The 114,071-nt window shown below is 70.0% G+C and carries 99 protein-coding genes and 13 pseudogenes (2 of these 112 cut by a window edge); 54 read left to right on the top strand and 58 right to left on the bottom strand.

Annotated elements, in window-relative coordinates:
* The 3 genes from ACZOOI_RS31725 to ACZOOI_RS31715 form a co-directional block, all read right to left on the bottom strand.
* Window positions 1–396: the beginning of an SAM-dependent methyltransferase gene (locus tag ACZOOI_RS31725; RefSeq protein WP_465282992.1), read on the bottom strand. The gene continues 456 nt to the left of window position 1, outside the view; 396 of the gene's 852 nt are visible here — the first part of the coding sequence; the start codon lies at window positions 394–396; its stop codon lies beyond the left edge, outside the window.
* A gap of 103 nt (window positions 397–499) precedes the next feature.
* Window positions 500–913 carry a VOC family protein gene (locus tag ACZOOI_RS31720; RefSeq protein WP_465282991.1) on the bottom strand — a complete coding sequence of 138 codons (414 nt, stop codon included), beginning with the start codon at window positions 911–913 and terminating at the stop codon, window positions 500–502.
* A gap of 84 nt (window positions 914–997) precedes the next feature.
* On the bottom strand, window positions 998–1,465 hold the full coding sequence (locus ACZOOI_RS31715) for a MarR family winged helix-turn-helix transcriptional regulator (protein WP_465282990.1): 468 nt from the start codon (window positions 1,463–1,465) through the stop codon (window positions 998–1,000).
* 84 nt (window positions 1,466–1,549) lie between these two features.
* On the opposite strand from ACZOOI_RS31715, the gene ACZOOI_RS31710 reads away from it, so the two are divergent.
* From ACZOOI_RS31710 to ACZOOI_RS31695, 4 genes are all read left to right on the top strand, one after another.
* Window positions 1,550–2,476: a zinc-binding dehydrogenase gene (locus tag ACZOOI_RS31710; protein ID WP_465284193.1), complete on the top strand. Its 927-nt coding sequence runs from the start codon at window positions 1,550–1,552 to the stop codon at window positions 2,474–2,476.
* Window positions 2,477–2,967: 491 nt separating this feature from the next.
* On the top strand, window positions 2,968–4,119 hold the full coding sequence (locus ACZOOI_RS31705; RefSeq protein WP_465282989.1) for a hypothetical protein: 1,152 nt from the start codon (window positions 2,968–2,970) through the stop codon (window positions 4,117–4,119).
* Between the two features lies 1 nt (window position 4,120).
* Window positions 4,121–6,916 (top strand): CHAT domain-containing protein, encoded by a 2,796-nt coding sequence (locus tag ACZOOI_RS31700; protein WP_465282988.1) that lies wholly within the window; start codon window positions 4,121–4,123, stop codon window positions 6,914–6,916.
* Complete coding sequence (locus tag ACZOOI_RS31695) at window positions 6,913–7,419, top strand: hypothetical protein (protein ID WP_465282987.1); 507 nt, start codon at window positions 6,913–6,915, stop codon at window positions 7,417–7,419. Before ACZOOI_RS31700 ends, ACZOOI_RS31695 begins: the two co-directional genes overlap by 4 nt.
* A gap of 91 nt (window positions 7,420–7,510) precedes the next feature.
* On the opposite strand, the gene ACZOOI_RS31690 is transcribed toward ACZOOI_RS31695, so the two are convergent.
* The 5 genes and pseudogenes from ACZOOI_RS31690 to ACZOOI_RS31670 all read right to left on the bottom strand — a co-directional run.
* Entirely contained in the window at window positions 7,511–7,963 is a 453-nt protein-coding gene (locus ACZOOI_RS31690) for an ATP-binding protein (protein WP_465282986.1), read from the bottom strand.
* Window positions 7,964–8,772: 809 nt separating this feature from the next.
* A pseudogene (locus ACZOOI_RS31685) lies at window positions 8,773–9,207 on the bottom strand (MSMEG_6728 family protein); the annotation flags it as partial.
* Window positions 9,208–9,417: 210 nt separating this feature from the next.
* Window positions 9,418–9,597, bottom strand: coding sequence for a DUF2795 domain-containing protein (locus ACZOOI_RS31680; protein ID WP_465282985.1), 180 nt, complete (start codon window positions 9,595–9,597; stop codon window positions 9,418–9,420).
* A 307-nt stretch (window positions 9,598–9,904) separates the two neighbouring features.
* A complete protein-coding gene (locus ACZOOI_RS31675; RefSeq protein WP_465282984.1) occupies window positions 9,905–10,708 on the bottom strand; it encodes a sigma-70 family RNA polymerase sigma factor in 804 nt (267 codons plus the stop codon).
* 547 nt (window positions 10,709–11,255) lie between these two features.
* Window positions 11,256–11,417, bottom strand: a pseudogene (locus ACZOOI_RS31670) (serine/threonine-protein phosphatase); the annotation flags it as partial.
* 462 nt (window positions 11,418–11,879) lie between these two features.
* Between ACZOOI_RS31670 and ACZOOI_RS31665 the strand changes: the two are divergent.
* The 3 genes and pseudogenes from ACZOOI_RS31665 (at window position 11,880) to ACZOOI_RS31655 (ending at window position 13,870) form a co-directional block, all read left to right on the top strand.
* On the top strand, window positions 11,880–12,179 hold the full coding sequence (locus ACZOOI_RS31665; protein ID WP_465282983.1) for a DUF6342 family protein: 300 nt from the start codon (window positions 11,880–11,882) through the stop codon (window positions 12,177–12,179).
* A 195-nt stretch (window positions 12,180–12,374) separates the two neighbouring features.
* Window positions 12,375–12,839 (top strand): annotated as a pseudogene (locus ACZOOI_RS31660) (NUDIX hydrolase); the annotation flags it as partial.
* 695 nt (window positions 12,840–13,534) lie between these two features.
* On the top strand, window positions 13,535–13,870 hold the full coding sequence (locus ACZOOI_RS31655; protein WP_465282982.1) for a MerR family transcriptional regulator: 336 nt from the start codon (window positions 13,535–13,537) through the stop codon (window positions 13,868–13,870).
* A 114-nt stretch (window positions 13,871–13,984) separates the two neighbouring features.
* Here ACZOOI_RS31655 and ACZOOI_RS31650 read toward each other — a convergent pair whose 3' ends face one another.
* From ACZOOI_RS31650 to ACZOOI_RS31640, 3 genes are all read right to left on the bottom strand, one after another.
* Window positions 13,985–14,851, bottom strand: coding sequence for an RNA polymerase sigma-70 factor (locus ACZOOI_RS31650; RefSeq protein ID WP_465282981.1), 867 nt, complete (start codon window positions 14,849–14,851; stop codon window positions 13,985–13,987).
* Window positions 14,848–15,426, bottom strand: a complete 579-nt coding sequence (locus ACZOOI_RS31645) for a carboxymuconolactone decarboxylase family protein (RefSeq protein ID WP_465282980.1) — start codon at window positions 15,424–15,426, stop codon at window positions 14,848–14,850. The genes ACZOOI_RS31650 and ACZOOI_RS31645 overlap by 4 nt, the downstream gene beginning before the upstream one ends.
* A gap of 383 nt (window positions 15,427–15,809) precedes the next feature.
* The gene (locus ACZOOI_RS31640) at window positions 15,810–16,199 is read right to left on the bottom strand and encodes a DnaJ domain-containing protein (protein ID WP_465282979.1); all 390 of its coding nucleotides are present in this window, start codon (window positions 16,197–16,199) and stop codon (window positions 15,810–15,812) included.
* A gap of 207 nt (window positions 16,200–16,406) precedes the next feature.
* On the opposite strand from ACZOOI_RS31640, the gene ACZOOI_RS31635 reads away from it, so the two are divergent.
* Complete coding sequence (locus tag ACZOOI_RS31635; protein WP_465282978.1) at window positions 16,407–16,934, top strand: DUF488 domain-containing protein; 528 nt, start codon at window positions 16,407–16,409, stop codon at window positions 16,932–16,934.
* 98 nt (window positions 16,935–17,032) lie between these two features.
* On the opposite strand, the gene ACZOOI_RS31630 is transcribed toward ACZOOI_RS31635, so the two are convergent.
* The gene (locus ACZOOI_RS31630; RefSeq protein WP_465282977.1) at window positions 17,033–17,473 is read right to left on the bottom strand and encodes a VOC family protein; all 441 of its coding nucleotides are present in this window, start codon (window positions 17,471–17,473) and stop codon (window positions 17,033–17,035) included.
* A gap of 382 nt (window positions 17,474–17,855) precedes the next feature.
* On the opposite strand from ACZOOI_RS31630, the gene ACZOOI_RS31625 reads away from it, so the two are divergent.
* The 7 genes from ACZOOI_RS31625 to ACZOOI_RS31595 all read left to right on the top strand — a co-directional run bounded on the left by ACZOOI_RS31625 (window position 17,856) and on the right by ACZOOI_RS31595 (window position 22,334).
* A complete protein-coding gene (locus ACZOOI_RS31625; RefSeq protein WP_465282976.1) occupies window positions 17,856–18,389 on the top strand; it encodes a DUF2231 domain-containing protein in 534 nt (177 codons plus the stop codon).
* A 213-nt stretch (window positions 18,390–18,602) separates the two neighbouring features.
* On the top strand, window positions 18,603–18,830 hold the full coding sequence (locus ACZOOI_RS31620; protein WP_465282975.1) for a hypothetical protein: 228 nt from the start codon (window positions 18,603–18,605) through the stop codon (window positions 18,828–18,830).
* 409 nt (window positions 18,831–19,239) lie between these two features.
* Window positions 19,240–19,674 (top strand): Hsp20/alpha crystallin family protein, encoded by a 435-nt coding sequence (locus ACZOOI_RS31615; protein WP_465282974.1) that lies wholly within the window; start codon window positions 19,240–19,242, stop codon window positions 19,672–19,674.
* A gap of 111 nt (window positions 19,675–19,785) precedes the next feature.
* Complete coding sequence (locus tag ACZOOI_RS31610; protein ID WP_391583111.1) at window positions 19,786–20,181, top strand: DUF2267 domain-containing protein; 396 nt, start codon at window positions 19,786–19,788, stop codon at window positions 20,179–20,181.
* 238 nt (window positions 20,182–20,419) lie between these two features.
* The gene (locus tag ACZOOI_RS31605; RefSeq protein WP_465282973.1) at window positions 20,420–20,971 is read left to right on the top strand and encodes a phosphatase PAP2 family protein; all 552 of its coding nucleotides are present in this window, start codon (window positions 20,420–20,422) and stop codon (window positions 20,969–20,971) included.
* Window positions 20,972–21,456: 485 nt separating this feature from the next.
* Window positions 21,457–21,873 (top strand): phage holin family protein, encoded by a 417-nt coding sequence (locus ACZOOI_RS31600; RefSeq protein ID WP_465282972.1) that lies wholly within the window; start codon window positions 21,457–21,459, stop codon window positions 21,871–21,873.
* Window positions 21,870–22,334: a DUF3618 domain-containing protein gene (locus tag ACZOOI_RS31595; RefSeq protein ID WP_465282971.1), complete on the top strand. Its 465-nt coding sequence runs from the start codon at window positions 21,870–21,872 to the stop codon at window positions 22,332–22,334. Before ACZOOI_RS31600 ends, ACZOOI_RS31595 begins: the two co-directional genes overlap by 4 nt.
* A 239-nt stretch (window positions 22,335–22,573) precedes the next feature.
* Here ACZOOI_RS31595 and ACZOOI_RS31590 read toward each other — a convergent pair whose 3' ends face one another.
* The gene (locus ACZOOI_RS31590; RefSeq protein ID WP_465282970.1) at window positions 22,574–23,458 is read right to left on the bottom strand and encodes a LysR family transcriptional regulator; all 885 of its coding nucleotides are present in this window, start codon (window positions 23,456–23,458) and stop codon (window positions 22,574–22,576) included.
* 348 nt (window positions 23,459–23,806) lie between these two features.
* Here ACZOOI_RS31590 and ACZOOI_RS31585 point away from each other — a divergent pair, with 348 nt between their 5' ends.
* The gene (locus tag ACZOOI_RS31585; protein ID WP_465282969.1) at window positions 23,807–24,046 is read left to right on the top strand and encodes a hypothetical protein; all 240 of its coding nucleotides are present in this window, start codon (window positions 23,807–23,809) and stop codon (window positions 24,044–24,046) included.
* A 206-nt stretch (window positions 24,047–24,252) separates the two neighbouring features.
* Complete coding sequence (locus ACZOOI_RS31580; RefSeq protein ID WP_465284192.1) at window positions 24,253–24,720, top strand: NUDIX hydrolase; 468 nt, start codon at window positions 24,253–24,255, stop codon at window positions 24,718–24,720.
* Window positions 24,721–24,883: 163 nt separating this feature from the next.
* Here ACZOOI_RS31580 and ACZOOI_RS31575 read toward each other — a convergent pair whose 3' ends face one another.
* Window positions 24,884–25,369, bottom strand: coding sequence for a MarR family winged helix-turn-helix transcriptional regulator (locus tag ACZOOI_RS31575; RefSeq protein WP_465282968.1), 486 nt, complete (start codon window positions 25,367–25,369; stop codon window positions 24,884–24,886).
* A 108-nt stretch (window positions 25,370–25,477) separates the two neighbouring features.
* Between ACZOOI_RS31575 and ACZOOI_RS31570 the strand changes: the two genes are divergently transcribed.
* Window positions 25,478–26,338, top strand: a complete 861-nt coding sequence (locus tag ACZOOI_RS31570; RefSeq protein ID WP_465282967.1) for an alpha/beta fold hydrolase — start codon at window positions 25,478–25,480, stop codon at window positions 26,336–26,338.
* A 479-nt stretch (window positions 26,339–26,817) separates the two neighbouring features.
* Here ACZOOI_RS31570 and ACZOOI_RS31565 read toward each other — a convergent pair.
* A pseudogene (locus ACZOOI_RS31565) lies at window positions 26,818–27,774 on the bottom strand (helix-hairpin-helix domain-containing protein); the annotation flags it as partial.
* A gap of 202 nt (window positions 27,775–27,976) precedes the next feature.
* On the opposite strand from ACZOOI_RS31565, the gene ACZOOI_RS31560 reads away from it, so the two are divergent.
* Window positions 27,977–28,144 carry a hypothetical protein gene (locus ACZOOI_RS31560; protein WP_465282966.1) on the top strand — a complete coding sequence of 56 codons (168 nt, stop codon included), beginning with the start codon at window positions 27,977–27,979 and terminating at the stop codon, window positions 28,142–28,144.
* On the top strand, window positions 28,141–28,443 hold the full coding sequence (locus tag ACZOOI_RS31555; protein WP_465282965.1) for a zinc-binding dehydrogenase: 303 nt from the start codon (window positions 28,141–28,143) through the stop codon (window positions 28,441–28,443). Before ACZOOI_RS31560 ends, ACZOOI_RS31555 begins: the two co-directional genes overlap by 4 nt.
* Window positions 28,444–28,742: 299 nt before the next feature.
* Here the strand turns inward: ACZOOI_RS31555 and ACZOOI_RS31550 are convergent, their stop codons facing one another.
* The 3 genes from ACZOOI_RS31550 to ACZOOI_RS31540 form a co-directional block, all read right to left on the bottom strand.
* Window positions 28,743–29,045 (bottom strand): hypothetical protein, encoded by a 303-nt coding sequence (locus ACZOOI_RS31550; protein ID WP_465282964.1) that lies wholly within the window; start codon window positions 29,043–29,045, stop codon window positions 28,743–28,745.
* Between the two features lie 665 nt (window positions 29,046–29,710).
* Window positions 29,711–30,151 carry a hypothetical protein gene (locus ACZOOI_RS31545; RefSeq protein ID WP_465282963.1) on the bottom strand — a complete coding sequence of 147 codons (441 nt, stop codon included), beginning with the start codon at window positions 30,149–30,151 and terminating at the stop codon, window positions 29,711–29,713.
* A 629-nt stretch (window positions 30,152–30,780) separates the two neighbouring features.
* Window positions 30,781–31,368 carry a dihydrofolate reductase family protein gene (locus ACZOOI_RS31540; protein WP_465282962.1) on the bottom strand — a complete coding sequence of 196 codons (588 nt, stop codon included), beginning with the start codon at window positions 31,366–31,368 and terminating at the stop codon, window positions 30,781–30,783.
* A gap of 1,110 nt (window positions 31,369–32,478) precedes the next feature.
* Between ACZOOI_RS31540 and ACZOOI_RS31535 the strand changes: the two genes are divergently transcribed.
* Complete coding sequence (locus ACZOOI_RS31535; RefSeq protein ID WP_465282961.1) at window positions 32,479–32,730, top strand: hypothetical protein; 252 nt, start codon at window positions 32,479–32,481, stop codon at window positions 32,728–32,730.
* A 465-nt stretch (window positions 32,731–33,195) separates the two neighbouring features.
* Here ACZOOI_RS31535 and ACZOOI_RS31530 read toward each other — a convergent pair whose 3' ends face one another.
* A complete protein-coding gene (locus tag ACZOOI_RS31530; RefSeq protein ID WP_465282960.1) occupies window positions 33,196–33,474 on the bottom strand; it encodes a hypothetical protein in 279 nt (92 codons plus the stop codon).
* 205 nt (window positions 33,475–33,679) lie between these two features.
* Between ACZOOI_RS31530 and ACZOOI_RS31525 the strand changes: the two genes are divergently transcribed.
* Together ACZOOI_RS31525 and ACZOOI_RS31520 are read left to right on the top strand one after the other, a co-directional pair.
* Window positions 33,680–34,474: an endonuclease/exonuclease/phosphatase family protein gene (locus ACZOOI_RS31525; RefSeq protein WP_465282959.1), complete on the top strand. Its 795-nt coding sequence runs from the start codon at window positions 33,680–33,682 to the stop codon at window positions 34,472–34,474.
* Window positions 34,475–34,741: 267 nt separating this feature from the next.
* A pseudogene (locus ACZOOI_RS31520) lies at window positions 34,742–35,224 on the top strand (GNAT family N-acetyltransferase); the annotation flags it as partial.
* A 298-nt stretch (window positions 35,225–35,522) separates the two neighbouring features.
* Here the strand turns inward: ACZOOI_RS31520 and ACZOOI_RS31515 are convergent.
* From ACZOOI_RS31515 to ACZOOI_RS31505, 3 genes are all read right to left on the bottom strand, one after another.
* Window positions 35,523–36,422 (bottom strand): alpha/beta fold hydrolase, encoded by a 900-nt coding sequence (locus tag ACZOOI_RS31515; RefSeq protein WP_465282958.1) that lies wholly within the window; start codon window positions 36,420–36,422, stop codon window positions 35,523–35,525.
* Between the two features lie 95 nt (window positions 36,423–36,517).
* A complete protein-coding gene (locus ACZOOI_RS31510; RefSeq protein WP_465282957.1) occupies window positions 36,518–37,522 on the bottom strand; it encodes an NADP-dependent oxidoreductase in 1,005 nt (334 codons plus the stop codon).
* Window positions 37,523–37,652: 130 nt separating this feature from the next.
* Complete coding sequence (locus ACZOOI_RS31505; protein WP_465282956.1) at window positions 37,653–38,708, bottom strand: aldo/keto reductase; 1,056 nt, start codon at window positions 38,706–38,708, stop codon at window positions 37,653–37,655.
* Between the two features lie 83 nt (window positions 38,709–38,791).
* Between ACZOOI_RS31505 and ACZOOI_RS31500 the strand changes: the two genes are divergently transcribed.
* Both ACZOOI_RS31500 and ACZOOI_RS31495 read left to right on the top strand, forming a co-directional pair.
* Window positions 38,792–39,382 (top strand): TetR/AcrR family transcriptional regulator, encoded by a 591-nt coding sequence (locus tag ACZOOI_RS31500; RefSeq protein WP_465282955.1) that lies wholly within the window; start codon window positions 38,792–38,794, stop codon window positions 39,380–39,382.
* 401 nt (window positions 39,383–39,783) lie between these two features.
* Window positions 39,784–40,218, top strand: a pseudogene (locus ACZOOI_RS31495) (recombinase family protein); the annotation flags it as partial.
* 676 nt (window positions 40,219–40,894) lie between these two features.
* On the opposite strand, the gene ACZOOI_RS31490 reads toward ACZOOI_RS31495, so the two are convergent.
* The 3 genes and pseudogenes from ACZOOI_RS31490 to ACZOOI_RS31480 all read right to left on the bottom strand — a co-directional run bounded on the left by ACZOOI_RS31490 (window position 40,895) and on the right by ACZOOI_RS31480 (window position 46,229).
* On the bottom strand, window positions 40,895–44,344 hold the full coding sequence (locus ACZOOI_RS31490) for a tetratricopeptide repeat protein (protein WP_465282954.1): 3,450 nt from the start codon (window positions 44,342–44,344) through the stop codon (window positions 40,895–40,897).
* Between the two features lie 684 nt (window positions 44,345–45,028).
* Window positions 45,029–45,337: pseudogene (locus ACZOOI_RS31485) on the bottom strand (IS5/IS1182 family transposase); the annotation flags it as partial.
* Between the two features lie 58 nt (window positions 45,338–45,395).
* Entirely contained in the window at window positions 45,396–46,229 is an 834-nt protein-coding gene (locus ACZOOI_RS31480; protein WP_465282953.1) for an HD domain-containing protein, read from the bottom strand.
* A gap of 114 nt (window positions 46,230–46,343) precedes the next feature.
* Here ACZOOI_RS31480 and ACZOOI_RS31475 point away from each other — a divergent pair, with 114 nt between their 5' ends.
* From ACZOOI_RS31475 to ACZOOI_RS31460, 4 genes are all read left to right on the top strand, one after another.
* Window positions 46,344–46,487 (top strand): hypothetical protein, encoded by a 144-nt coding sequence (locus tag ACZOOI_RS31475; protein WP_465282952.1) that lies wholly within the window; start codon window positions 46,344–46,346, stop codon window positions 46,485–46,487.
* Window positions 46,488–47,047: 560 nt separating this feature from the next.
* Window positions 47,048–48,040, top strand: coding sequence for an ETX/MTX2 family pore-forming toxin (locus ACZOOI_RS31470; RefSeq protein ID WP_465282951.1), 993 nt, complete (start codon window positions 47,048–47,050; stop codon window positions 48,038–48,040).
* A gap of 740 nt (window positions 48,041–48,780) precedes the next feature.
* Window positions 48,781–48,930, top strand: a complete 150-nt coding sequence (locus ACZOOI_RS31465; protein ID WP_465282950.1) for a hypothetical protein — start codon at window positions 48,781–48,783, stop codon at window positions 48,928–48,930.
* Window positions 48,931–49,277: 347 nt separating this feature from the next.
* Window positions 49,278–49,724: a DnaB-like helicase N-terminal domain-containing protein gene (locus ACZOOI_RS31460; RefSeq protein WP_465282949.1), complete on the top strand. Its 447-nt coding sequence runs from the start codon at window positions 49,278–49,280 to the stop codon at window positions 49,722–49,724.
* Here the strand turns inward: ACZOOI_RS31460 and ACZOOI_RS31455 are convergent.
* The 8 genes from ACZOOI_RS31455 to ACZOOI_RS31420 all read right to left on the bottom strand — a co-directional run bounded on the left by ACZOOI_RS31455 (window position 49,711) and on the right by ACZOOI_RS31420 (window position 56,884).
* Complete coding sequence (locus ACZOOI_RS31455) at window positions 49,711–49,956, bottom strand: hypothetical protein (RefSeq protein WP_465282948.1); 246 nt, start codon at window positions 49,954–49,956, stop codon at window positions 49,711–49,713. The genes ACZOOI_RS31460 and ACZOOI_RS31455 overlap by 14 nt on opposite strands.
* A gap of 42 nt (window positions 49,957–49,998) precedes the next feature.
* On the bottom strand, window positions 49,999–50,826 hold the full coding sequence (locus ACZOOI_RS31450) for an alpha/beta hydrolase family protein (RefSeq protein ID WP_465282947.1): 828 nt from the start codon (window positions 50,824–50,826) through the stop codon (window positions 49,999–50,001).
* Complete coding sequence (locus ACZOOI_RS31445) at window positions 50,823–51,755, bottom strand: tryptophan 2,3-dioxygenase (protein WP_465282946.1); 933 nt, start codon at window positions 51,753–51,755, stop codon at window positions 50,823–50,825. The genes ACZOOI_RS31450 and ACZOOI_RS31445 overlap by 4 nt, the downstream gene beginning before the upstream one ends.
* A 123-nt stretch (window positions 51,756–51,878) precedes the next feature.
* Complete coding sequence (locus ACZOOI_RS31440; protein WP_465282945.1) at window positions 51,879–52,658, bottom strand: maleate cis-trans isomerase family protein; 780 nt, start codon at window positions 52,656–52,658, stop codon at window positions 51,879–51,881.
* Window positions 52,655–53,602, bottom strand: coding sequence for a fumarylacetoacetate hydrolase family protein (locus tag ACZOOI_RS31435; protein ID WP_465282944.1), 948 nt, complete (start codon window positions 53,600–53,602; stop codon window positions 52,655–52,657). Before ACZOOI_RS31435 ends, ACZOOI_RS31440 begins: the two co-directional genes overlap by 4 nt.
* Window positions 53,524–54,756: a cupin domain-containing protein gene (locus ACZOOI_RS31430; RefSeq protein ID WP_465282943.1), complete on the bottom strand. Its 1,233-nt coding sequence runs from the start codon at window positions 54,754–54,756 to the stop codon at window positions 53,524–53,526. Before ACZOOI_RS31430 ends, ACZOOI_RS31435 begins: the two co-directional genes overlap by 79 nt.
* Window positions 54,753–55,796 (bottom strand): carbon-nitrogen hydrolase family protein, encoded by a 1,044-nt coding sequence (locus ACZOOI_RS31425; RefSeq protein WP_465282942.1) that lies wholly within the window; start codon window positions 55,794–55,796, stop codon window positions 54,753–54,755. The genes ACZOOI_RS31430 and ACZOOI_RS31425 overlap by 4 nt, the downstream gene beginning before the upstream one ends.
* A 74-nt stretch (window positions 55,797–55,870) precedes the next feature.
* Window positions 55,871–56,884, bottom strand: a complete 1,014-nt coding sequence (locus tag ACZOOI_RS31420) for an AraC family transcriptional regulator (RefSeq protein WP_465282941.1) — start codon at window positions 56,882–56,884, stop codon at window positions 55,871–55,873.
* Window positions 56,885–56,965: 81 nt separating this feature from the next.
* Here ACZOOI_RS31420 and ACZOOI_RS31415 point away from each other — a divergent pair, with 81 nt between their 5' ends.
* Window positions 56,966–57,739 (top strand): IclR family transcriptional regulator, encoded by a 774-nt coding sequence (locus tag ACZOOI_RS31415; RefSeq protein ID WP_465282940.1) that lies wholly within the window; start codon window positions 56,966–56,968, stop codon window positions 57,737–57,739.
* A gap of 97 nt (window positions 57,740–57,836) precedes the next feature.
* On the opposite strand, the gene ACZOOI_RS31410 is transcribed toward ACZOOI_RS31415, so the two are convergent.
* Both ACZOOI_RS31410 and kynU read right to left on the bottom strand, forming a co-directional pair.
* Window positions 57,837–59,258, bottom strand: a complete 1,422-nt coding sequence (locus ACZOOI_RS31410; RefSeq protein ID WP_465282939.1) for an amino acid permease — start codon at window positions 59,256–59,258, stop codon at window positions 57,837–57,839.
* The gene (kynU, locus tag ACZOOI_RS31405; protein ID WP_465282938.1) at window positions 59,255–60,499 is read right to left on the bottom strand and encodes a kynureninase; all 1,245 of its coding nucleotides are present in this window, start codon (window positions 60,497–60,499) and stop codon (window positions 59,255–59,257) included. Before kynU ends, ACZOOI_RS31410 begins: the two co-directional genes overlap by 4 nt.
* A gap of 576 nt (window positions 60,500–61,075) precedes the next feature.
* On the opposite strand from kynU, the pseudogene ACZOOI_RS31400 reads away from it, so the two are divergent.
* Window positions 61,076–61,454, top strand: a pseudogene (locus tag ACZOOI_RS31400) (transposase); the annotation flags it as partial.
* Window positions 61,455–61,713: 259 nt separating this feature from the next.
* Window positions 61,714–61,872 (top strand): annotated as a pseudogene (locus ACZOOI_RS31395) (IS5 family transposase); the annotation flags it as partial.
* Between the two features lie 51 nt (window positions 61,873–61,923).
* Here ACZOOI_RS31395 and ACZOOI_RS31390 read toward each other — a convergent pair.
* Window positions 61,924–62,988 (bottom strand): annotated as a pseudogene (locus tag ACZOOI_RS31390) (transposase); the annotation flags it as partial.
* A 161-nt stretch (window positions 62,989–63,149) separates the two neighbouring features.
* Here ACZOOI_RS31390 and ACZOOI_RS31385 point away from each other — a divergent pair.
* Entirely contained in the window at window positions 63,150–63,641 is a 492-nt protein-coding gene (locus ACZOOI_RS31385) for a hypothetical protein (RefSeq protein WP_465282937.1), read from the top strand.
* Between the two features lie 1,252 nt (window positions 63,642–64,893).
* Window positions 64,894–65,817, top strand: coding sequence for an immunity 49 family protein (locus ACZOOI_RS31380; RefSeq protein ID WP_465282936.1), 924 nt, complete (start codon window positions 64,894–64,896; stop codon window positions 65,815–65,817).
* Window positions 65,818–66,209: 392 nt separating this feature from the next.
* Here ACZOOI_RS31380 and ACZOOI_RS31375 read toward each other — a convergent pair whose 3' ends face one another.
* A complete protein-coding gene (locus tag ACZOOI_RS31375) occupies window positions 66,210–66,518 on the bottom strand; it encodes a hypothetical protein (RefSeq protein WP_465282935.1) in 309 nt (102 codons plus the stop codon).
* A gap of 700 nt (window positions 66,519–67,218) precedes the next feature.
* Here ACZOOI_RS31375 and ACZOOI_RS31370 point away from each other — a divergent pair.
* A complete protein-coding gene (locus tag ACZOOI_RS31370) occupies window positions 67,219–68,175 on the top strand; it encodes a LysR family transcriptional regulator (RefSeq protein WP_465282934.1) in 957 nt (318 codons plus the stop codon).
* A gap of 147 nt (window positions 68,176–68,322) precedes the next feature.
* Here the strand turns inward: ACZOOI_RS31370 and ACZOOI_RS31365 are convergent, their stop codons facing one another.
* From ACZOOI_RS31365 to ACZOOI_RS31355, 3 genes are all read right to left on the bottom strand, one after another.
* Window positions 68,323–69,087 (bottom strand): SDR family NAD(P)-dependent oxidoreductase, encoded by a 765-nt coding sequence (locus ACZOOI_RS31365; protein ID WP_465282933.1) that lies wholly within the window; start codon window positions 69,085–69,087, stop codon window positions 68,323–68,325.
* 160 nt (window positions 69,088–69,247) lie between these two features.
* Window positions 69,248–70,180 (bottom strand): zinc-binding dehydrogenase, encoded by a 933-nt coding sequence (locus ACZOOI_RS31360; RefSeq protein WP_465282932.1) that lies wholly within the window; start codon window positions 70,178–70,180, stop codon window positions 69,248–69,250.
* Between the two features lie 47 nt (window positions 70,181–70,227).
* Complete coding sequence (locus tag ACZOOI_RS31355) at window positions 70,228–71,310, bottom strand: alkene reductase (protein WP_465282931.1); 1,083 nt, start codon at window positions 71,308–71,310, stop codon at window positions 70,228–70,230.
* Window positions 71,311–72,666: 1,356 nt separating this feature from the next.
* Between ACZOOI_RS31355 and ACZOOI_RS31350 the strand changes: the two genes are divergently transcribed.
* Both ACZOOI_RS31350 and ACZOOI_RS31345 read left to right on the top strand, forming a co-directional pair.
* Window positions 72,667–74,238, top strand: coding sequence for an ABC transporter substrate-binding protein (locus ACZOOI_RS31350; protein WP_465282930.1), 1,572 nt, complete (start codon window positions 72,667–72,669; stop codon window positions 74,236–74,238).
* Window positions 74,239–74,977: 739 nt separating this feature from the next.
* On the top strand, window positions 74,978–75,565 hold the full coding sequence (locus tag ACZOOI_RS31345; RefSeq protein ID WP_465284191.1) for a hypothetical protein: 588 nt from the start codon (window positions 74,978–74,980) through the stop codon (window positions 75,563–75,565).
* 181 nt (window positions 75,566–75,746) lie between these two features.
* Here the strand turns inward: ACZOOI_RS31345 and ACZOOI_RS31340 are convergent, their stop codons facing one another.
* Window positions 75,747–76,436 (bottom strand): TetR/AcrR family transcriptional regulator, encoded by a 690-nt coding sequence (locus ACZOOI_RS31340; RefSeq protein ID WP_465282929.1) that lies wholly within the window; start codon window positions 76,434–76,436, stop codon window positions 75,747–75,749.
* Between the two features lie 147 nt (window positions 76,437–76,583).
* On the opposite strand from ACZOOI_RS31340, the gene ACZOOI_RS31335 reads away from it, so the two are divergent.
* Together ACZOOI_RS31335 and ACZOOI_RS31330 are read left to right on the top strand one after the other, a co-directional pair.
* Window positions 76,584–76,994 (top strand): DUF6069 family protein, encoded by a 411-nt coding sequence (locus ACZOOI_RS31335; protein ID WP_465282928.1) that lies wholly within the window; start codon window positions 76,584–76,586, stop codon window positions 76,992–76,994.
* Between the two features lie 305 nt (window positions 76,995–77,299).
* Window positions 77,300–77,872: a dihydrofolate reductase family protein gene (locus ACZOOI_RS31330; protein ID WP_465282927.1), complete on the top strand. Its 573-nt coding sequence runs from the start codon at window positions 77,300–77,302 to the stop codon at window positions 77,870–77,872.
* Window positions 77,873–78,219: 347 nt separating this feature from the next.
* Here the strand turns inward: ACZOOI_RS31330 and ACZOOI_RS31325 are convergent.
* The 10 genes and pseudogenes from ACZOOI_RS31325 to ACZOOI_RS31280 all read right to left on the bottom strand — a co-directional run.
* Window positions 78,220–78,337: pseudogene (locus tag ACZOOI_RS31325) on the bottom strand (IS5/IS1182 family transposase); the annotation flags it as partial.
* Between the two features lie 513 nt (window positions 78,338–78,850).
* Entirely contained in the window at window positions 78,851–80,464 is a 1,614-nt protein-coding gene (locus tag ACZOOI_RS31320; RefSeq protein ID WP_465282926.1) for a beta-N-acetylhexosaminidase, read from the bottom strand.
* Between the two features lie 7 nt (window positions 80,465–80,471).
* On the bottom strand, window positions 80,472–81,338 hold the full coding sequence (locus ACZOOI_RS31315) for a carbohydrate ABC transporter permease (protein WP_465282925.1): 867 nt from the start codon (window positions 81,336–81,338) through the stop codon (window positions 80,472–80,474).
* The gene (locus ACZOOI_RS31310; protein ID WP_465282924.1) at window positions 81,335–82,297 is read right to left on the bottom strand and encodes a carbohydrate ABC transporter permease; all 963 of its coding nucleotides are present in this window, start codon (window positions 82,295–82,297) and stop codon (window positions 81,335–81,337) included. The genes ACZOOI_RS31315 and ACZOOI_RS31310 overlap by 4 nt, the downstream gene beginning before the upstream one ends.
* A gap of 78 nt (window positions 82,298–82,375) precedes the next feature.
* On the bottom strand, window positions 82,376–83,701 hold the full coding sequence (locus tag ACZOOI_RS31305; RefSeq protein WP_465282923.1) for a sugar ABC transporter substrate-binding protein: 1,326 nt from the start codon (window positions 83,699–83,701) through the stop codon (window positions 82,376–82,378).
* A gap of 177 nt (window positions 83,702–83,878) precedes the next feature.
* Window positions 83,879–85,036, bottom strand: coding sequence for an ROK family protein (locus ACZOOI_RS31300; protein ID WP_465282922.1), 1,158 nt, complete (start codon window positions 85,034–85,036; stop codon window positions 83,879–83,881).
* A 358-nt stretch (window positions 85,037–85,394) separates the two neighbouring features.
* Entirely contained in the window at window positions 85,395–88,208 is a 2,814-nt protein-coding gene (locus ACZOOI_RS31295; RefSeq protein ID WP_465282921.1) for an RICIN domain-containing protein, read from the bottom strand.
* 325 nt (window positions 88,209–88,533) lie between these two features.
* Entirely contained in the window at window positions 88,534–88,683 is a 150-nt protein-coding gene (locus tag ACZOOI_RS31290; RefSeq protein ID WP_465282920.1) for a hypothetical protein, read from the bottom strand.
* A gap of 463 nt (window positions 88,684–89,146) precedes the next feature.
* Complete coding sequence (locus tag ACZOOI_RS31285; protein ID WP_465282919.1) at window positions 89,147–89,479, bottom strand: hypothetical protein; 333 nt, start codon at window positions 89,477–89,479, stop codon at window positions 89,147–89,149.
* Window positions 89,480–89,607: 128 nt separating this feature from the next.
* On the bottom strand, window positions 89,608–89,904 hold the full coding sequence (locus tag ACZOOI_RS31280; RefSeq protein ID WP_465282918.1) for a hypothetical protein: 297 nt from the start codon (window positions 89,902–89,904) through the stop codon (window positions 89,608–89,610).
* 67 nt (window positions 89,905–89,971) lie between these two features.
* Between ACZOOI_RS31280 and ACZOOI_RS31275 the strand changes: the two genes are divergently transcribed.
* From ACZOOI_RS31275 to ACZOOI_RS31210, 14 genes and pseudogenes are all read left to right on the top strand, one after another.
* On the top strand, window positions 89,972–91,366 hold the full coding sequence (locus ACZOOI_RS31275) for an ATP-grasp domain-containing protein (protein ID WP_465282917.1): 1,395 nt from the start codon (window positions 89,972–89,974) through the stop codon (window positions 91,364–91,366).
* Window positions 91,363–92,205, top strand: a pseudogene (locus ACZOOI_RS31270) (Rossmann-like domain-containing protein); the annotation flags it as partial. The gene ACZOOI_RS31275 and the pseudogene ACZOOI_RS31270, both read left to right, overlap by 4 nt.
* Window positions 92,206–92,399: 194 nt before the next feature.
* Window positions 92,400–93,551: a PLP-dependent cysteine synthase family protein gene (locus ACZOOI_RS31265; protein ID WP_465282916.1), complete on the top strand. Its 1,152-nt coding sequence runs from the start codon at window positions 92,400–92,402 to the stop codon at window positions 93,549–93,551.
* Window positions 93,548–94,603 carry an enolase C-terminal domain-like protein gene (locus ACZOOI_RS31260; protein WP_465282915.1) on the top strand — a complete coding sequence of 352 codons (1,056 nt, stop codon included), beginning with the start codon at window positions 93,548–93,550 and terminating at the stop codon, window positions 94,601–94,603. The genes ACZOOI_RS31265 and ACZOOI_RS31260 overlap by 4 nt, the downstream gene beginning before the upstream one ends.
* Window positions 94,600–95,910 carry an MFS transporter gene (locus tag ACZOOI_RS31255; protein ID WP_465282914.1) on the top strand — a complete coding sequence of 437 codons (1,311 nt, stop codon included), beginning with the start codon at window positions 94,600–94,602 and terminating at the stop codon, window positions 95,908–95,910. The genes ACZOOI_RS31260 and ACZOOI_RS31255 overlap by 4 nt, the downstream gene beginning before the upstream one ends.
* Window positions 95,907–96,701, top strand: coding sequence for a class I SAM-dependent methyltransferase (locus ACZOOI_RS31250; RefSeq protein ID WP_465282913.1), 795 nt, complete (start codon window positions 95,907–95,909; stop codon window positions 96,699–96,701). Before ACZOOI_RS31255 ends, ACZOOI_RS31250 begins: the two co-directional genes overlap by 4 nt.
* A gap of 45 nt (window positions 96,702–96,746) precedes the next feature.
* Window positions 96,747–98,348 (top strand): ABC transporter substrate-binding protein, encoded by a 1,602-nt coding sequence (locus ACZOOI_RS31245; protein ID WP_465282912.1) that lies wholly within the window; start codon window positions 96,747–96,749, stop codon window positions 98,346–98,348.
* On the top strand, window positions 98,345–99,298 hold the full coding sequence (locus ACZOOI_RS31240; RefSeq protein ID WP_465282911.1) for an ABC transporter permease: 954 nt from the start codon (window positions 98,345–98,347) through the stop codon (window positions 99,296–99,298). Before ACZOOI_RS31245 ends, ACZOOI_RS31240 begins: the two co-directional genes overlap by 4 nt.
* Window positions 99,299–99,342: 44 nt before the next feature.
* Entirely contained in the window at window positions 99,343–100,140 is a 798-nt protein-coding gene (locus ACZOOI_RS31235) for an ABC transporter permease (protein WP_465284190.1), read from the top strand.
* On the top strand, window positions 100,137–101,708 hold the full coding sequence (locus tag ACZOOI_RS31230; RefSeq protein WP_465282910.1) for an ABC transporter ATP-binding protein: 1,572 nt from the start codon (window positions 100,137–100,139) through the stop codon (window positions 101,706–101,708). The genes ACZOOI_RS31235 and ACZOOI_RS31230 overlap by 4 nt, the downstream gene beginning before the upstream one ends.
* Window positions 101,709–101,855: 147 nt before the next feature.
* Window positions 101,856–102,026: a hypothetical protein gene (locus tag ACZOOI_RS31225; protein ID WP_465282909.1), complete on the top strand. Its 171-nt coding sequence runs from the start codon at window positions 101,856–101,858 to the stop codon at window positions 102,024–102,026.
* Window positions 102,027–102,302: 276 nt separating this feature from the next.
* Window positions 102,303–103,220 carry an ATP-binding cassette domain-containing protein gene (locus tag ACZOOI_RS31220; RefSeq protein WP_465282908.1) on the top strand — a complete coding sequence of 306 codons (918 nt, stop codon included), beginning with the start codon at window positions 102,303–102,305 and terminating at the stop codon, window positions 103,218–103,220.
* Window positions 103,217–103,852 carry an ABC-2 transporter permease gene (locus ACZOOI_RS31215; RefSeq protein WP_465282907.1) on the top strand — a complete coding sequence of 212 codons (636 nt, stop codon included), beginning with the start codon at window positions 103,217–103,219 and terminating at the stop codon, window positions 103,850–103,852. The genes ACZOOI_RS31220 and ACZOOI_RS31215 overlap by 4 nt, the downstream gene beginning before the upstream one ends.
* Window positions 103,852–103,989 carry a hypothetical protein gene (locus tag ACZOOI_RS31210; protein WP_465282906.1) on the top strand — a complete coding sequence of 46 codons (138 nt, stop codon included), beginning with the start codon at window positions 103,852–103,854 and terminating at the stop codon, window positions 103,987–103,989. Before ACZOOI_RS31215 ends, ACZOOI_RS31210 begins: the two co-directional genes overlap by 1 nt.
* 290 nt (window positions 103,990–104,279) lie before the next feature.
* Here the strand turns inward: ACZOOI_RS31210 and ACZOOI_RS31205 are convergent, their stop codons facing one another.
* On the bottom strand, window positions 104,280–104,537 hold the full coding sequence (locus tag ACZOOI_RS31205) for a helix-turn-helix transcriptional regulator (protein ID WP_465282905.1): 258 nt from the start codon (window positions 104,535–104,537) through the stop codon (window positions 104,280–104,282).
* A gap of 133 nt (window positions 104,538–104,670) precedes the next feature.
* Complete coding sequence (locus ACZOOI_RS31200; RefSeq protein WP_465284189.1) at window positions 104,671–105,009, bottom strand: cupin domain-containing protein; 339 nt, start codon at window positions 105,007–105,009, stop codon at window positions 104,671–104,673.
* 264 nt (window positions 105,010–105,273) lie between these two features.
* Here ACZOOI_RS31200 and ACZOOI_RS31195 point away from each other — a divergent pair.
* Window positions 105,274–106,017, top strand: a pseudogene (locus ACZOOI_RS31195) (glycoside hydrolase family 18 protein); the annotation flags it as partial.
* Window positions 106,018–106,237: 220 nt separating this feature from the next.
* On the opposite strand, the gene ACZOOI_RS31190 reads toward ACZOOI_RS31195, so the two are convergent.
* The 5 genes in view from ACZOOI_RS31190 to asnB are tightly spaced (at most 26 nt apart) and all read right to left on the bottom strand, a layout consistent with a single transcriptional unit that may run on beyond the window.
* Window positions 106,238–107,392 carry an acyl-CoA dehydrogenase family protein gene (locus ACZOOI_RS31190; protein WP_465282904.1) on the bottom strand — a complete coding sequence of 385 codons (1,155 nt, stop codon included), beginning with the start codon at window positions 107,390–107,392 and terminating at the stop codon, window positions 106,238–106,240.
* Window positions 107,389–108,180, bottom strand: coding sequence for an aspartate/glutamate racemase family protein (locus ACZOOI_RS31185; protein ID WP_391587935.1), 792 nt, complete (start codon window positions 108,178–108,180; stop codon window positions 107,389–107,391). The genes ACZOOI_RS31190 and ACZOOI_RS31185 overlap by 4 nt, the downstream gene beginning before the upstream one ends.
* Window position 108,181: 1 nt before the next feature.
* Window positions 108,182–110,641, bottom strand: coding sequence for a condensation domain-containing protein (locus ACZOOI_RS31180; protein WP_465282903.1), 2,460 nt, complete (start codon window positions 110,639–110,641; stop codon window positions 108,182–108,184).
* A gap of 1 nt (window position 110,642) precedes the next feature.
* On the bottom strand, window positions 110,643–112,475 hold the full coding sequence (locus tag ACZOOI_RS31175) for a non-ribosomal peptide synthetase (RefSeq protein WP_465282902.1): 1,833 nt from the start codon (window positions 112,473–112,475) through the stop codon (window positions 110,643–110,645).
* Window positions 112,476–112,501: 26 nt separating this feature from the next.
* Window positions 112,502–114,071: the 3' portion of an asparagine synthase (glutamine-hydrolyzing) gene (gene asnB / locus ACZOOI_RS31170; protein WP_465282901.1), read on the bottom strand. Its footprint extends 290 nt past the window's final position; the window shows 1,570 of its 1,860 coding nt (coding positions 291–1,860); its start codon lies off the right edge, out of view — the gene reads right to left on this strand; its stop codon occupies window positions 112,502–112,504.

The following is a 114,071-nucleotide window of genomic DNA, read 5'->3' as shown; positions in this document are numbered from 1 at the left end:
GGTCATCAGGGCGCGCGCGTGGACCAGCACGATCGGATCGTTGTCGAGGTAGGCGACCCGGGCGTCGGGTCGGACGGCCTGGGCGATCTCGTGCGTGTTGCCCGCCGCCGGGATGCCGGTGCCGATGTCGAGGAACTGCCGTACCCCCGACTCGGCGAGGAGCCGCACGGAGCGGCGCAGGAACGCCCGGTTGCCTCGAGCGGAGTCGGCGGCGCTGGGTGCGGCGGCCATCACCTGTTCGGCGGCGGTGCGATCCGCGGCGAAATTGTCCTTGCCGCCGAGGTAGTAGTCGTACATGCGGGCCGGGTGCGGCGTGGAGGTGTCGATCTCGGGAGGAAGCACCGCCCCGACCTCGTCGCCGTGCGGAAGCCGCCAGATGTTCCCCCGGACCGACACTGCGTCCCCTTCCGCTCGGATGCGCGTCTGCGCGGGCAACCTACCCCGCCCACCCCGTGCCTGACACATCGTCAGTTCGGCCGCGGGGTTCACCTCGGATCGGTCAGGCGACGAAGATGCAGAAGGGGTGTCCGGAGGGATCCGCGAACACGTACAGCGGTTCGTCGGGATCGTCGTGCTTGTCGAGCAGGAGCTGCGCTCCGAGGGATTGCGCGCGCTCGCGTTGCGCATGCAGATCCGCCGTGTCGGGGACGGCGAAGTCCAGGTGCATCTGCATCGGGATGTCGTGCCGGGGCCACGTCGTACGCGGCAGATGGTCGACTCGCTGGAAGGCGAGCTTGTTCGCTCCCCGGGCGTCGCGTAGGACGAGCCAGTCGGGCTCGTCGGGAGCCTCGTTCGCAGGGGGCTCGTCGCCGGGTCGGTAGGCCAGTCCGAGTAGTCGACGATAGAACTCCGCGAGCCTTCTCGGCTCGGTGGTGTCCAGGACGGTCTGCACGAATCGCGGATGATCGACCATGGCGGTGCGTTTGCCCGGACGCGATGCGAATACTCGGCCTTCCGCCACGGGGGTGGTGCGCTCAGGTGCCGCCGGGCGCGGGACTCAGGGCGTGCCGCGCGCCGGGCGCTCGGGACGCGGCGCTGCCGGTAGGGGCGGGGTGAGGAGCGGCTCGAGCAGTTGAGCGAGCTGCTCGCGCTGTTTCGGATCGAGTCGGTCGGTTGCCGGTGCGAGGGTGCTCCGGAATTCCTCGTACAGGCGCTGGGTGAGGTCGCGTCCGGCGTCGGTGATCACGACGACGACGGCGCGCTTGTCGTCGGGGGCGGTATCGCGCGCCAGCAGCCCGCGCCGTTCGGCGCGGGCGACGAGGCCGGACAGGGTCGACTTGTCCAGGCCCAGGAAGGCCGCGAGGTCGCTCATGCGGGGGCGTCGGTCGCGCACGATCCCGAGTACGCGCAGCTGGGTGAGGGACAGGTCGTGCTCGGCGCCGATGCGAGTGAGAACACCCATGACCTGGAAGGCGCTGCGGACCAGGCCGTCGACCAGGGCGTCCGTGGAGTCGTCGGGATCCATGAACACCACCCTACTTGACATTGTTTGCATTACCAATAACTCTGGCAGTGATTGGTAATGCAAACCAACTTCCGGGAGTTCCTCATGCATGCTGCGGTCATCACGGCGCACGACGCGCCGCCCGTCTACGGCGAGCACCCCGAGCCGGTGGCCCAGGGCGAGCACGAGCTGGTGGTGGACGTCCTCGCGGCGGGCCTGCACCACCTGACCCGGGCCAAGGCGAACGGCACCCACTACTCCGCCACCGGCGTCTTCCCGCTGGTGCCCGGCGTCGACGGCGTCGTGCGCGACTCTTCGGGCCGCCTGCGTTACGCAGTCCTGGACGACACGAACCTCGGCACCTTCGCCGAGCGCACCGTGATCGACACACGCCGAAGCGTCGTCCTGCCCGACGACGTGGACCCCGTCCGGATCGCCGCCGCGATGAACCCGGGCATGTCCTCCTGGGTCGCCCTGCGCCGCCGCATCACCTTCCGCGAGGGGCAGCGCGTTCTCATCCTCGGCGCCACCGGCAGCGCCGGACGCATGGCCGTCCAGATCGCCAAGCGGTTCGGCGCCGCGCAGGTCTTCGCCGTCGGCCGCGACACCGCCCGCCTCAAGGCGCTGCCCGACCTCGGCGCGGACCGGGCGCTCGCCTTCGACGAAGTCGCCGCGGCGGCCGACGTCGACGTCGTCCTCGACTTCGTGTGGGGGGCTCCCGCCGCCGGCGCCATGCTGCCGATGCTTACCGCCCGTGCCGATCGCTCCGTTCCGCTGACCTGGGTCCAGATCGGCTCCATGGCGGGCGAGTCCGCCCCGATCCCTTCCGCGGCGCTGCGTGCGGCCCGGCTGAAGATCGTGGGCAGCGGCATCGGCTCGGTCTCCGCCCGTGACTTCATCGCCGAACTGCCCGAGCTGGCAAGGGCGGTGACCGAGGGCGCCATCGACGTCCAGGCCCGCGCCGTGCCGCCGGCCCGGATCGCGCAGGCATGGTCCGAGAAGACCAGCGAGCGCCTGGTCTTCGTGCCCTGAACCCCTCGGCCCACCTCACATGTTCCGGCTGCCTGCCGCCGCTCCACGCGGCAGGCGGCCAGGCAAATGCGTACCTGAGCGCGGCGTTACCGCCTGGAAGTCCCTGGTCGTGACGAGTCCCGTCCGACCCGGGCCGACGCGGTTCCCACCGGGCGGGAAGAGTAAGTCGTCAGGGCGGGGGCAGGCCGCGCTCACCGTCGACGGCCGCCGAGGCCGCGGAGTGGCGGCGTCGAAGTGTTCGGCGAGGGAGCAGCGGCTCGGCACAGCCCCGACGGCGGTGCGCCGGCAGGCTGCGGTGTGCGGGACGGCACGGTCCGGCCGTGGTACCCGGGAGCCCGGAACGGAACCGCTCACGCGGCGGAATGCCGGCCATTTCGCCCTCGCCGACTCTCGCGTCGACATATCCTGAACAAGTCGCCATCGGATGGTGTCGCTTGCGTTGTCATACGAGGCGCAGTCCGGCCTCGGCCTCGGCCTACGGGGGAGGGCTCATGCACAACGGACTCAACTGGTCGCTGTTACTGGACGGACCGAAGCTGCCCGGAGATCCGATCGCGGCGTTACAGGGCCACCGTCCCGAAGCGGAACGGGCGCAAGCACTGCGGCAATTGGCCGACGCAGCCGCGCCGGGCGATTCGTCGGCCGTGAACCAATACGCGGCCGCGCTCTTGGCTTTCGGACGCAAAGACGACGCGGAGCGCGTGTGGCGCACACTGATCGAGCACCGACCCGACTTTGTGTATGCGTATCTGAATCTCGCCACCAGTCATCTGATGGCAGGCCGTGTCGACGCGTGCGCACGCACACTGGAGGCGTGCCGCGGCCGGACCGGCATCGGCACCCAGGAACGGCAACTGGTCGAGCAGCGGATCACCGAACTGGAAGACGCTCGACAAGACACGGCCAGGCAGGTCCGATATCTGGAACTACGGGTTGCCGCCACCCGGGAGCGGTTCGAGCGGGGTCTGACGTCCGCGGAAGAACTCAAGGAGTTGGCACGACTGCTCTGCAGCCTGGCGCAGGTTCCCGGCAGCGGTGTCACCAGCCGGGACTTCCTCGAAGCGGCACGACAAGCGCGCCGTGCGGCCGTCGACGACCCCGACGCGCTCGAGATCCTGGCGGCCGCGCTGATCGCCGCCGAGGGTTTCTCGCCCGAATTCAACGATGTCCTCCTGGAACTGGAGAGGGTGGCCCCCCATTCGACCCTGCTGGCCACCGTCCGGGAGTGGCACACCGATCCCATGCAAGAGCGGCACGCCGAGTCACGGGCGCAGCGGATGCGTGAGGTCGGACGGCGGGCGTTCGCCGGTGACCGGGATGCCGTGGAGGAACTTCGCCTGGAAGTACAAAGATCTCCCGCCAATCACGGCTACCGTTTCGATCTTGTCTCCGCCGTCTATCACATGGGCGACTACGCCGAGGCACGCAGATTGACCGACGAGTGGGCCACAGATCCATCCGCAGATCACCTCGTCCACTTCCATGTGGCCCAGTTCTACTGGAATTTGGGCGCGCAGGAACTCGGCCGGCACCACTTCAGGCGCGCCTATGCCACTGCCGCCGACGAGACGGACCGCGAAGACGTGCGGCTCGCCATGCGCACGGTCGGCGCCGGTGATCCGGCGGACCTCGACCGTGGGTGAGATGCCGAGGTCCGAGAGCGGCCGGGACCGGGGCGAGCGCGACTTGGCCCGAGCACTGTTGTCCGCGATGTCGGCCCGGCACGCGGAAGGCCTGCTGGCCAGGGCCGCCGGACGTTTCGACCCCGATGTGCTGCTGGGTGAACTGGACCGTCTGTGCGTCGGGTTGAAGGCCGAGGGCCGCCCGGAGGAAGCCGCCCTCGCGGAATTCCACAAAGGTACGGTCGAGGGCCTGCACGCGGCCCTGACGTACGCCTTCGAGCGGGTCACCACCATGACGCGGCAGGGCCACGGAGCCCGGCCGTCGGGATACCGGGTTACAAGCGATGACCCCCGTGACCGACTGGAGCGGGAGTCCAGGGAGTTGAGCGAACTCGGCGCACTGGACGCCGCGCTCTCGGTGCTGCGACGGGCCGACGCGATGCCGCCATCCGGTCCGGATGCCATACCGAGGATCGTGGCACTGCGGATGCACCTGGCCGGCGCCCTTCGGTCGGCGGGACGGGCCGGGGAAGCATTGGCGCTGCTCGACCAGGTCCCTTTCGGTCCGGGGACCGCGATCGCGTCCGGGGACGATGCGCTCGTCATGCAACTGCAGACCCACCGCCACTTTCTGCGTGGTCTGCTGTGCGACGACAACGGTGCGTACGAGCAGGCCAGATTCTCCTTCGGGCAGGCGATCGAGGCGGCGCGGGCCTGCGGCGACTCGGAGGGCGAATACCAGGCACGCACTGCTCTCGCCGGCTCGTACCAGAAGGCGGGCCTGATCCGGGAAGGTGTGCGCGAGGCCCGCCGGGCACTGTCCTATGTCGAGGTGAACGGAGGTCGCTTGGTCGGTGCGCTGAACAACCTCGGCCGTGCCTACCGGGAGGCGGGCGAACCGAAGGCCGCACGAAGTTGCTACGAGCGGGCGCTGCGACTTCTCGAAGAGGAGGGGGGCGAGGGACTGAGCGCGGTTCACGCCCTGATCGGCATCGGAGACCTGGCCCGCGCCGCGGGAAACGAGCATGAGGCCGCCGAGGCATACTTCCAAGCGCTGGCGAAGTCCATCAGCGCCGTGACGTATGTCATGGAGGAGGGCATGTCCCTGGTGGTGACCCGCGCCGAGCACATAGGCGCGGCCGGGGACCTGCTACTGACCACCGCCGACGCCTTTCGGGACACCCGTCCCGATCTTTTCGCCTCCGGGACCTCACGGCTGCTGTTCGGGCTGGCGCACGCGTCTCGGCACGAGCAAGCCGGACGGCACGCGGACGCAGTCGCGATACTGCGCGAACTCACCGCCCAAGGCTCACAGCAGCCACCATCCGTGCAGATGGGGCTTCTGGCGACGGTGCGCCTGGCCCGCACTCTGATGCGGTGGACCGAGCACGCTCCGGCCCGCCAGGACGCCTTCGATGGACTTTGGGAGGCCCGCGAGCGGCTGGTGCGGGTGCCGTCGGAACGTCGGAGCGCCCAGGATTGGCCCGCGCAGGTGGCGCTGCACCGTGGTGTCTACGAATCACTTCTCGACCTGCTTCTCGACCACGGAGAGGAACTGCGCCTGCCGGGCACCGCCGAGTCCCCACTGGAACTGGCCTTCGACGTGCACGAGGAATACAAGACTTGGACGGGGGGCACCGGCCGCCAGTCGCCCGTCCCAGCGAGGTTTCCTGCGCTGCGCGGATATCTCCGCAACCATCCGGACGCCGCCGAGTGCGCCTTCGTGTCGTACTTCTGCGGCCACGATGTCGTCACGATCTTCACGTACGTAGCGGCGACGGACCGACTCACCGCCGTACGGACCCCGTTGACCGAGCGGACACTGCGCCAGGCAGCGGAGCGGCTGCGCCGTGCCTTCGACGGCGATCCGGAGGCGTTCCCGCCGCAGGCGCCGCTGCCGGCCCGCCGGCCCTGGAAACGCAGTCTGGCCTTTTTCGAGGAATTGGCCGACGGTCTCCTTGCCTTCCTGCCACATGTGACAGGAAGGCAACTGCTGTGTGTCGCCGCCGGCGGCCCATTGCACAATCTGCCGCTTCACGCGCTGCCGCTGCCCGGCGATGACCGCCCGCTGGCGGAGCGACACGCCGTCGTACAGGTCACCAGCGCCACGATGCTGCTCAGACTCGCCGATCTACCGCCCGCGAAGGGCAGCTCCACGGTGTACGTCGCGGGGACCGCGGACCGTGACGACCCCGAGCCCGGGCGGCTCGAGCACGACGCCGAACTGGTCACGAGCTGCGGCCGGTCTGTCGTCGGCGACACGGGAATCCGGGCGACACCGGACGTGGTGGCCATCGGGCTCCGAGGCGCCTCGATCGCACATCTGGCCGGGCACGGCTGGTTCGACCCGACCGAGCCCCTGGACTCGGGACTACTCTTCTCGTACGGCGGGCAGCGCCCGGCCCGGCACCCGCACACCGTCGACGTGCAGACCAGGCTGGACCACTTGCTGACGGCCCGCCGGCTGGCGCGGGAGGGCCTGCGGCTCGACCTGCTGACGCTGAGGGCCTGTTCGACCGCCCGCTGGGACGCACAGAGCACGGGCTACCTGGAGGGCGTCGTCCAAGCACTCCTGCACTCCGGAGTGCGCACGGTCGTCGCCACGCTGTGGGACGTCGACGACACGAGTTCGCGCCGACTCTTCGCGGACTTCTACCGCCTTCTGCTCTGCGACGACCCGGCCACGCCGGGGCAGCCGCCATGGCGGGCGTTATGGCAGGCCCAGCGCGCCATGATGCGGCAGCCCGGCGGCCACTGGGAGACCCACCCCTATCACTGGGCCGCACTGGCTCTGTTCGGTGTCTGGAGGCACACGTGACCGCAGCTGCGATTGCCGAACTCGACGAGCGCTCGCTGATCCTGGCCCTACAGGAGGTGACCGAGGATCTCACCGCCGATGTGGCACCCGAGGCCCGACCCATGGATAGGGACGAGGCCGCGGCCCTGTTGGCCGCCCTGCTCGAAGCCGGCGGGCACACCGGCACGGAGGCTGCGGACCTGGACGGGGTCGACCAGTACGCGGCCGCACGCAGGGTCCTCGTCCTCCTGGTGGAGGACCCCGCGACCGCCGACGTGGTGCGGGCCGTGGTGGCGGAGCCGCCGTCGGATACCCGGCTGGGTACCGACCTGGCCGTGCCCGCGGTGGTGGTTCTGGCCGGAGTCGTGGGGTGGCTGCAGACGAAGATCGATGTGCGGATCAAACGCAAGGACGGGAAGTCGGAGTTCGAGTTCCGGGCAACGAAGGCGGCCGCACGCGCCGGCCTTCTGAAGGAACTGGCCGCTACGGTGATCCGGTTGTGGAACGGACCGCCTCAGCAGTGACGTTCTCGTCCCTCGTACCGGATCGACGTGGTGGGCGCCGTTGGACAGTGTGGTGCGATGGCGGTAGTGACGCGCTTGAATCGGCGGTCGCTCATCGGGGTCCGTCGGCGTAACGGATGCGGGCGATGACGGCTTTGCCGTCGTGGTGGTCCACGACGAGCAGATGGGTGCTGAGGGACCGGACGAGTTCCAGGCCGTGCCCACTGGGTCGGTACGCATCGCCGGCTCGTCGAACGGGATGTTCGGGGCTGGTGTCGTGGACCGTCACGCGCACCTCGCCGTCGACGTCCTCGATTTCCAGGACGCACGGACCGGGGGCGTGCCGTACCGCGTTGGTGACGAGTTCGCTGACGATCAATTCCACCGTGCCGGCCAATGCGCGGATCGCGTCCGCCCGCGGATCCATGAACGCGCGCACCGCCCGACGCGCGCGGGCAGCGGTCCCGGGGCCGCCGTCCAGGGCGATCCGGCCGCTGGACGTGGTCGGAGGCGACGGCGGGACCATGGGTACCTCGGGGACCGATATGCCGTGGTCTGACTCCATCACCCTCCCCGCACCGGAACGGGACGGCTCCGCCGTCGGGAAGCGCCGGCGCCGTCGTGTTCGTCTTTTGTACCCCGTTCGCGGGTCTGGCGGGGCCGAGGTGCGTGGCGCGGTGTGCGCCGACGACCTCGACGCGTACATCCGAGCGCGGGCGCGGCCGTCGCGGTCGGCCTGGCGACGGCGGGCGAGGAGGGCCCGATGGGCGCCCTTTTGGCCGAGGACGGGCCGAACGTTATACCGAGTGCACCCGCCGGTGGGCGGCGTCCGGATCACGCCGACCGCAGGCGCAGGATCGGTACGCCCTTGGGTCGGGCGACCCGATCCCGAATCTCGACGTGGTCCACGACGAGCAGGCCCGGTCGACCCCACCGGTCGACGATCGGCTGGTCCGGCCGTAGGAAGCGAACGCGTACCGGTGAGCGTGCCTGGTCGCGCATGGCTCGGCGGGCGGCGGCATCCGGGGTACGGGCGATCGACTTTCGGCCCGCTGCGGTGTCGTCGTCATCGGGGACGGACGCGCCGGGCGCGGCTGTGGCCGCGCCGGTGTCCGTGGCCCGAGCCGCGTCCGGAAGAGGTGCGCCCGTCAACCAGATCGTCGGACCGGGCCGTCCCAGGCCGGCGAGTAGTGCGAGGTCGCGTCCCAGTGCGCCGGAGGCGTCCGCCTCGAAGTCGTGGCCTTCGGCGATCGCCTGGAACGCCTCCCGTTCGAGTGCGGTTGCCCGGTCCCGGCCCAGGGCGTGCAGGGCGGGTGTCAACTCGTGCGCGCGTGCAGCCCCGACCGACATCGGCCACCGGGGGTAACGCGGGAGGGGCCAGACGTACGGGAGGTCGGCGGGCAGATCCGGTTCGTATCGTCCCCGGTAGTACTCCTCGTCCTTGGCCACCAGCACGGATCGGTGGCTTGCGTGGAGGGCCTCCTCGCCCAGCCACGGCGGCAGCAGGCCGTCGCGATACAGATCGGGTCGGTACGGGGCGCGCCCGCCGGTGAATTCGAGCAGTTGTGCGGCCACCGTGTCCCGGAACCCGCGACGGGTCCACTCGGCGCACATCGCCAGTCCGTAGCAGACCAGCGCCGGAACGAATCCCCGCCACATCGCGACCGCCGGATGGTGCTTCCAGCCATAGGTCGGCCACACCAGCGCCCGCAGGATCTGGAAGGTCTCCACCCGCTGCTTGCCGAGCCTGCGGTCGTCGAGTGACCGCGCCGTCGCCTCGAAGCCGGGGACCGGCAAGAACGTCTGCACACGTGCCTCCTTCGCGGGAACCGGGGGTGTGTACCCGTTCCGGCACGGCGAAGCCGGGTCCGGCGCGAACTCCGCTCGACGGTCGGGTAGGCCGGGCGAACCGGAGGCGAGGTTCCCCGGGTCGGTTTGACCCGGCCGGGAACCGTTCGCGCGAACGGCCTTCTCCCCTTTGCGCCGGGCCTCTTTGCGCCGGGCCTCGGGACAAAACGTTCACAGGATGGCTTCGACTTGGCAGAATCGGCCATACAGTGCCATGCAGACCTGGTTGGGTCCCTCATAGGCGCGCGGAGGCAGGGCCCGCAGGGCGTCGACGATTTCTCGTCCGGCCCGGTTGTGTGCGGCGTGCTCGGCCAGTTGCCCGGCACGGGCCGGATACGAGACGCCCCTCAAGGCGCACAACACCGCCCCGACCGGAGGCGCTGCCCCTGCGACGCCTCGAACCTGTACCGACCCTTCCGATCGTCGCGCGGCCATGGGCGCGCGGGCGTGTCCGGTCATGATCATCCGACCTCTCGTACCGGCAGATCCGACGATGACCTCTTCTTTCCCTACGGCCTCCCGACCGAATCCCGCGCGCGGGGGAGCCCGCGCCCGGTGCCGGAAACCGGGGTGACTACCGGTGCCACCGTGATGGGTGTGGCCGCCGGTTCGCCTCGGAGGCGCTTTCGCCCTGTCCGGGGCCGCGGGCCCGGTGGGTTCAGGTCGGGGCGAGCATCCCCGCGCGCAGGGCGGCGAAGGCCTGGGTGAGCAAACGGGATACGTGCATCTGGGAGAGGCCGAGCGCCTTGCCGATCTCGGCTTGGGTGAGGTCGTCCCAGAACCGGAGTTTGAGGATGCGCCGGTCGCGTTCGTCCAACGCCGCGATCAGGGGACGCAGTGACTGGAGGTTGTCGACGAGGTCCAGGGCGGGGTCGGACTCCCCACACAGGTCGTATCCGGATCCCGGGCGGTCGCCGGGGTTGCCGCCGGGCGGGGGCGCGTCCAGGGAGTCGGCGCGCAGGGCCGCCCCCAGATCCAGGCCCATGCGCACCTCGGTGGTGTCCATGTCGAGGTGGGCGGCGAGTTCGGTGTGGTCGGGTTCGCGCCCGAACCGGATGGAGAGGTCGTCGCGGGCGCGCACGAGGCGCAGGTACAACTCCTGTTCGCCGCGGCGGGCGTGCACGGCCCAGGTGTGGTCGCGGAAGTAGCGTTTCAGCTCGCCGGAGATGGTGGGCATCGCGTAGGCGAGGAACCCGGCGCCGTGGCCGGGGCGGTAGCCGTCGACAGCCTTGATCAGGCCGATCGCGGCGACCTGGCGCAGGTCTTCGCGCAGGTCGGCGCGATGGGTGTAGCGGTTGCAGGCGTGGGTGACGAGATTGAGGTTGTTCTCGATGATCTTGTTGCGCAGTCGAGCGTGCGCGAACGTGCCCGCTTGCAGGGTGGCGAGGCGGGTGAGGTCTCGGTCGGTGGCCGCGCGCAGGCGGGTGACGGCGGGCTCGGTGTCGGTGCGAGGACCGGTCATGGCTGGGCTGGCCTCCGGGGGTTGTGTGCGCCCGATGCCGGGGTGCGGACGGGTCGGACACGGGGTGGCCCGGGGCGGGGCCACCCTCGATGCCTTCCACGGCCCGGCCCGCCCACACCACCCTTGCCGGGGTGGGCGCTTGCCGGTCACACGACGGTCGGCGGGGACGCGGCCCTTTACACGGCAGCCCTCGGACGCCGCCGTGTCGCGTTCCCGCCGGCCTCGTGGTCACAGGGACGATCTCAGGGAAACACACATGGATCGGTACTTCTCGGTGGCGCGGCCGAGAGGGTGTTCATCGCACCGAAGGGGGCGCGGGGTCGGTCGCCGACACGGGACGCCTTCCCGGGCCTCGACTCGCACCACGGCCAAGGCGCGCCGGGTGCCGCGCCACCGCATCCCGGGGGAGCGTCCGCGCCGCCGGCAACCGGGGAACTCGCCGCGTCGGTGGGGCCGGAGCGTTTCCCCGTCTTGTCGGCGGCGGCCGGTCACTCGGGGGAGAAGGCGAGATGGCCGGCGGTGCCGCCGCGCCATTCGATCATGAACCGTGCAGGATGTTGTCGTTGAGGGCGTAGTCGAAACTGTCGCCGGCGATTCCGTACGCGGGCTCGACGGCCGCGCCCATGGCGACCTGGGGCACGGACATCGTCAGCGGCGGCAACAGGTACCACTGCATCTCCGCGGCCACACTCATCGCCTCGCGCAATCTTCGCGGTCTCCACCCGGCCCGGCCCACCTACGGGCTTCCGCTTCCCGGCGGATCACTCCAACGGAGTAACGGGTGGTCGGGTCACCGCTCGTGGACGGCGGCTCGACCCGACGAGGAACACCGCGCGAGGTGCCGCCGCCGGTGCGCGTGACTCGCCGGGGGCCGTCGTCGTGGCGGCGTGGGGGCGCGGCACGGCCGGCGCCCGTATGCGACACGTGTCAATACACGTCGAGTTGACCAAAAAGCAGCTGATACCGAGCAATTGAGCCAAACATGTGCGATCCGGTACCGGCCGGGGACCCGCATGGGTACGTTCGTGCTCGGCCCGGGAGCTCAACGGCGTTGCCCGGGCCGGGCAAGGCTCTTCACTGGAGGGCGGGCGCGTCCCGTCGGGCTTCGCATGCGGAACGATCGCAGCCCGCGAGAGGGGACAGGGCCGCCGGGGACATGAGAGGAAGCCTCATGACGGATATCGATCTCGGACGGGCATCGGACTGGGACGAGGGCGACACCCACGCCCGGATCAAACTGCGGGAGAACCAGGTCTACCCGGGAACGGACAAGAAGGACGTGCTCATCAGCTCGCCGGTGAGCATCGAACTGTCGGTGAACACGAACTACTCCTCCTCCCAGGAGGCGGACAAGATCTACTTCACCACCCACCACGGTTCCGCGAAGAAGATCATCGCGGTCCTCGACTCCGAGGGAAACCTGCACATCCGCGGCAAGGTGTTCGTGGACCAGACGGACCTGTCGTACTAGAAACGACACGTCCGCCCCGAGCCGGCTACACCGAGCGCGACGCCCGGAGCGACACGCCGGCTCGGTCGTCGACACCCGGCGACCTCGCCACCGATGAGGCCCGGAAGAGCATGAACCACACGAGGGTGCCCCAACGCACCCGAAGGGCCGTGGGGGTGGCGGCAGCAACGCTCGCCGCCACCCCCATCGTCCGCCCTCGTCGCTTTGTTCGCCGACGACGGGCGCGTTCTCCTGGTGGCAGACCAGGGCATGCTCGCGCTGCCCGGGGGCGGCACCGAGGACGAGGACACCGACGCGCTGGGGACGTTGACCCGCGAGGCGTACGAGGAAGCCGGCGCCGTGCTGGGCGCGAGTACCTATCTCGGCTACCTCCACGACCACGACGCGCTCGTCCACGGCGGCGCGCCGGTTGCCCGGGCACGGTACGCGGCCAGTCTCGCCCGGCTCGGCCCGGCCGGTCCGGATCCGGCGACCGGCCGGGAATGGCGCCGGTTCCTGGTCGACCCGGCCACCGCCGTCGACCTCCTGGGTTGGGGCCGGGACGGCCTGCCCGAGGCCCGATCGGCGCAACACCGCGCACACGAGCTCCTCGGCGTACCCATCGCGGGGGACCGGTCCGTTGTCGAGGTTCCGCGCGATCGGGCGTCGTCGTGGCCGTAAGAAGACCAACGACCGAGTCGCGCCCTCGTGACGGCCTCGGCACGCCGTCGCATCGCCGGTCGGGGTTGATTACCTGATTGTCGCGCACGCGAAAATCTGTGGTGGCTGGGATAGACATTGGGTGGTGTTGCAGTTATGGTTTCTCTCGTAGCTCAGCGAGACCGAAGGGCCTGGCAGAGACGAACTGCCGGCGAAGTACACGTAGTTGCAGTTCGCAGGACGGTGCGCTTGTGGAGTCCCGAAGCCAGGGTTGTCGCAGGACGGCGACGGGACTGACGGTCGCACCGGGTGGCCCGGAGCGGTTGAGGGCCGCCGTCGGCAATACCGCAGTTCACGCAGCAGTACGCATCACCCGCGGCACGAAGGCAGTACCGGTAGAGCAGTACGCAGCACCGAAAGAGCAGTACCCGTAGTAGGCAAGATGGTCACCGAGGAAGAACGAAGGAGTGGAAGCGCCATCGGGATCGCTCGGGCGGAAATTGGGGCCCGGGTACCGCAGAGGACTTCGATAGTGAGGTGGTCTCCGGTCGAGCAACCGCGATCCCCGCACCTCCGACCGCAGTTCGGTCGGGCGCGCGGAAACGAGAGGCCGGCTCGAAACACGGGCCGGCGGATGGTGTAGCAGTTCCTTCGGGGCCCTGGTGCCAACGGCACCAGGGCCCCTCCACGCGTTCCACCGACAACAAAGAGGTGCGATGACAGCAGACAACCCCGGCCGTCTCGACGACGACCACTACCCCGCCTACACCACCGGCCGGGCCGCCGAACTCCTCGGCACCACCCCGAGTTTCCTGCGCGCCGTCGAGCAAGCCCGCCTGATCACCCCGCAGCGCTCCGCGGGCGGACACCGCCGGTACTCCCGCCACCAGTTGCGCATCGCGGCCCGCGCCCGGGAACTCACCGACCACGGGACCTCCATCGAGGCCGCCTGCCGCATCGTCACCCTCGAGAACCGACTCGAGGAAGTCCATCGAGTCAACGCCGAACACCGCCGCAGCGCCGAACAGGCGAACTCCACGGCCGCAGCCTGAACGGCAGCCCATCCACCGGTGGCCCGGTGGCCCGGTGGCGATCAGGGTGTGGGCGTGAGTGTTCCGGGCGGTCTCGCCACCCGGAACACTCACGTTGCCGGAGCGGTGGTGGGCTCACCTGGTGAGTTCGGCCGGTTCGTCGAGCCGAGTGAGCTTCTGCGGGTTTCTCATCAGGTAGATCCGGGTGATCCGCCGGTTCTCCACCACCAGGCTCACCGCGGTCGGCTCGCCGTCCATCTCGAATCGGCCCGCAGGCGCGCCGTTGAGCCAAACGGTCGCCGTCTCGAACGCGGCCACCACCCGGTTCGCGCGGGCGAGCACCGTCGCGACCGGTTCGGCTCCGTGGATGGGGGCCAGAGCGGCGGCCGCCAGCCCGCCGCCATCGGCGATCAGGACCACGTCCGGTGCCATGACCTCGAGCAGCTCCTGCAACTGCCCGGTTCGCAACGAGGCCAGGAATCGTTCCACCACGGCCTGCTGCTCCGTCCGGCTCACCTGTACCCGAGGCCGCCGAGCCGCCACGTGCTCGCGTGCCCGCCGGGCGATCTGCCGCACTGCGGCCGGGGACTTCCCGACGGTCTCTGCGATCTCGCCGTACGGCAGGTCGAAGACCTCGCGGAGCACGAACACCGCACGCTCCGTCGGCCCGAGCGTTTCGAGTACGGTCAGCATCGCGATCGAGACGCTTTCGGCGAGTTCGACGTCCTCGGCGATGTCGGGACTGGTCAGCAGGGGTTCCGGCAACCACTCGCCCACGTAGTCCTCGCGACTGCGCGACAACGTTCGGAGGCGGTTGAGCGCCTGCCGCGTGACGGTCCGGACGAGGTACGCCCGCGGATCACGCACCTGTGAGTGGTCGACGGCGGCCCACCGCAGCCAGGACTCCTGCACCGCGTCCTCCGCGTCGGCCGCCGACCCGAGCATCTCGTAGGCGACCGTGAACAGCAGGCTGCGATGGGCAACGAACGGATCCATGGTCATGGCGTGGACGCCGCCGCGGGCTTCCCGGGACGCGCGGCCAACGGAATCTCGCAGGCATCGGAGTAGCCCTGCGACGTGATCCCATGCGCCGTGTTGGTCCTGGTCGACAGGTTGGCGAAGCCGATGAACACGGTGAGTTCGACCAGCGCCGCCGGGCCGAGACGGTCGAGCAGACTCGCCGACAACTCGTCCGTGACGGTTGTCGGTGTGTTCGTCATGGCCTCGGCGTACTCCATCACCTCCCGCTCGAGCGGCGTGAACACCTCGGACTCGCGCCAGCGCGGCACCTGGGCGGCCTTGGCCGGGTCCAGGTTCTGGTTCAGCGCCGCGAAGTAGTTGATGTCGAGGCACCAACTGCAGCCGACCTGAGCGGCGACGGCCATGTGCGCAAACGTCTTGAGGCTCGCGTCGGCCGCATTCCACGCGCCCACCCTGGCCGAGAACTCCTGGCTGGATATGGCGACGTCGGGGTTGTTGAAGACGACCTCGACGGGTTCGGGCACGGCGCCGAGTTGCCTGATCAGGTTTTCCCTCATCTCGGTGGGAAGCTCCGCCTTCGGGATACGTGGTGCCACGGTGTTCTCCTTGTCCGGGGCCTGTCGGCCTGTTCGGCATGAAGACACCGCCGGTCCCGCCGTTGTGACAACCGGCGCCACGCGCGGCTCACCGCTCACCGTGCTTCCCGGTCTCCGCGAAGCCCTGACCTGTACCTGTGCCCGTACCGGCGCCGGATATCGGGCCACGATAGGGGGACGTTCCAAGTGGTCCGGATCCGGAGTTTGTGCGTCGAGGAGGTCGTCAGGACACCGGAGATACCGGGATACGAGGCAGCCAAGCGATCATGTGGCCTGTCTTCGGCGGCGGCCGTACATCGAGTCCTGAAGCGCCTGGGGCATCGCGCACGCGCCCGCTCAGCTGCCCAGGCGCGGTGTTGCGTCCGCGCCGTTCATTCGGCCGCTCATTCAGGGGTCCACCGCACCGGGCCCGCGCGCAGTAGTGGCGTCCGGGTCCACGAACGGGGCGCGAGACCGTACAGCACAGCGCATCGTTCACCGTCGACGGCGCGGACGAACCTTGGCGCGACGGGTCGCTCGGGCGGGCGCGGCGCGTCCGGGACTGTCGTGTTTCGCACATGGTGTGTGGCACGACGCCGGGACTTCCGGAGGGCGTGGTAGGCGGTCAGCACGGCCTGCAACCGCTCACGGGCCTCGGGCCGATCCGGTCGGGAGTCCGGATGCAACGCCCGGACCAGTGCCCTGAACGCGGCCGCGATCTCGACGTCCGACGCGGTCCGCGAAACCCCGAGTACCACGTAGGGATCCTGCTGTTCCACTGCCACCGTTCTCATCTCCCGATCGACGAGAAAAGTACGCGTTCACCAACAAGATATGCAGCTGCCACGGCCCACTCAACCCCGGTCCGGGCGCGCCCATCTGGGGGATTTTCGGTACGTGCGCCTCCTCCGTGGCGTGCACCCCGGTGACGCACAGGGGTCGGGTCTTCGGGGGCAGCCCGAAGGGGCAGGCCAAACGAGTGAAAGGTGTGAGGAGGCAGGATGAGGAACCGCATCTGCACGGTGGGGCATTCGACGCGTGACTTCGGCGAGGTGCTGGACATGTTGCGCAATTACGAGATCACCTGCCTGGTCGACGTGCGCTCGTTCCCGTCCTCGAAAAGATTCCCGCAATGGAGCCGAGAGGCGATCGTCAAGGCTCTTCCTCCCGATATCGGATACCGGTGGATTCCGAAGCTGGGCGGCCGGCGGCACACCCCCAAGGGCGTCCCGAGCGTGAACGGTGCCTGGCGCGTCAAGGCCTTCCGTGACTACGCCGACTACATGGCGGGCGACGACTTCAGGGAAGGGCTCAACGAACTACTCGACCTCGCCGGACACGAACGGCCGGCGATCATGTGCAGCGAGGCCGTGCCGTGGCGCTGCCATCGCAGACTGGTCACCGATGCGCTGCTTGTCGAGGGCGTGCAGGTGGTGGACATCCTGTCGCCCACGACGGCGAGGCCGGCAGTACTGAACAAGCACGCCGTCGTCCGGAACGGACACCTGATCTACCCGCCACAATCCTGAGACCGGCGCGCGCCCGGAGAGGCGGCCGGGACGGGAGAGGGGTGCCCCTGACGACCCGAAAGCCCGCCGTCCGCGTGGTTCGTTCGGGTTTCTTCGTCTCAGCGCAGTTGCTCGGCCAGTCCGACGATGATGCCCTCCGGGCCGCGGAGGTAGCAGAGCAGATAGCTGTCCTCGAACCGGGCGATCTCGCCGAGGACTTCGGCGCCGTGTGGGCGCAGGCGGGCGACGGTGTCCTCGATGTCGTCCACGGCGAACATGACGCGGTGCGTGCCCAGGATGTTGTGCGGCCGGTTGCGCGGCCCCGCGCTGATCGCCGCGGGGCTGCGGTACTTCGCCAGCTCGAGTCGGCTGTGACCGTCCGGGGTCCGGACCATCGCGATGTCACAGTGGACGCCGTCGAGTCCGGTGCACTGGTCGGCGACCGGGCCCTGGACCTCCGCCCTGCCCTCCAGCTCCATACCGAGTTCCACGAAGAACGCGATGGCGGCATCCAAGTCCTCGACGACGATGCCGACGTTGTCCATCCGCTGAATCCCCATGCCCGTTACTCCTTCTTCCTCGTGCGGCCGGTGGTGGCCGCTGATGTCCCTGGGACGGAGCCGGTGGCACGTTCTCGACATCCGCGGACCACCGACTTCGAAAAATTTGGATCGCGCCTCGGCACCACTGCGGCAGACCCGCGGGCCAGGCGCCACCACCGAGGGTGAGCGCGGCGCAGGTGGCCGCTCCCAGGAGGACGATCGGCCGCAGCGTTCCGTCCCCGCTTTTCCATGTCGGCGCGCGCCATCCCACTCGGGGCAGCGGCGTGGGAGCCTCCCGGACCGAACACGCGAAGGCGGGCTGTCGTGATCAGGGTGTGAGGCGGGTCGACTCGGGCACAGGGATCGAGCGGTTTCGTTCTCTCAGCTGCGGAGGTTTGCGATGTACAGCAAGGCAACAATCATGGGGCATCCGATTCATCCGATGCTCGTGGCGTTTCCGATCGCCGGATACACGGGCGCGTTGGTGGGTTACGCGGTCTACGCGGCCAAGGGATCCCAGTTCTGGTTGGATTTCGCGATCGTGCTGAACATCGCGGGCGTGGCCGGCGCGGTGCTCGCGGCGATTCCCGGGCTGGTCGACCTGGCGATGGGTATTCCCAAGGGCTCCGCGGCCAAGCGGGTGGGGATGCGGCACGGCGCGTTGAACGTGGTGTCGCTGGCCCTGTTTGCGATCACGCTGGCCGTGTACGCCTCGCATTGGCACGGGCCGGCCCGCAGCGCGACGTTGGGTGTGATCATGTCGGCGATCGGTATGGCGTTCACGCTGGCCGCCGGCAGCCTGGGTTGGTCCCTCGTCCAGGACCATGGTGTCGGCGTCCGCGCCACCGCACCCGATGCGACGGGCGCCCAGGACCAGGTGCAGTGGCAGGCGGACAGCGGCGCCACCCGCCGCCAACGCGGCCACCGCAACTGACGGCCCGGCTCGTGCACGCGTCGTCCGTGCTCGCGGACGGCACCGGGCCTGCTTCGGATGCGTCGCGAGCCGAACGACGCGGTCACGGCGCCGTGATCCGTTTCGGGCGAGTCGCTGTGCTCGGCTTGCTCACGCCGGCCATATCCGGCACTCCCTGGGTGCCCCGATCCTACGAATGACCCGAACCTTCCCCACGAAGAAAGGTATTGGCCCATGGGTGCGGAGCAGGCTATCGCGGACCTGGTCACGGCTGCGCAGAAAGTCCCGCAGGAGACCATCGACCGGCTCAAGGGAAGCGACGACCAGGAGACCGTCGAACTCGGCAAGGCGATCGACGCCGTGCAAGCTGCCGACATCGGCGACGTCGGCGACATGCTGGTCGGGCAATCGGTGAACGTCCATGGCCGGAACGAGACCAGCAAGCCATCCCGGCTTCCATAAGGGCTTCTTTCCATGCCCTCGCAGTCTGGTTGGATCCATCGCTGGGGGACGCACGCCGAGGCAAGGCAAGGCAAGGCAAGGCAAGGCGAGGCGAGGCAAGGCAAGGCGAGTCGGAGCGTGCCGGGTCGCCGGGAACCCCGGCCGGCCCGAGCCCGGGGAGTGTCTTGTGGGCGGGGGCGGACGACTGCGCCGCGGTCGCATCGCGTGCCGCTGCGGCGGCGAGGAAGGACACGGAGTCGCGGGAGGAACGGGACGTGTTCGGCAGGACGGGCCTTCCTCTTGTGTATCCCGTCATCCCTTCGATGACATTTTGCTTGTCATCGTTTGGATGACGTGTTACAAAGGTGTCGTACGAAACGGATCGGCGGTTCCCGCCGGACCCGCCGGACCCGGTGGAGGTGTTTCCGAGATGTTGATGCGTACCGATCCTTTCCGTGAACTCGATCGGCTCGCCCAGCAGTTGACCGGGGTGTCCGGTACCTGGTCCAGGCCCTCGGCGATGCCGATGGACGCCTACCGCGAGGGCGAGGAGTACGTGATCGCCCTCGATCTGCCCGGTGTCGCGAAGGACGCGATCGATATCGACGTGGAGCGGAACATGCTCACCGTCAGGGCCGAGCGCCGGCCGGTGGCGAAGGCGGACGACACGCAGATGGAGCTGTCCGAGCGGCCCCTCGGCGTCTTCTCCCGCCAACTGGTGCTGGCCGACACCCTGGACACCGAGCGCATCACGGCCGACTACGAGGCCGGGGTGCTGACGCTGCGCATCCCGATCGCCGAGCGCGCGAAGCCTCGCAGGATCGCGATCGGCGGGGAATCCGAGCATAGGCAGATCGACGGCTGAGGAGTCGGCTCCCCGGCCGCGCGAACGGCGGGGGACGGTATCCATCGCCCCTCGGGTCCCGCCCCCCGCTTGATCATGCCTCGTTCTTCGTGCCGACATGGAAGGACCGAAGTGGCCATGCGATGGGATGCGTTCATCGACCGCGTACAGGAACGCGGCGAGTACGCCACACCGCGCGAAGCCGAGCGAGCCGCGCGGACCGTTCTGGCGTTGCTCGGCGCGCACCTGGTGGGCGGGGTGCGGGCCGAGTTGGCTGCCCGGCTCCCGGAAACCTTCGCCCTGGTTCTTCTCAACCCGCTGCAGGCCGCGGAACCACTCCCGCCGGAGCGCTTCGTACGGGCCACCGCGGCGTGGATCGAGGGAGCCACCGAACGCACCGCGGCCTGGGACGTCAGTGCCGTCCTGAGCGTGGCCGCCGACGCCGCGGGCGAGGAACTCACCCGCCGGATCCTGCTTCAACTCCCGCCGGGCTACGACCTGCTCTTCGGCCGCCCCCAGCACACCTGAGCGGCCCGGGGGAGCGCGACACGCCGCCTGGCACTGTTCCACCATGCTCGACGGGCGCACCGCCGCACCGTGGACACGCGACACAGCTGCCCCGCGATGGGGACAACCGGCGAGGAGACGCATTCGCGGGCGGGGAGCGAGGCGTGGCCGCAAGGAGGAAGCCGCAAGGAGGAAGCCGCAAGGAGGAATAGGGCGGCGTGCCGGGGACATGCGCATGGTCATGAGGATGCCGTGCGGGTTGGGTGATGCCGATCGCGTCTGGACCCGGCTGGTCGCGTCGCGCGTCCCGGCGAAGGTGGGCCGGATTCTGTCCGGGGTGGAGGAGGCGGCGGAGAGTTCGAAGTTGTGGTGCGCCGCCGCGGTGGTGATGGCGGCGGTGGGCGGGTCGCGCGGGCGTGTCTCGGCGGCGGCGGGATTGTCCGCGCTGGTGGTGGCACAGGTGGTGGCGAACGGCGTGGTCAAGCGTGTGGTCGACCGTCCGCGCCCTCCGAAGGAGTGGATTCCGCACGACGAGGTCGAGGACCGTCCCGATTCCTCCTCGTTCCCCTCGGGGCACACGGCCGCCGCCGTCGCGTTCACCGCCGCCGTCGCCCCGTCCTGGCCGCGCGCGGCCGCCGTGTGCGCACTGCCGGCCGCCATGGTCGCCGCCGAACGAGTGCAATCCGGCGCCCACTATCCCACCGACGTTGCCGCCGGTGCCGCCATCGGCCTCGCCGGCGCCTGGCTCGTCCGCCACGCCCCGCGCATGCTGCTGCGCCGATGGGTCCCGGGGGCGGCGTGGTGGGGGTGAGGGCTGAGCGCCCGCGGTGACGAACCCCTACAGAGTGGCCATCCGGTGGTTGCCCATCGAGGTGGACCTGCTCGGCTCGACTTCCCACCGGTCCAAGGGGAGGGGAGTGCTGCCCGCCGAGCCGGTATACGCCGGTTGGCCGACGGTTGGCACGGCTCAGCGCCGGCGCCGTCGTCAGGTGCTCTTGAGCATGGTGTTGCCGCACGGAACGACCGGGACGTGAACGTGCACGTGCACGCGGACCGGGACCCCGCTCCCGGATCGGCGGCTCGGCGATGAGATGGCCGGCCGGTGAGTGACCGGCAGGTTGCGGGGTAGCTGCCGTGCTTGAACGGCGCCGACTCCGCGAACGTGACGCGGACGCGCCCCTGGGGGTACGACCGGTCTCACCTGGGCCGCCGGCAGGCGGTAATCCGGGGGCGAGGCCGTTGGTCGCCATCGCGCCGAAGAGTTCCACGAAGCACGAGGAGGAAGGTGAGGAAGCCATGAGCAGCGTTGGACAGCCGGGCCGCAGCGGTACCGACGAGTCGGTAGGCAATCTCGTCTCACGAGCGTCGCAGCAAATCTCCGAGTTGGTCCGCGAAGAGATGCAGCTGGCCCGGGCGGAGATGACCCAAAAGGGCAAACGCTTCGGAGTGGGCGGTGGCCTGTTCGGCGGCGCCGGTTTGGTCGGCATCCTGGCCGCGCAGGCTCTCGTCGTCACCGTGATCGCAGCCCTCGCCCTGCTCCTGCCGGTATGGGCCTCGGCTCTGATCACCGCCGCCCTCTTGGCGGCCGTCGCCGCGGGAATGGCCGTCGCGGGGAAGAAGCAGATCGCCAAGGCCGGCACCCCCGTACCCGAACGGACCATCGACAGCGTCAAGGCCGATGTCGCCGAGATCAAGGAGAAGGCACACCGATGACCCACCAGCCGCAGGACGAGAACTCCACACCGACACCCGAACGACTGCGCGAGCAGGTCGAGCACACCCGCGAGGAGCTCGGCCGGACGGTGGAGGCGCTGGCAGCCAAGACCGACGTCAAGGCCCAGGCCAAGACGAAGGCGGCCGATATCAAGGAACAAACCGCCGAGAAGGCCGCGCACGTCACCGACCGGCTTCGGGAGAAGGCGGCACAGGCCACCGAACTGGTCAAGGACAAGACCCCCGATCCGGTCCTCGACAAGGCGGCACAGGCCGCCACCCACGTTCGCAGCAGTGTGGCCCGCGCCGGACACGTCGCCGCCGAGAAGACTCCCGACCCGGTCCGGGAGAAGGCCGAAACGGCCGCGTCCATGGCAAAGGCCAACCGCACCGCTCTGATCATCGCAGCGGCCGTGTCCGCCGCCTTCGTGCTGCTGCGCCGCAGCCGGAGGCGCCGATAAGGCATTCAAGGTCTCTCGTGCAGAGTCGCGTGGGCGGCCGGGGTGGCCGGGGTGGCCGGGGTGGCGGGCGGTCGGGGCGGCCGGGTGGCTGTCGGGTGCGGGCGTCCACGACACGGTGCTCGGAGTATCGGCAGGCCATGATCTGCAAGTCGGCGCAGCGAGGGTGTACAGGGGGTGTGGTGGGTGTCCGGGTGATGTGGTCGTGGTCCGCGGTCGGCCCGAACGATGCCGACAACCGGTCAGTCCACGGCTTCGCGGAGCAGGTCCCGCAGTTTCAGTGCGGTCGGTAGGGGCGCGGTGGGCAGCGCCACGTGTACGGTCCGGCGCAGGGTCGGGTCGGTGAGGCGGCGCAGGACCAGTTCGTCGGGGACGGCCCGGGCGGCCAGCGAGGGGACCAGTGCCACCCCCAGCCCGGCGGCCGCGTAGCCGAACTTCCCGGCCCACTCCGCGACCCGGATGATCCTCCTGGGGGTGAAGCCCGCCCGGCCGCAGGCGTCGGCGAGCAGGGTGGGACGGTCTCCGTACGCGTTGTGGAGCCATGCCGCGTCGTGCAGTTCACGCAGGTCGACCGTCTCGGCTCCGGCCAGGCGGTGCCCGCGCGGGAGGGCGACGAACAGCTCGTCCTCGCACAGCACTGTCGTCGTGACGCCGTCGGCCGACGGCAGACCGGACGGGTAGTCGCTGACGACGGCGAGGTCCAGAGTCCCGTCCGCGAGGCGCTCGATCAGCTTGTCGGTCGGCCCTTCGACGGCGACGATCTCGACACTCGGCTCGGCGTCCCGCAGTGCCCGCAGGGCGGTGGGGACGAGCGAGATGTTGGCGGTGGCGAACGCGCCCACGTGCAGCAAGCCGCCGTGTCCGGCGTGCAGCGCGGCCAGTTCCCGCTCCGCCCGTGACAGGCGGTCGAGCACCTCGACGGCGTGGCGGTGCAGGGTACGGCCGGCGGGATTGAGTCGGACACCCCGAGGGAGTCGTTCGAACAGCGGTCCACCGGCCCGCTGTTCCAGAGTGGCGATCCGGCGGGACACCGCGGACTGCGTGTAGTTGAGCCGGGTTGCCGCTTTCGTGAACGACCCGCTCTCGGCCACGGTCACGAGCAACCGCAGCGCGTCGATCTCGAACATGTCCGTCCCGCCCGGGTGATCGTCTTCAGGGTCGTCACCATCTTCCTCGACACATTCCTGGGACGCATGGGTTCCATGAGATCCGGTCGCTGGTGGTATGCCTGGCCCCGCCCTAACGTCGTTCAGGCGGCGGCGCTCCGAGGGGGACGGCCGCCACCGCTTCCGCGGCAGGAGAGGCGAAATGTCATGCGTCGGGGCATGGACGGGCTCAACCTTGTTCAGGAGTACGAGAGTTGTGCCGTCGTGAAGGAGGAGCGCAGCCTCTCGCGGGGTGGGCGGCGGCTCGTCGTGGGGCTGCCGGGGTTGCGTATCCGCCGATCACTTGTCGCGGCCGGGGCAATCACGCGTGTGGGGTGGCGTGTTCGCGCACTGGTGATCGCGCTGGCGTTCGTGGGCGTGGCCGGATGTGGAGGTGAGGACGACGAGCGGAATCGCGTGACCGACCAATACGCCCGCCAATCGCGTGCGGTGCTGACCGGGTCCGGCATCGAACCCACCACCGATCGGTGTGCTCGCATGTGGGGTGCGATACCGCGCACGTCGCACCTGAGCGAGGCGCGATTCCTGCGCACCTGCGTGAACGGGTAGGGCGAAGGCGACCGGCGGTGAACGCGTGGACATCCCCTATGGGGACCTGCGTCGACCCGGCCCACGCCATCGACGCCGGCGCTGTCGATGCGTACATCGTTGCCGGACCCTGCGCTTCCGGCGCATTCGGCTGCTGTGATCCGGCTCCACTCGCGGAGCGATGCGCGGATCCTGATGTTGGTAGGGTCCGGGCGGGAGGCACGGGGATGAGTTTTCGGTTGGCGGCGTATGCCGTGTGCATTGAGGACGGGCGGGTGCTGCTCGTCCGTCACGTGCCACCGACGGGTGAAAGCAATTGGACTCTTCCGGGTGGTCGGGTCGAGCACGGCGAAGATCCGTTCGATGCGGTGATCCGGGAGGTCGCCGAGGAGACAGGTTGTGTCGCGGTGGTGGATCGCCTGCTGGGCGTGGACTCACGGGTGATCCCTGCGGCCGAGGCTCGCGCGGGAGTCGAGCATCAGAATGTCGGCGTCTTCTACCGGGTCCGTATGACCGGCGGCCGGTTCCGGCCCGAGCCGAACGGCGAAACCGGCGAGCCCGTGTGGACCGTGATCTCCGACGTCGCCGGCCTGCGCCGGTCCTCGCTGGTCGACATCGGTCTCTCCTTGGCCCAGACCCTTCCGGCAACCGGCCACGTCGATCCCGTCCCGGTCGAGGGCCTGATCCGGCACTAGCCGGGCCGCGCATCACCCGAATACGCCTGGCCTGCTTGCCTCGGAGACGCTCGTGCTTGGTCGCCGGCTCTCGCCGCGAGCGCCGTCGATCGGTGTCGATCGGTGTCGATCGGGTCGATCCGCGTTGGATCCTCCGATGCCGGTTGCGCGGTGGTGGGGCCGTTCAGTCGACGAGTCGGTGATCCGGCGCGGTCATCGTGTGGTGCATGCGCTCGAGGTACCGGCGCACCATTGCCACTTCCTCGGCGCTGAATTCCTCCCGCAGGATCCGGGTGGCCTCGTCGATGAGGGGCCCGAACGCGGTGCGTCCAAGGCGCATCGCTTGCGGGGACACTCGAAGCAGTACGCGCCGTCGATCCTCGGAGTCCCGTTCACGTGTGACGTGGCCGAGTCGTTCCAGTCGATCGATGGCCGATGTGGTTCCCGCCGAGTTCAGGCCGGTCCGCGCCCCGACCCAACCGGGAGTGGCCAGCACTCCGGCGCGCTCGGCGTCGAGAAGGCAGATGAGCGTCCGCAGATCGGTCGGGTGCATGCCGTTGCGTTCGGCGAATTCCATCTGCCGACGCCCGTATTCGACGGTGACCGCCCGCAACAGGTGGAACACCTCGACCTCGGGTTCGGTCCCCTCGGTGTCGTCCGGCTCCCGCACTGGTCCTCCACATCCGCCCACCGGGCAACCCCCGGCGGACATATCTCGTTCGGCGAGACTATCGTTCATCGAGAGAAACCTGAAACGGAGAGACGAAAAGGAGCCCTGATGGACGGTCGGAAACTGTTTCGGCAGGCCTATGACGAAGCGCTCTCCACCTGGCCGGCGGCCACCGAGCACCTCACCGTTCCCACGCCCCACGGTCCCACCCGGGTGTACGCGCTGGGGCCCCGAGACGCTCCACCGCTGCTGCTGCTTCCCGGCGGCGGCACCACATCCCTGGTCTGGCGAGACCGCGCGACGGAATGGGCCCGAGAGCACCGGGTCTACGCCGTCGACCTGGTGGGGCAGCCGGGACGCAGCCGGGTGACGGGCCGCCCCCCACGTACGACGCAGGACCTGTGCCGTTGGCTCGACGCGGTACTCGACGGGCTCGGCGTGGCGCGGTCCGCCCTGGGGGGTCACTCCTACGGTGGGTGGATCGTCCTGCACTACGCCCTGTGGGCGCCGGAGCGCGTGGAGCGACTCGTTCTTTTCGACCCCACCCTGTGCTTCGCGCGTTTCCGGCTCGGCTATCTTCTGCGCGCCCTGCCCGGCCTCGTTCGCCCGACCCCGGCCCGTCGTCGGGCCTTCATCGAGTGGGAGACACGGCGGGCCGGAGCCGACAACGTCTGGCGCACCCTCGACGCGCTCGCGGCCGCCGTTCCCACCGAGCGCCCGGTCACCGGGCCCCGTCCGGTGGCGAAGGCGCTGCGTTCGCTGCGCGTTCCCGTCCTGGTCCTGGTTGCCGGGGCAGGCCGCGCGCAGGCCGCGGACACGGTGTTGCGCAACGTGCGTCTGCTGATCCCGCACGCCCGCGCTTCGCTCCTTTCCGGCGCCACCCACCACGGCCTGCCACAGGACGTACCGCAGGGCACGGACCGACTGGTGCGCGAGTTCCTTGCCTGTGATCCGACCGTGGACGCCTGACGCTGCGGCTGCGATCCGGCGGCGGAGGAGCCGGCCCGGCAGTAACCGCGCGGCCGGGCCCGGGACCGCGGTTTCCGGTTTCCGGGTTCTCGCGCCGGGTTCTCGACGGGGCGGACTGCGCGACGGCGCGCGCGAAGGTGAACGGGCGTGTACGTCGACGTGAAGATGTCGGACACCTACGGTCGCGTGCCATGCACTCGCCGTGAACAGGTGGTGGCATGGGGGTGTCGGCTGTTTCCCCGTGTGGCCGGCATGCGCGCGGTCCGGCGCCCGGCTACCCCCGTCCGGTCGTCGGACCGCGTCCCCGCCCTGGGATGGCTGTGCCGGGTCGAGGACCCTGTCCCCGACGCCCTGCGCACCGTCCTCGACGAGTTGCGGCGACAGGGCGGGCGATGCGTAGCCGCTCGACAGCGCTCGACGCTGGTGCGGGGCGTACGCCAGGAGGTGTTTCGGGGACGAGGAGGAACGCCACCGTGTTGTCAGCCGGGGCTTCCGGGGCTGCGGTGGCCGTAGCGGGTGAGGTCGGCGGAGCGTTGGCCGGGGGGTTGGAGGTCGGCGTAGGGGTGTTGGAGTGCTCCGGTGCCGTGGACGAGGATGCGCCGTGGTTGGGCGGGGGTGGGGTGCGCGGTGGGGGCGCCGAGGAGGTCGAGGGCGGCCTGGGGTCCGTGGTCGCGGCGGAGGGTGGCGATCTCGTCGAGGTCCCAGGCCATGGTGCCGACGACGGTGCGCCGGCGGCCGCGGACCTGGACCTTCCCTCGGACCAGGAGGAGCCCGGAGTGGAAGACGGTGTGGGCGCAGGCGGGGTGGGAGTCCTCGAAGAAGGCGAGGTCGACGAGGCCGGAGCCGTCCTCGAGGGTGACGAAGATGACGCGTTTGCCGGAGGCGATGGGTGGGGTCTGGGTGGAGGCGCGGACGCCGGCGACCAGGACCTGTCGGCCTGCCGGTTGTTCGGCGAGGTGGGTGGCGTCGACGGCGCCGATCTCGCGGAGGAGTCGGTGGTGGTGTTCCATCAGGTGGCGGGAGAGGTCGATGCCCAGGACGTGGAGTTCCGCGCCGACGGCTTCACGGGTGGTCATTTCCGGCAGGCCGCTGGGGGCGGTGGCGTCGAGTCGGGTGTCGGCGAGGGGGAGTTGGCCGTCGCCGACCCTGCGGGTGCGGCGGTGGAGTTCGGGCAATTGCAGGAGCAGGTCCCGGCGGGTGAGGCGTCCGTCGTGGAGGGAGTCGAGGGCGCCGATGCGGGCGAGGTGTTCGGCAGTGGGCAGGGCGGGGCGGGCGCGTTGCCACAGGTCGGACAGGGAGGTGTAGGGGCGGCCGGCGTCGATGCGGGCGCATTCCTCGTCGGTGATGCCGCGCACCGCGGACAGCGCCAGGCGTACCCCCCACGTGCCGTCGCCGGTCTGCTCGATGGTGTGGCCGGGGCGGGAGTGGTTGACGTCCTTCACCGCCGCCTCGACTCAGGCATCGGACGGGCGACCTGTTCACCGGCGGGCCGCATCCCTCGCCCCGGCGCCCCGGACCATCGAGCTGATCGACGCCGCGGCACTGCCACTGACCGGCCTCGCGGCCTGGTAGACGGCGTTCGGACTCGCCGAACTCAAGCCCGGCCACAGCGTCCTGATCAACGGGGCCGGCGGCGCGGTGGGCAGCCTCGTCGTGCAACTCGCCGTCGACGCCGGAGCACACGTGACCGCGGTGGACGCGCCGCAACACGCCGACCGCCTCCGGGCCTACGGCGCGGACCGGGTCGTCGGCCCCTCGCCCTCGCCGCGGGGCCGGCCGCCGTGGGCGGTCCGTTCCACGCCGTGATCAACCATGTGCGCATCTCCCCGGGAGAGCTCGCGCAGCTGACGACCTACGTCGCCGACGGCGGGGTCGCCGCCGGCACGGCAGGCCCCATCCCCGAGGACCCCGCCCGGGGAGTGCGCAGTGCGAGCCTGTGGGTCCGCAGCGACGCAGCCCAACTCGCCCATCCGGCCGCCAAGGTCGACGCCGGCGCGCTCCGCCTCCACATCGCCGCTCACCGCCCGGCCGCCGACCTGGCCGCCGTGCACGAGGACGCCGGCGCCGGACGGCTGCCCGGCAAAACGGTCGTACTCGCCCCCTGAACACACCCCGACCACACCCCGACCACACCCAACCGGGCCGCCCGCCGGCGGGCGGCCCGCAACCCCGACAACAACCACACCCATCAGTACCGGCGAAGCCACGCAGGCACGCCCCGCACTCGGGCCCGGCGCTGCCGCTCACGCACGTTGCCCGGGACGCCGAAGCACCCCGGTCAACGTCGTCTTCGGTCCGGCTCCGGCCGGACCCGGAGCCCGAGTCATCGCGGACGGCGAAGGTGGCGCAGGTCGTCCAGCAGGTCGATGACACAACTGAAACCCACAACCGACAATCGGCCACATCACCAGATCCAAGCCACCGCCCCGGCCACCGCCGGGGCCGCAACGAGAGCGCCGTGGGCGAGCGCCTGCCGCGCCCGTACCTTCGCCTTGCGGCTCTTCGCGGTACCCCAAATGGCGGCGAACGCCGCAATCTGGCCGGCCGCCAGGAACCATGTGACCGCTTTGGCTCTGAGCTTCCCGGCGTCGGTGTACGGGCCGTCGCAAGAGTTGTCGTCGTGCTCGCAGTTTCCGAACCACAGGTCCGCCAGAATGTGCCAGTCGGCGAAGAGCAGGGCCGGCAGTCCGATGAGCGTCACCGCCAACGGAACGCACCACCACCACTCCGGCCGACTCGCCGCAGAGCCCGCACCGTTCCGTTCGTCCAAGGCAGGCATGGTCGTTCAACTCCCCCGAGTTCGGGACACCCCCCAGCGCCCCTCGTGCCCCGACGGTACCCAACCGCGCCCACGAGCGCTGAAGTCAGGCGCGACTCGGCCAAGAACGACTCCGACCCACGTTCGGCGGTAACGACGTGTCACCACAACCGGAGCACCGGCGAACCACGTCGAGGTGATCCTGGGCCCCGAACTCCACGCCCTCGGCGACGAGATCGCGGCCGGATTCGAGGCGAACGCGGTCTCGCCCGGTTACGGCGGCCCCGGGTGGCTCGCGATCTGAAGTTCATCGGCCGGGTGACGGCAAAATCGCCGACAGTCCGGTCGGCCGAGCGCTCCCCCCATCCGATGCACCGTGCGACGCATGGCGGCTTGAGCCCGGGTCGGGGGAATCCTCGGGTCGGTCGTGATGGCCGGCGGCTCGGCGAGGTCGATTCCGCCCCCGGCAAGCCGGACTCGGGCACCTCGTTGCGTCCAAACCCTCCCGTTCGGCCAACGCCGGGCCGCTCATCGAGGTCGCCGCCCGACGCCCAACTCATGGATGCCGCGCGCCAGGGACCGTCTCCTCGACCATCCGTGAGACGAACCGCCTGTCAACGGTCAACGAAGGTTCCATCGGGGTTCCGCCCGACGGCGGCCGCGAGAACGGCGGAGACGTCTGCCTCGGAGACCCGGGCACGTACCTGCGCCAGGAGACGAGGGAAGTCGTCGTCATCGACGCTGCCCAAGTGCTCCCGACGCAGCTGATGAACGACCTCGACGAGCTCGGGACGCAGCCGCATCCAGGCGCGGGATGTCCGGATCTCCTCCTCGACCCCGTCCATGAACCAGCGCAAGACCGGGTACGGGACGTCCAGATGCCGCCCGGCGGGGAAACACACCGTCGGCTCCCGTGCCGGATCCTCGTCCGGAATAATCGCGGTCACCAGGGTGCGCTGCTCGGCGACCAGGTCCAGTTCCAGGTACCAGGCGTCATCGGGCACGGAGTACATCGCGGTGATCGCGTAATCACCGTCGGGACTCGGACTGGGCATGACCCCATGCTGTCACGGCCGCCCCGCAGTCTTCCGACAGCAGGCTCGATCTCCACCGGGCGATGCCGACCCGGCACACACTCGACCCACGATCACCACCCCGTGAACTCGACCCGTGATGCCGCCCCTTGCTGCCGCGGTTCCCCGCAGACGGGCAACCGGCGGACAGTGCGCCGGGAGCGCCCCGGAATCGGGTTTCCGGTCGCCGACCCACCACACCGGGCAACGTCGATCACGCCCAGCGGGTCGCAGCGAGCACGTTGGACGGCGCCTTGTCGTCCGTGCGTCGATGACGACTCGGGCGCCCATCAAGGTCCGAGGGACAGCGCCTTCGCCGCGCCACACCTGGTTCGGCATCGGACACCCAAGGCCCCCATTTCTTTCGGGCTCTCCGAGTGAGAGGTGATCCGAAGAGGCGGCCCGGCTTGTCCATCAGGTCCGCGTCCTCGTCCTCTTCGTCCTCCTCGTCCTCCAACAGGCGCGACTCCGCGAGAACTTCGTACCGGAGCAGCCCCTTCGACCGCCGAACCTGCTGTGGGTGCTGCCACTTGTCGATCACATCGGACGCGGCGTTGGAGAGGTGCCGCGCGTCGGGCTCCAGTGGGGAGCAGCCGGCCGCGGTGTTGGTGTCAACTCCCGGAATCGGTTGTCTCCTTGCGGACGCGGAAGCGGAGCATCGTCACGGCGCCCGACCTGATGGTGCTGAAAGGTTCCAGGTCGATCCTGCCGAGGCCCGGGGGTGAGAAGCGGACACCGTCGCCGAGCAGGACCGGCAGGACGTACACCAGGAGCTCGTCGACGAGTCCGCGCTGCAGGCACTGGGCGGCGATGTCGGCACCGAGGATCTCCAGGTTCCCGCTGCCCGCGGCACTGCGGGCCGTGGCGACGGCCTCCTCGATGTCACAGGTGAGGAAGGTGACGGTGGGGTCCGGCTCGGTGGGAGGTTTGTGCGTCAGGACGAACTGTGGTCCGCCGTCGTAGGCGGTGTTCTCGTCGGACATGCCCTTGGCGACGTCGTACGTGCCCCGCCCGACAAGCATGGCTCCCGTGGCCGCCATGACCTCCGGGAACATGTCGTCGGACAGGTACCCGAAGATCCAGTCCATCGCGTGGCCGGGACCGGCGATGAAGCCGTCCAACGACATCGCCCTGTTCACGACCACTTTGTTGGCGCTGGTGCCGGTCTCGGTCTCGGTGCCGGTGCTCACATCACCCATGCGTCTTCTCCAAGGATTCGGCAGGCTTGAATCTGGATCGTAGTCCGGCCGGCGACTGTTGGGTGGCCGGTGCGGACCGCAGGCGGCGACATCGGTGCAGGCAGTACGTACCCCTACCGGCACTCCGTGTGGGCCGGCCAGTCGTGGATGGCCGCAAGGTCGGCATCGGCGAGCACATGGCCGCCGGAGAGCTCGTGCCGTTCGGCCCCGGGGATCGCGGTGATGAGCCGACGGAAGCCGAACAGCCAGGAGAAAGTGTCCTCCAGCGGTGACGGCCCGGTCGTTCACCGCTGTCGACGCCGGGCCGGGCGCCTACGTGTTCGAGTTCATGGCGCCGAAACCCCTACTCTCCTGATCCTCGCCACGACTTGGACATGGCGAGCTTCGGCGTGGTCAAGGTCGTCGAAAACCGCTGGGAATCAAAGACCGCGTTCGATGAACTGGCCAGGCTCTACAGCGCCCACTGACACCCGGAAACACGGCGGCTGGGGGGAATCGTGCTCGGCTGGAAGAAGAACTCTGCGCCTGTAGTGCCGGGAGCCGGTGATGTCAGCGAGAGCCGGAGGATCCGTGTGTACAACGAGAACGATCACCGGGCTGCACCCGCGTCGACGAGGCATCCGCACACGATCCCCGAACGCCGTGATCAGGTGAACAACCCTCTCCGCAAAGGAAAACGCGGCGGCCGGCCACCCCTGTACGCCCCCAAGGCATACAAGCGGCTCAACCTCGCCGACCGCCGCCTCAACGGCCTCACGCGGTTCCGCGGCTTGCCACCCCCTCCGACGAGCCCATGTCCTCGTTCACCGCCGCGATCGTCCCGCCGTACGACCCGTCACCAACCTCCGTGGGCCATGGGCCTACGCCGCTGCCTTCGAATCGGGTGCCGTTGGTGCGGACGCAGGGCGAGGAGGATGAGCAGGAAGAAGGCGACGAAGGCGGTAGCCGTGCGGGCGTAGGTGAAGGCTTCCCAGCGCGCCAGGATCTCCGCGTGGTGGGAGGGAGCCGTGCTGACGGCCCACTGCTTGATCCTGCCGTTGATGGGGACGTTGCCGAACGACCCGCGACGCGCTCGTGGAATCCGTCGGCGACCGTGTCACCCGGGAAGCCATGGCGATGATGGACGCGGCCGAGGTCGAGGACGGCTCCGCCGTCGAGGCACTTCTGCGGCTCCAGGAGATCGGCCGGCTGCTGTTCGAACGGCATCCCGTCCTGCTCCGACTCGGCACCGCCCCCGAACACGCCGAAGCCGACCGGGCCCGCCACGAGCCCGTCACGCCCCGACTGATCAGGCTGATCGAGGGCAGGCCGCAGGGGAGTTCGACCCCGATCAACCCGCCACCTGGCTGGTCGCGACCGTGATCGCCCTGGGACACGCCCCCGAGACCACCACCCGGAAGGCCCCGCGGAACGCCGTCCACCCCGTGACGGCCGAGGACCGTCGAGCCCGTCGGACCCGCGACGCCGACTCGGAGAAAGGCCGGAGCGCACAAGGCCGTTCGGCGTGATGGAGCGGTGAAGGAGGTATCCCGATCCGCGCAACGGCGCGCGGACCGCAGCCGGACACGGGCACCCGGTGAACGGCGACCACGCTTGGTTTCCGCTCCACGGGATGGTTTACGTCGGGTCGTCCGGGAGTTCGGCAAGGGTCGCCCGGACGCCGACGGTACGCGGATGCTCCGGACCGAAGTGGGTTCGCCAGGCCGCTTCCACCGTCCGCAGCCGATCCCGGCCCTCGGCTCGATGGGCGGGCCGGCGAGCGAGTGTCGTGCCCAGGAGGGTGCCCGCGTCCAGGGTGCGGTGGTGAAATGGTCCGAGTTCGCGCGCTCAGACGGTCGACGCGGCGTCGGCCTCGACCTCCGCGTCGGCGAATCCGGCGCGGCCGACCAGGACGCCCGCCACGCCGTTCGCGATCGGCGCCACGCTGCCGTCGCGGTCGGCGGGCCCCGTACGCACGTACACCGCTCGGGCCGCCCCGATCTGCGCGAGGGCGTCGTCGTACCGCCCGTCCTCGCTCAGGCACACGGCCAGGTTCGCGTGCGAGACCGGCAACTCCCGCCAGGTCGCGGTATGGGACGCGGCGTGATCGACCGTCGATCGCGCCACCGCCTCGGCCTCGTCGCGGCGCCCCAGAGGGGACGGGACGGGACGGTCGCGGAGTCACGCTCGTGGGCGCGGGCGCACAGGCGAGCCGGCCGCGCGAGGAGGCGCATAGAGCCAGTCGACGTCATGGGCGCGCCGAGGGCAACCGACCGGCGACCCGCCGGCATGGCGAAACACGCGATGATTCGGTCGTCGAAGGGGTCGGCTTGTGGCCGCGTACCTTTGCCACCCATCCAGTGCCACTCGTGGCACGAGACGAGGAGAGCTTTTGATCACGGTGGCAACCTGGAATGTCCTACACCGCGTTCACGCGGAGAACTGGGGCGAAGACACGGCCGAGAGGTGGCCGAACGAATCGCTACGGATCGCCGCGATCACGGCGCGGTTGGCCGAACGCACCGAACCGGTCATCGCTCTACAGGAAGTAAGCGGCGACCAACTGACCGGCCTCCGCCGCGCTTTGCCCGACCACACGGTCCACGCGATGCGCTATCCACGAGTCCCGGCACCACGCCACGGGACGAGCCCACTCGACGACCCGAGCGAGTACCTCGTGCTTTTGGTGCACGGCCCGGCCCGGCAGTTGGCCGCCGAACCCTTCGACGACGACTCCGGGAAGGGACTGCTCGCCGTACGAACCCACGGGGCGCTCGTCGTCGCCACGCACGTGAGCTTCGGTCGGCGACGACCTCGGCAACTGGCGCGCCTGACGGAACTGACCGCGGACTCGACAGACCCCGTGATCCTGCTCGGAGACTTCAACGCCGACCGCGTCACCGTGGCGGACGGTCTTGGCCCGGGGTTCACCGTTGCCGAACTCCCGCCGGGCGCGCCGCAGACACGACCGGACGGGCAGAGCACCGGGTCGCAGCACATCGACCACGTGGTCGTACGCGGCGGCGATGTGCACGACGTGATGGTCGAAGACGTCGACGGCCTGTCGGACCACAATCTCCTACGCGCGAACGTAACCGGGATCGCCGCGCGCTCGACCTCCGCGTAAGACCTCGTCCATCGCATGCGGTCGGCATCGAGAGCGGGTCGCCTCCTCGTCTCGTCGTCTCCTCGCTTCCTCGCTTCCTCGTCGCCTCGCTTCCTCGTCGCCTCGCTTCCTCGTCGCCTCGCTTCCTCGTCTCGTCGCCTCGTCGTCGGTCGCTACGACAACCGTGCGCCTGCGACGGGACGCGATCCCCCCTCGTGGCGCGGCGAGTTCCCGACCAGGACACGTCGCCGTTCGCGGGAAGCGACGGCCCGCCGCGCCGCGCCCCGGATGGCCCGGCACGATCTCCGGAGGGAGAAATACGTTGCCCTGCCGGCACTTCGGCCGGTGATCCTCACGGCTGTGACCACCACACACGACACTGCCGGCCCCACCGTCGTTGTACCCGTCAGTGTGCGGGACCTTCAGCTCCGGGATCTGCCCGAGTGCGCCTGGTCGGGCTCCGCCGCCCACCTGCCGCACGTGGAACGGGAGTTGGTGCGTGCGGCGGCCGGGGAGGTGGACTACCTGGCCGTGTGCGCCCGAGGCGATCTGCCGGTGGCGATCGGCGGTATCGACTATCGGGTTCACGAAAGAGCCGGAACCCTTTGGCAACTCGCCGTGCACCCGACACTTCGGTCCTGTGGCCTGGGAACGTTGCTGATCCGATCCGCCGAACAAAGGATCGAAAGCCGCGGCCTGCACAGGGCCGAACTCGCGGTGGAGGAGGACAACCCGCGAGCTCGTGCCCTGTATGAGCGATTGGGCTATGTCTTCTCCCCGGCGCGGGGGTCGCCCGTGGATTCGACCACGAGTCGCCGATGAGCCCGTACCGACACGATCCACCGGCCGTGTGGCCGGGCCTGATCGACACCGTGCCCGAGGTCTTCCGACCGTGTCTGCGGGATGCGGCCTTCTGCGAAACGGACGGCACGCCCCGGGCGACCGTGTGCTTGTGGCGCGAACACCGTGACCACGCCTGGCGGTCCGGGCCGGTCGAGGTCCCCTCGGAGAACCGGGAAGACGCGGACGGCGCCCGAAAACCTGCATCCGTGCTCGCTGGACGCGATCGTCAGTGGCTGCCCGGCTGCTCGGCTTGGTGCGGGGCTTCGAGGAATTCCAGCGCCTTGGCCACGAAGTCGTCGTGGCACTGGAAGATCCCTCCGTGTCCGGCGTCCGGGTAGAGGGGGACGAGTTCGCCGCGCGGCAGCCGTGCGGCCAGGTCGAGGGAGTTGCGACTCGGAACCATCCGATCGCTCTCGCCGTTGGCGACCAGGACCGGGTGGGTGATACCCGACAGGTCTGTCGGCGTCTGGAGGCCCCATCGTTTGATGGCCTTGAGATGGGCGCGGAACGAGCGCGGCGAGATGGCCTTGTCGCGGTTGTCCGTGCGTTCCTTCAGTCGTGCCAGGAAGGCGCGTCCGGCCCGTCGGCCGCCCTCGGTGTCGGTGAAGAAGAGGTACTGCTTCGGGTCCTTGCGGGTCAGCGCGCCCTTCAGCATGGCCCGCAGGGTCAGCGGCGTGACCTTGTCGATGCCGGGACCTCCGGCGGGGCCGGTGCCCGCAAGGATGATCTTGCGGACCAGGCACGGTTCTTCGGCGGCGATGACCTGGGCGATGAAGCCGCCCATCGAGAAGCCGAGCAGATCGACCCGGTCGAAGCCGAGGGCGCGGATGAACAGCACCGCGTCGCGGGCCATGTCCTGCACGGTGTTCGGCGTGGTGCCGCCGGAGGCGCCGACCCCGCGGTTGTCGAACGCGATGACGGTTCGGCGGGCGGCGATGCCGTCGACAACGCGCGGGTCCCAGTTGTCCAGGACCGCGGCCAGGTGGTTCAGGAGGATCAGCGGTACGCCGTCCTCAGGGCCGAGTCGCCGGTAGGCGAAGTCCACGCCGCGGACGGACACCGAGCGGGCCGGCGTGTCCTTGTACGACGAGGGCGGGCGGGAAGGGGGCTTGTCCGGTGTGGTCATGGCCGGGACTTTCCGGTGCGGTGGCGGTTCTTTCGGTTCGCGGTTCGCGGTTCGCGGTTCGGGGGCAAGGGCCGGGGCGTCGGGCGCCGGCCTGTTCAGGTCATCGTGATGACGACCTTTCCGGCCTTGGCGCGTCCTTGTCGGACGTACGCCAGTGCTTCCTCAGCCTGTTCGAACGGGAAGACGCGGTCGACGACGGGGCGGATGTCTCCGGCGTCGACGAGCGCGGTGATTCGGCGCAGTTGGTCCCCGTCGGCCCGCATGAACAAGAATGAGTACGTGACCCCGTGCCGCCGGGCGCGTCGTCGGGTGCGAAAGCTCAGCGCGGTCGTCGCCAGGCGGATGACCGGGTTCGCGCCCAGCTCCCGGGCGAACGCGGCGTCGGGAGGCCCGGCGACGCTGACGATCTTCCCGCCGGGCTTGAGCACCTGCAGAGACTTGGTGAGCGTCTCGCCGCCGAGGCTGTCCAGGACGACGTCGTAGTCGTGCAGGACGGTCGCGAAGTCCTGCTTCTTGTAGTCGACGACGATGTCCGCGCCCAGGCTCTCGACCAGGTCGACGTTGGCGGTGCCCGCGGTCGTGGCCACGTGCGCGCCCAGGTGTTTCGCCAGTTGGATGGCGATGGTGCCCAGGCCGCCGGAGCCCGCGTGGATGAGGACCTTCCGGCCGGGCCGTACGTGTGCGCGTTCGACCAGGGCCTGCCATGCGGTGAGGGCGACCAGGGGCAGCGACGCGGCCTCCGGCATGGTCAGCGTGGCGGGTTTGGCCGCCAGGTCGTCCTGGTGCACGGCGATGAGTTCGGCGAACGTGCCGATGCGGTCCTTGTCGGGACGCGCGTACACCTCGTCGCCCACCGCGAACCGGGTGACGGCCGTCCCGATGTCGACAACCACCCCGGCCAGGTCGTTGCCGAGGATGAACGGGACCCGGTACGGCAGGATCGCCTTCAACTCCCCGTCCCGGATCTTCATGTCCAGCGGGTTGACGCCGGCTGCGTGGACCCTGACCAGCACATCGTCCGCGCCCACGTGCGGGTCCGGCGCCTCGCGAACGCGCACGCCTGCCTCGCCGCCGTAGCGCTCGACCATCACGGCCCTCATCGTCGTCTCCGTTTCCTGTCGTGTGGTGGGACGGGGGTTTCGTTCATCGTGGACTCGCTGTGAGTAGTAGACACCGTTTTGCGGTGCTATCTGCTGTTATTGGGCTTTCGCGAGAGCCGCACCCTCGGCGTTATGCCACCGGCGGGGCTGCGGGGCTCAGGCGGTAGGCGGCGCCTCCGCGGACAGCGTCCCGGGCGGCCGCGATCGCCTCGTGGGGAACCCCGGGAGATTCGGCGCTCACGTCGGACAGTCGGGCGAACTGCTCGGGGGTCAGCTCGACGTCGAGAGCGCCCAGGTAGCTGTCGAGCTGGGCGAGGTTGCGCGGCCCGATGATCGGGACGAACGGGGTCGACGCGCGGGCGGCACGCTCGCGGAGCCAGGCGACCGCCACCTGGGCCGGGGCCGCGCCGGTCTCCTCGGCGACAGCCAGGACAGCGTCGACGACGGCGGTCTTCCGGTCGGTGCTCTCGGTGTGGATGACCGCTCCCAGGCCGGTCAGCCGGCCCTCGTCGGAGCGGCGGTACTTTCCGGTGAGTAGCCCGCCGCCGAGTGGGGACCACAGCGCCGCGCCGAGCCCGAGGGCCTCGGCCATCGGCAGCAGCTCGCGGTCGGCGGTCCGCTCGGCGAGGCTGTACTCGACCTGGATGCCCGCCACCGGCGCCCAGTTCCTCCACTCCGCGAGTGTGGCGGCGCGCGAGACGCGCCACGCGGGGAAGTTGGACAGGGCGGCGTGGTGGATCTTTCCGGCGCTCACCAGGTCATCGAGCCCGCGCAGGATCTCCTCCATCGGAGTCAGGTCGTCGGGGAAGTGCACCCAGAGCAGGTCGATGTAGTCGGTGCCGAGGCGCTTCAGGCTCGCCTCCACGGACGCGGCCATGCTCTTGCGGCTGTTGCCCGTGCTGGAGACGCCCGGCTGCGGCGCCGCCCCGTTGGTGAACTTGGTGGCCAGCACGAAGTGGTCCCGCTCGGCGGCGACGAACTTGCCCACCAGCTCTTCCGACTCGCCGAACTGGTAGGTGTCCGCCGTGTCGAGGAAGGTTCCGCCCGCTTCGGCGAACCGGTCGAACACGCGCCGCGCCTCGTCCGGCTCCGCGCCGTGGCCCCAGCGGGTGCCGAAGTTCCCCGTCCCGAGCGCGTACTCCGACACGCGCAGTCCGGTCCGGCGTCCGAAGGTGGTGTAACGCATGATTCCTCCTCAATAGATTATGGTCAAAATCTAAATCGGGGCTAGGATAGATGTCAACCGGCATCCAAAATGGGGAGGTGGCCATGGGTCGCGTATCGCAGGCGCAAGCCGAGGAGAACCGCCAAAGGGTCGTGGAAACCGCCTCCCGGCTGTTCCGGGAACAGGGCACGCACGTCAGCGTCGCCGACCTGATGAAGGCCGCGGGCCTGACTCACGGCGGCTTCTACAAGCAGTTCGCCTCCAAAGAGGCCCTCGTTGACGAGGCCACCGCCCACGCCTTCGGCGAACTCGCCGCCCGCTACGCCACCGCCCGAAAGCAGCACGCGGGACACCCCGACGCCGCCCGGCAGGCGTTCGTCGACGCATACCTGTCGACCGAGCACCGCGACAACGCGGCCGAAGGCTGCCCCGCCGCCGGTCTCGCCGCCGACATCGCGCGTGAGCAGGGCGACCGCGAGGCCCGCCGCATCTACACCGCCGGGATCCGCGACTACGCCGACTGGCTCGCCACCGAAGACCAAGACGGCCTCATACGGCTGTCCACCATGCTCGGCGCACTCCTCCTCGCCCGGGCCACCACGGGCTCGCCCCTGTCCGAGGAGATCCTCACCGCCGCACGCGCCGCCTTGACAGAACCCGACCGGTCAACGACGCAGCCAGGCCCGCGACCCTAATCCGCGATCACCGCGACCTGTCCCGCCCGGCAGCGACCGGCACCCGGATTGCGGCGGCGATCGCGCATGGCGATTCTCATGAATGAACAGTTGCGAGAGGTCTGCGAGACCCTGGGATCGCATCCGGTTTGCCCTGGTCGGATCTCGCAGAAAACCTCTCAGAACTCCCGCGTTCTGCAAAGCAGTTCCGAGCGACTGCCCGAGTGGATCTGACGCCCGACCAAGCCGCAATCGCGGTAGAACGCAACGACTGCCCGAAGTGCGACGCCCCGGGAGGCAGCGCCTGCCGCCCCCGCGGCGGGAAGGCCGCGACGAAGTACCACACCGCGCGGTTCATCCTCGTGCCCGCAGTGCGCGAGGAACTGGAGATCCCCGTGCACGACCACCGCGGCCCCGGCCGGATGTGGGCGCCCCGCGCTCCCGTCGACCCGTCCCTACCGGTCGCCGCCACGCGCCCGATCCGGATCGGGTACGCCCGCTGCTCGACCGCCCAGCGGGAACTCCAGTCCCAGCTCGACGCCCTTGCGCTCGCCCAGTGCAAGCGGATCTTCGCCGAGAAGATCAGCACCCGGATCAAGGTTCGGCCTGAACTGGAGAAGGCTCTGAAGCCGGCGTACGACATCAACGAGGCCGCCCCTGAGCAAGAGGTCATCCTCACTGTCCACGAGCTCAAGCGCCTCGCCCGCAACGCGGCCGAGTTGATGACGCTCTCCACCCAGCTCCAGAAAGCCGGCGTCCGACTCGAACTCCTCAGCGGCCCGCTCACCGGCGTCCATGACCCGAACGGCATGGGCGCGATGTTCTTTGCCGTCCTTGCCGTGGCCGCTCAGCTCGACCGCAACTACATCCGCGAGAAGACCCTCGAAGGCCAGGCCACCGCCACCGCGAAGGGCAACCGCCCAGGCGATGGACATCGCCGAACAGATGCGGCATCTCGGTCGATTCGCGGATGCTGTGCGGAAGTGTCGGACCGTCCCGGGTTCGTTGGACGGTGCCGACGAGCGCCGGCAGATGACGTCGCCGGGTCGCCGAGTTCTCAGCCGAAAGCGTCGGTCGTCGGTGTGCGCTTCGCAGCCTCGCACGCCAAGGCGCCATCACCGCGATCCTGGACGGCCCCGAACGCGTCACCAAAACCGACTTCGACGGCATCCGCCTCGACACCTTGCCGAAATCCACCATCACCCGCAAATCACCCGCCCATGCGCATCCAAGCAGTGGGCACGCCTGCCCCTGGGGCCAGGCAGAACCCCGTGACCGGCGAAAAATCGGCCGGCGCCTTCACACACAGTGGCCATGTTCGACCCCCCGAGCACCTTCAACGAAACCGAGACGCCCCCAGGCCGGACCACCCACCACCCCCCAGCGTCACGGGTCAGGGAGGGGGTACCGGGCGGGCGCGTGGGGCCGGGAGGAGGACGAGGTCACCGAGAGAGGGGCGGCCCGGAGGGCCGCGGGCGATGCGGCAGGTGGGCGGCGGCGCAGTGGGGCCGGCGGCGGTGGGGTTCGGCGGCCTCATCGGCCGCGGGACACCAGCGGCTTGGGTGGGTGCCGGTGTTCGGGCAACAGGGCGAGATGGTGCCTGGCCTGCTCGGCGACGGGGCTGCGGGGGAATTGCTCGACGATGTGCTGCCAGATGTCCCGGGCGCGGTCGACGTCCTGGCGACGGTTTCGGAGTCGGGGGGAGCACGCTTCCAGTGCGCACGCGAGGTGTGCCCATTCCCGAGCGCCGCCCCCGGAATCCTCCACGGCCCTCTCCAACAAATCGACGGCCTCGCCGATCCGGCCCTCCCGGTAGGCGACCCACCCGCAGACGTCCTCGCACACCGCGCGCCCGCCGGGGTCTTCCCGGATGTCCGGCGCGCCCGCCAGGGACTCGTCCGCAAGCTTGTGTGCCGCGTCAAGGTGGATGCCATGCTCCGCGTAGAACATCGCGAGACTCGCCGTCAGGTTGACCAGCGCGGCGTGCAGCTTGTGCTCCTCGTCCGCGCCGCGGGCCTCCGCCAGTCGGGCCGCGCAGGCATCCCGAGCCTCGATCAACTCCTGCTCCACCTCCCGCGGTTGCTCGCTTCCCGCCATCAGGTGGGCGATCCGCTCGTGGTGCCGCGGGGTGTCCGGCTGCCCATTCGTGCCACCGATGGCGCGCAGGGCGACGATGGCTTCGTCCGGTCGGCCCAGGAGATCCAGCACAGTGGCCAGCTCCTCCTGCATCCACGCCTCCAGGTCCGCGCTCAGCGAGGCTTCGCGCGTGGCCTTGACCAGCTGCTCCCGGGCCCGGTCGAGGAGCCTTTCGCCGTCGCCGTCCGGCGACGTCTCGGCCTGTTTGCGGTAGGTACGCGCCAGCTCCAGCCGGGCGCGGTCCCGTTCCGGCCCGGCGGGCAGGAGCTCGATCAGCCGGAGCAGCGTCTGCTTCGCCAGGTCGTACTGGGCCCGCCGGTCCCGGTACAGCAGAGCCAGCGTGAAACGCGGATAGGCGTACAGCGGGGCCAGTTTCAGGGCGTCACGGCAGTCCCGTACGGCATCGCCGACCCGGCCCTGACGCGCGTACACCGCTGCTCGCCCCGCCATCGCACGCGCACGCGTGGGCAGGTCCGACGGTTCGGCGGACAGCTCCGTGAATCGCTCCAGGCCCTGGCGTCCGGTGCGGTATTGGGGGCAGAGGGTCTTGGGTGACGTGCCGATGGCCTCGTCGTAGCTCCCGACGGCCCGTCCGTAGTTTTCCTCGGCGTCGTCCTTGTACTCCGCGTCGGACTGGGAGTCCGCGAGGGCGGCGCGTGCATCGGCGAGTTCCACGTACCATCGCGGGGGTTTCTCCACCTTGGCGGGCGCCTCGTGTGCGACGGCCTTCGTGAGGTGATCGACCGCTTCCCGCCAGTGGTCGCGCTCTTCGTCGGAGGGACGGATCATCGACGCCATCGACGCGTGCAGCAGTCCGATCTCCCGGGCGACGAAGGATACTTCGGGCCGCGTTCCGCCGTCCTCGCCACGCAGCTCCTCGATGGCGTCCAGTGCCTCCCGCAGATGTGCCTCATTGCCTGTTCGTTGCGCCTTGCGGGCATCGAACCACGCTTGCGCCCAGCGCCCACTGAAGCGCTCCTCCCGGCGGGCACCAGGGGTGGTGCTCTCCGGCGACAGCCGCTGCTCGTCGACGATCCGGCGCACCTCCGCACTGTCCGGTTCCAGGGCCAGCGCCTTGCCCGCGAGCGACCGGGCGGCGGGCGCGTCGGGTGCGACCAACGCGAGCAGGAGCCAGGCCACAGCGTCGTCGGGGCGCTGGTGCGCCGCCAGGACGAACAGATTGATGGCCTCCCGGGCCTCGCCGTCCGTCTCGGTGATGGCGGTGACCACATCGATGTCGCCGGCCATGACGTGATGGTTCCGAGGGTCGCGCTGCACGGCCTCCAGATACGCGAGCCGCGCACGGTCCTTGGCGCCGTACTTCAGGAGGACCCGGCCCTGTAGCACGTGCAGCTCCGGCACGTCGGGGGCCCAGCCGATCGCCGTCCGGATGTGGCGCTCGGCCTCCTTGACACAGTGCCGCCGGAGCGCGCCTTCCGCGTCGTCCGCGAGCTCGAACCAGCACTCGGCCTCCAGGCCGGCGACGTGGGCGATCCGCTCGGTCAGCGGCCGCACCGCCCTCGTGTCCCCCTCGCGCACCAGCCTTCGGGCCCGCTCGTCGAGCAGATCCTGTTCCGTGCGGCGGAAGCACCGCAGCGCCTCGCGCACCGAGCGGTTCGGTGTCCGCTCGCCATTCGTGCGCCGCTGATGAACGCCCTGCTTCAGGAGCGCGACCCCGAGCCAGTACGAGGCAAGGGAACTCTCCATCGGGTGTGTGTCGGAGGGCTGCTTGAGCGCGCTACGGGCCGACTGGACCGCCTGTTCCAGGAGGTCGTCCGACCGCTTGTCCGCGTCGACGTCCGGACGGTCGGTCTCCTCGATGAAGGCTCTGACGAGTTGGACGCGGGCGGGAGCCATCGTCGGGTCGAGGGCGACCGCCTTCTGCCACATGAGCATCGGCCCGTCCCACACCGCCTCGGATACCTTGAGACCGATGTCCGTACGGACGCGCCGCTGCTCGCGGTAGACCAGACCGAGGTTGTGGTAGGCGGCGGCGTACTCCGGACTGTGGGCCAGGGCCGCGCGGAAGTGGTCCTCCGCGTCGTCGAGGTGTTGCAGTACGCCTTCCTGCTGGAACCTCTTGTGACTGTCCAGGCCGTCGACCAGACGCTGGAAGCTGTCGACGTCGGCACCCGACGCCGAAGCCCCGGACCGCTCCAGTTCGATGCGATGGGCCAGCTCCCGGGCGAGGCGCCCACCGGCCCGGCGGGCGTCGCCCTCGGTCGTCACCTGTGCCGTCCAGGTACGGCCGCGCAGCCCGGACTGGGACGCGACGACCCGCAACACCCCATCCGCCTCCACCAGCGACCCCTGGAGCGTTCGTCCGAAGGCCCTCTCCAACCAGGTCAGCACGGTACCCACCTGAAGTTGCAGCGGGCCCAGGGTGACGGTGCCGACCTCGGTGGTCCTGATGTCACCGTGCAATCCGGTGGCCGCCACCCCGGTCTGGAACGGAGCCCTGGCCGAGGACCGCCGAACCATGGCGCCCCGCTCCCCGGCCGGGTTGAGCACGTCGGCGGGCGTCATGAACGGCTCCTGCCGGACCAGCTCCGCGATCCGCTCGATCTCGCCGTCCAAGAGCTCGGCGAACCCCGCCGCGACCCGGTCCGCCTGCCCGGTGCCGTCCTCGTCGACCAGGTTCTTGAAGGGGAGGATCCGCACCGGTCGGGAGTCGCGGCGAGCGACCATCAGCAGGATCACGGCGACGCCGACGGCAACCCACATGGCCGGGGACATGTTCCGGGACAGGAATCCGACGGCTCCCGTCACCGTCAGCGCGAAGAGCACGGCAGCGATTACCAGGATGAGTGCCTTGATACTGCGCGCCGCCCACAGCAGCCGCGCCATCCGCCGTCCCCGACGCGCTCGTGTCGGCGGCCAGAACGCTCGGACGCGGAAGGACTCCCGGACGAGATGCTTGAGCGAGGGCATGATCACGCGCCCCTCTCCGGGTCCCACTCTTCGTCAATCCCCCTCCTCCTTCCAGCGTGCGCCCGGAATACACCGGGTGCAATTCCGGCACCACGGGCGCCGCACCCGCCCAGGACACCACCGGACTGCCTCCACCGGGCGACACGGAACTCGCCCTCTGTAGGGTCGGCTTCCATGCCTGGCAGGCGTTTCGCGAGCGCCTTGCGACGCCCCACGTGACGGTCGCCCACGACCACAGCCAACGCGCCGTGCGGGTGTGGCAGAGTCGGTTGGGCCGGGACGACCGCCCGCCGTACCGGGTTGCGTGGGGGCGTCGGGGGCGGGGCACGTTCGACGGCGACGGTCTTGCCGCGGCCGGCGTCCCCGAACACGACACGACACGCCTCGGGCGATGGCGTGCCCGATGGCTTCCACGACGACGGCGACCCGCGATGGTGGCGTACCGAGCGGGCGCCCGGGGATGCCTCGATGTCTTTCGTCAAGGCTGATCGGGTTATGTGCCGTCTCTGAGCATGGCCAACAGGACGCCGATGCGTTGGCGGGCGAGGCGGAAGGAGGGCTTGGGGGTCGGAAACCGGAACGAGGATCCCAAGCCGTTTACCAGGGCGGAAGGTCGCTTCCCTTCCGGCGGCGGTGCGGGATGACCGGTCCGGTGCCTTGGTGCCGCCGTCGGCGATGGTCATGGTGCGGCCAACGGCGAGCTTTGCACCGGACTTCTCCCACCGCGGGAGTCGTGCCGGTTGCCGGGCACGGGCCGGCCGACAAGTTCGTTCGCCAGTAGGCCGTCACCAACAAGACGCGGTCTCCCAGCGAAAGGCTCCACGGACGTCCCCGCCGTGCTTCACCGGCACCTTGGCGGCGTACGGCGGTCACCAACTTCGGAGTCCCGTCCTGTGACCGCGGTGCGATTGTGGCTTGAGGCGACCGCGTCCGGTAGGTCGCTCGGCGCGGGTGGCCGCCCGTCACGTCACTCCTCGAAGGGTGCGGCGAGCAGGAGATCCTCCACGGTGGGCACCTGGAAGCCCGAGAGGTGACGGCGGCCGACCTCGGCGAAGGGGTGCATCAGTACCGACATCGGCTTGGTGCGGCACAGCGAAAGGATGTTGTCCAGGGCGTCCTGTTTGAACCCGGCCCTGGGGAACACGGCCAGGACTTCGGTGAGAGCGTCGGACGGGAGCTGCTGGATGCCGTTCCCGGTGAAATCGAGACCGGAGCCGACGGAGACCATGCCGATCTCCGGCCTCTTTCGGCTCGCGACACCCAGGTTGGTGTGCAGGGCGATGGCATCCCAGACGACTTCCACTCGTGCGGCCGGCATCCGCCGTTCCCGCAGGAACGTCCGGGCGGCGTCGGCGCCGTCGACTTCGAAGGGCTCGTGCGGGGTCTGATAGGCCTTCACCAACCCGAGGTCGTGCAGGACCGCTGCCACGAAGGCAAGTTCACGGTCATAGCGAACGCCGCGTCGGTCGAACAGGAGTGAGCCGTACAGGTACGTCCGCATGACATGGTTGAAGAGCGTCTCGGAGGAGACCCTCCTCGCGAACGCGACGGCCGCCCGGGCCAGTTCGCTGTCGGGGATGCACACCCCGGCCACGACCGTCGGCAGAGTGGCGACCGGCGAACCCGAGTTGCCCGGCGATTGCGCCGGAACCTCGGCAGCGGCGGCCGGACCCGACAACGCGGCGGCGAGTGCGGAGGCCGCGCCGATGGCAGCGACACCGGCACCGCGCTCCAACGCCGTGCGCCGGGTGATGTTCTTCGCCTCATCGACGCTTTCGAACACGAGGGTCCGCCCTTTCATCGGGGTTGGATGCCGAAAGCGTAGGAGCGGCGTCGCCTCGTCCGGGAGTGGCGAAAGTGTCGAGAACCCGCGGATTCTCGCCAGGAGCGGAATCGTCGCGAATCCCGTGGAGGTGTGTCGTCTCAGTGGGGTTGCTGTAGGTCCGCGCTCGCCCGCCACGCGCGCCTCGCGCTCAACGCCACCGTCACCGTGGCCGAGTTCCTCCTCGACACCTGGCACGAACGCGTCGACAAGGGACTGCTCACACCCACGCCCTGAAACGGCGGGAACACGGAACCACGACGTCGAACCGGCAACACCATCCCCCCGGCCAGGCCCACACCGGCAACCGCGACGCATGCGCGCACGCCATCCGCATCCGAAAGGCACACGCGGTCCACCATGAACGCTCCCCGTCCCCCACACGAGAGCCAGACAACGATCCGGCGCATGACCCCGGGCGACGTGACACACGTCCAGGAACCGCGTCGGCGTCGGCGTCGATTCCCGGCGGGCGGCTCCGGGCTGTCGCGTGGCCGGGCCGCGCGCGTGTGGACGCGCCGGGCGTGCGCGGGGGACGCAGGACGTGCGCGGACGAGCGCTCGGCCATTCGGGTGGTCTTGGGCCGTTCGGCGGTAGGTGCCCTGTCATGGGGCAGGCGTTGGGCGCACCCGGGACCTCGAAAGCGCCGCGCCCGCGGGGCGGACCCGGTGGCGAACATCACGGAACGCGGGCCGGTCCATACGGTCGGCCGTTCGCTGCGAACGCCGCCGGTCGGGCGGCGGCGCCGCGGCCGGTCACGGACGGGTTCCCATACCAAGGCGTCAAGGGAGAGGCATATGCAGGACTTGCGGACGATCGCCCAGGAGTGGGCCGAGAAGATCGCCGGCCCCCGCTACGACTCGAGCGTCTGGTTCACGGCCACCACCGACTACGACAAGCACTCCGACACATCGTCGGCGAAGTACCGCGAGAACGAGATCAAGGTGGAGGTCACCGACGCCCAATTCGACCAGGAGCACCAGGAGTTCACGGACTCGCCCGCCACCGTGGCCGTCGAGGTGGTGCCCAACCGGACGAACACCGAACAGGTGCCCAGCTTGAAGTGGGCGAAGAAGACCGCCATGTCGTTCACGAGCACGGTCACCAGCACGGTGCAGACGGGGATCGAGATCACCGCCGGAGTGAAGATCGGCGACCTCCTCAATGTCGGCTCCACGGTGAACATCACCCAGAGCCTGTCCAAGAGCGACTCGAAAACCGAAACCGACGAGCAGATGTGGGAACTGACCATGCCCGTCCGGGTGCCGCCGCGCTCCGAGATCACCGTGACCATGGTGGTCCAGCAACGGGAACTGACGATGGACTGGACCGCGAACGTCCTCCTCAAGGGCTGCGTGGCCATCTGGTTCAACAAGAAGGTCCAGTACGACGGCGGTGGCGGGGAGTGGCACCACCTGTGGTTCGTCGACATCCGGGAAGTCTTCAGCGACATCGAGGAGTGGAACCACACGACGGAATCGTGGCCGTTCAGAATCAAGAGCGACAAGATGAGGCCCGACGCGATCGACATCTCCGGGTACGAACGACGCGGCGGCGGGGTGGTGACCACCGCGAAGGGGACCATCAAGGGGAAATACGGTCTCAAGGCGTACGTGACCTACGACGAGCCGGTCTCCAAGGCGGATGGCTCCGCCGTGGACCCGGCGCCCGCGACGGCCGTAGCCGGTTCCCCGGCCGACGGTGAACCGGCCGATCCCCGACCCGTGTTGCCCGGGCGGCTGGTCGGATTCCCCAGGGACCCGCGATACCCCGCCCGAGCCGCAGTCTGACCCCCGGGCCCCGAACTCGTCTGGCTGACCCGGAGCGCGTGCGGGCACGGGCCGACACCGTGACGGCCACCGATCTCCCCCCGTTCGGCGAGAACGCGGCCCGATCGGAGTTCACCGGAACGGGCGAGCCATGAACCCCTCGACGCCGGGCAGAAGACCCCTCGGGCGCGGCGCCGGGTCCTCGGGGAAGAAAGACCCGGCCCGCGCCCCCTCACACCAACCGCCACCACGCCGCCCGGCCCAACGCCAACCGGCCGCACCGGACACGGGTGTCGAGGCGTTCGAGTCCCCGGCCGGGTTCCACGCGGCCGGGGAGCCCGAAGGCCCCGGCGCCACCACCCGGACGCGGACCGAAATCGTGTACGTGGGAGATCGGGCACCGGCGGCGGCCGGGTGCGTCGAAGCCAAGGGTGTACGAAGGTAGGCGGCCCGGTGGTACGCACGGCCGGGGTAGGGGTGTTGCGGTGTCCGGGTCACCGCGACCGGCGGGGGCCGACGCGGTCGGCCGGGTGTCTCCGGGGGCGTGGGCGTCATTCGGCGGCCGGTGGGTCGTTGTGCCCGTCCCGTCGTGGTGGTCCGGCGTCTCCCCGTCGCCGGGTCCCGCCGCAGCCCTGCGGTCCCTGCCCCGAGGCCGCGGGGTGGACGGGCGCGTCGGTGCCGGCAGGCGTGACGCCGGGTTGATCAGCGACGCCGGCAGCGACGCTCCCGGCCGACGGATTCCCTGCCAGGACCGGGTCTGCATGGAGGAGAGCGCCACCGTCGCCTCCGGGGTGATCGTCCACCGGCGCCGCGACTCCAAGTCTGTGGACCTGCCCAGAGCGGAGACTGCGGCCGGGTTCGACCCCGCCACCGGGGCCACCCTGTGGACGCCGCAGCGTTGCCGCCGCTGATCCCGCCGATCGTGCAGCGGCAGCCGGTCCAGGAAGAGCGGCGATCGGCCGGCGCTGCCGATCCGCCGCAGAACCTCGCCCGGCCGGCGGCGCAGCCGCCACCGTGGATCCCGAACTGGTCGTTCGCGTGATACCCGGACCGGCCTCCGACACGTCCGGGTGTACCCGGTCGATTCTCCTGCGGCGGGACGGGAACCGCGTCATGCTCGGTGCCGCCGCAACCCTCGCGGCCCGCACCTTCCGGCCGATTCTCCCGGACAACACCATGCGCCGGACGCGTTGCCACGGGCACTGCCGTGTCCACCGCACCGGATCAGGAGAACGGCGTCCCCACCCGAGGAGTCTCGATGACGACACCGCCCACCGGCCACCCGAACGTCTGTGGCGGCGAAGCCGCCGTCGACGCACCGACGCCGGGTGCCGCAACGGACATCCGTGCCGAGCAGCGCCTGCTGGGCGCGATGATGCTCTCCGACGCCGCCATCGCCGATTGTGTGGAACTCGTCCATCCCGACGACTTCTACCGTCCCGCCCACAGCCTCGTGTACGGGGCGATCCCGGACCTGTACGCACGCGGCGTCGACGTCGACGAGGCGACCGTGGAGGCCGAACTCGCCGGCACGGGCGAACTGGACCGGGTGTCGGCCGGCTACCTGAGCACACTCGCCGCCGCCGCGACCGTGCCGGCGGACGGCGAACGTCACGCGCGCATCGTCGTCGACAGCGCGCGGCGCCGCGCCTGGTCTGCGCCGGCCTGCACATCGCCGGGCACGGGGTTATTCAAACCCGGCTGAGGCGTGCATCGGCTCGTCGCACCGGGGAGACACCGTGCGCGGTCGAGTGGTCGTCCAGGGCCGCCAGTTCGGCCGCGTCGCGCCCCAGCCGCTTCATCTCGTACACCGCCAGGATCACCCGGCAGTGCGGTGGCGTGGGCCTCGATCGCTCGGGCCGGCGCGAGGGCGGCCTCGAACTGCGGGCGCCGGCCCGCCCGGTGTCGTGCAGGTCGCCCGGCACGCCGGCATCCACCTGGCCTTGCCTGTCCTGGACCGGCCGGTATCGAGCATCAGGTCATCTGCGCTGCACACCCAGTGAGTCGAGGATCCGGCGGGTGAGGTTCCATGCCAGGGATTCCGGATCGATCACCGTGAAGTGGTCGCCGTCGAGAGCGAGGAGACTGGCCCGGGCTCCTTGCCGGCGTGCTTGTCGTACGTAGTTTTGGGACTGGGTGATCGGCACGGTGTCGTCGCCCCACCCGTGGATGCACCACAGGGGGGCGCGCAGCGGGATTTGTTGGTAAGGGTCTATCGCGGCGCTGACCGGTATGTCGGGTCCGCCGAGAAAGTCGTCTACGGCGCCGTCGCCGAGATTGGCTCGCCGCGCCGCGACGAGGTCGAGTACACCGGCTTGTGCGATTACTGCGGTCACCGGCACCTTGCCGGCAGGCCAGCGCTGGTAGTGCTGTCGTCCGGCGGAGAATGCCGCAAGGTGTCCGCCTGCGGAGTGGCCGATGGTGACCACCGTGGACAGGTCGAGGTCGTCGAGGACGGCGAGGTGGTCGATCCCGGCCGATATGTCGTCCAGGGTTGCGAGGTATCCGCCGGGATTGCCGACTCGTCGGTATTCGAGGTTCCAGGCTGCCCAGCCGTGCGCGGCAAGGTCGTGGGCCAGTGGGCGGCCCAGGGTGGCGGAGTACTTCGCTCTCCAGAATCCGCCGTGGATCACTACGGCCACGCCTCTTGGGTGCCCTTGGGGGCGGTAGAGCTCGCCGTACTGGGCGGGGTCGGCGCCGTAGGCGTGCCGTTCCCCCGGCCGGGGCGCCCCGGCATGTTCATCGCACTCCGCTGAGGACGTCGCCGCGCGCGCTCCCTGCGCCGGGCGGCCACCGGTCGGCTTCATCCGAGGTCGGTCCGGATGGTCCACAGTTCGGGGAAGAAGCGGTGTTCCGTGATGCCTCGCAGCCACCCGACTCCCGCCGAGCCGCCCGAGCCCGGCTTGAGCCCCAGGATGCGCTGCACCCCGATGAAGTGGTTCCACCGGTACTGGGTGAATGCCATGGCCGCGGTGACGAGCGCCTCGCCGAGCAGGTAGAGGTCGTTGTCGATGTCGGCTTGCTGGTAGATCTCGCGCCAGGCGCGCTGCACGTCGGGCCGCTCCCGGTATGGCGCCGCATAGTCCCGGCCTTGGCCGTCGGAGTCCTCGAGCAGACCACGGCGGGTGAGCAGTGCGGACACCTCGTCCCACAGGCTCGGTCCGTGCAGTGCCGCCTCGAGCGCCGGCCAGACGTCGGGGTTGTTCTCGTGGGCCCGAGTGAGTGCTTCGTTCTTGTTTCCCAGGATGAGTTCGACGTGGCGGTACATGTAGGACTGTTGCCCGGACGAGATCCCGAGATGGTCGCGGAACTCGTTGAACCCGTGCGGTGTGATGGTGGACAGCACCCGCCAGGTGTCGCGGATCTGCTCGATGAGCAGGGTGACGCGCGGAAGGCGCACCAAGGCGGCCCGCACATCGTCGTTGCGTACCGAGTGAGCCACGTTTGCCAGCTCGAAGTGCACGGCCTTGAGCAGGAGTTCGGTGACCTCGGTTTCGATGATGAAGGTCATCTCGTCCGCGCCGCCGCTGCGCATGTGCTGCAGGCTCAGCAGTACGTCGTTGCGGTGGTAGTCGACGTAGGGGTTGCTGGTGCCGTCGAAGCGGGTGATCGGTTCGCCCGATGTCTGTGCGACCGTTTCGCGGCGGGAGGATTTGTCGGCCGTCGAGATGTCACGGATCAGGGACAGCTCGAGGTCTTCGGTACGAACCTGCGGAGTGATGTGGGTGCGGCGCATGAGAACTTCCAGGTCGGTCGATGCCGATGGGACTGGTTGCTGCAGCTTGGCGATCGGTGGTCGGTATCCGGTTCGTCGGTTCGGCGGCGAGCTGCTGTGCTGTGCTGTGGTCCGGGTCCGCCGTCAGGCCATGGACGGTGTCGGGCTTTGTGCGTAACAGCCGGACAGTAGGTGGCCTGCGCCCGGGGCGACCGCGGCCAGGTCGAGGGAGCGCAGCATCTGATGGGCGGTGCATACCGCGGAGGAGACCACGGGGCGGCCCAGGAGCTGTTCGGCCTCGTCTATGGCTCCGAGGGAGGGCATTTGAACGCAGGCGGACAGGACGACGGCGTCGGCCCGGGCGTAGTCCAGGCGTCTGGCGATTCCCGGTAGCCGCTTGGGATCGTGGGCGGCCACATCGAGGTTGTCGGGGATCTCCAAGGCCCGGTGGTCGATGACCTCGATTCCCTCGTGCTCCAGGTATGCGACCACGGTCCGAGTCAGCGGCAGCATGTACGGGGCGATCAGCGCGACTTTGCGGGCATCGAGGGTCTTCAGCCCGTGGACGAGGGCTCCGGCGCTGGTCACCACGGGGGCGGGGGCGCCGTTGTCGACCGTGCGCGCGTGCAGGCGTTCTTCGGAGATCCGGTGGTAGCCGAGGCCCATGCTCATGATTGCCACGAGGCAGGCGTAGCCGAGCACGTCCACACGGGCGTCGGACAGTTCCACGGCGCAGCGGTCGGAGTCGGCATCCATCGACTTCAGTTGCTCGGGGGTGACATGGGTCATCCGCATACGGCTGGAGTGGAAAGTGAAGCGCTCCGGTTCGATGTGCTGACGGGCCTGCAGGATCGCCGGGATCTCCGTCTCCATGGTCACATTGGAGCTGGGGACGATCTGCCCGACTCGGTAGGTGCGACTCACCGGGTTGCTCCTTCGAACAGGGCCGCTGCCGCGTCCGTGTCGCCGGCGTCGACGACCGGGTTGGACAGCGTGCCGATGGATTCGATCGTTGCCTCGACCAGATCACCCGGCCGAAGGAACTGCGGCGGGTCGAAGCCGGCGCCGACGCCTGCGGGAGAGCCGGTGGCGATCACGTCGCCCGGTTCGAGTGTGATCCCGGAGGTGATGTCTGCGATGAGGCGCGGAATGGTGAAGAGCATGTTTCGGGTGTTGGAGTTCTGCTTGAGTTCGCCGTTGACCCGCAGGGACAGGTTCAGTGCCACGGGGCGCGCGATTTCGTCCCGGGTGACGACGACCGGACCGAAGGGGGCGTAGCTGTCCTGGCCCTTGGAGAAGAACCACTGCCCGGAGCGGCGCTGGTCACGGGCGCTGATGTCGTTGATGATGCTGTAGCCGAAGATGTGGTTCCAGGCGTTTTCCGCGGCTACGTGGCGGGCGGTGCGTCCGATGACGACGGCGAGTTCGCATTCCCAGTCGAGCTGTTCGGTCAGACGGCTGTCGTGCAGGATGGGGCCGCCCGGCCCGGTGACGGCGGTGCCGGGCTTGCTGAAGAGTACGGGCCGCGTCGGGAGGCTGCTGTCCGTGTCGAGAGTGCGGCTGGATTCCTGCACGTGCTTCGTGTAGTTGAGGCCGACACCGATGATCTTTCCGGGCCGGAACGGCGCGTGCAGGGACACTTCCGCGCGGGCGAGGGTGTGCTGCTGCAGCGTCGGCGGGTCCTGCTCGGTGACCAGGGCCTTCACGGCGTCGATACCTGCTGCGGAGGTTCCGATCAGGGTCAGGAGATCGTCGGGCAGGTCGGTGCCTTTTGCGGCGGCGAGACCGGTCAGGTCGATGATGTGGTCTCCGGTCTCGGCGCCGAGCCGAGGTGCGGAGTCTCGCTCGGAGAAGGTGAGGAAACGCAAGGAGTGCTCCGGTGTTCGAAGGATGCGACGGCCGGGTCGGGCCAGGTCGGCAACTGGTGGCCGTCGTTGTCCGTGTAGGCCTCTTCGCGGTGGAACGCCAGGGCGCGCATCACGGGGAAGTCGTTGAAGGAGAACAGGACGGCGTCGTCGGACCGTGAGGTGTTGCCGTGCTCGTGCCAGGACCAGGAAGGCACGCAGAAGATGTCGCCGTCGTTCCAGTCGTGGCGGCGTCCGTCGATGATGGAGTAGCCGTTTCCCTTGGCGACGGTGTAGACGACCGAGCCGGTGTGCCGGTGTGCCCGGGTGCGCTGGTCGGGGCGCAGGAGCTGGATGTGCGCGCTCATCGTCGGCATCACCGAGCCGCCGGTGAGCGGATTGGTGTACTCCATGATCGAGCCGTCGAAGGGTGAGCCTTCGTGCGCCTGGGCCAGGTTCAGGAGCGACTCGTAGGTCGGCTCCCACGGGAAGGCAAGGAGTGGTGAGTACGGCCTGGTCCAGCGTTCGGTGCCGTAGGGCAGCAGCGGGGCCCCATAGGTCGGCGGTGAGGAGTCGACCGTCTTTCCGGACTCTTGTCGCAGATTGGGGTGGACCTCGTAGAAAGGCGCGTCGAGCGCGTTGACCAACGGGATGTCCAGGCCGTCCTGCCAGATGCACGGGGTGGTGGACGACTCGTTGCCGTGCTCGTGCCAGGTGCCGTTGGGAGTGATGGCGAAGTCGCGTGGTCCGACCTTGATCTTCTGCCCGTCGACGATGGTCCAGGCGCCCGATCCTTCGAGGACGAAGCGCAGGGCCGCTGCCTGGTGGCGGTGTGCGGTCAGGGCCTCACCCGGCCCCATGATCTGCAACCCGGTATACAACAGGCCGACGGCGGCACTGACGTCTCGCCGGCCCGGATTGGTGAGCATGACGACCCGGCGTCCGGCGTCATCCGCCGCCACCAGGGACAGTGCCTTGCGGACGAGGGGACGCAACTTGGCGTAGGGCCAATGGGTCGGGACCGACCTCGGCTGCGGGTACCACGGCTCGATGTCGTTGGCGACGGTCCACAGCGCGCCCGCTTCCTGCGCGGCGAGTTCCTTGTAGTAGGCGGCGAGTTCGGGCGTCTCGGTGACGCGTGCGCGTCCGACCTGGGTGTCGTCGTAAGCGGTGGTCATGCCTCCTCCTGGGCGGATGCGGGGCGGGAGGGGAAGTCGGCGGCGAAGGTGACGGGCTGTTGGGGGCGGTTGTCGACGTGGAGGCGGAAGATGTCGAACCGGTTGTAGTGCCCCGTGATGTCGTGCATCTGCTTGGGCTGGATGCAGCGCGCCAGGTCGATCTCGCCGTAGACGATGCCCTCGTCGTCGACGAGCGGCTCGCTCACCGGCCGGCCGTCGGGACCGAAGATGCCCGACAGCGCGCTGCGCGGCCGGGCGAACAGCCGGCGCGTCTCCTCGTCGTCGCCCGCGACGGTGTCCACGATCTCCTGGGAGACCGCCGAGCAGGAGACGACGGAGAACACCTTCCCTTCGAAACTGTGGGCGGCGGTGCGCACGGCGATGGCCTCGGCCATGTCGTAGTCGGCAGGCGCCACGGGTAGCGCGATGTAGTGCGCCGTGTGTATGAGTTCGCCCTGGGCGAGCAGTGTGAAGCGGGCCAGGGTGTTGGTGTTCTCGCCGCAGGCCAGCGCGCCGAGCGGACCGATGGGGGTGGAGTGTACGCGCAGGGTGCCGGCGTCACCGCCGGTCCAGGTGAGTTTTTCGGCCCAGGTGGGCACGAGTTTGCGGTGCACACCCAGGAGATCGCCCTCGGGGCCGATGGTGACGAGCGAGTTGTACAGCGCGCCGAAACTGTGGCTGTGGCGCTCGTTGACGCCGATGACGAGTACGACGCCGTGCGCGCGGGCGGCGTCACGCAGGGTGTCCACCTCGGGGCCGGGGATGTCGATGGCGCATCGGTAGAGCCGCTCGTACCAGGCCGACCCCTGCACCGGGTTCATCGTCCAGTTCCAGTACGGGTATCCAGGGATGAAGACTTCGGGGAAGGCCACGAGCGAGGCGCCGTTGCGGGCCGCCTCCGCGATCAGCGCGACCGCCTTGCCGGTGGTGGCGGCGGCGTCGAGGAAGACCGGGGCGGCCTGGATTGCGGCGGCGGTGAAACGGGGCGGATCACCGAGGTCGACAAGTGGCCTCTTGCAGGGATGTTTTGCGAGTGCCATGTCCTCAATCTATGAACAGCGCACAGCTGAATCTATCGGCCCGGCGCGGCCCGAGATCGGATGTGCGCAAAGGGTCAGGCCCTGTCCGTCGTGCCGTCTCCGGCGCGGGCCAGGGTGGCGGAGGGGGTTTCGCCGAAGCGTTGGCGGTAGGCCGCTGCGAACTCGCCCAGATGCCCGAACCCCCAGCGGAATGCGATCTCGGTGACGGTCACCGATCCGGCCGTGGACGCGAGCAGTTCGTGCCGCACGTATTCCAGCCGCAGCCGGCGGACCAGCGCCATGGGGGCGATGTCACGGTGTTGTTTGAAGCCTGCGTACAGGCTGCGGGTGCTCACCCGTGCGTGCTCGGCCAGGTCGGTGACGGTAATCGGTTCGGTGAGATGGGCGTGGATGTACTCCTCTGCCTTGCGCACATACAGCGGGGCTGCCGCCCCGGCGGGTGGGGCGGCGGCGGTGCTGGGTTGCGCCTCCAACAGCGAGGCGGCCAGGAGCTGTTCCAAGTGCACGCCCAGCCGGGGTGAGTGCTGCACCTGGGTGAGGAAGTCGTCGCTGCTCAGCAAGGCTTGTGCGGCCGCGGCCCATACGGCCCATGGTGCCGAGCCGGTTTCGAAGGCGAGTTTGAACTGCAGGGGCCGATCGTCCGATCCCCCGGCGCGGGCGTCTCGGGCGCGTTCCATGACGCGCTGGTCGATCCGCACGATGAGCTGGTCGTAGCCGCCGTCCATGACGATGCGGAAGGGCTGGTGAGGGCTGAGCACGGTGGCGGTCCGCGGAGTCGCCGTGACCGTTTCGCCACCGTGCTCGTAGATGGCGTTTCCCGTCAGCGGCAGGCTGACCAGGTAGCAGGAATACAGCGGCCCGGAGTCGACGACGACACTACGGCCGTAGCGGAGCCGGATCGCCGATACGTGCCCGGCGGTCACTCGCTGCAGCAGGCAGGAGGCATCGAGGACGTCCGTGCAATGGAGGCTGTGGGGGCGCAGCACCTGGCTCACTCCGGTGACGATCTCTTCCTGGTCCCGGGAATGCAGCACGGTGTGACGGCGCCAGTCGATTCCGACAGCCAACGGTTGGGCGGTGGTGCGCATGGTGTCTCCCGGATCCGCTCTCTAGAAGAAGAATAGGATGGTATTCCGCTGTGAGGAACGAAATCGTGTGAGGATTCCTCTATGCGGAATACGGAGAGGATTCAGGGTCTCGCATCGGTGGACAATGCGCTGCAGATCCTGCTGATGTTTCAGCAGACCCCGGAGCTGCGCGTCACGGACGTTTCCCGACGGCTGGGTGTGTCCCCCTCCACGGCCCACCGGCTGCTGGCAACCCTGTGCGGTCGCGGGCTCGCCGTGCAGGGCGGCCGCACCCGCGCCTCCTACGTCCCCGGCAGGGCGCTGGTCGATCTCGCCCACGCCCTGAGCCGCCGGCCCGATCTGGTGGGTCTGTTGCGACCCCATCTGGTGGAGCTGTGTGCACGGCTGGGTGAGACGATCAGCGCCCAGGTGTTCCAGGGGCCCGATGTGGTGTTCGTCGACGGGGTCGAGGCCGAGCGGGTACTGAAAGCAGGCGTGCGCACCGGCTCCAGGATGCCGGCGTACGCCGTGTCGGGCGGCAAGGCCTACCTGGCGGAGTTGACCACCGCCGAGGTGCGCGCGCTCTACCCTCGCGGCCTGGTGAGACTCACCGGCCGTACGCCCGGGGATTTCGAGGCGCTGGAGCGGGAGTTGGCCCAGGTGAGGGCATGCGGATACGCGGTCAATCTGGAAGGCACGGAGAGCGGCCTGCATGCGGTGGGTGTGGCCGTGCACGATCGTGCGGGGCGGGCCGTCGCCGCGCTGGCGGTGTCGGGGCCTGCTCAACGGTTGGGCCCCGAGCGGAGGCGGGAGGTGGGCGCCTCACTGATACAGGCGGCTCGTTCGGTGGAGGCCGAGTTCGGCTCACCGCGGTGACGCACACGCTGTCCTCACCAGAGGGCCCGGCTCAGCCACGGCAGCACGGCGCGGGGGCTCGCCCCCGCGCCGTGCTGCCGTGGCCGGATGATGTTCTTCAGGAGGCGTCGGGGTCGGTGGTGGAATCGAGCCCCGGCCGCGAACGCGGCAGCAGACGGTGGGCAACGGCCAGCACGATGAGCACGGGGATTCCGACATAGCAGGCCAAGCGCATGTCGGACACGTACAGGCCCGTTGCGTAGACCGACAAGAGCGCCGCGATGCCCAGCAGCGGAATGACCTTGCCACCCGGCAGACGCATGGCGGACGGTGGCCTGTTCGGGTCCGTGCGGAAGGCCAGCAAAGTGCACAGGATGATGATCCAGACGGCGATCACCCCGAATGTACCGAGGGCCAGCAGAAGGGAGAAAACACGGTTGCCGCGTGATGCGGCCAGCGCGGTGACGGCCAGGACCGCCACCGCGGAGAGCAGGATCGCCCCGCGCGGCACTCCGCGGCCGGTTGTCACCCCCAGGGCACGCGGGGCGTAACCGTCGTTGCCAAGGGAGTGCAGCATCCGGCCACTGGCATAGAGGTTCGCGTTGGCGGCGGACAAGGCGGTGACCAGGACGACGAAGTTGGTGACCGCGGCAGCGGCGGGCACGCCCGCGGCATCGAACATCACCACGAAGGGGCTGTTCTCGCTGGAGTGGCTTCCGGCCAGGTCGGGCCAGGGAGTCACGGCGAGCATCACGGCGATGGCGCCCAGGTAGAACAGCGTCAGCCGGATGATCAATGAACGCAGGGCGCTGCGCAGCGCCGGCCCCGGCTCCCTGGCTTCCGGGGCGGAGATCGCGACGAGCTCGATGCCCGCGAAACTGAACACCACGATGGACATCGCCAGCCAGATCGCCATGGTGCCCTGGGGAAGGAATCCACCGTGCGCGGTCCAGTTGCCGATTCCCGTGGCAGGCCGGTGAGGAAGCCCGAAAACCATGAGCACTCCACCGATCAGGACGAAGGCCGTCACCGCACAAGCCTTGATCATGCTCAGGACCGACTCGGCTGCGCCGAACCCGCCCACCCCCACCACGTTCACGCCGGTTACCGCGGCGGCGAACACCGTGACCACCAGCCACAGGGGGATTTGCGGCCACCAAACGCGGACGTACATGCTCGCCGCCACCATTTCGCCGCCGATTCCCACGATCAGCGCCAGCCAGTAGATCCACCGCACCGCGAAGCCGGCCAGTGACCCCAAATACCTTGCTGCGATCGTTCCGAAGGATCCCGGTACCGGCAGCGCACTGACCATTTCCCCCAAGGCGAAGGCAACGGTCACCGCGATGAGGGCGCCGATCGCATAGCTGATCAGTACGCCCGGGCCCGCGAGCGCAATGGCCCCGCCCGCTCCGAGGAACAGGCCCGTGCCCAGAGCCGATCCCAGCCCCAGCAGTGCCATCTGCCGTCTTCCGAGGCCTCGGTGCAGTCCATGGGCAACCGGGGCTTCCTTGCCCTCTGCCAAGGTCTGCGTACTCACGACAGCACCTCCGTGACGAGCTCACGGACACGGTCCAGGGCGGTCCACAGTTCGGTGAAGCTCGTCGACAGCGGGGACAGGCCGATGCGGATGCCGTCGGGAGCACGAAAGTCGACGATCACACCGTTGTCGATCAGGATGTCGGCGAGCTTCCTTGCCTGCGGGTGCGACAGGGTGACGTGTGCGCCGCGCCGTGCGTCGTTGCGAGGGGAGGCGAGAGTGAAGCCCAAAGGCGCCAGCCAGGCGTCGCTCAGCGCGATGGCCAGCCGGGTCAGCTCGACGGATTTGCTGCGAACCCGCTCGATGTCCGCCTCGGCGAGCAGCTCGATCCCGGCCGCGACACCCGCGAGTCCGGTGACGGCGGGAGTGCCCGACAACATGGCGCGGATGCCTGCGGCGGCCCGGTATTCAGGCGCCATGGCGTAGAGGTCGGCCGAACTCATCCAGCCCGGTACAGGCTGGACGAGCCTGGACTGATGCTCGGAGCGCACGTAGATGAAGGCGGGCGCGCCAGGGCCGGCGCCGAGGAACTTGTAGGTACAGCCGACGGCGAAGTCGCTGCCGCCGGCATCCAGTTGCACGGGTACGGAGCCCACCGTATGGCACAGATCCCACACCACCAGGGCGTCCACCGCATGCACGGCCTCGTTGATCGCCGGCATGTCGGCGATATACGCGGACCGGTACGAGACGTGGGAGAGAGTCACGGCGGCAGTGCGGTCGCTGACGGCGTCCGCGACCTGCTGCGCGGTGACACCGGAGGCGGGGTCCGATTCGATCCACCGCACCGTCAGGCCCCGGTCACGAGCGACGGACTCGACGATGTAGCGGTCGGTGGGAAAGTTGTCCGTGTCGGTGACGATCTCCTCCCGGCCCGGCCGCAGACTCAGAGCCGCACGCAGCGTCTTGTACAGACAGACGGACGTGGAGTCGGCGAGGATCACTTGGCCGGGACTCGCACCGAGCGCAGCCGCCCCAAGACGATCACCGAGGCGTTCGGGCAGTTCCAGCCAACCCTCCTGCCAGCCACGAATCATCCGAGACGACCACTGCGAGGCCACCAGGTCCTGGATGATCTCCAGCGTGCGGTGCAGCGGACGACCGAGAGAGTTGCCGTCGAGATAGGCAATTACGGTGGGGTCCTCGATGGGCAGGAATCGCTCCCGGAACGGCGCCAGGGGGTCGCGGTGGTCCAACAACCTGACGTCATCCAGGGACGGCAGATCGACAGCGGCAGCCACAGATGGATCCTTTCTCTGCGATCCCCCGCGCTGCTGCGGCGGCGCCCTGTGAGGGCGTTGTCCAGGCGTCAGGCAGCACGGTGAGATCCTTGGGCAGGGCGGCGACGATGCGAGATCCGGCAACCCGTGCGGTCGCCGACAGGTGCCCTGATCACAACGAATTCGCGTAGTTCCGCAAGCTGAGCCTAGGCAGCGCTCCTGGCCGCGGCACACGGCTGAGCGCACACCCCTGTCGTCCGAGCGCACGGGGCAACCCGCAGAGCGCCGGACGGCCCTCTCGGATCCGCCTGCCGAGGCGGTTTCCCGTTTCGCCGCCGGGAGCCGGTCACGGCTCGAGACGCGAGAACGCGGAGCCGCCGGCGTCGAGAGGGTGCGGGCGCTGCGCACAAGGCGGACCTGGAGGAGGACCGGGCGCGCGAGCAGGAACTGCGGGACCATCCGGACCTCGCCGTCCCGGACGCGGACCCGGACCGCATCCGGCACCTGCCGACTCGGTCCTCGGACCACCCCATCCGATGACGAAACCTTGCGCGACACGGCCACCGCGTCACGACCGACAGGATCGCCCGAGAGGCAACCGTCGGCCTCCTGCTCGCCGCGTGGGTCACCGCGGCAAGCCTCTCCGACAACGCCGGCGGCATCCACCTGCTCTCGGCGATCGCCGCCGCCCCACCCCCGCCAAGGTCTGGGCCGACGCCGGTTACCGCGCAAAGGCAATCGAGCACGGCGCAACTCCGGGCATCGACGTCCAGGTCGTCCAACGCGACCCCACCGCCAAGGGATGCAAGGTCCTCCCCAAACGTTGGATCGTCGAGCGAACCTTCGGATGGCTCATGCACCACCGCCGCCTCGCCCGCGACTACACCCGCACCGCTCCGAAGCCGTGATCCACCTCGCCATGATCGACCTCATGAGCGGACGCCACATCCGCGAAAGCACTCCGAACTGGCGCGACTTCTGTAGTCGGAACCAAACACGACAGGACAAAACGCTCATTGAAAGAGCGTTTTATCCTTGGATGAGTGTGATACGGCATTCACGGTGTTGGATTGATCCGCATGGTTGGGACCGCGGGTGCCTCCTGTGACATATGCGGCTCAAGACGCTTCGAGTCAGCCGCATTCGCTACCTTCGCTACTGTCTGATCGGCGACGCCCCCGTTCGCCCCCGTTCACGCCTTGGGCGGGCGGGCCGCCGAGCGCTACCAACAAAACATGACCGGACATCGTCCCTATCCGAGTGATCCGTCCGACGCCCGTTGGGAGTTGCTCGAACCCACCCTGTCGGCCTGGCGGGCCGAACGCCGTGGCAACGGATTGGATTTCGGACGTCCTCCCGAACACGAGCTGCGTCGGATCATGGAAGCGATCCTGTAAGTGGATCGCACCGGGATCCCCTGGCGCCACCTCCCGCACGACTTCCCACCACGTGTGCTCGATGTCGAACCTTCGCAGGAACGCCGGCCAGCAGCGGTCGACGTCGGCAGGTGTGGCATCGGTCTTGGACCACCACAGCCAGACGGGCTTCGGGTCGCCGCCTTTGGGCAGGTGGTCGACCTGGAGGCGGATGACCGTGCCGGAGATCATGGGGAGTTCGTCGGTGTGTCCGACCCACGCACGTCGGCGGGTCAGCCGAGGGTGGAGCCGGTTCCATGCGGTCGCCCGGGCGGTGCCGTAGTGGGTGGTTTCGGTGATTGTGGCGGCCGGCGGCTTGCCCCAGGTGTCCGGCTTGCCGAACACGAACTCGTCGCCGTGCTTGGGTGGACGGCCGCCCTGGGGAGGGCGCGCGTACGTCGGTGTCGGGCGCCGCAAGACCCGGTCCGAGCGCATCCGTCCGAGCACCTCGACCGGCAGGTCCGCCAGCAAGTGGGCGATCCTGGGGATGTCGTAACCGGCGTCCAGGACAACCATGACGTCCAAGTCGCCCGGCTTCCACTGCCTGGCCGCGACCAACCGCTCGACGACCGCGCGGACCTGGACTGTGGTCGCCGCGGCGACGTCCTCGCCCGGTCCGAGACGCGCCGCGTCCAGCACCACGGTCCACGAGCTGCGGCCAGGCTCAAGGGCAGCGACGATCGAGTACGGCCAGCCCGGGACCATTTGGTGCTTGCCCTCGCCGCGGCCATAGGTATGGCAGAACGACCGGCCGGGGCTCGTGTCCGCGTCCGGCCGCAGCCACGGCGACACGTCGACAGCCAGCACTAGACGCCCGTCCGCAGCCCGAGGCAGCGGCAGCCGCGCCAGCGCATCACGCAGCAGGCGCGTGTCGATCCGGCCCTGGTTGACTGCGTCGTAGAGAGCGCCATGGCCGCGGCGGTGCTCTGGAACAACCGAAAGGCCGACCAGCGACCGCACCGGGTTGTGCGCGCACAGGAGCGCGTCGATCAGTTCGAACAACGCATCGCCCCGGTGCGTGAGGCAGTCCCGCAACTCAGCACGCAGTCTGGAGAGTTCGGTCAGACGCGATGCACGCGCTGGATTGTCCGCCACAGCCTCAGGATCGTCCGCACATGTTCGTGTGTCCTTCGATGACCGGAATCCTGCCGACCCGAGCGCATCGGCCAGGTTCGCGCACGGGCCAGTTCCACTTGCGCGCACGTCCTGCAGGAATCTGGTGGCTGGGTCGGCATCGCCGGTGTCAGGATCCGCCCATGGAGAAGCCGGAACCGCGGTCACCAGCGGAGCGCAGGCGCGGCTATAGATGTGTCCTTGAGGCTCGGAGCCCGGACACAACCCCGGAGCGGCTGCGGGAGCTCGCCGGCGATCAGATCGGCGTCGTGCGGCTTTGGGTCGCCAGGAATCCGCGCACGCCGCCGGACGCCCTGACCGCAGTGCTGACTGGCGATGTCCACGACTTCTCGATGGTCTGGACCGTCCTGTCGAATCCGAACGTCCCGAACTCGGCGCTCCGGTGGCTCGCGGAGTGGGAAGCGAACAGAGCCGCCGCCGGCATCGTCGGCCTGGGAACCTTCAGATGGAGACAGGTGATCGTCCACCATCCGAACACCTCAACGACACTGGCTGCGGAGCTCATCGCCAACGGGGCCTGTGCGTGCCCAGGGGCTTGTGGGCGGGGCTACGTCGAGAAGCCGGACGACACTGGCTCGGACTCGGGCAAGGCCGCGGAACTACCGCAAGGTTAAAAGACAAGCTGAGTGGGCGTATCCGCCGCCGCCGGCGCGCCGCACCGTGTCCGGGCTCCATTGGAGCATCCCGAACGGCAACGCGGCTCCCGGGAAGGTCAGACCGGCGCCGGCGTTGAATCCGAACTCGGGGCGGGGGGCCTTGGGTGCCGGGATGGGTGTTGACGTACCCCGCCGGGTCCGACAGGTCCCGCTGGGCGGAGGTGGCACCCGTAGTGTCGATGGCGCTGTCGGTGGCGGCCGAGGCCGGGGAGCCGGGCAGCGCGACGGACGCCGCTCCGGCTCCCAGCAGGCCGAGCACGGCACGTCGTGAAGGTTGCGGTCGTTCCATCGTCAATCGAACCCCATTCCGATGTCCGTGACGGGCGATGGCCCGTCCGTGACGGCTCATGGAAGCCCGCGATCTGTTTCCCGGACGTTTCCGAGCGCCGCCCAGCAGCCGCCCGCCCCGATCACCTCTTGCCCCATGCTCCCGGTGACTGCGATCCGTGGACTGGAACTGCCACCGTCCGGCAGGCCGGTTCGGAAAGGCGCTACCGAGCGGGACCCCGCCGGCCGGCGGCACCGGTGGCCTCGATCCGAGTTCCGTGGCGCGATGCGTGGCTCCGCTCGGCACGCGTCGTGCGGCGATATCGCGAAGTCACTCGATCGCGGCGCTGCCGCGATCGGCGTACCGGGATTCCGGCATCGCACGGATTCACGACCGTGCCCGGGCCCTCATGGTGGCCTGGGCGGTTCCAAGGTCTCGGTCTGCGGTCCGACAGGCGAGGCACCGCCCCGAACAGCCGGGTGTGCAAAGCGAAGCACTGCGGGGGCGGCCGAGGCGATCGACGGAACCCGGCGTTCCCTGAAGAGGAACCGGCCAGCCGCGCGCGGATCTCGTTGTCGCTCGCACCCGGCGCGAAACGGCCGACGTTCTCCACCACGGGCCTCGCTGCTCGACCTCCTCGCCGATGAGACCGCCACACCCGTCTTCCGGGATCGCCCCCCGCCTACCGCGTCAAGTTGGCCCGCGCCGCAGGGGACGAACCGATCGGCGACTTCCTCCACGTCCTGGCCGCCCTCCTCCGCGAGACACGGGCAATCCCCCCGAGTTGGGTCCTCCGATGGATGCGGTGGTCAGCGCGCTCGGAGCGAGTGCGTCACCGACCTGCGCCGTTGTCCATGGATGACGGCTGTCCGGCCGGCGCAATACGAGGTTGGGGAGGCGGGTGGGACTGCGCTGTCGATGGGTACTGCCAGGATGGCGAACATGACGATCAAGGAAGTGACGTGTCACGCAGTCGCAGAATGGCGGATCGAGCAGGCCCTTGCGGACATGTGGCGTCGGGCCTTCGGCCGGTGGCACGACATGCGCTACGGCGACATGCCGCTGCGGCGAGGGCTCAGGGAACTCGGCGAGGAACTGGCCGATCACGTTGCCGCGCGTACCGTGGCCGATCCCGCCCTGAGTACGCCCGACTCGCGCGCCGCACTGATCACAGCCGCGGAGTGCGCCATGGGCGTGCTGAGCCTCGCATGCTTCCCCGACGGTGACTTTTCGGTACCCCTCCCACTCGTGACGAAGACGCTCGGCAGCGAGGAGCTCCACTACGAGGAGAGCTGGGAGCCGATCGACCCGGTGACCTCGGCGCGGACGTGGACGGACGCGTTCGTGTGGTCCGTGATCAGCGGACTGATATGGGAGCGGAGCCGGGTGGTCGGCCCTCTGCTGCGCGAGGACTATGCGCCCGCCATCCGTGACGGCGTTCCGTACTCGAAGCGGGAGTCGGTGTCCGATCCGGCCGACCTCGCGGAGATGAACGCGTTGTGCGGCTACCTGACCGTCGTCCGGGGGCCCTATCCCGGCGCGCTCCCCGGCCCGGTGCCGCTGGGCAAGCCGGACGCCGCCGAGCGGGCGCGTACGGCCGAGCAGCTCGATACGGCCGGGACGCTGACGCCGGACCAGCGGCTGTTGCGCGTCCTGCTCGACGACGACCAGCCCGCGTTCGAGCAGGCCCTACGGGAACGACTCGAGGCCCATCGCGAGAGCGTCGGCGCCGACCCGGCCGCCCGGAGCCTGCTGCCGGTGGGGGCCGTCACGCCGGCCATCCTCGCCTGTCTCGCGCACGGCTGGCAGCTGGACACCCGGTCCGCCTATCTTCCCGAAGCGCTGATGAGTGCCCCGCAACAGTAAGTGCCAGGCACCGAAGCGCGTTTCGCATTCGTCCGGGTCGGCGGCGATCTGCGCGGGGTATCCATCGGCCGGCCCGGGGTCGGGAGTCGAGGCCTACGACGCTCTCGGTACGCCGGAGTCGAGGAGGTTGGCCACTTGTTCGGCCGGCGGCGCGATTCTCCCGCAGCGCCCGCCGTTCGTCGGAACCCCTCATGAACGTGAAGTGGCCGTAGGAGTCGATATCCGAGCCGGCGACGCGGACGGTGAATCGGTGCGTGATGACAGCGCCTCCGGCCCACACGGCGTGCCCTCGGACGAGGTCGGTCCCCGGCCCGTCCGGGCTCCATGTCGTGCTCGGACGCACGAACACCGGGGACACCGGTTCCTCCCGGCCGTGTACGAGTTCGGTTCCGTCAGATGTCACGGTGCGGCGGCGGTGGGGTGGCCTCGTTCCCGGCGCTGTGGAACGACCATCCGCAAGGCACGTGCACGACGGTGCCGTCGGCCGCGGTGCGCGGGACGGTCCAGAACCGCCGGTTGCCGATGCCTGGGCGGCCGCGGCCCTCCCAACTTCGCTGGAGCCCGGCAGCGGCGGCGATGAACGTGTCGGCGGCGGGGCCCGACCCGTGGATGGCACTCGCCTGGACGACGACGGCGCTGCGGGTGGCTTCGTCGAACAGGCCGATGCCGCCGGTGCCGCCCAGCCCTTGACGCGCACGCACGTGGTGCGCGGGTCGCGGCCGGCGAGGTAGGCGGTCGGATCGCACGGCTGCGCATCGGCGAACGATGTCGAGCCTGGGCGCACGGCGCCGTGGTCGATGGCCTCCAGCGGAACGTTCAGGCCGCCGTGGGTGGTGCGCCATCGTCGGGCGGCGAGGTAGTCGCGGCGCCAGTCCCGAGCTCGGGAGTGATGACCCGCAGATTGATGAACTTGCCGGACACCACGAGGAATTCGCCCGGCGAGTCGGTGATGACGCCGTCCGGTCATCGGCGTCCCGACCATGCCGGAGTACTGGGGCGGGCAAGCCGTCGGCGCGACGCGCCATCATCCTCGCCCGGCCCGGGCGCGACCGGGCCGGCCGCCGGACGGGGGCCGATCACGAGCGCCCGAAGGCAGCCCGGTGTGCTCCGCGAAATCTTCGTGGAGCGCGGTCCACGCGTCCACGACGGCTCCGCCGGTGTCGCAACCTCCTCCGAGATGACGATCACGATGTTCAGGGTTTCGGCTGATCGTCTCGCCGCGCCTGAGCGGTCGTTGAAAGCTCGATCGAACGAATCCGGGACCGGTCGGGCGGGTCGAGCGCTCCGGAACGTCGCTGTCTTTCGGTCGTGGTGGACGACGGCCACTGTTCAGCCGTGGTGAACGATGAGGCAGAATCCTTCGCGTCGGTTGTGTGATCGGGAGGTCAGGGGCGGGGCGGGATGATGGAACGTGCCGAGATGGAGATATTCCTGACGCTGGCGGAGGAATTGCACTTCGGTCGCACCGCCGCCCGTCTGCACGTGTCGCCTGCGCTGGTTACGCAGACGATCCAGAAGACGGAGCGGCGACTCGGCGTCACGCTGTTTGCGCGTACCAGCAGGCGTGTCGCGCTGACCGAGATCGGTCAGGGGCTGCGCGACGAACTGCAGCCGTTGTACGAGGCCATCAAAGTGGCGCTCGCCCGGGTCGAGAAGAACGGGCGCGGCATCACCGGCACGCTCACCGTCGGCTTCATGGGCCATCAGGGCGGACGCTGGGTGGGCGCTGCCCGTGAGGTGTTCGAGCTGCGGAACCCCAACTGCGCCGTACGCATCGTCGAGACGCACTTGCACCACCATGTCTCGCAGTTGCGTGACGGCACGGCGGATGTGCTGGTGATCGCGCTGCCCGTCGACGAGCCGGACCTGACTGTCGGCGCGGTGGTCACGCGCGGCAGTAGATACATGGCCGTGGCCGCGAACCACCGACTCGCGCGGAGCCCCGCGGTGTCGTTCGAAGACCTCGCAGGTGAGACTTTCGTCGCCGTAGACAAGTCGGTCCCCGCCTATTGGGTCGATTTCCACTTTCCCAGGCGGACGCCCGGCGGGCAGGCGATCGGCAGGCTCGGCGACCCGTGCGCGACATACGCCGAGGCGTTGACGCTGGTTGCGACCGGCCGGGCGATCGTGCCCGGCGACGCGCAACTGCCGCTGCTGTACCAGCGACCGGACATCCGCTTCATCCCGGTCCCCGACATGCCACCGGTCGAGCAGGGCCTGGTGTGGCGAACCCACGACGGCGATGACAAGCGCGTACGCGCCTTCGGCGATGTCATGTTGGAGATCGCCCCCGCGCTCTCCCCGCCCGGCACGACCCCCACTCCCGCCGGCACGAAGGCCATGGCGACGCCCGCCTGAGAACTGCTCCGGGCAACGGACGATGTCGGTCTCGGTGTCGATGGCCTGCGAGCAGGTCACCTCGGGAGCCCGCGTCGTACGGCTTGCGGCACTGCGCCTCGGTGTCGTTCACGATGCCTTTCGGCTGGGCCGGCTCGTCCGACGCGATCACAGGACCTTGAGAAGCCCCCCGTCGACGACATAGTCGCTGCCGGTGACGTAGGCGCCGGCCGGGGAGCCGAGGAAGACGATCACGTTCGCGACCTCCTGCGGGGTTCCCCACCGCCCCAGGGTGACTGCGATCCGGTCGGGCAGGTCGGCCATGACCTGTTGGAAGTCGGTACCGCGGGTCCGGCTGACGCGGGGGCCGTACTCGTCCCACAACGGGGTGCGGATCAGAGCGGGCGAGACGGTGTTCACCCGGATCCCGCGCGGGCCCAGCTCGTCGGCGAGGCCCTTGCCGAAGGCGGTCAGTGCGGCCTTGGACGTTCCGTACCAATGCGGCCCGGACGCCGGCCAGTGCGCCACGCTGGTGGAGATGTTGACCACGGACTCGCGCAGCAGCGGCACCAGCGCACGGGTGATGCGCATGGTTGCGAAGAAGTTCAGTTCGAACGCCCGTTGCCACGTCGCGTCGTCCAGATCGGGCAGCGGACCCAGGTTCAGCCCCGCCAGGCCGCCGATGCCGTTGACCAGCAGGTCGACACGACCCAATTCGCTTTCGGCGACCCGCCGCAACTCCTCGACGCCCTCGGCGGTGAGCAGGTCCGCCTCGACGGTCGTGGCCCCGGTGGCCTTCAGCTCGGCCGAGACCGTACGGTCCGCGCCCAGCACCTTGGCCCCCTCGGCGATCAGCGTACGCACGACCGCGCTCCCGATGCCGCCGGCGGCGGCGGTCACTACGGCCGTTTTGCCCTCGAGGTGCAGATCCATCATTTCTCCCTGTGTTTCGTGGAGTCGTGTTTTGCCGAATTACTTGTTCGGAGTCGTGTTCCGTAGTGCCTTGTTCCGCGAAGGGGCGGAGGCGCTGTTGCCGGCAGCCGTGTTCGGCACAAGCGGCCCGACCGGACGCGCTTCGCGAAGCCGCGCCCGCCTACGTGCTCGGACGGGTGATGTCCAGCACCGCCTTCCCCGCGACGCGGCGGGACAGCAGCGCGTCGGCCGCGAGGGCGGCCTGCTCCCACGGGCCCCGCCAGCCGATTCGGGGAGTCAGTCGCCCGGCGTGCAACAGCAGGAGCAGGTACCCGAGGTCGTCGGCAAAGGGCGTGGCGACATTGAAGTTCTCCAGTCGTCCCCGCGCCGAATTCGTCCCCGCCACCTCGAAGTCGATGGTGGTCGACTCCCGCGAAGCCCTGCCGATCGCCTGGACGACACCATCGGGTTCGAGTCGGTAGAACGCCTCTGCCAGCTGGGCGCCGCCCACGTTGTCGAGGACGCCGTACACGGTGGCCGACATCTCCCCGGGCCCCAGAACGACCTCGGCGGCGCCGAGGTCGCGCAGCCCCTCCGCACGTTGCGGGTTACCAACGGACGCGATGACATGCGCGCCGGCCAACGCCGCAAGCTGCACGGCGAACCGGCCGACGCCGCCGGACGCGCCCGTGACCAGCACGCGGCGACCGAGGACGGAGCCCAGTCGACGCAGGGCTTGAAGCGCCGTCACCCCCGCCACGGGCAGCGTGCTCGCCACACCGAAATCGATGCCGTCGGGCACGACGGCGAGATTGTCCGTGTCGACCGCCCGCAGCTCGGCCCACGCACCATCCCAGCCGAAGGTGACGACCCGGGTGCCCGGCGCCGGTCCGGAACCGTCCGCCGCGGCGCGGGCAACGGTCCCGGCCGCATCCCATCCGGCCACCCGTTCACCACCATTTGCCGAACAGTAGGCGACTTCACCGAAGTTGAGTGAAATCGCTTCCACCGCGACCAGCGCCTGAGTGGCTCGCGGCCGCGGATCGGGAGCCTCCCCCAGGTGGAAACCCTGCGGGCCGTTGAGCAGTACTCGCATCATTGTTCCTCTGTTCATCGTCGGTACGGCGACGGCCTCGGACCGCGTACGTGCGGTCGCGGCGGTCACTCGTTCGCATCGAGGGTCGGGTAGTCGATGTACCCGCGGTGATCACCGCCGTAGAAGGTGTCCTTGTCGGCCGCGTTGTATGGGCCGCCCGCTCGGACCCGAGTGGGCAGGTCGGGGTTCGCGAGCCACATCTCGGCGAGTGCGACGGCGTCGGCGACGCCGTCGCGCAGGGCCTCGGCGCCGATCTCCGGTGTACCGGGGAAGGAGTCGGCGGTCGGGTGCGCGCACAGGATCAGTACGCCGGGCCACTCGGCGCGGATCAGCTTCGTGACGTCACGGGTGAGGATCTCGAAAACGTGCAGGTACGCGAGCGGCATCGGCGCGAGCGCGCGTACCAGTGCGAGGTACACCTCGGCGGTGTCGCTCTCACTGATTCCGTTGAAGGTGATGCCGGGCGAGAGCCGGACCCCGACCCGCTCCGGACCGATCGCGTCGGCGACCGCCGTGACCACCTCGACGATGAGGCGGATGCGGTTCTCGATGGCGCCGCCGTACGCGTCGGTCCGCGTGTTCGCGCCGTCGGCGAGGAACTGGTGGAGCAAGAACCCGTTGGCGGCATGCAGTTCGACCCCGTCGAAGTCCGCCGCCATCGCGTTGCGCGCGGCCGTGACGAACTCCGAGATCGCCTCGCGAATGTCGTCGAGGGTCATCTCGCGCGGCGTCGGATGGTCGAGCATCCCGTCGGCGGTGAAGATCTGCTCGCCGGAGGCGATCGGGGACGGTCCGACCGGGTGCGCGCCGTCCGAGTACAGGCTCGGGTGGCCGATTCGCCCGCAGTGCACGAGTTGGGCGAACATCCGTCCCTCCGCCGCGTGCACGGCGTCGGTCACCGCGCGCCACGCCGCGACCTGTTCGTCGGTGTGCAGGCCCGGGGTGAGGACGTAGCCCTGCCCCAGCTCGCTGATCTGTGTCGCCTCACTGATGATCAGTCCCGCCGACGCGCGCTGCGTGTAGTACTCGGCGGCCCACTGCGACGGCACCCCCCGCCGATCCGCGCGGCTACGGGTCATCGGCGCCATCACCAGGCGATTCGGCAGCTGCAACTTGCCCACGGTCAACGGTTCGAAATATCCGGTCACGACGACTCTCCCGCGTGAGGAAGCCCCCGCCACGGACGAGGCGGAGGCACCCCTCAACGTTCGCGTGACGGCGCCGCCGGAACAATGCCCGATCCCGCAAGGATTCCGCCGCGGGACTGAACGATCGAGTGCCTTGGGACGGCGGCGCCCGCGAGCGGGGCTGCCATTCCGGGGTGCTCCATGTCTTTCGTCAAGGCTGATCGGTCCGTCGACACACCGAGCCCGGGCAAACCTTGCCGCCTTGCACGACCTTCCGGCTCGACCGAGGTGTGTCGGGCTTCCGCGTCGATTCGGGAAGCCGTCTGCCATCGGCCGGTCGTTGCAGCACGGCCGTCATCGAGGCCGGGGTGGTCGGGGATCCGGGCGCGGCCGCTCGGTGCGGTGGAGTTGGGGTGCTTGCGACGCGCGGCTTCGACGTCGGGATGCGGCGTCGACGGGTTCATGGCTCGACCGTGCCAGGGGTGGTCGTCAGTGGGCGGCCCGGCCTGCCCCGTTACCGTCTTCATGGCCCCGCAACGGGGCTCCCGGCCTTCGTGCCCGGCATGACTTGTGCCCCTTGTCGATCATGATCGAAAAAGTGGTGTCACCGTGCACGGAAGCATTGGCAGACCGCTGATTAGGGGCACGAGCGCCGATCCCGAACGGGGTGAGGCAGTCTCTTCGTGACGTGGATACCGGCACGCTGATGCCGCAGGCACGGCCGGGGAGAAGTTCGAGCACGGGAGCACGGACGTGAACTCCTACGGTTTCAGCACCGTTTCCAGGGAGGGCACCCCACGCGCCGTCGCCCCAAGCGGATCCCCGGGACCGGGCCCGGTTCGCGAGCCGGCTCGGACCACCAACTCCTTGACGGTTCAGGGAGGTTGGTGAGGTCGCGGGCGGGTCGGTCGGCCCGCGACGTGTGTGCCGGCCTGACGAGCGGGCACGCACGCCACCCGATGTCGGGCATTGGAGGCGTGCACAGGTTCGGTAGCGGTTCTTCGTCCGGGACGACGAGACGGGGGTTTCCGGCCCTGCCTAGCGTGATCGACCACTGGCGTATCCGCCGCCCTTCGAGGAGGTGCCCCGTCCATGGCACGATCCACCCCGCCCCGGGTCGCAACATCGGATTCCGGCGAGCCGGATCGACCGAGCCCGATCTCGTCCGAGCCGACGTCCGGATACCTCGAGACCCGGCCTGCCGCATCGGTCGACAAGGCAGACAAACCCGGTGCGAGCATCGTGATCCGGGCGTGTGATCGCGCTGACGCCGCCGCCGTGGGCGTGTTCGACACGACACGTGCGTTGCGCCGGATTCGGGGGACCGGGAGCGAGGCCGTCGCGCCCGAAGGGCCGTACCGAGCACGCAACGGGGGAGTGAGACGCCATTCGCGCCTCGTCGTCACGGCTGCGGCGATCGGCTCGCTCCTGCTCGCCGGCTGCGCCGACACCAGCGGTAGTGGTGCCACGGGGGACGGCGACACCGTCACCATCGCGCTGGGCTCCGACCCGGCCAACGTGAACCCGTTGACCGCGACGGCCAACAACGCGCTGATGATGAACAGATTCGCCTACGACACGCTCGTGCACTCCGGCCCCGACGGCCGCATCGTCCCCGGCCTCGCGCAGTCGTGGACAGCCGGCTCCGACTTCGCGAGCTTCACCCTCAAGCCGGGCGTGCGTTGCGACGACGGCACCACACTCACCGCGTCCGCCGTCGCGGCGCAGTACGCCTACATCGGCAACGTCGACAACCAGTCGCCGCAACTGGGCCAAGGGGTGCCGTTCGACGTCGTGGCCACCGCCGACGACGCGACCAACACCCTGAGCCTGAAGGCCGCGAAGCCCGTACCCTTCATGCTGCGGATGGTGGCCTACCTGCCGATCGTCTGCCCCGGAGCGCTCGAGTCGCCGCAGAAACTGGCCACTTCCTCGAACGGGACCGGACCGTACCGCCTCACCGAATACGTCGCGGGCGATCACTACACCTACACCAAACGACCCGGATACACGTGGGGCCCGGACGGCGCCAACGTGGATCGCGCGCCCCGGCAAGTGGTCTTCAAGATCATTCCCAACGAATCGACCGCGGCCAACCTGCTCATGGGCGGGCAGGTCGACATCGCCCGGATCAACGGCGCCGAACGCGCGCGCCTGGCCGCCGCCGGCATCAAAACCGAGACCACGCGCGAGGTGTTCGGCGAACTGCTGTTCAATGAACTGCCGGGCCGGGTCACCGCCGACCGCCAGGTGCGTTGGGCCCTGACCGCCGCACTCGACCTTCGGCAACTGGGCGCGGTGGCCACCGGTGGCAAGGGGAAGGCACCCAAGACCCTGGGCATGGCGGCTCCCGAGACCTGCCCGGGCGATCCCGTGACCGCCAACACCCCACCGCACGACCCGTCCGCGGCTGCGGCCGCGCTCACCGCCGCGGGATGGAAGAAGTCGGACGGGCACTGGGACAGGAACGGCAAACGGCTTTCGGTCACGATGCCCTACCCCACCACGCTCGGGAACCAGGTCTCGGCCGCCGTCGAACTCGCGGCCAAGCAGTGGAACACCTTCGGGGTCAAGGTCAATCGGGTGCCGATGTCCTCGGCGACGATGGGCCAGATCCTCGGCGCCGGCGAGTGGGACATCGCGTGGTCGCCCATCTCGGTCGCCCTGCCCGACCAGAACGTCACCTTCTTCTCCGGCCCCAGGCCACCGGAGGGCCTCAACTACGGCGGCACCGACAACCCGGAGTACCGACGACTGGTGGAGCGCGCGAGCGCCAAGTCGGACATCGACGGCTGCGCCGAATGGACCGCCGCCGAAGCGGAGTTGATCAAACGGGTGGACGTGGTGATGGTCGTGGACGCGCTCACGTCCTTCTACACGAGGGGTTACAGCTTCACTCTCGACGCGGTGGGCATCCCCCCGCACACGCTGCGCCGCAACGGCGGCTGATGACGACGCGAGTCGCTGGATGCGCCTGGTCCGCCTCATCCTGACCGCCGCAACGCCCGGCCGCGGCCGCACCCCCGCCGCGCGCCTGCGTGCTGCGGAGAACGCGGCCCTGGACCTCCTGCTCGCCGCCCCCCGGCCCCCACCGCAGCGATCACCGCCACCGCCACCGCCGATGCCATCGCCCGCCGTTCGCACGACCCCAACCCACCAGTAGTCGGCGTTCCCCAGGCCACAGGACCGTTGGACCACCGCGCTGACGGCGACGACCGTCAGCGGCCGGCGGGAACCCACGGACGGCCAGGTGGGATCGTGATCTTGAGTGACGACTGCCGCTCGGTCGGAGGGCGGTGATGCCCACGGTCGCGGTGCTCATGTACCGGCGACTTGGTTCTCCGGCAACCCGTCTGGTGCCCGGGTGGTCTTGCGGAGGTGCCAGGCCGCGCAGCAGCGGGTTGGGCAATTCTTGGACGTTCCGTGTCGGTTGGCGGGGCCACTCGTTACGGTCACGGTCCCTGGTGTGCCGACCTGGGCCATACGATCACGAAAGGCTGTACGCGCCGCCATGTCCCACCGTCTGAGCGATCTCCCCCGGCCGAGTGCGGCGCGTACTTCCCGCCAGTGGACGAGGTGCCGCCCGCGGTGCCCGCGAAGGTGCTGCGCGACTAGCTCGTCGCCGCGGCGGAGTGGGTCGCCCGCTACCTGAGCGATCTGCCCGACGGCGCTGTGACCCGTCCGATTCCTGCGCGGCAGCGGGCCCGGCCATCATCGTGATCACCGGCGACGGCGCCCACGCCACCCCGCCAAGGCTCCCTTCGACCGGATCCACGTGACCGCCGGAGTCCGCCGCATCCCCGCGGCCTGGCTCGAACGGGCCGCCCCCGGCGCGATTCTCGAGATCGACATCGTCGCCGCCGACCGCGCACCCGTCGCCGAACACGTCACCGCCGTCGGCTCCATCAAATGGCTCGAGGGCGCGGCATTCGACCACCGCGACCTGGCCGCACTGACCGTCCACCGCGACCGTCTCCCCGGAGCCGGCCCCGACACCCCCCTGATCGCCGCCAGCCGCTCCGGCACCACCACCCAAGGCATCGACTACGCCTACGAACCCCAAGACCTGCTCACAGCCTGGGAACAGCGAGGACGCCGACGCGCCCGGCCGGCGCGCGGTTCGGTCCCGGCACACGGCCCGAGGCAGACGACAGCCAAGGCTTCGCAAGCCGAGGTGACAAGGCCGCCGCCGGAGCCGGTCCTCCTCCGAAACCCGCCTCCAGGCGTGGAGCGGCCGGTAGGACGTTCGCCGCGATGCGGTCGACATCGGCCATGAACCACGCGCGGAAGACGGGGTCGGTATCGACCTGCCGTCCGCTCTGACGGGCTGGGCTGGGGCGCGTGGTGAAGGCGGTCGGGGACTCCACGCGCATGATGTCTGCTCGTCCATGGGTTTGTCCGTCGACCTTGAGCCCCCCACCGCCGATTCAACGAGCCGACGTTCCCCAAGCCACGCGTCAGGCGGCGCCCGGGGGTCGTTCGATTCCGTGTTCGATCATGTCGAGGAGGTCGTCGGTGGAGGTGCGGGTCTGGGCGGGGGTGAGTCCGCGCAGGGGGCCGTCGACGAGGAGGACGGCGAGTCCGTGGACGGCGGACCAGGCGAGGAACTCGGCGCCGGGGCGGCGGTCTTCCGCCAGGAGGCCGGCGTCGAGGAGGTCGTCGAGCGCGTCGCCGAGGATTTGGAAGGGGGTTCGTCCGGCGGGTCCGGCGGCGGTTTCGTCCTCGGCTTGTGTCATGTCGGCGTGGGTGGTGAACGCGGCGCGGAACAGGCCGGGTTCGGTCCGGGCGAACGTGAGGTAGCCGTGGCCGACGGCCCGGAAGCGGGCACGGGCCGCGGTGACCGGGTCGTCTTCGGCCGGGGCGGCGGTGGCGGTGGCGATCTCGGTCTCCATGGTCACCGCGAGTCGGGCCATGGCGGCCTGGGAGACGGCGGCCAGGAGGGCGCCCCGGTCGGCGAAGTGGCGGTAGGCGGCGTTGGGCACCACGCCGACGCGCCGGGTCGCCTCCCGTAGGACGACCGCGTCCGGTCCGCTCTCACGGGCCAGTTCCAGGCCGGCGTCGATCAGGGCCTGGTGCAGGTTGCCGTGTCGGTAGGTGCCTCGGGTGCGGGTGGTGCCGGTCTTGGGTGCGGGCGGTGTCGAGGCCATGCCTCCTCCTCATGTGGACAGTGTCCACTTCGATGTGCCAGGATCCGTTCATCGAGAACCGGGGTGACCGGGATTCGATCGCCCCGCTCATGTGGACGTTGTCCACAATAGCTGATGGCCCCGAAGTCGAACGGCAGGAGTCCCGTCATGACCGCAGTCCTCGCCCGCCCCCTCCACACGTCCGCCCGACGCACGCGCGCCGTCTGCGTCGGCCTCGCGGTCCTGGCGAACACCGTCCTGTTCACGGTCGCGGCCGCCCTGGGGACCGATTTCGAGATCACCGACCCCGGCAAGACCGAGGCCCACGGGTTCGTCGCCCCGGAGATCGCCGTGTTCACCCTGGTCGTGGGACTGCTCGCCTGGGGCACACTGGCCGTCCTGGAACGCTTCACCTGTTCCGCCAGGACGATCTGGGCCGTACTTGCCGGCGCCGTCCTCCTGCTGTCCTTCGTGCCGATCGGCCTGGAAGAGGCCACCACCGACACCAGGATCATGCTGGGAGTCCTCCACCTGGCCGCGGGCGCCGCCCTGTTCCCCATGCTGCGCACAACGCGCTGACCCCGTGCCCTTGCCCGTCCCTGTCGACGCCGTCGTGATGCCTGGCCGTGACGGGTTGTCGGTGGGGAACGGCGGCGGACCGGACACACGGAGACAGATCCGGGTGCGAAGCCCGCGCCGCCCCTGGTCGACGTGCGTCGCAGCGTTACCGCCCCGCCCGCAGCCGGGGTGCCCGAAGTGGCTGGGCGGGGGCCGATGAATTTCCCCGGGACGCCCAGTCCAAGATCATGACCGATGCGCCGCGGCACGAGGGCGCCCCGACCGAACCCGCCGAGAATCGGCAACGAGACACCGAGGAACCCGAAATGCGTACATTGATCAGCACCGCCTTCATCTCGCTCGACGGCGTCGTGGAGGCGCCGGGTGGCGAGCCCGGCTACCGCAACTCCGGATGGACCTTCAAGGACATCGACTTCCTTCCCGAGGCGTTCGAGATCAAGGGCCGTGAGCAGCGGGAGGCCGCGGCGATGATGATGGGCCGGGTCAGCTACGAGGCGTTCAGCGCGGTGTGGCCGGACATGGAGGACTTCGCCGACTACAAGGTGATGCCGAAGTACGTCGTCTCCACCACCCTGTCCGAGGGCGACCTGGTGTCGAACTGGGGCGAGACCACGATCCTGCGCTCGCTCGAGGACGTCGCCGCGCTCAAGGAGACCGACGGCGGACCGATCATCGTGCACGGCAGCGCCGCACTGAACCATGCCCTGTCGGACGCCGGCCTGATCGACCGCTACCACCTGCTCGTGTTCCCGCTCCTGCTCGGCGCGGGCAAGCGCCTGTTCAGCACCACGGACAAGGACACCCAGAAGCTGAAGCTGGTCGAACACCAGGCGTACGCCAACGGCCTGCAGAAGAACGTCTTCGACGTCATCCGCTGACCGACGCCTCCGCGGTGCACGAGCCCGTCCCGACCGCCCCTGCGCGAGGACGGCCGGCGACGTGAACGCCGCCGATCCGGCGACGGGGCGCGAGTGGGAGCGGCTCGGATGTCGGCGTGTGCCGTGCGACCGGCCTCGGGGGGCAGGAGACGCGCGAGGGGTGGTGTCCGACTCGGAGAATCGAGTGGGACACCACCCCTCGCGCGTCGCGGTATCGCCGGGGATTGTGCTTTTACCAGCGGTACCAGCGGTACCAGCGGTACCAGCGGTACCAGCGACCGCGGCCGCCTCCGGCACCGGCCGAGCGGAAGACGAAGCCCAGGGCCCACACGACCAGCCTCGGGCGCCGCGCCCGCCGCCGCCGCACGTTCCACGTCGCCCGGTTCGTCCCCGTCCGCAGCCCTTTTTCCGTGCCCCGGAAGCGTGTTGGTGGGCGCGGACGATCGTGGAGTCCACCGACACCGACTCGACGAGATCCCCGATCGATACTCTCCCGACGGCGCGGGGCGGTTGGCGACGTCGTCGGCGTCGGCGCCCTCGACCGTCGCCGTCGCGGAGCGCGTCGCGCGCGAGCACGCGGAGCACCACCGACCCGGTTCCTTTCGACGACCAGGCCGCGCAGCCACGCCGGCACCAGCTTTCGCTCGGCCACCCCCAACTGCCTCGCGGGTGCTGGGTCGACTCCGCCGAGACCCCACGCGAGTTGGCTCGCGCGGGAGCGCGGGCGGATTTCGAGCAGGTGCGGGCGACACGGGCTCAGGTTCGGGCGGACCGGGACCGGGGCGTCGTCGCCGGTCCCGTGCCCCCTGTGGGCAGGGAAGTCGTCCCCGGGGACGCGGTCGCGGGCAGGGGCGGCGCATCCTCTGCAGAAGTGCCGCGGGTCTCGTCGCCGGGGCCGGTTGGCTCCTCGTTACACGGTTTGCTCCTGTGTTCGCCACGGGGCGGGTTTCGCGCGGGGTGCTTGGACGGGGGGCGAGCTCAGGTCTTGATGTGGGCGACCAGGCCGTCGATGAATGCCGCCCACTCGACGCGGGTCGCGGTTTTGCCCGCGACGCCGGGCCGGGACTGCCACGGCAGTGGTCCGCTGTCGCGGCGGTATTCGACGCCGATCGCGTCCAGGTGGCGCAGGTGGGTGCCGAGTCGGACGCGGAAGTCGTCGAAGTCGCCGCCCCCACCGCTCCACAGTGCCTCGGCGATTGCGCACAGCCGGGGAAAGACGTGGTAGTCGACCGCGCGCGGGGAATCCATGTGCTCGGTCCAGACGTTGGCCTGGCCGCCCAGCACGCGCGCGGCCTCGTCCGGTGTCAGGTCCTGGGGTACGGGGTCGAAGGCGTAGGCGTCGCGCAGTGTGATGGGGACGGCGAAGGGAATCGGCTCGTCGGGCGAATCGGACTGGCGGTAGTCGAGATAGACCTGGTCGTCGGGACACGCGACGACGTCCAGCCCGCGGGCGGTGGCGGTACGGGCGCCGGTCATGCCGCGCCAGGAAGCGATGATCGTGCCGGGCGGTACGGAACCCTCCAGGATCTCGTCCCAGGCGAGGACGCGCCGACCGCGAGCGTTCAGGTGGGCGGCCACGCGGTCGATGAACCACGCCTGGAGTTCCTTCTCGTTCGCGAGGCCTCGTTCGCGGATCAGTTCCTGTGTACGGGGGTCCGCACGCCACTGGTCCTTGGGGCACTCGTCGCCGCCGATGCCGACGAAGCGGCCCGGGAAGAGGTCCACGATCTCGTCCAGGACCTCGCACATGAAGGCAATCGTCTTGTCCTCGGTGTTGAGGATGTCGCGACTGACGCCCCACCGGGTGAAGACCTCGATCGGCTCGCCGGTGACGCCGAGTTCGGGGTAGGCCGCGATGGCGGCCCGGGAATGGCCGGGCATGTCGATCTCGGGCACGACGGTGATGTGCCGCTCGCCCGCGTAGGCGACGATCTCGCGGACGTCGGCCTGTGTGTAGTAGCCGCCGTGGGGCCGCCCGTCTCCCGGCGCGTCCTGCGGCGCGCCCAGTTGCGACTCGCGGCGCCAGCACCCGACGTCGGTCAGGCGCGGATGACGCAGGATCTCGACGCGCCACCCCTGGTCGTCGGTGAGGTGCAGGTGCAGTGTGTTGAAGCGGTGGAGCGCCAACAGGTCGATCAGACGCAGCAGTTCGTGCTTGGGCAGGAAGTGTCGGACCACGTCGAGCATGACGCCCCGCCACGCGAAACGCGGCGCGTCCTCGATGGTCAGGCACGGTATCGCCCAGCGCTCCCCGGTCGCCAGCGCGCGACGGCGCACGGCGGGCGGCAGGAGCTGTAGGAGGGCCTGGCAGCCGTGGGACAACCCGGCCGCGTCCCCGCCCGCCACCAGGACACCGTCGGGCCGCACGGTCAGTCGGAACGCTTCCGGCGCCAAGTCCTTCGCCAGGGTGAGCGTGATGTCGCGCCCGCCGCGGCGGGCAAGGGGCAGGGGCAACCCCGTGGCGGGCCGCAGCGCGGCCTGGAGCCGATGGGCGGTCGGGACGCAATCATCCGAGGCGACGATGGCCGTGGCCTCGTCGAACAGGAACTCGCCGTCGTGTGGGCGCGACGAAACGGGTCGGGGCACGAGCATGTGCTGATCAGCCTTTCACGGCGCCGGCGGAGGCACCCGAGACGAGCTTGCGCTGGATGAAGAGGAAGAAGACGACGACGGGCAGCGAGAACAGCACGGAACCGGCCATCTGGCCGCCGAAGTCGGTACCGGTCGTCGGGTTGGTGAAGGAGGCCAACCACACCGGCAGGGTGTACTGGTCCCGGTCCTTCATGAACGTGTACGCGATCAGATAGTCGTTCCATGCCGCGATGAACGCGAAGATGCCGGAGGCGACGATGCCGGGCGCGACCAACGGGAACAGGATCCTGGTCAGCACCTGCCACGTCGACGCGCCGTCCACGCGTGCGGCCTCTTCGACCTCGGCGGGGATCGCCACGAAGAAACCGCGCATCACCCAGATGGAGAACGGCAAAACGGTGCCGACGTAGGCCAGGATCAGCCCGACGTACGTGCCCAACAAACCCATGCGGTTGAACACCAGAAACATCGGAATGAGCAGGGCCGTCGCCGGGAGCATCTGGATGATCAGGATGGTCACCATCACGACGCGCCGCCCCCGGAAGCGGAAGCGGGACAACGCGGCGGCGGCGAAGATGCCCAGGAGAATCGCCAGGACCACGGTGCCGCCCACCACGATCAGGCTGTTCGCCAGGTTGGTGAGGAACGAGGTGTCGTTGATCGCGACGTCGAAGTTCCCCAGTGTCGGGGACTCCGGCACGAACAACGGCGTCGCCGTCATCGCCTCCGAACGCGGCTTGAACGCGGTGTTGATCATCCAGTAGATCGGGAACAGCCACAGTACGCAGAACGCGGTCGCCAGCGTGTTGGCGACCCATCCGCCCTGCCGCCGGGCGCCTATGCGACGGCGGCGGGCACGCCCTGGGGTTTTCACAGGTCCTCCCCGGAACGCAGCAGGTTGCGGACGTAGAGCGAGGTGATCGCGACGAGGATGACGGTCGTGACCACGGACAGGGCGGCGCCGTGGCCGACTTCGAAGCCGACGAACGCGGTCTTGTAGGCGAAGACGCCGAGCGTCGCGGTCGCCTCGTCCGGTCCGCCCGCCGAGACGAGCCAGATCTGGTTGAAGACGTTGAAGTCCCAGATCACCGACATCAGCGTGACCAACATGAGGGTGGGACGCAGGAACGGCAGGGTGACCGACCACCACAAGCGCCATTCCCCCGCCCCGTCCAGGCGCGCGGCCTCCGCCGGCTCGGTGGGCAGTTGGGTCAGCGCCGCGTACAGAGTGAGGGCGATGAACGGTACGGCCTGCCACACGATCAGCAGCCAGATCGAGAGGTAGGCGAGGAACGGCTCGTTGGCCCAGTCGGTGTTCGTCATGTCACCGAACAGGTGCGTTTGCGTCAGCAGCCAGTTGACGACCCCGTACCCGGGTTGAAAGAGCCACTTCCACACGAGCGAGGACGCGACCGTGGGCATGGCCCACGCGCACACCAGCACGATCGTCAAGAACGTGCGCATCGGGCCGGCCAGCCGAGTCATCAACTGGGCGACTCCCACGCCGACGACGACGCTGCCGACGACCATGGCGGCGGTGAACCACGCGGTACGCATCAGAGCCGACCAGAAGCGGCCGTCCGACAGCAGCGTCGTGTAATGGCGGGCGCCCACGGCGTTGTAGCCGCCGGTGAACAGCGAACGCTGGTTGTAGTCGGTGAAGGAGGTGTAGATCAGGAACGCGATGGGCGCGATGGTGACCGCGAGCATCACCAGCCCGGCGGGCGTGAGCAGCAACCACGCGGAGAACGCTCGGCGGTTGCGCCGTACCGGTCGAGGGGGCGGGGGAGGGTTGCTGGTTCGGCGCGCCGGTGCCGTGGCGAGGGATGTCATGTTCTTCTCTTGTCGGCTCGGAACGTGGACATGGGAAGTCCCGTGTGCCTCGGGCGAACCCGGGGCACACGGCGACCGCTACGGCGCGCCGTTGAGCGTCTTGCCGACCGTGCCGTCGAACGAACTTCCGGCGTCCTTGGGGTTTTTGGTTCCGGAGGCGACGGCGGAGAAGAGGTTGTGGATGTCCTTGTTCCCCTCGATCCGGGCCCAGTTGGCGCCCGCCGGGGTCGCCTTGGAGATCAGGGCCGCGTCGAAGAAGCCCTTCTGGGTCTCGGTGAGTTTGGGTTTCGCCGCCTCGATGCCCTCGGTGCTGTTGGGGATGAAGCCCTCGTGGCCGACGATCCACTCGTTCTGGATCTGCGGGCTCGCGGCGATCTTGGTCCATTGCAGCGCGAGTTCGGCGTTGCCGCTGCGTGCGGCTATGCCCCAGTCGGAGCCGCCCAGCATGACGGGCTGGGCCTTGCCCGTCTTGCCGGGCAGCGGGAAGGTGCCGAGCGAGTCGTCGGTGAGCTTGGGGTTGGCCTGCTTGATCCGGCCGACGAAGCCCGATGTGGCGATGATGGCCGACGCCTTGCCGTCGGCGAAGATCTGGACCTGGTCGGGGCTCAGCGGATCGACGGTGCGCGACGCGGGCGCCGAGAACCGGTTCTGGAAGCTCTTGAAGTCGGCGAGTCCCGCCTGCGCCTGGGGCGAGGAGAGGCCGCCGGTCCACTTGGCGCCGTTCTTGGTGGCGATCTCGCCGCCGGCGTCCCAGACGAACTGCATCCCCGCACTCCAGTTTTGCCCGGGGAAGTACAGGGGTGAGAAGTCGGTGGCCGGGTTCGCGGCCTTGACCTTGTCGAGCGCGTCGGTGAGTTCGTCGTACGTGGTCGGGGCCTTGGTGACGCCGGCCTGCTTCCACATGTCCTTGTTGTAGATCACCGCGCGGGCCCCGGCGAATCCGGGGACGGCGTACAGCTTGCCGTCGACGGTGGCGGGCTCGGTCAGACCGGCCAGCCAAGTCTGGCCTTGGCGAAGGTCCGCGGCATAGGAAGTCAGTTCCTTGAGACCGCCGTTGGCGGCGAAGCCGGCGACCTGCGTGTTGCCGAGATCGAGTACGTCGGGCGGGCTCGACGTGGCCAGCGCGGTGGTGATCTTGGTCCCGATGCCTTCCCAACTCTGTACCTGGACGTCGACCTTGGCGCCGGTCTGCTTGGTGAACTCGGTGTTGACGGCCTTGAGGGTGGGGTCGGAGTAGTCGCCCTCCATGACCCACACGGTGAGGGTCTTGCCCTCCGCCTTGGCCGTGGGCACGGCTTGGGGCGTACTGGGGCCGGACTGCTCGGTGCCGGAGTTCGAGCAGGCGCCGAGGGTGAGGGCGGTGGCCAGGGCGACGACGGCCGCGCCTTGTCTGGTGTGCTTCATCGGGGTTCCTAGGAATGAGACCGGCCAAGGGAGACAGGCCGGCAGGCGAGCGGGAGAAGGTGTTACATCACGGGCATTTCGTGCCGAGTAAGGGTGTGCGTGAGTGTCGACTGTCTGCGGGGGAATTGCGTTGGCGCGAGTTTGGTGGCGCGTGACCGTGGGGTGGGCCCGTCCGGCCTAGAACACCCCCAGCTGCGCGGCGAGAACCAGGCACGCCGCGCCGAGCATGTTCAGCTCGGTGCCTTCCGTGAGATTGCGGATCCGCAGCGCGGCACTGATCGGCGAGAGGGTGCGGGCCTGCGCGGTTTCCATCGCGGCGGTGATCAACGGGCCTTCGATCAGGTCGGCCGGACCGGTGAGGACGACCTCGTTGAGGTTCAACGCGCTTGCGATGGGTGCGATCACGATGCCGAGCGCACGGCCCGCTTCGGCGAGCAGGGCGGGGTGCCGCTCCACCGGTGCGGCGGCGAGCCGCCTGCGCAGGTGTCCCGCGTCGATCAGGGGGTCGAGGCAACCTCGTCGACCGCACACGCACTGGGCGCCGTTCTCGTCCACGGTGATGTGGCCGATCTCGCCGGCGACGAACTGCTCGCCCTCGACGAGCCGGCCGCCGACGACCAGACCGGCGCCGACGCCGTGTTCGATCGCGACCACCATCAGGTTCCGTGCCGTGGTTTTGCCGAAGTGCAGGACCGCGAGGGCGGCCAGGTTGACGTCGTTGCCGACGTAGGTGGGCAGCCCGAAGCGCTCGGTGAGTGCATCGACCACGGGCCAGTCGGTCCATTGCAGATGGGCCGCGAGTCGGATGACGCCGGCGTTGTCGATGATGCCGGGGGAGGCGATCCCGATCCCCAGGACCCGGTTGGGGGCGCGCTCGATCAGGTCGGCGGTGAGGGCGACGACGAGCTCCTGGGCCGCGGCGCCCACGGCGCCTGCGATGGGCACGTGTGCCCGCTCGACCACCTCGCCCCGCAGATTGGTCAGGGCGCCCCGGAAACGGTCGGCGTGGGACAGGTCCAGGACCACGAGGGTGACCGCGTCGTCCTGGATCTCGACCAGCGTCGACGGCTTGCCGCGACCTCGGTCGACGTCGGGTCGGTGCCCGATGTCGGCCACCAGTGCGTCGGCTTCGAGTTCGGCGACGAGCACGGACACGGTCGGCGCGGTCAACCCGGAGGCCCGTACCAGCTCCGCGCGGCTCTTGGCACCCTCGTGGTAGAGGATCGACAGGACGAGGGACCGGTTGTGGATCCGGTTGTCCTGGGTCTGGGCCTTCGTTCGCTCACGGGATCGAGGCCGAGCCGACGTGGACGTCGTCCGCCCGGGACGCGTCACCAATGGAGCATGGTCAGTCACCGAGATCCCCAACTCGTTCGTCCGCGACGCGGAAGTTTTTCTTAGTAGCCTTTACTTAATCTGCCGGAATGATTGGCGTAGTGAGCGTGCGCTGTCAAGGGTCGGCGTCCCCTTTCTTCCCGGGAGTGGGTCGGGCATCGCGAAATCACCATGGGGCGAACGCGCGTGACGCGCCTGGGGCTCTTCGTGGCGCGACGGATCGGTCGCGATGTACGACCCCTCCCATCCCGCTCCGTGGTTGTGGTCGACGTCGTCGAGGTGGACGAAGACGGCGAACAGCGGGGACGGCGGCCCGGGTGTTTGCGTGGCACCCGGGCCGCCGGGTAAAGGCTTCGGCCTAGAAGTCGTAGACCTCGAGCGACCACAGCGAGTAGCCGAACGTGCTGCCACGCTCGGTTCCGTACACGCGTAGGTAGCGTCCGGACGCGTTGAGGTTGATCAGGTCCTCGGTGCCGCCGGCGCCGTTGGTGGTGGCGCGGACGTTCGTCCAGGTGGTGCCGTCGTCCGAGGTCTGGATCCGGTACGCCTTGCCGGCGGCTTCCCAGTCGAGCTTGACCTGCATGATGGATCGTGTGCTGCCGAGATCGACGCGGATCCACTGCGGGTCGGAGTAGGTGCTCGCCCAGCGGGTGGAGGGGTTGCCATCGGTGGCGCGACCGGCCTCGAGGCCGGCGGCTTCCACGGAGGACGCCGTGGTGGGGCGTCCTCGGGCGATGTCGGTTCCGGTGACGGTCCACTGGAAGGTGATGAAGCCTGTGGCTCCGGTGGTGTCGGTGACCGCGATGGTGACGCTTCCGGCTCCGACGCTGACCGGGGTGCCGGTGATCCGTCCCGTGCCGGCGTTGACCGACAGGCCGGCGGGCAGTCCGGAGGCCGTGTAGGTGAGGGCCGCGCCGGTGGAGCTGGTGGCCGCGATCTGGATCGGGGTGATGGTGCTGCCCGCCGCACCGGTCCTGTCGCCCGGGTTCGTCACGGTCACGGTGCCGATGGAACCTCCGTTCACGGGGGTGAACTTGAGGCTCTGCGCGGCGACCGGGCGGGTGTCGCCGGCGCTGCCGCCGTTGTCCCAGTTGCGCTGCGGGGAGGTGAGGACGGACTGGGTCCCCTGGTCGGTCAGGCTCAGGGCCAGGCCGCTGTAGCGGTTGACCAGGCGGTAGGACCCCGTGGGCGCCGAGGGTCCCCCGCCGGCGGGGGCTTGGGTGATCTCCTGGATGGCCCACTGTTGGCCGACGGCCGGGGTGGCCCCGGGTGCGGCGATGGTGACCGTCGCTCCCCAGGCGCGTCCCGCGTCGCCGCCGCCGACGCCCAGTGCCTGCCCGGAGGAGGCGTTGGTGATGCTGTAGAAGCCGTCGCCGGTGGGCTTGAACTTCCACTGCTGGGCGGGGGCGTTGCCCGCCGGGGACGTGCCCAGGCGGGAGCTGTTCTGGGTGAGGTAGCGGCCGTTCCCGGCGGCGATTCGGTAGGCGCTGGTCGCGTTGACCGGGGGTGTGGGCAGGTCGGCGGAGGACCGCGGGGTGATGGTGATCTCGGACCCGGCGTTGGGGCAGTCGATCAGGCAGTAGGAGCGGAACGTCTTGCCGACGATCGTGGTGCTGGTCTTGTTCGCCGGGTCGAGCATCCAGCGGTACCACGCGGCGTTCGGAATCTCCGGCAGCCAGCCGATGTCGGTCCACTTCTGGGTGGCGAGGTCGTCGGTGGCGTAGAACTTCAGCGGGGTGCGGGTGCGGGTGTTCTGGGCGATGTTGTTCTGCGGGGTGCCGATGTACTTGCCCAGGTAGGCGTTCCAGGTGATGTTCATGACGGCCAGCTGCGAGTGGTCTGGCATGGTGCCGTTGGCGACCTGGGTCTGCACCGTTCCCTTGGTGGTGGGGGAGTAGTCCTCACCGGGAGCGGTGTAGCCGGTTCCGACGCCCTCGGACGGGATGACGTTGCTCTCCGCCCCGCCGGTCCCGGGGGTCGACCAGGCGCCGTTGTACCACTTCTTCCACGAAGAGGGGGCCATCTTCTGGGCGATCGGAGCCCGCGCGACGTGCTGGAGCCAGATCGCCTGGCCGGTCTTGTTCAGTGCACGGCTGGCATAGGACACGTAGAAGTAACCGGAGGGGTAGTCGACGTACAGTCTCGGGTCGCCGTCGCCGTAGTAGTAGGTGTCGTTGGGGAACGCGTCGCTGTCACCGCGCTTGGTGCTGAACGGGGACGTGATCACCTCGCCGGTGATGTTCCACGTCTTGCCCTTGTCCTTGGACACGGTGTAGTCGATCGAGTCGTAGTGCAGGCCGTCGCCGAAGGGCCGCGGCGTGAACTCGTTGTGCACCAGGCCGTACCACCAGCCGGTGTCGGGGTCGACCCACACGCCGACCAGGTCGCAGAAGTTGCGCTGCGAATGGCTGCTGCCGGGCGCGTAGGTGGCTTTGGTGCCCGTCGGGCTGTTGTTGCAACGCTTGGTGGTGTCGTCGTTGCGGTCGGCCGGATCGGCGGGATTGGCCGCACTGCTGATGGGGTCCTTGGTGGCCGTGTCGAAGTTCGTGCCGGAGTAGAAGTCCCACCGTCGGGGCGCGTCGCTCTCGTACAGCGCGAGCGCGTCCTGTGCATAGAACTTGCCGTTGGAGTCGGTGTAGACGGATCGCGGTGTGTCGCTGCCGTTGTCGAACGGTACGTCGGCGCCGGCGGTCAACAGATACTTGGCCGGCGCCGCCGAGGCGGCCTGCCATTTCTGCGTCGCCTGCGCCGGATCACAGGACGCCAGCTCGACCCGGGCGTTGTTGACGACCGAACCGCCTCGTACCGCAAGGCATTTGCCGGACTTGGCACTGTAGATCGTGCCGTCCGGCAGGTACTTGAACTTCTGCTGGGCGAAGCCGCCGCAGTCGTAGAGCTGGACGAGTGCGCCGGTGGCGTTCGAACCATCGGTGACGTCCAGGCACTTGGTCCGGGCGTTCACGGTGATGGTGACGTGCCCGTCGTCCTGCCAGGTCCAGGTCTGGGCCGCGCTGCCGTTGCAAGCGTAGATCTGGACGACGGCGCCGTTGTTCGAGTCGAAGTCGGCGTCATCGAGGCACTTTCCACCGATGGTGATGGTGCCGGGTCCGCCCGCGGCTACGGCCGCGGCCGTAGCCGCGGGCGCGAGGGCGGCGGTGACGCCGGCTGCCAAGGCGAGAGCCGTGCAGGCGGCCAACCCGGTCCGAGCGGCCGGGGCTATTCTTCGTCGCACAGTGTCCTCCAGTGTGGCTGCGGGATGGGTACTGCGCTGAGCGTGTCCGTCCGACCGGACACGCTCAGGTCTTCGAAGTAGGCGACGAGACCGATGAAGGCCGCCCACTCGTTTCGGTTCGAGGTCCGTCCTTGGACCCCGGGGCGCGCCTGCCAAGGCAGCATGTCGCTGTCGCGGCCGACCCCGACTCCGACGTTCGGTCGGCGCAGGGGGCGAAGGCGGTGGCGGAACTCCCAGAAGCCTCACGCTCGCCGAGGCACTCGGGTCAGGGCGCTTCGGCCGTGTCGGCTGTCGCGCCGAGCCGCAGCAAGGCGTAGTAGTCGATGGTGTGTGGCGAGTGCGTGTGCTCGGTCCACACGACGCCCAGGCCGCCGAGCACCCGTGCCGCCTCCCGGGCGTCGAGTGCCCTCGGCACCGGATCGTGGCTGTCCCTCGTGTGGGCCTTGGGGTGCTCGACGAACCGTGGTCGCGACGAGGCGTGCGGCGACGCTGTGGTGGGACGATTCAAGCGCTTCGCTTTGTGAGCAGGGCGACCCATCTCAACGCACCCCCTCCGCCGCAAGTAGCCCGGAGGCAACTTTGCTTAAGTGGCTTTATTTAATCTGTCCCGAATGATTGGGCTCCTGCCGACCTCTGTCAAGAGGGTGCGCGTTTCGTCTGCGCGACCGGAAACCGAGCCTGCGGTCCTGGCCTGGGGTTTCACGCCGGCCGCACCGTTTCGCGGGCTCGGAAGTGCGCACTGGTGGAAGGACCGTGCTCGAAGTTGTTTGGAACTGCCGTGTTTCAAGCACTTGACGTCAACGAGGCGGGGGTGCTGCCATGAGTGACGCCCGACGCGACGCCCACACCACCGACCTGGCCGCCGGGCCCGTCCGGGGTCACGGATCTCGGGAGGTGAACTCCCATGCGAGGAGGCCCGAGACGAGGGCGCGGACGGCGGGTCGGGTGTGGGTTTCCTCGGGGGAGAAGCGTTCGGCGTTCAGGAAGGCGTGCAGGCTTTGGTCGCGGCGTCCCCAGTGGGCGTACGCGGTGGCGATGTCGGTGTAATAGCGGCAGCGGCGTTCGACAGTGGGCAGGGTCGCCGGTGCGATGGTGCGGGCTGCGGCGATGGCCGCGCGCCTTGCCCTGGGCCATACTCCGGAGGATCCGCTTCGCACCAGGGCCTTCGAGAACCTGGTCGACCGGGCGGAGCAGGCGTACGGGATCGCCATGCACTATGCGGACGGCGATCCGGATGCCGCCCGGAACGCGATGAGCCACGCCCTGGAGGCCGTGGCGCGGGGCTTCGCCGCGACGCCGAGATCTCCCGGTCGCGTGTCGGGGCCGGCGTCGTCCACGATCACCACGTTCCCGACCCGCGGTTTCGCGCGCGGCGGGGCCGGCGCGAGGAACGGGCCGTGGCGCCCAACTCACCAAAATCGCCGGCATCCAGGGCAGCAAGAACATCGCCCTCACCTCTACGCCGCCGCCGCAGGTCCTGGCGGCGGCGATCGCGTCGCAGGCCGGCTACGAAGCCGCGGCCGACGGGCGCCTCGGCGAAGGTACCGCCGACGCCCGCGCGGGACGGCGCCAGCCGCGGAATCGGCGAGTGGACAGGAACGAGGCCCATCAGGCCGATATTGATAATGAAAACCATTACCGATACGGTGCGACGGGTCGAGGCTCTGTACGAGAGCCGTCGCCGCGGTCGGAGAGGGAGTTCGGTGGGTCATCTGCTGGTTGTCGAGAGCTGGGTCGGGGCGATGAGCGGGTTGCTGCCCAGGGCGATCCATGAAGGCGGGCACGAATTCACCTTTGTGACCCGGGACTTGCACCACTACCTGCGCTCCGCCGCCGGCGGCGAGCCGCATCCGCTGTTGGCCGCGCGGAACATCGTCACCGCGGAGACCAACGACGCGATGCAACTACCTTCCCTGGTCGCCCGATTGCACGACGTGTTGGGCTTCGACGCGGTGTTGTCGGCGTGCGACTACTACCTGCCCGTCACGGCCCGGATCGCCGCCCGACTGGGCCTGCCGGCGCCCGCGCCGGACGCGGTCGAGGCGGCCTGCCGCAAGGATCTGACCCGGGTGCGACTGGCCGCCGCAGGCGTTCCCGGTCCGCGCTTCGCGCTGTGTCGAGACCTCGGGCAGACCCGACTCGCCGCGCGGGAGATCGGCTACCCGGTAGTGGTCAAGCCGGTGGACCTGTGTGCCGGAATGCTGGTGTGCAAGGTGCACGACGACGCCGAGGCGGCACGCGCCCACCGGGCGTTGGTCGACTTCCCGGTCAACGCGCGCGGCCAGGAACGAGTCCCCGTGGTGTTGGTCGAGGAGTTCCTCACCGGTCCCGAGGTCAGCGTCGAGACGGTCACCTTCGACGGACACACCCGCGTGGTCGGGGTCACCGACAAGAGCCTCGGCGGCGCGCCCTGGTTCGTCGAGACCGGGCACATGTTTCCGGCCGCCCTGGACCCGGCTTCCACCCGGGTGGCCGCGGACACCGCCGTACGCGCCGTCGAGGCGCTCGGCCTGGATCACGTGGTCGCGCACACCGAGATCAAGCTCACTCCAAACGGTCCGCACGTGGTGGAGGTCAATCCGCGGCCGGCGGGCAACCGGATCACCGAACTGGTCCGTCACGTAACGGGCGTCGACCTGGTCGCCGCGTGCGTGGACGTCGCCCTGGGCCGACGCCCCGACCTCACCGAACGACCGACCGGCACGCGCAGTGCGGCAATCGGCCTGCTGCTGCCGAACGAGCGGGACCTGCCCGCCGGCGGAGCGGCCACGCTGGTGGGCATCGACGGCGCGGACGCGGTCCGACACCAGCCCGGCGTGGTCGAACTGTCCCTGGCCGCACCGGGCCGCGTGGTGCGCGCCGCGACCAGCAACAACGAGTACCTGGGTCACGTGATGACCGCCGACACCGAAGGCGCCGCCGCGCGGGAGTCGGCCGAGTGGCTGCTTTCCCGGCTGCGGCCGCGCTACGCGGATTCGGGTTGCGTGCCCGCGAGTTCCGTGGTCTCGCGCACCGCGCGGCCGGGTTCGGGTTCGGGTTCGGTGGACGCGAGTCCCGTGCTCGCGGACTCCGCGAATCCGACGGGGGTGCCCCGATGACCGCGCTGCGTTCGCGGCCCGAACCCGTGTGCTCACTCGCCGAGTTGCTCGACCGGGTGAGAGCCTGCCGATACGGGCCCGATCCCGCCGGGGAACGGGTGAGCAGCGCGTTCCGTACGATCCAGGCGGTTCGGCACGACGAGCGTGCCGGCGGCTACCGCAACGACGTGCTCGGCGTGCGACTGGGCGCGGCGGTCGGCTCCTGCGCGGCCGAGCCCGGCACTTTGCCCGTCGACACGATCGACGACTGCGTGGGCGCGACCGTCGCGGAACTCCTGGCCCATCCGCTCGCGCCGATCCGAATCGCCGCGCTGGACGCCTACCTGATGTGCCACCGCCCGCACACCCCCGAACACGGCGCCCGTCCGTACCCGTTGCGTGCCGGAACCTCGCTGGACAAATCGCGGGCCCGGGCCCGTGCGGTGGTGGATCTGCTGCCCGTGCACCGGCTGCGCGCGGTGTTGGTGGTGGGCGTGGTCAACTCGCTCCTGGAACGGCTGCGCACACTCGGCGTGCGGTGCGTGCCGTGCGATCTCAAGGGCGGCACGACCGAGTGGGGCGAGCCGATCCGCCGCGACGCCGAGAGGGAACTGGCGGGCTGCGACGCGATCCTGGCCTCGGGGATGACGCTGGGCAACGGGACGTTCGAGCCGCTGCGCGCGCACGCCGCGAGCACCGGCAAGCCATTGGTGATGTTCGCCCAGACCGGGAGCGCGGTGCTGCCACTGTTCGTCGGCGCCGGGGTGAGCGCGGTGTGCGCCGAGCCGTACCCGTTCTTCTGGCTGGACGGCGGCCCCGGAGTAGTGCACCGCTACGGCGGTTCGAACGTCGCACCGGGCGCGATGCCCGGGGACGCGCTCGCGGCCACCGCGCCCGGCACACCCGGCGGCGTCGACCCCGGAGCGCAGCGCCATGCGGCCGGCCCGGACACCGGACTTCCCGCCGCGGACCTCGGCACCGGGTCGCCCTTCGCGAGTCGCGGCACGGGCTCGCCCGCGGTCACCGGGCCCGCGTACGGGCGCGAGGGCGCCTCGTGAACACCTTTCCGGCCCCGCGCCCCGCCACGACGGTCACCGCGAACCCGGACCTGCTGGCGCTGCTCGGCCGCACGCCCCTGGTCCGGATCGGCACCGCGCTGCCCTGCCCGCAACCCGGCTTCTGGGCCAAGCTGGAATACCTGAGCGCGGGCGGGATGAAAGCCCGCGCCGCCGTGTCGATGTTGCGCGGCGCCCGCCGGCGCGGCGAACTGCGTCCGGGCGCCCCGGTGGTCGAGTCGACCTCGGGCACCCTGGGCATCGGCCTCGCCTTCGCCGGTCAGGCCCTGGGCCATCCGGTACTGCTCGTCTGCGACCAGGAACTCGAAGCGTCCATGCGGCAGTTGCTGCACGCGTACGGCGCGGTCGTGGACGTGGTGGACCGGCCCGCGGCGGCCGGCGGGTGGCAGGCGGCCCGGCTCACCCGGGTGCGCGAGATCCTGCGCCGCACCCCCGACGCCTATTGGCCGGACCAGTACAACAACCCCGACAACCCCTCCGGCTACGCGGCAATGGCGGCCGAACTGATCGACCGACTCGACCACTTGGACGTCCTGGTGTGCAGCGTGGGAACCGGCGGACACAGCGCCGGGTTGATCGGGCCGCTGCGCCGGCGCTGGCCGGCGCTGACCGTGATCGGCGTCGACTCGGTCGGCTCGACCATCTTCGGCCAGCCCGCGCGCCCTCGGCTGATGCGCGGACTGGGCAGCAGCATCCACCCGCGCAACGTCGCCCACGACGCGTTCGACGAGGTGCACTGGGTCGGCCCGGCCGCCGCGGTGGATGCGTGCCGCCGGCTGGCCCGAGGCAGCTTCGTCAGCGGCGGCTGGAGCACCGGAGCGGTCGCCCTGGTCGCCGCCTGGGCGGCCCGGGTGCGGCGCGGCGCCACCGTGGCCGGCGTCTTCCCCGACGGGCCGCATCGCTACCTCGGCACCGTCTACGACGACGACTTCTGCCGTGCACACGGACTGGACCGCGTTCCCGTCCCCACCCACCCGGTGGAGATCCTGCACCCGCAGGCCGTCGAGGTCGGCGGCTGGGCCCGCTGTCGCCGGGTCGAGGATCCGCGAGCGGCTCCGTGCACACCCGTGCCACCGACCCCACAGGCGCCGACATTCGCGCCCCGGACCGCGATACAGGGAACGACATGAGGCTCACCTGGCGTACCACGCTCCTCCAACTGGCCGAACCGCTGCGCATCTCACGCTCGGTGACGGCGAACCGCGACGCGGTATGGGTGCGGATCGAGTACGACGGCCTGCACGGCTTCGGCGAGGCGGTCGCCAGCGTCCGCCTGGGCCTGTCGGCGAGTTCCATCGCGACGGCGCTGGAGACGACGGTCCGCCCCTGGCTCGCGCGCTTCGCCGCCCCCGAGAGCGCCTGGGAGGTCGTGGACGCCGCCGCACCGCCCGGCCTGCCCGCCGGTGTCCTGGCCGCCGTGGACGCGGCCCTGTCGGATCTCGTCGGCAAACGCGCCGACCGCCCCGTCCATCGGCTGCTCGGCGCCACCCGCGCACCCAGCGGCACGACCGCCCGCACCATCGGCATCGTCGAGCCCGAACGCGCCGCGATCCAGGCGGCCCGGCTGGCGGCGCTCGGCTTCACCGTCCTGAAGATCAAGGCGGGCACCCCCGACCCGACGGACGACCTGAACCGGGTCGCGGCCGTGCACGCCGCCGCGCCGCACGCCCGGTTGCTGCTCGACCCCAACGGCGCCTGGACCGAGGCCCGTACCCGCGACCTGCTGCCGCGCTTCGCCGCACTGGGCGTCGAGGCGGTGGAACAACCCATCCCCCCGGGCCGCCCCGACCTGCTTGCCCGAATCGCCCGAGACGCGCCGATTCCGGTGATCGCCGACGAGGACGCGGCGGGCACCGAGGACGTGCTGCGCCTGGCCGGCAGGGTGCCCGGGGTCAACCTCAAACTTGCCGAATGCGGGGGCGTGCGCGCCGTGTTGCGCCTGGTCGACGTGCTGCGCGACAGCGGCACCGAGGTCATGCTCGGTTGCCTGACCGGCAGTTCGCTGAGTCTCGCGCCCGCCGTACAGATCCTGGATCGGGCCGGTCGGCTCGACCTGGACGGCCATCTGCTGCTGGCCCACGACCCGTGGACCGGGATCGGCGGCCTCGACGGCACCGTGCGCGCCGACCCGAACGCCGCCGGCCTGGGTGTCCGGCCCGCGGCCACGGCGGTGGTCCGATGACGACCCTGCGCGCGGTGGCGAGCTTCCCGCTCGCGGTGCGCCTGCTCCTGGTCAATCAACTCGGCGTGAACACCGGCTTCTACCTGCTGATCCCCTACCTCGCGACGCATCTCACCGACGACCTGGGCCAGTCGGCGGCCGTGGTCGGCATCGTGCTCGGCATCCGCAACCTCAGCCAGCAGGGCCTGTTCGTGCTCGGCGGCTCCGCGGCGGACCGACTCGGCGCACGCGGGGTGATCATCGCCGGATGCGCGCTGCGGACCGTGGGATTCGCGCTGTTCGCGCTCGGGGACGGGCTGCCCGTACTGATCGCGGCCGCCGTGCTCAGCGGCCTCGCCGGCGCCCTGTTCAACCCCGCCGTACGCACCTACCTGGCGCAGGAGGCCGGTGACCGCAAGGCGGAGGCGTTCGCCCTGTTCAACGTGTTCGCCACGACCGGCGCGCTGCTGGGCCCGCTGCTGGGCAGCGCGCTGCTCCTGGTGAACTTCACCGCCGCCGCGCTCACCGCGGCGGCACTGTTCGCCGTGCTCACCCTCGCCCAGGCCGCCGTGCTGCCCGCTCGCCCGGTACCCGCTCCCGAGGGATCTGTGGCCGCCGACTGGCGCGAAGTCGTGGGCAATCGCTCGTTCGTGGCGTTCTCGATCGCGATGGCCGGGATGTACGGCCTGGAGACGCAGCTCTATCTGCTGCTCCCGGACGGCGTTCGGCATGCCACCGGTCAAGAGAGCGCGGTGGGGCTGCTCTTCCTGCTCGGCACGACGGCCAACCTGCTGCTGCAACTACGGATCACCCGACGCCTCCAGGCACGCGGCGACCGGGCCCACTGGATCGCCGCCGGAACGGCCTTGATGGGACTGGGGTTTCTACCGCCGATCCTGGTGGCGGGCGGCGCCGGCCCGGACGGCACCGCGGATGCCGTACTGCGCCTGCTGCCGTTGCTCGCGGGCGCGTTGGTGCTGCACGTCGGGGTGATGATCGCCCAACCGTTCGTGCTGGAACTGATACCCGCGTTCGGCCGTGAGGGGTTGACCGGCACCTGCTTCGGGCTGTTCTACGCGGCATCCGGCGTCGCCGCCGCCGCGGGCAACGCCGGGATCGGGTTCGCGATGGACAGCGGCGGGCGTACCGATCGGGCGTGGCTGCCGTGGGTGTGCTGCGCGCTGCTCGGGTTGGGTTCGGCCCTCGCGGTCGGCTGGTTGCACCGCAGGGGAGCGCTGCCCGCCGCGCCCACGATCGGCGCCGCCGACGACGCCCGCCCGGCGGCGCGAACCGTCCACCGTCCGCGGGCCGAGAGCGAGCTCCGATGAGCACCCGCAACCTCCTCACCGACACGCCCGAACTCTACGAACGTCGCTTCCCCGATCCGGACCGGCTCGCCGCCCGCTGGACCGAGGAGACGCTGCGCCGCCACGGCGCCGGGCCACGCGTCCTGGACGTGGGTTGCGGTACGGGTCGCGACGCGGCCTGGTTGTGCCGGCACGCCGCACGCGAGGTGGTCGGCATCGACACCTCGGCGGCGATGCTCGAGCACGCCCGCGACCGGCACCCGGGACCCGACTATCGGCTCGCCGACATGCGCGACTTCGACCTCGGCCGCACCTTCGACGCCGTCGTCTGCCTGGACAGCGCCCTGCTGTACTGCCACGACAACGCCGACCTCACCGCGTTTCTGGAACGATCCCGGAGGCATCTCGCCCCCGGCGGGCTGCTGATCGCCGAACTGCGCAACGGCGCCTACTTCCTACGCGGCGCGGCCGGCGCGCGGGACACACCCGGACCGAGTGTGCACACCGTCGTCCACGACGGCGTCACGCACACCTCGCACACCACGCTGTGGGTCGACCACGCCGCGCAACTGCTGCGCCGGCGCCGGACCTGGACCTCGGACGACGGCGCGCCGCCCCGCACGCAGTACTCCGCGTGGCGGCTGCTGTTCCCCCAGGAACTGCGCCACTTCCTCACCGGCGCCGGCTTCGAGGTGCTCGCCCTGTACGACCGCCCGGGGCCGCGCACGGACCCGCCGTGGACCGAGGGCGCGCCACCCGAGGACAGCGCGAGTTCGGACCGCCTGCACGTGGTCGCCCGCCGGCTCGACTGACACACCGACCCGATCACCCAGCCACCATCACGGAGAGCACGACCCATGAGCCGCACCAGTTCACCCATACCGCTCGGCGACCGCCTGCCCCGCATCTCACGACGGGTCGTCCTGGCCGCCGGCGGCGCCGGCGCGCTGGCCCTGGCGACGGGTTGCGCCGCCGGCGGATCGGCCGATCCCGGTCCGCACCCCGGAACCGGCACCGAGGGCTCACCCAGGCGCGGCGGCCGACTGCGCGCGGCCTTTCCCGGCGGCGGAGCCAACGAGAACCTCGACCCGCACCAGGCCAACCTGTTCGTCGAGGTGGCCCGGGCCAAGGCCCTGTTCGACAAGCTCGCCGACTACGGGGCGGATCTGGCCCCGGTGCCCCGGCTGGCCGCCGGATGGGAGGCCGATCAGAGCCTGGCCACGTGGCGGGTCCGGCTGCGCTCGGCCGCCTTCCACGACGGGCGGCCGGTCACCGCCGAGGACGTGCTGTACAGCTTTCGCCGGATCGCCGACCCCAAGCGGGCGTTTCGCGCGAAGGCGTCCCTGGAACCGATCGACCTGGCCGCCAGTCGGGCCCTGGACCCGGCCACGGTGGAGTTCCGGCTCAAGCGTTCCTACGCCGAATTCCCCAACACCCTGGCCGCGTTCGGCGCCTACATCGTGCCCAAGGACGCGGACGCCTTCGAACGGCCCATAGGTTCGGGCCCGTTCACCTTCGGCTCCTTCAAACCCGGCAGTTCGCTCGTACTCCGGCGCAACGACCGGTACTGGGAGGGTGCGCCGCACCTGGACGAAGTGGAGTTCGTGGTCGCGGCCGAGGAGTCGGCGCGCACCAACGCGCTGCTGGGCGGACAGGTCGAATACGCACACGAGTTGAACCCGGCCACCGCGCGCGTCCACGAGGGCAAGGGCCGGATCACGGTGGTGCGGCTGCGAAACAGCGCGATGCAGGGGTTCGTGATGAAGACCGACCGGCCGCCGTTCGACGATCCCAGGGTGCGGCAGGCGTTCTTCCTGATCGCCGACCGCCGAGAACTCGTCGACGGCGCGCTGTCGGGCGCCGGCGAGGTGGGCAACGACCTGTTCGGCAAGGGGTATCGCTATTACGCGGCAGGCCTGCCCCAGCGCACCCGGGATCTCACCCGGGCCCGCGCGCTGTTGCGCGAGGCGGGCGCCGAGGGACTGCGGGTCACCCTGGACACCGCGCCCGCCGCCACCGGTTTCGTCGAGGCGGCCGGGATCTTCAAGGAACAGGCCGCCGAGGCCGGGGTCACCATCGACGTCCGGATCGGCAACAAGGACACCTATTGGAAGGACATCCTCACCGGCGGCACCATCGCCTCCTACCGCTCGGGCGCGATGCCGATCGAGGCACACGTCTCCCAGCGGCTGTTGACCGACTCCAGTACCAATGCCTCGCAGTGGCGGGTCAAGGACTTCGACGACCTCTACCAACAAATCCAGTCCACCTCCGACGAGACGCTGCGCACGGCACTGTACGAGCGCATGCAGCGCCGGCTGCACGCCGAGGGCGGCTTCCTGATCTGGGGATTCGCGGACTGGATCGTGGCCACCGCGAACCGGGTGCGCGGGGTGTCGGTGACCGCGCCCGCCAACACCGTGGACTGGGCCCGCTTCGACCGGGTCTGGCTCGCGTGAGCCCGGCGCGAGCCTGGCTGGGTCGGCGGCTGCTGTTGGGCGTGGGGCAGACGGCGGCGCTGGTCGTACTCATCTTTGCGCTCACCGAGGCGTTGCCCGGTGACGCGGCGGTGGCTCTGGCGGGCGACCAGCCCGATCCGCAGCGGATCGCGCGGATCCGGGACAACCTCGGCCTGGACCGGTCGGCCGGCGAACGCCTGCTCGCATGGGTCGGCGGGTTGGCGCACGGCGACCTGGGTACCTCGCTGGTCTCCGGCCGACCGGTCACCGATCTGCTTGCGGACGGGCTGGGGCCCACGCTGGTGCTGGCCGGGGTCACCGCGACCTTGCTCGTGCCGCTGTCGGTGGGGCTGGGGGTGCTTGCCGCGCGCCGCGAGGGAGGGCCGGTGGACCGGGTGGTCAGCGGGTTGACGGCGGCGGTGCACGCCGTCCCGGAGTTCGCCCTGGGGGTGCTCGTGATCACGCTGTTCGCGCTGCGCCTGGGGTGGGTGCCGCCCACCGCCATCGGCACCGGTGGCGACCTTTGGGCGCACCCCGATGTCCTGGTCCTGCCGGTGCTGGTGCTGCTGTCTCGGCCCGTGTGCACGATCAGCCGCCTGGTGCGCGCGGGAATGATCGACGCGACGGCGTCGCCGTACGCCGTGCACGCTCGGCGGCTGGGCCTGGCCCCGGCCCGGGTGCGCTGGGCCCACGCCCTGCCCAATGCCCTGGCCCCGGCCGGTCAACAACTGGCCCGGACCTGCGACTGGTTGCTTGGCGGCGTGATCGTGGTCGAGGCCCTGTTCGTGATCCCGGGCCTGGGCACGGTGTTGATCGACGCGGTAGCCGCGCGCGACATCCCGGTGGTGCAGGGCCTGGCGGTGGTGTTCGGGGTGGTGACCGTAGTGGTCAATCTCGGCGCCGATCTGGTCACCCGACGCCTGGCACCGCGCGCGGAGGTGGCAGCGTGAGCGAATTCGGGAAGCAAGGCGGTTTCGGCCCACGCCGGCCGGCGGTGCGGCGGTACGTGCTCGCCATCGGGCTGGTTGCCCTGCCGTTGCTGTTCGCGGTTTTCGGGCCGCTGTTCGCGGGCCCGGCCGGAGCACGCGGCGTCTCGTTCACCGGTGGCCAGGGGCACTGGCTGGGCACCGACTTCGCCGGACGCGACGTTTGGCGCCAAGTGCTCCTCGGCGGTCGATCGGTGGTGCTCGTGGCGGTCGCCGCGACCGGGACCGCCTACCTGGTGGCGATCCCGCTCGGGCTGGCCGCCGCGTTGACCCGGCGGACCTGGCTCGCGGAAGCGCTGATCCGGCCGCTCGACGTGCTGCTCGCGGTGCCCTCGCTGCTGTTCGTGCTGCTGGTGGCCGCGCTGTTCCGGCCGGGGCCGGCCGAACTGGCCCTGGTGGTGGCCCTGGTGATCGTGCCCGACGCCGCCCGGGTGGTGGTGTCGGCGGCCACCGAGATCGCGGCACGGCCGGTGGTGGAGGCGCTGCGGATGCAGGGCGAATCGTGGTGGCGGACGGCCGTCGGCTACGTGGCGCGGTCGATGCGACGGACCCTCGCCGCCGATTGTGGCATCCGGCTGTCCGGCGCGCTGTACCTGGTGGCCACCGCCGCCTTCCTGGGTGTGGGGGTGGCACCCGACGCCTCGGACTGGGCGGTGATGGTGGACCGCAACCGGGTCGGCCTGTTCCTCCAGCCGTGGGCGGTGGTGGTCCCCGCAGCGCTGATCGTGGCGCTGTCGATGGGCACGAATCTGCTCTTCGACGCGGCCTTGCAAGACCCCGACGAGCGGGTGGGAGAACGACGATGAAGGATCCGGAACCGGTCGTGGCGATCACCGACCTGCGGGTGGAGGTTGCCGGACGGGCGATCGTGGACGGCGTCAGCCTGACCGCGTGGGCGGGGCGGATCACCGCCCTTGTGGGCGCGTCCGGCAGCGGCAAGACCACCACGGGCCTGGCGCTGCTCGGCGAATTCCCCACCGGCGCCCGGGTGACGGGCAGCGTACGGGTCACGGAAGGCGGTCCGGTGGCCTACATCCCGCAACATCCCGGCGCCGTGCTCAACCCCGCCCGTCGGGTCGGCGCGCTGCTGCGCGACATCGCCCGGCCGGCGGGAGGCGGGCGCGCCGCGATCCGGGAACGGGTGTACGACGCGCTGCGGGCGGCCGCGATCCCGGATCCGGAGGAGGTGGTGCGACGCTTTCCGCATCAGCTCTCCGGCGGCCAGCAGCAGCGTGTGGTGCTGGCCCAGGCGCTCCTGCTCGGGGCACGCGCCCTGGTCGCCGACGAGCCCACCACGGGGCAGGATGCGCTCACCAAGCAAGGGGTCGTCGAGCGTCTGGCGGCGGTGGCCGGGCAGGGGATCGCCGTGTTGCTGCTCAGCCACGATGTGGACGTGGTGCGCCGGCTGGCCGACGACGTGGTGGTGCTGGCCCACGGGCGGGTGGTCGAATCCGGGCCGTCCGTACGGGCGTTGGCCGCTTCCGGGCAGGCTGCCGGACGGGGCGTCGTCGCGCGGCGGGCGGCTCCGCCCGTTCCTCGCTCCCGGGCGGTGGGCGAATCCCGGTTGGAAGTCCGCGACTTGGTGGCCCGACACCGTGTGGGCGGGAGGTCGGTCGACGTGCTGCACGAGGTGAGTCTGGCGGTGGCGGCGGGCGAATGCCTCGCATTGGTGGGGCGTTCCGGCAGCGGCAAGACCACCGTGGGCCGGTGCGTGGCCGGACTGCACAGTGACCACGATGGCCGGATTCTGCTCGACGGCGTGCCGCTGCGGCGCTCGCTGCGCGCTCGCGCTCGTGCCGAACTCGCGGGCGTGCAATACGTGTTTCAGGACGCGCGGGCCGCATTCGACGAGTATCGCCCGGTGGTCGAGCAGGTGGCCCGGACGGCGGTCCGGCTGCGTGGCGTCGAGCCGGACGCGGCCCGCGCGCAAGCCCTGCGCACGCTGGCCGAACTCGGGCTGTCGGCCCAGACGTCCGGACGCCGACCGGGCGCCTTGTCCGGAGGCGAGGTACAGCGCGCCGCGTTGGCCCGGGCCCTACTCGCCCGACCTCGGGTGCTGGTGTGTGATGAGATCACCTCCGGCCTGGACGCGTCCACCCGACGGGGAATCCTGGATGTTCTTGCGGAATTGCGCGAACACGTCGAGCTGAGCCTGGTGTTCATCACCCATGACTTGACGGCGGCGGGTCGACTCGCCGATCGGATCGCGGTCCTGGACGGCGGGCGGGTGGTCGAACAGGGCCCGGCACGGCGCATCCTGACCGAGCCTGGGCACCCGTTCACCAGGATGCTGGTGGGAGCCGCGGGGGCGGGGGAGTGGGACGGTTCGCTCGCCGTCGGGTCGACACCGTCGGGCCGACTGCCGTCGGGCTGACGGGCATTGTGCCGAGGGACAGCGATCGTCCGACCATCGACCGTCCGAACAGCGAGAAAGCTCATACCGACCCACCCCACTCCGAGGAACACGACGCGAATATGCCCGGATCCCTGCGAATCGGCCGGGAGTGACCCCGCCACGGCCGTGACCGCCAGGACGACCACGAACACGGGCACCGGCCAGATCCGCCGTACGGCGACAGGCACCGTGGCCGCGGCGACGAGCACGAGCCGCTCCCACGGCACCGGCGTCGAGGACGGCGGTGCGGCCGACGAGCCCCCCGCCGGCCCGGTCAACAACAACGCGGCCGCGTAGCCGAGCATGAGCACGCAGTCCAGGGTTGTGCGTTGGCGCCGGCTCAGCCGCCGAGCCAGGAGGGGAGGGTCGTCGTCCAGGCCGTACCTGCTTGCACCGCTCGACCATATCGAGGGGATACACCGCGGCACCTCCATCCTGCGGCCGACACCGCCGCTCCTCCCACAGTGGGGTGCCGCCGGCAGGCGGCGGCCGTACTCCACCCAGAGGTGGACGAAGGGCGGTCCACCCCGAGCCGGACGCGGCCGCACCCTGTTGTGCCCGACCATCACCTCCATGATCGACGTCACCGACCTGACCAAGCGCTACGGAAAAGCCACCGTCGTGGAGGGGCTGACCTTTCGAGTAGAGCCCGGCCGGGTGACCGGATTCCTGGGCCCCAACGGAGCCGGGAAGTCCACCACGATGCGCATGATGCCGGGCCTGGACCGCCCGACCGGCGGCGAGGTACGCATCCACGGCGCCCACTACCGGCAGATGCGCGACCCGCTGCGCACGGTGGGCGCGCTGCTCGACGCCAAGGCGGTGCACCCCGGCCGCACCGCGCTCGACCACCTGCGCTGTCTGGCCCGCAGCAACCGGATCCCGTCACGCCGCGTGCGCGAGGTGATCGAGCTGACCGGCCTGGAGAGCGCCGCGCACCGTCGGGCCGGGAGGTTTTCGCTGGGCATGAGTCAGCGACTGGGGGTCGCCGCAGCACTGCTCGGCGACCCCGCCGTCCTGATCCTGGACGAGCCGATCAACGGGCTCGACCCGGAGGGCATCCTGTGGATCCGCGGACTCATGCGAGACCAGGCGCTCCAGGGGCGCACCGTCCTCGTGTCCAGCCACCTGATGAGCGAGGCGGCGCTCACCGTGGACCACCTCGTGGTCATCGGTCGCGGCCGGCTCCTCGCCGACACCGGCATGACCGCGTTCATCGACCGGCACACGAACGCCGGGGTGCGGGTCCGCACACCCGACCCGCAACGGTTGCGCGCCGTGCTGGGCGGTGCAGGGATCACGGCCGCCGACCGCGCGGACGGCAGCCTCGAAGTGGCCACCACGGCAGAGCGGTTCGGCGAACTGGTCGCAGCACACGCGGTGACGGTGCACGAAGTGACGCGCAAGAGCGTGTCCCTGGAAGAGGCATTCATACGACTGACAGCCGACGCGGTCGAATACCGGGCTGAGCCGGCGGGAGAACACCGATGACCGGAAATTCGCCCCGAGCGGTACTGGCCGCCGAATGGATCAAGGTGTGGACCGTGCGGTCGACCCGTCTCACACTGCTGCTGACCTTCGTGATCAGCACCGGCATCGGCACACTCGTCGCGTTCAACTGGCGTGGCAACATCGAGCACGTCGTCAACTTCAGCCCACTGGCCGCCGGCTTGTACAGCGTGACCATCGGACAACTCGCCCTCGTCGCCTTCGGCGTCCTGCTCGTCGGCTCCGAGTACTCGTCCGGGTCGATGCGCGCATCGCTGACCGCCGTGCCCCAACGCGGGCTGCTCTACGGCGGCAAACTACTCGCCGGCACGCTGGCCGCCCTCGCCGGCTCGACCGTCACCGTCATCGTCACCTTCGCCGGAGCACAGGCGATCCTGGGCCCATACGGCACCACACTCACGTCGGACGGGATTCCTACGGCACTCGCCGGCGCCGTCACCTACCTGACTCTGATCTGCGTCCTGTCCATGGGAGTCACGGCCATCGTGCGCAGTTCGGCTGTCGCGTTGAGTCTCCTGCTGCCGCTGCTGTTCCTCGGTTCGCAGGGACTCGCAACGTCCCCACCCTCAAACCCGTCCTGCAGTACCTGCCCGACCAGGCCGGCCTGCAACTGATGCGCATCGCCCGAGCACCCGACGACGACCGCTTCGGCCCCGACTACACCTCCGGCACGGCGCTCGCGATCCTGTTCGCTTGGACCGCCGCCGCCGTGCTCGGCGGCTACGTGGTTTTGCGCCACCGCGACGCCTGACGCCTGACGCCTGACGTCCGGCGGACCGGCCGCGGCGAGCCGGCCGAGCAGAGCACCGCTCGCCGGGTCGTACGCGGGGAACTCCGCACCGTCCGCCGCCGCCGTCCACAGTCCGCCGATGAGAAGCCGGCCCTTCGGCATGCCGCCGCCCTGGTGTCACGGCGCGTCCGATGCGCGCCTCCCGAAGCGAAGGTCTCCCATCGGGGGCGGGCTCGTCTTGTCTTTGGGCGCCCGGTACTTGTCCGTCGGCGCCGGCCCGGCCCCCGCGTTCCGGCTGCCCACGCAACCTCTCACCCGATCGTCGCCGCCCGATACGCGCGCGGGCTGCATCCGTACGCCCGGCGGAAGGTCCGGCTGAACCGGGCCGCGTCCGTCAGGCCCCAGCGGGCGGCGACGGCCCCGATCGGGCGTTCCCGGATCGCGGGATCGCCCAACTCGCGGCGACAGTGCTCCAGTCGGCGATGCCGTATCCAGCCGGATACGGTCGTTCCCTCCCCCTGGAAGAGCCGGTGCAGCTGACGGGTGGAGACGTAGTGCGCGGCGGCCACCTGTTCCGGGCCCAGATCGGGATCGCCGAGCCGGGCCTCGAGGTAGGCCCTGATCGTGGTGATCGACGCCCCCGGCCCGCCGGCGGACGCGACCGGGTCGAGCGGGCCGTGACCAGACCGGCCACCGGATCGGTCACCGTGTCGGCCAGTCGGTCCCGCTCGGCCCCTTCGAACTCCGCCTGGTGTTGCGGTAGTTGCCGCAGCAAGCCCACCGCGAGGGCGCCGAAGCCGCGCTGCCCGGACAGCCGGCGGGCGGTGGCCCGTCCATCTCCCGCAGCGGGACACCCAGCAGGGGTCGCGGCAACATCACCACCAGTTGGCGGTAGTCGGCCGGGAAGGAGAGGCGGTACGGGCGGGTGGTGTCGTAGATCGCGAAGTCACCGGCCGCGAGGGCCACTTCCCGGCCGTTCTGGCTCAGCACGCATCGTCCGGAGAGCTGGAGGCCCAGCTTGAAGTACTTGTCCTTCGGCAGGTCCCCTGCGCCAGATCGGAGAGGTATCGAGGTTCGACGTTGACCCTGGTCCAGACCAATCTGGTACGGACCATTGACCAGTGGTTCAGACCTTTCCTAGGCTCATGCGGCCGCGACAGGTATCACAGCTCTCCACCCGCCTGCGTGGCGGCGCAGCCTCCCCGCACGTTCGGACCGAGTTCGAGGAGTTCCCTTGAGCACAGGCACCGCACGACCCGTCACGCACCCGCGAGACCCCGATCGGCCGGGCACCAGGCACGGCCGTTCGCCCAGTCGTGCCACGACGTGGTCGAAGACCCGCGTTGGGCTGACGTGTTCGACGGCATCGACCTGGACTGGGAGTACCCGAACGGGTGCGGTCTGACCTGTGACGCGAGCGGCTTCGGGTCGATCAAGACCCTGCTGGACGCCACGCGTGCCGGCTTCGGCAACGGCGCCCTGGTCACCGCCGCGATCACGGCCGACGCCGCCCCGGGCGGCAAGCTCGACGTTGCCGACTACGCCGGCGCCTCGGGGGCCGTGGACTGGTACAACGTGATGACATACGACTTCTTCGGGCCGTGGATGGCGCAGGGTCCGACCGCCCCGCACTCGCCGCTGACGTCGTACCCGGGCATCCCAGTGCCGAACTTCAACTCGGCCGATGCCATCGCCAAGCTCCGGACGAAGGGCGTACCCGCGAAGAAGCTGCTGCTCGGCGTTCCCTTCTACGGCCACGGCTGGACGGGCGTCACCCAGAGCGAACCGGGCGGCACCGCGACCGCGCCCGCGTCGGGTGACGGAAGCTACCGCGCGCTCAAGGTTCGTTGCCCCGCCACCGGCCTGGCCGGCGGCACCTCGTACGGCCACTGCGGCAACGAATGGTGGGGCTACGACACCCCGGCCAGCCTCGCCGTCAAGACGAAGTGGGCCAGGGAACAGCGGCTGGGCGGCGCCTTCTTCTGGGAGCTGAGCGGCGACACCGAGAACGGCGAACTCGCCGCCGCCCTCGACCGCGGACTGGGATAACCCACTCGCCCCACCCGAGAAAGGTCGCGGCCGGACCGAGCGTGGCCGGCCGCGACGTTCCGGGCAGTCGGCGCAGCCTCGGACTCCCGGCGTCGGGCCGCGCGCGTCCGGATCCGGTGACCGGCCGGCAATGGCGTCGGCCCTTCCCGAACTCGCCGAGGGCCACTCGGAGGTCGGCGAACCCGGAGATGACGCGTCGCGGCGCTGCCCGGCGGTGGGGTCAGGACAAGCCAAGGTGCCTGGCGATCATCATCTGTTGTACCTCGGTGGTGCCTTCGCCGATTTCCAGGATCTTGGCGTCGCGGTAGAAGCGGCCCACGGGGCTGTCGTTCATCACGCCGGAGCCACCGAAGATCTGGGTCGCGTCCCTGGCGTTGTCCATCGCCGCCCTGGAGGAGACCAGCTTGGCCATCGCCGCCTCCTTCGAGAAGGATTCGCCGCGCAGCATCGAGGCCGCAGCCGAGTAGTAGGCCAGGCGTGCGGTGTGGGCGCGCGTCTCCATGTCGGCGATCTTGAACCGGATCGACTGGTACGCGCCGATGCGCTGCCCGAACGCCGTCCGCTCCTTGGCATGGCGCACACACTCGTCCACGCAGCCCTGGGCCATTCCCGCTCCGACGGCCGAGATCGCGATCCTGCTCTCGTCCAGCACCGACATGAACTGCGCGATGCCCAGGCCGCGTTCGCCGAGCAGGTGCTCGGCCGGCACCCGGCAGTCGGCGAAACCGAGTTCGTGGGTGTCCGAGGCGCACCAGCCCACCTTGGAGTACGACGGTGCCACCGTGAAGCCCGGGGTGCCCGACGGCACGACGAGCGCGGAGATCTCCTTGGCGCCGTCGGCGCGGGTACCGGTCACCGCCGTCACCGTGACCAGGCTGGTGATGTCGGTACCGGAGTTGGTGATGAACGCCTTGCTGCCGTTGATCACCCATTCGTCGCCGTCGAGTTCCGCCTTGGTGCGGGCCGCCGCCGTGTCGGTCCCGCCGCCGGGTTCGGTGAGCCCGAAGCCGGCGATCCGCTCGCCGGTGCACAGGGCGGGGAGCCAGCGTTCCTTCTGTGCCGCGGTGCCGAACCGATGGATGGGGATCGCGCCGAGCGTCACGCCCGCGGACAGTGCGACGGCCACCGAGCAGTCCACTCTGGCCAGTTCCTCGATGGCCAGACACAGGGTGAACACATCCCCGCCCATGCCGCCGTAGCGTTCCTCGAAGGGCAGTCCGAACAAGCCCATGCGGCCCATGGCGGCGACCAGTTCGTAGGGAAACTCCTCGCGTCGGTAGATATCGGCGATCACCGGAGCCACCTTGGCGCGGGCGAAGTCGGCGACCGTCTCGCGCAGCAGCCGGCGTTCCTTCGACAGGCGTGAGCGTGTCATCGTGCTCCTTCGGGGGGATCGGACGTGGACCCGGAGCCGGACCCGGCGACCGCCCGTCGGGCCGTCGACGAGAGCAGGCCCGGTACGGGTCCGCGGTGGGGGTACAGGGCGTGCGCGCAGGCCGACGCCAGTGCGTCGACGCTGGACACCTGGAATTCCGCCGGCAGCCCGCTGTGCGCGTAGGCGAGCGGGAGTTCGGTACAGGCGCTGATCACCGGCAGGCACCGAATGCGCAGCAGCTCGTGGACCGCCGAACCCAGGGTCGCGCCGGCAGCGGGCAGCCGGTTCGCCTTCACCAGCACGGTGGCGGCGTGGATGCGCTGCTGGAGCGCCTCGTCGGGGAGCAGGAGTCGGTATCCCCGGTGCTGCGCATAGCGCTGATAGATGCCGCCGGCGACGGTACCCGCGGTCGCCGTCAACCAGGCCCCGTCGGGACTGGCGACCTCGGCGGCCCGCACGCTCGCCTCCACGATGTGCACCAGGGGCACCGGCAGTCGGCTGCGGAATCGATCGATGTAGACGTGCGCGGTGTTGCAGGGCACCGCGAGCAGCTCCGCGCCCCAGCCGGCAAGGGTGAACAGCGCCTGCCGGATGGGCAGGAGCGGTGCGTCGTCGCCCCTGAGCAGCGCGGCGGTCCGGTCCGGGATGCCCGGCTCGGACAGCATCAGGATCCGCGGGTGCTCCTGGTCGCTGCCGGCCGCGACGCGCACGGCCAGCAGCCGCAGGAACTCCGCCGTCGCCGCCGGTCCCATCCCACCGAGCACACCGAGGGTGCGTGAGCGCGCCACCTCAGCCGGCCTGCTCCCCGATCAGCTGCTGCGCGACGCGCTCGGGGATGTGGGCCGCCGCCAGCCGCGTGCCCACGGAGGCGGGACACCACCAGGTGAGCACGAGCTCGCCGGCGTCGACGACACCGGTGATCGTCGCATCGGTGTCGCCCGGGTGCCCCGGCCCGGCGAAGTCCCGCCACACCGTGTCGCGCAGCGTCCAGGCCACCCCCGACGGAAGCAGCGCGGCGGCCGGATCGCCGAAGTGTTCGTAGCGCACCCGGGCCGGCTCGGCCGCTCCCGCGGCCCGTACGACGCTCGCTCCCCGCGCGAGCGGGGTCACCACCCAGCGGTCCGCTTCGGCCAGCGGACCGATCACCCGTGCCGCGGGCCTGCGCGTGGTGTGATCGAGGACGTCCGCGACCAGTCGCCCGCCGCCGAACTCCTCGACCAGCACGTGCGCGATCGCAGCGGCGACGTCGCGGGCCGTCGCCGCGCGCACCGGGCAGCGCGCTTCGAGCGGTTCCTCGGCGATCGGCTCGGGTGCGGGCGAACCCGGGAGGACACAGCCGGCCCCGGCGACCTCCGGGCCCGCCTCGTCCTCGACGTCGGCAAGCTCGGCCGGGTGGTCCAGGAACGACGCGGCAGGCGGCAACCGCACGTCCGAGCCCGCCTGGAGCTGTCCCAGCCCCAGGGCCAGGTCCGCCAACAGCACCCGCCAGGACTCGACGTCCGCGGCCAGTTCGTGCACCACGATCAACAGCCCCGCCGGCCGGGTGCCCCGGTCGACCACCGCGGCCCGCAGCAGCGGACCCCGATCGAGGTGCAGCCGGGCCCGCATCCGGTCGGTGAGCCGACGCAGCACCTGCCCCTGCGCGCCCGGGGCCTGGCTGGTGAGGTCCACCCGCGAGACGTGGACCGCACCGCCGAGGCCGCCCCGGGACTGCCGCCAGCCCTGATCCCCGTGGCCGAACCGCAGCCGCAACGCCTCGTGGTGCAGCAGCAGTTGCAGCCACACCCGCTTCAGGTCGGTGACCGGGAAACCAGACTCCGAGGTCAGGAACAGGGCTCGGGCCCGGTGCGCCGCCCGGACCGGATCCCGATCGAGAATCCGACGCTGTACCGGACGGACCGCGACCGAGCGATCGGAATCCGCGTCCGCGGTGACGCCCCCGCCCCGCGAGCCCGGGGCCTTCGGGCGGTGCATCCCGCGCAGAGCCCACTGATCCACGGCGCCCGCGACCCTGGGGATCTCCGCCACCTGCACCCACTGCGCCGGTACCAGTGCGGGCGGCAGGGCATCGGCCACCGCGGCCGCGAGCCGGTCGCCCGACGCGCTTCGGTCGGCGACGTAGTAGACCGCCAGCCGGGCGCCCGTCCGGTCGGCGTCGGCCGGGTCCGGATAGCCGATCCTGGCCAGCATCCGTTTCACCTGCGCGGTCTCCACCGGGGCGCGCAGCTCCGCGTCCGCCTCGGCGACGTCCAGATGCCCGAGCCGTACCTCCCAGCGGGTCGGCGCCTCGTAGTTGTGGAAACCGCGCTCCGCGGCGTGAACGTAGGTGCCCACATCGTTGATCATGCAGTTCGAGCTGCAGAACCCCGTATCGGTGGGCTGCGCCCAGAACGACGAGCGCTCGCGCAGGAAGGCTCGCACGTCCTCCTTCGTCACCGCCGAGTAGCGGAAGTAGTCGACGACCTGGACCGCGTTCACCGCGGCGGCGTCGACCGTGCCCGCGGCCTGGTGGTACACCTCCCGGCCCAGCCGCAGCTTCTCCTCGATCTCGGCCACGTCGAAGATGCCCTGCTCGTGGAACCAGGACAGCCGCTCGTCCATGATCTGGCCGCGGGAGAGCCCGGTGACCACCGTGGGGATGTCGCGCTGGTGCGCGAGTTCGGTGCTCAGGTCCAGGAGGGAGCGGAAGCACCCGTTGCACACGCTCTTGTGCTCCTGGAGCGAGTTCAGGAAGATCCGCTTCTGGTCGGCGTGGGTGGCGGTGACGTGTTCGATGCCCAGTTCGGCGGTGACGGTCTCGACGTTGCGCAGCGCGGTCCGCGAGATGAACCCGTTGTCGAAGGTGAAGGTCATCACCCGCAGACCCAGTCCCACGAGCTGGTAGAGCACATACGTGCTGTCCTTGCCGCCACTGAACAGCAGCAGGCAGTCGTAGTCCGATCCGCGCCCTCGCGCGGCCTCGCGCAACCGCGGCGCCAGCTCCCGCGGGTCACGGAAGTAGGCGTGCATCGCCGATCGATGGGCGGCGTAGCGCGCGCACAGCGAACAGACCCCGTCCGGGTCGAAGCGCAGTCCCGGGTAAGCGGCGCTGATCCCGCACCGGACACAGGCGCGGGCGCCGGCCGCCGCGGGGTCGGCCTCGTTGAACACGACGGCGCAGTCGAGGACGCCGTCCTGGTCCAACACGGCCGTCCGCACCCGGCGTTCGACGGACTCGGTCTGCTCGGCGTCCAGCGGCTGGTCGGTCATGTCAGCTCCCGAAGAGGTCGTCGTCGGCGTCGTCGTCGGCGAGCAGCAAGCGCTCGACCAGGTTCGACAGGCCCTCGATCGTCTGGTTCGCCAGGAAGTCCGCCAGCGGGACGGACACCCCGAACTCCTCGGTCAGCCGCGCCAGTACCGAGATCACGGCCAGCGAGGTGCCCACGTCGAAGAACCGGGTGCGCACGTCGTCGACCGGGGCCGGCAGCGTACGCGCCCAGATCCCGGCGATCGTGCGTTCGGTGGCGGTGCGCGGTGCGACGGCGTCCGCGTCGGGTCGGGCGGGGGACCGCACGGGCACGGTGAGCGCCTTGCGGTCGATCTTGCCGCTGATGGTGCGCGGGATGAGCTCCAGCGGCACGATCACCGCCGGGATCGCGCCGTCCGGCAGGTGTGCGCGCAGATGCTCGCTCAGCCGAGTGCGAAGTTCCTCGGAGTCCGTCCCGGTGCCGGTCTCGACGAACGCGCACAGGTACGGCGGGGCGTCGCCCGGCTCGACCGACACGACGGCCGCCTCGGCGACCGACGGGTCCTCGCGCAGGAGCTGCTCCACCCCGTCCAGCTCCACCCGCACGCCGCCGACCTTGACCTGTCGGTCCCGGCGGCCGAGGAAGTCGAGCGTGCCGTCGGGCAACAGGCGGGCGAAGTCCCCGGTCCGGTAGACGACTTCGTCGTCACCGGGCCGGGTGGGGTCGGCGATGAAGGCGCGTTCGGTCTCCTGCGGCCTGCGGTGGTACCCGAGGCTGCGGTAGGCCGTACGCAGGTGAATCTCGCCGACCCGCCCCGGTGGTACCTCCCGGCCGCGTTCGTCGAGCAGCAGGACGACGGTGTCGGGCATCGGGCGTCCGATCGGGACGGACCTGCCCCGGGCGTCGGCGGCGGTGACGAAGTGGAAGGTCTTCGTCATGGTGGTTTCCGAGGGCCCGTAGAGGTTCAGCAGCCGGATCCGCTCGCCGAAGCGGTCGAACCAGCCGGCGGCGTCGGCGGGCAGCACGCGCTCGCCGGACAGGGCCACGCACTTCAGCGCCTCGAACCCCGGCCGGACCGTGTCGATCGTGCCCGCCAGGGCGCGAAAGACCGAGGGCACGCAGTGGATCAGATCGATCCGTTCCCGGTCCAGCCACCGGCACAGGGCGACCGGGTCGAGCCGGACGTCCTCGGCCGGCACGCATACCGTCGCGCCCACGCTCAACGGCAGGAGCAGGTCGCGCAGCACGGCGTCGAACGCGGGCGAGATCAGCTGGCCCACCCGCCATTGGGGACCGGCGCCGAGCAGCTCCGCCTCCCAGCGGATGTAGTGGTCCACCGCGCTCAGCCGGCCGAGGATCCCCTTGGGTCGGCCGGTGGAGCCGGAGGTGAAGAACAGGTAGCAGGGATCGTCCGGTGCCGGCACGTGGGGCGGGTAGTCGTTCCCGGGTCGGTCCTTGACCGTGCCGAGATCGACCAGGGTGGCCCGGTCGCACGTGTCGCGCACGTCCTCCGCGAGGTCGCCGTCGTCGGCGCCGACGACCAGGAGATCGGGGTCCGCCTCGCGCAGCATCCAGCCCAGCCGATCCGGCCGGGTGTCCACGTCGAGGGGGACCACCACACCGCCCAGCCGCAGGACGGCGAGCAGGGCCGCGGTCAGCTCGGCCCGGTCGCCGGCGAGGACCGCGACGACGGAGCCGGCTCGGGCTCCGCACCGATACAGCTCGGCCGCGACGGCGTCGACGCGTTGGTCCAGTTCGCGATAGCGCAGCGAGCCGTGCGCGGTCTGTACGGCGAATCGGTCGGGGAAGCGGTCGATCGCGCGGGCGACAAGCGACTGGATCGGTTCGAACGCCATTGCGGTTTCCTTTGCTCGACCCGCGTTCACACGTGACCGGGAAGGTTGAAGGTGTCCAGCAGAATTCCGAACGTCAGGACGACGAGCAACAGATCGTCGTCCAGGTGCGGATGCAGGTCGAAGCCCGCGTCCAGGCTGCGCGAGCGCAACTGCTCCACGACCGCCGGATCGAAGTAACCCTGACGGGCGATGCGCGCCGGGGACAGCAGGTCGTCGACCCATTCGACGTTGCGCCGGAGCAGCCGAGGGCTCGCGGGCGCGCGGAACCCGTACTTCTCCCGGCGGATGATCTCCGGCGGGACCAGTCCCTCCGCGGCCTGTTTCAGCACGAGCTTCTCGCCCCGCGCGCCCACCTTGAGCCGGTTGGGAACCTGCGTGGCGAAATCGAGCACGGCGCGGTCGAGGAACGGGTAGCGGGCCTCCACGGAATTGGCCAGGGCCATCCGGTCCCCGTGGTCGGTCAACAGGTGGTCCGACAGTCGCAGGGTGAAGTCCAGATAGGAGCGCTGACTGAGCCGCGGCCTGCCCACCAGGCGCTCGTGGTCGACGACCGGGTGGTGCAGACAGTCGAACTCCTCGAAGGCGGCCCGGGCCTGCTCGGAGTAGAGCTCGAACTTCGCGTCCCGCCACGCGTGGTACCGGCGCTCGTAGAAGAGCTCCGGGTCGCCCCACAGCCGGGCGCGAAGGTCGTCCTCGAAGGCGTCCTCCAGCGGATCGCCCGACACCACCGGGCCGCGCCCGCCCGCGTCGAACCGGTACCCGGGATACCCGCCGAAGAGTTCGTCGGCCCCCTCGCCGGTCAGGATCGCCTTGACGCCGTGTTCTCGCGCGAGCGCCGACAGGACCAGCGAGCAGGTGTTGTAGGTCTCCTTCACCGGGCACTCGGCATGGCGCACCATGCGCTGGAGTTCGGCGACGGTGTCCTGCTCCGTGAAGACCGCCTCGTGGTGCACGGACCCCACCTTGGTCGCCATCAGGCGCTGATACCCGGACTCGTCGATGGCCGCGTCGGGGAAGGTGATGGAGAAGGAGTGGGCGGGGGGTCCCGATTGCGACGCCAGCGCGCCGATCAGCGAGGAGTCGAGGCCGCCGCTGAGATAGAAACCGACCTCGACGTCGGCCCGCATCCGGAGCCGAACGGCCCGGGTGAGCAGTTCACGCAGGTGTTCCGGGTAGAACTCGTCGGGCCGGTGCGCGACGTCGTCGTGGGGGTAGTCCAGGGCCCAGTAGCACCGGTCGGTGACGACACCGTCCCGCACGATCAGGTAGTGGCCGTTGCGCACGCTCTCGATGCCGCGGAACATGGTGCGCGGACTCACCAGCCCGGGGAAGGTGAGGACCTGGTCCAGACCGGTGAGGTCCACGTCGCGCGGTACGCCGGGGTGTTCCAGGATCGACTTGATCTCCGATCCGAAGACGAAGTGCCCGCCGGTGTCCGTGTAGTACAGGGGAGCGATCCCGGCGTGGTCGCGCGCGAGGAAGAGCTGTCGCCTGCGCCGGTCGTGGATCGCGAACGCGAACTGGCCGTTGAGTCGCGCCAACAGCTCGGGCCCCTCGTCCTCGTAGAGGTGCAGGATCACCTCGACGTCGCAGGAC

The organism is Embleya sp. L77 (assembly GCF_055557415.1).
Note: the sequence above shows the minus strand (reverse complement) of the source record. Positions and strands in the feature narration are given on the sequence as shown.

Coding starts and splice junctions, on each gene's coding strand:
- ACZOOI_RS31720 (WP_465282991.1), bottom strand. CDS start 913: ATGGTCGATCATCCGCGATTCGTGCAGACCGTCCTGGACACCACCGAG.
- ACZOOI_RS31715 (WP_465282990.1), bottom strand. CDS start 1,465: ATGGATCCCGACGACTCCACGGACGCCCTGGTCGACGGCCTGGTCCGC.
- ACZOOI_RS31710 (WP_465284193.1), top strand. CDS start 1,550: ATGCATGCTGCGGTCATCACGGCGCACGACGCGCCGCCCGTCTACGGC.
- ACZOOI_RS31705 (WP_465282989.1), top strand. CDS start 2,968: ATGCACAACGGACTCAACTGGTCGCTGTTACTGGACGGACCGAAGCTG.
- ACZOOI_RS31700 (WP_465282988.1), top strand. CDS start 4,121: ATGCCGAGGTCCGAGAGCGGCCGGGACCGGGGCGAGCGCGACTTGGCC.
- ACZOOI_RS31690 (WP_465282986.1), bottom strand. CDS start 7,963: ATGGAGTCAGACCACGGCATATCGGTCCCCGAGGTACCCATGGTCCCG.
- ACZOOI_RS31675 (WP_465282984.1), bottom strand. CDS start 10,708: ATGACCGGTCCTCGCACCGACACCGAGCCCGCCGTCACCCGCCTGCGC.
- ACZOOI_RS31665 (WP_465282983.1), top strand. CDS start 11,880: ATGACGGATATCGATCTCGGACGGGCATCGGACTGGGACGAGGGCGAC.
- ACZOOI_RS31655 (WP_465282982.1), top strand. CDS start 13,535: ATGACAGCAGACAACCCCGGCCGTCTCGACGACGACCACTACCCCGCC.
- ACZOOI_RS31650 (WP_465282981.1), bottom strand. CDS start 14,851: ATGACCATGGATCCGTTCGTTGCCCATCGCAGCCTGCTGTTCACGGTC.
- ACZOOI_RS31640 (WP_465282979.1), bottom strand. CDS start 16,199: ATGAGAACGGTGGCAGTGGAACAGCAGGATCCCTACGTGGTACTCGGG.
- ACZOOI_RS31635 (WP_465282978.1), top strand. CDS start 16,407: ATGAGGAACCGCATCTGCACGGTGGGGCATTCGACGCGTGACTTCGGC.
- ACZOOI_RS31630 (WP_465282977.1), bottom strand. CDS start 17,473: ATGGGGATTCAGCGGATGGACAACGTCGGCATCGTCGTCGAGGACTTG.
- ACZOOI_RS31625 (WP_465282976.1), top strand. CDS start 17,856: ATGTACAGCAAGGCAACAATCATGGGGCATCCGATTCATCCGATGCTC.
- ACZOOI_RS31620 (WP_465282975.1), top strand. CDS start 18,603: ATGGGTGCGGAGCAGGCTATCGCGGACCTGGTCACGGCTGCGCAGAAA.
- ACZOOI_RS31615 (WP_465282974.1), top strand. CDS start 19,240: ATGTTGATGCGTACCGATCCTTTCCGTGAACTCGATCGGCTCGCCCAG.
- ACZOOI_RS31600 (WP_465282972.1), top strand. CDS start 21,457: ATGAGCAGCGTTGGACAGCCGGGCCGCAGCGGTACCGACGAGTCGGTA.
- ACZOOI_RS31595 (WP_465282971.1), top strand. CDS start 21,870: ATGACCCACCAGCCGCAGGACGAGAACTCCACACCGACACCCGAACGA.
- ACZOOI_RS31590 (WP_465282970.1), bottom strand. CDS start 23,458: ATGTTCGAGATCGACGCGCTGCGGTTGCTCGTGACCGTGGCCGAGAGC.
- ACZOOI_RS31580 (WP_465284192.1), top strand. CDS start 24,253: ATGAGTTTTCGGTTGGCGGCGTATGCCGTGTGCATTGAGGACGGGCGG.
- ACZOOI_RS31570 (WP_465282967.1), top strand. CDS start 25,478: ATGGACGGTCGGAAACTGTTTCGGCAGGCCTATGACGAAGCGCTCTCC.
- ACZOOI_RS31545 (WP_465282963.1), bottom strand. CDS start 30,151: ATGCCCAGTCCGAGTCCCGACGGTGATTACGCGATCACCGCGATGTAC.
- ACZOOI_RS31540 (WP_465282962.1), bottom strand. CDS start 31,368: ATGGGTGATGTGAGCACCGGCACCGAGACCGAGACCGGCACCAGCGCC.
- ACZOOI_RS31535 (WP_465282961.1), top strand. CDS start 32,479: ATGGCGATGATGGACGCGGCCGAGGTCGAGGACGGCTCCGCCGTCGAG.
- ACZOOI_RS31515 (WP_465282958.1), bottom strand. CDS start 36,422: ATGACCACACCGGACAAGCCCCCTTCCCGCCCGCCCTCGTCGTACAAG.
- ACZOOI_RS31510 (WP_465282957.1), bottom strand. CDS start 37,522: ATGAGGGCCGTGATGGTCGAGCGCTACGGCGGCGAGGCAGGCGTGCGC.
- ACZOOI_RS31505 (WP_465282956.1), bottom strand. CDS start 38,708: ATGCGTTACACCACCTTCGGACGCCGGACCGGACTGCGCGTGTCGGAG.
- ACZOOI_RS31500 (WP_465282955.1), top strand. CDS start 38,792: ATGGGTCGCGTATCGCAGGCGCAAGCCGAGGAGAACCGCCAAAGGGTC.
- ACZOOI_RS31490 (WP_465282954.1), bottom strand. CDS start 44,344: ATGGCGCGGCTGCTGTGGGCGGCGCGCAGTATCAAGGCACTCATCCTG.
- ACZOOI_RS31480 (WP_465282953.1), bottom strand. CDS start 46,229: ATGAAAGGGCGGACCCTCGTGTTCGAAAGCGTCGATGAGGCGAAGAAC.
- ACZOOI_RS31470 (WP_465282951.1), top strand. CDS start 47,048: ATGCAGGACTTGCGGACGATCGCCCAGGAGTGGGCCGAGAAGATCGCC.
- ACZOOI_RS31465 (WP_465282950.1), top strand. CDS start 48,781: ATGGAGGAGAGCGCCACCGTCGCCTCCGGGGTGATCGTCCACCGGCGC.
- ACZOOI_RS31460 (WP_465282949.1), top strand. CDS start 49,278: ATGACGACACCGCCCACCGGCCACCCGAACGTCTGTGGCGGCGAAGCC.
- ACZOOI_RS31450 (WP_465282947.1), bottom strand. CDS start 50,826: ATGAAGCCGACCGGTGGCCGCCCGGCGCAGGGAGCGCGCGCGGCGACG.
- ACZOOI_RS31445 (WP_465282946.1), bottom strand. CDS start 51,755: ATGCGCCGCACCCACATCACTCCGCAGGTTCGTACCGAAGACCTCGAG.
- ACZOOI_RS31430 (WP_465282943.1), bottom strand. CDS start 54,756: ATGACCACCGCTTACGACGACACCCAGGTCGGACGCGCACGCGTCACC.
- ACZOOI_RS31425 (WP_465282942.1), bottom strand. CDS start 55,796: ATGGCACTCGCAAAACATCCCTGCAAGAGGCCACTTGTCGACCTCGGT.
- ACZOOI_RS31420 (WP_465282941.1), bottom strand. CDS start 56,884: ATGCGCACCACCGCCCAACCGTTGGCTGTCGGAATCGACTGGCGCCGT.
- ACZOOI_RS31415 (WP_465282940.1), top strand. CDS start 56,966: ATGCGGAATACGGAGAGGATTCAGGGTCTCGCATCGGTGGACAATGCG.
- ACZOOI_RS31385 (WP_465282937.1), top strand. CDS start 63,150: ATGGAGAAGCCGGAACCGCGGTCACCAGCGGAGCGCAGGCGCGGCTAT.
- ACZOOI_RS31380 (WP_465282936.1), top strand. CDS start 64,894: ATGACGATCAAGGAAGTGACGTGTCACGCAGTCGCAGAATGGCGGATC.
- ACZOOI_RS31370 (WP_465282934.1), top strand. CDS start 67,219: ATGATGGAACGTGCCGAGATGGAGATATTCCTGACGCTGGCGGAGGAA.
- ACZOOI_RS31365 (WP_465282933.1), bottom strand. CDS start 69,087: ATGGATCTGCACCTCGAGGGCAAAACGGCCGTAGTGACCGCCGCCGCC.
- ACZOOI_RS31360 (WP_465282932.1), bottom strand. CDS start 70,180: ATGAACAGAGGAACAATGATGCGAGTACTGCTCAACGGCCCGCAGGGT.
- ACZOOI_RS31340 (WP_465282929.1), bottom strand. CDS start 76,436: ATGGCCTCGACACCGCCCGCACCCAAGACCGGCACCACCCGCACCCGA.
- ACZOOI_RS31335 (WP_465282928.1), top strand. CDS start 76,584: ATGACCGCAGTCCTCGCCCGCCCCCTCCACACGTCCGCCCGACGCACG.
- ACZOOI_RS31330 (WP_465282927.1), top strand. CDS start 77,300: ATGCGTACATTGATCAGCACCGCCTTCATCTCGCTCGACGGCGTCGTG.
- ACZOOI_RS31320 (WP_465282926.1), bottom strand. CDS start 80,464: ATGCTCGTGCCCCGACCCGTTTCGTCGCGCCCACACGACGGCGAGTTC.
- ACZOOI_RS31310 (WP_465282924.1), bottom strand. CDS start 82,297: ATGACATCCCTCGCCACGGCACCGGCGCGCCGAACCAGCAACCCTCCC.
- ACZOOI_RS31305 (WP_465282923.1), bottom strand. CDS start 83,701: ATGAAGCACACCAGACAAGGCGCGGCCGTCGTCGCCCTGGCCACCGCC.
- ACZOOI_RS31285 (WP_465282919.1), bottom strand. CDS start 89,479: ATGGCGATCCCGTACGCCTGCTCCGCCCGGTCGACCAGGTTCTCGAAG.
- ACZOOI_RS31280 (WP_465282918.1), bottom strand. CDS start 89,904: ATGGTTTTCATTATCAATATCGGCCTGATGGGCCTCGTTCCTGTCCAC.
- ACZOOI_RS31260 (WP_465282915.1), top strand. CDS start 93,548: ATGAGGCTCACCTGGCGTACCACGCTCCTCCAACTGGCCGAACCGCTG.
- ACZOOI_RS31255 (WP_465282914.1), top strand. CDS start 94,600: ATGACGACCCTGCGCGCGGTGGCGAGCTTCCCGCTCGCGGTGCGCCTG.
- ACZOOI_RS31250 (WP_465282913.1), top strand. CDS start 95,907: ATGAGCACCCGCAACCTCCTCACCGACACGCCCGAACTCTACGAACGT.
- ACZOOI_RS31245 (WP_465282912.1), top strand. CDS start 96,747: ATGAGCCGCACCAGTTCACCCATACCGCTCGGCGACCGCCTGCCCCGC.
- ACZOOI_RS31230 (WP_465282910.1), top strand. CDS start 100,137: ATGAAGGATCCGGAACCGGTCGTGGCGATCACCGACCTGCGGGTGGAG.
- ACZOOI_RS31220 (WP_465282908.1), top strand. CDS start 102,303: ATGATCGACGTCACCGACCTGACCAAGCGCTACGGAAAAGCCACCGTC.
- ACZOOI_RS31215 (WP_465282907.1), top strand. CDS start 103,217: ATGACCGGAAATTCGCCCCGAGCGGTACTGGCCGCCGAATGGATCAAG.
- ACZOOI_RS31210 (WP_465282906.1), top strand. CDS start 103,852: ATGCGCATCGCCCGAGCACCCGACGACGACCGCTTCGGCCCCGACTAC.
- ACZOOI_RS31190 (WP_465282904.1), bottom strand. CDS start 107,392: ATGACACGCTCACGCCTGTCGAAGGAACGCCGGCTGCTGCGCGAGACG.
- ACZOOI_RS31180 (WP_465282903.1), bottom strand. CDS start 110,641: ATGACCGACCAGCCGCTGGACGCCGAGCAGACCGAGTCCGTCGAACGC.
- ACZOOI_RS31175 (WP_465282902.1), bottom strand. CDS start 112,475: ATGGCGTTCGAACCGATCCAGTCGCTTGTCGCCCGCGCGATCGACCGC.